Origin of the sequence: Paracoccus sp. J55 (assembly GCF_000513975.1) — a bacterium.
Classification (GTDB): Bacteria; Pseudomonadota; Alphaproteobacteria; order Rhodobacterales; family Rhodobacteraceae; genus Paracoccus.
The window spans coordinates 1-112724 of record NZ_AZVA01000006.1 but is presented as its reverse complement, the minus strand read 5'-3'; the positions used below and the strand labels follow the sequence as shown (position 1 = coordinate 112724).

Below are 112724 nucleotides of genomic sequence, written 5' to 3'. Positions count from 1 at the left end.
GGCGCGTCGTCCTGCTTCCCGGACCCGGCGGTGATGAACAGGATGAGCGCGATCACCGCCACGATCACCGCCACACCCATGCCGATGATCGGCACGAGATGACGGCGGGCGGCCCGTTCACGGTCGGGGTCAGGATCGTCGGGCATGGGCGCCTCCTCTTCGATCAACCCTGCCTCGACGGCCCGGTTCCCGTCAAGGTTGTGCGGCAGGACGCAGGATCCGTTCCCCCTGACGGGGCGGGCTCGACCGCCAGGGCCGCGGAGATCGCGGCGGGCGGCAGGTTGCGCCGGCATCACGCGAGTCGGTATCGAGGGACAGATAGCGAGAAAAAGGGCCCCGATCGAGACCAAGGAGGCCGGCCCCGCACCAGGGGAAACGGAGGTTCTGGCGGATTGGTTCGGGAATGCCGCCGCGGTCTTCGGCTGCCCCGGGGATCCCGGCAATTCCGACCTCGCAACAGCGCCGGACCGCCGCCGCCGGTTCCGTTAGCGCAATCGCGATTGCCCTCGGCGACGGGTCTGTTAATCAGCCCGCATTCAGACATGGAGTTCCCGATGCAGATGACCGATACCGTCCGCAAGATCCTCGCCAATTACGAGGGCGAAGCGCCGGGTGTGAAGGCACAGCTGGCCCGCATGCTGATGACCGGCAAGCTGGCCGGCACCGGCAAGATGATCATCCTGCCCGTGGACCAGGGGTTCGAGCACGGCCCGGCGCGCAGCTTTGCACCGAACCCGGCCGGCTACGACCCGCATTACCACTATCAGCTGGCCATCGACGCCGGGCTGAACGCCTATGCCGCGCCGCTGGGCATGATCGAGGCGGGCGCCGACACCTTCGCCGGCCAGATCCCGACCATTCTCAAGGTGAACTCGGCCAATTCGCTGATGTCGGACACGGCCGGCAAGAACCAGGCGATCACCGCCTCGGTGGACGACGCGCTGCGGCTGGGCTGCTCGGCCATCGGCTTCACCATCTATCCGGGCTCGGACATGGCGCTCGACATGATCGAGGAGATCGTCGAGATGCGCAAGGAAGCCGCAGCCAAGGGCGTGGCGACGGTGATCTGGTCCTATCCGCGCGGCGAGGCGATCAGCAAGGACGGCGAGACCGCCATCGACATCGCCGCCTATGCCGCGCAGATCGCGGCGCTGATCGGCGCGCATGTCATCAAGATCAAGCTCTCGACCGACCACCTGGAACTGGGCGAGGCGAAGAAGGTCTACGAGGCCAAGGGCATCGACATCTCGACCCAGGCCAAGCGCGTCGCGCATTGCATGCAGTCGGCCTTCAACGGCCGGCGCATCGTGGTGTTCTCGGGCGGCGCGGCCAAGGGCGCGGATGCGGTCTATGACGACGCCCGCGCCATCCGCGACGGCGGCGGCAACGGCTCGATCATCGGCCGCAACAGCTTTCAGCGCTCGCGCGAGGATGCGCTGGACATGCTGCAGAAGCTGGTCGACATCTATCTGGGCAAGGCCTGAGCGCCGTGGGGGCGCTGCCCCCACACCCCCGGGATATTTCGACAAGAAAGAAGGGCGCTTCGCAGGCGCCCTTTTCCTTTGGCCGCGGAACGCCTAGTCTCTTGCGCCACAGGCAGAAGGATGGGTGCATGGCGTTTTTCTCGAAACTGCGCGAGCGGCTGACGCGGTCCTCGTCGAAGATCGGCGCGGGGCTGGATGACATCGTGTCCGAAGGCGCCGAACCGGAAAGCGCCGCGCCGGTGCCGCCCGCGGCCCCGGCCCCGCAAGCCCCGATCTCCGACACGCCCGCCAAGCCCGGGCTTCTCGGCCGCATCTTCGGCCAGGCCGCCACGGCCGAGCCGCGCCGCGAGCTGGACGACGAGATGCTGGAGCAGCTCGAGGAGATGCTGATCCAGGCCGACATGGGTGTCGAAACGGCGCTGCGCGTCACCGCCAATATCGCCGAAGGCCGCATGGGCCGCCGCATTTCGGCCACCGAGCTGAAAGAGCTGCTGGCCGAGGAGATCGCCCGCATCATGACCCCGGTCGCCAAGCCCCTGCCCCTCTATCCCAAGCGGCCGCAGGTGGTTCTGGTGGTGGGGGTGAACGGCTCGGGCAAGACCACCACCATCGGCAAGCTCGCCAGCCAGTTCAAGGCGGCGGGCAAGAAGGTGGTGATCGCGGCCGGCGACACGTTCCGCGCCGCCGCCGTCGAGCAATTGCAGGTGTGGGGCCGGCGCGCCGGCGTGCCGGTGATGACCGCGCCCGAGGGCTCGGACCCCGCCAGCCTCGCCTTCGACGCCATGACCCGGGCCGAGGCCGAGGGCGCCGACCTGCTGATGATCGACACTGCCGGCCGCCTGCAGAATCGCCAGGACCTGATGGAGGAGCTGGCCAAGATCGTCCGCGTCATCCGCAAGAAGGACCCTTCGGCGCCGCACAACACCCTGCTGGTGCTGGACGCCACCACCGGCCAGAACGCGCTGAGCCAGGTCGAGACCTTCCAGAAGCTCGCCGATGTCTCGGGCCTGGTCATGACCAAGCTGGACGGCACCGCCCGCGGCGGCGTTCTTGTGGCCCTGGCCGACCGCTTCGGCCTGCCGATCCATGCCATCGGCGTGGGCGAGCAGATCGACGATCTCGACGCCTTCGACGCCCGAGACTTCGCGCGGGCCCTGGTCGGGCTCGACTGAAGCTTTCTCTGTTTTTCAAATACCCATGCGGCCGCGCGACAGGCGCGGGCGTCACGGCTTGACCAGATGCGCGTCCGTCCGGGTGTCCTCGACCGGCGCGACATTGCCCGCCGCATCGGCCTGCGGCTCGACCACTTCCTGCGGCGGCGTGAAGGGCGCGGTCAGCTCGGCGGTTCCGGCCTGCTTGTCATAGATGCAGACGTAACGATCCACCCCGCCATCGGCCAGCGTGGTGATCAGCAGCGCCGCGCCATAGCTTTCCGAACCGAAGGGGTTGACCTCGATGGCCGTCTCGCCCGCTTCGGGGGCCAGCGCGGTGCAGGCCGTCTCGACATCCTGGCGGAACTGCTCCCAGGCCTCCGCGGAGGCGGCGAGCGCGGGGCTTGCGGACAGGATCAGCATCAGGGCGGCCAAGCGCATCATCTTTCTCCGTGACAGGTGGCAAGGCACAACGCCCCTGCCCCGCCCGAGGTTTCTAGAGCCCGAGCCGTGCCGCGAAATCCCGCACCTCGGCCTCGTCCCCCGCCGCCAGCGAGCGCAAGAGCGTCGCCTGCGAGCGCAGGATCGGTTCTTCGCCGATGATCTTCAGGTGGTTGGCGCGCAGCGTCTCGCCCGAGGAGGTGATGTCGGCGATGGCCTCGGCGGTCAGGTTGGCCACCGTGCCCTCGGTCGCGCCCTGGCTGTCGACCAGCTGGTAATCCGCGACCTCCTGCGCCGAAAGCCAGGCGCGCACCAGCCGGTGATACTTGGTAGCGATGCGCAGGCGGAAGCCGTGCTCGGCGCGGAAATCGCGGGCGATGGTGGCGAAATCGTCCAGGGTCTCGCAATCCGACCAGCAGGCGGGCACGGCGAGGATCAGGTCGGCATGGCCGAAGCCCATCGGCGCCAGTTCCTCGACATGGCTGCGCCAGCCGGCCAGCTTCTCGCGGATCAGGTCGGTGCCGGTCACGCCCAGATGGATGCGGCCGGCCATGAGCTCGCGCGGGATCTCGCCCGCCGAAAGCAGCACCAGCGCCACGTCCCCGGCCCCGTCGACCCGGCCGGCATATTCGCGCTCGGACCCGGCGCGCGACAGGGTCACGCCGCGGGCGGCGAACCAGTCGAAGCACTGCTCCATCAGCCGTCCCTTGGACGGCACGCCCAGCCGGATCATGCTGCTTTCCCCAAGACCTGGCCCCCCAATTCGTAAACCAGACCCGGCCGGATGATGCCGCCCACCGCCGGGATCGAGCGGCCCTGCGCCTGGCCCAGAACCGCCGCCAGCGCGTCGTAGCGCCCGCCCGAGGCGACGGGCGGCCAGTCCTCGCGCCCCGCCGCCGCGAAGCTGAAGGTCATGCCGTCGTAATATTCCATCGTGTGCCGGCCATGGCTGGCGTCGAAATGCACCTGGGCCACGTCGATGCCGCGCGCGGACAGCGCCGCCAGGTTGCGTTCCAGCCGGTCCACCGCCTCGGCGATATCGGGGATCTCGGCCGCCAGCCCGCGCAGCTGCCGCAGCGCCTCGGGGGCCGGGGCCTGGATGGCGAACAGCCGCTCCAGCCGCTCGACCCATTGCGGCGGCAGCGGCGCCTCGGCGGCATCGCTGCGCAGCCGGTCGATGCGGGCCTGCATCTCGGCCGGCGAACGCAGCCCGGTCCAGGGCGCGGCGCTTTTCGGGAAGCTGCGGGCCTCGGCCGGCGCGGCGAAGCGCGCCAGCGCCTTGGCAAAGCGCCGCGGCCGCCAGATGTGGTGCAAAAGCGCGGCGCGGCGCGCGCCCGACAGCGGCAAGGCGCGCACCGCGTCCATCAGCAGGTCCATGTCGCCCATGCTGGCCTGCAGCTTCAGGGGCGCGAGGATGTCGTGAAACAGCGCGAAGACCTCGGCATCGGCGTCCGGGTCGCGGGCGAAAAGCTCGAAGCCCGCCTGCAGGTATTCGTTGTCGCGCGGATGCTCGGGGCGCGTCTCGCCATGGTCCTGCTTGCGGAACACCTCGCCCAGATAGCAATAGCGGGCGGGCTCGGCGCCGCTGGCCATGTGCATCTGCACCACCGGCACGGTGAAGTCGGGGCGCAGCATCATCTCGCCGCGGATCGGGTCCTGGGTCACATAGGCGCGGGCGCGGATGTCCTCGCCATAGAGGTCCAGCAAGGTCTCGGCCGGCAGCAGCAGGTCGGGCGCGACCTCCTCGGCCCCGGCGGCGCGGAAGGCGGCAAGGATCTGCTGGCCGATGGCCTGTTTCTCGCGCTTGCTCATCCCAGGATGCGCCGGACTTCGGCGACCAGATCGGCGCGGGCCACTTCGGTCTGGGCGGGCTGGGCCTTCCATTCCTCGTGGCTGGCCTGGGCCGCGATCTTCGCCCCCAGGATCAGGTCCTTGACCTGCACCACGCCGCGCGCCGCCTCGTCGCCGCCCTGGATGACGGCGACCGGGGCATTGCGCTTGTCGGCATATTTCAGCTGGTTGCCGAAGTTCTTGGGGTTGCCCAGATAGACCTCGGCGCGGATGCCGGCCGCGCGCAGTTCCGCCGCCATGGCCTGGTAATCGGCCATGCGCTCGCGGTCCATGACGGTGACGACGACCGGGCCCGGCTCGGCCCCGCCCATCAGCCCCTTGGCGCGCAGGGCGGCCAGCAGCCGGTCCACGCCGATGGAGACGCCGGTCGCGGGCACCTTCTGGCCGGTGAAGCGTTCCACCAGCCCGTCATAGCGCCCGCCGCCGGCGACCGAGCCGAACTGGCGCTTGCGGCCCTTGTCGTCGAGGATCTCGAAGGTCAGCTCGGCCTCGAAGACCGGGCCGGTGTAATAGCCCAGGCCGCGCACGATCGAGGGGTCGATGACGGCGCGATCCTCGCCCACGCCCATGGCGGTAAGCATCCCGGCGATCTGGGCCAGTTCGTCCACGCCCTCGGCGCCCACGGTCGAGGCGCCGACGGCGGCGCGCAGGTTTTGCAGCGTCGCGGCGTTGTCCGCGCCCTTCGAGGTCAGGAAGGCCAGCACCGGACCGGCCTGTTCCGGGCTCAGGCCCACGCCCTCGATGAAGGCGCCGGACTCGTCCTTGCGGCCGGTGGTGAGCAACTGGCGCACGCCTTCCTCGCCGACCTTGTCGAACTTGTCGATGGTGCGCAGCACGTCGTCGGCAGGCTTGCCCTCGGCCACACCCGTGGATTCCAGGATGCCGTTCAGCACCTTGCGGTTGTTGATGCGGATCAGGTAGTCGCCGCGGGCGATGCCGGCATGTTCCAAGGCCGCCGCCAGCATGGCGCAGATCTCGGCATCTGCGGCGACCGAGGCCGAGCCCACGGTATCGGCGTCGCATTGGTAGAACTGGCGGAAGCGGCCCGGCCCCGGCTTTTCATTGCGCCAGACCGGGCCCATGGCATAGCGGCGATAGGGGCTGGGCAGGTCGTTGCGGAACTGCGCGGCGACGCGGGCCAGCGGCGCGGTCAGGTCATAGCGCAGCGCCAGCCAGTCGCCGGCGCCGCCACCCGGAACCTCGGCCTCCTGCCAGGCAAAGACGCCGGCATTGGGGCGGTCCACATCGGGCAGGAACTTTCCCAGCGCCTCGACGGTTTCCACGGCACTGGTTTCGAGCGGCTCGAAGCCGTGGCGATGATAGATCTCGGCGATGCGGTCGAGCATCTGCTTGCGCTCGGTCACATCCGCGCCGAAATAGTCGCGGAACCCCTTGGGCGTCTCGGCCTTGGGACGGGGCTGTTTCTTCTGATCTTTCGCCATGGTTTGCCTCGGGCTTTTCCATGCGGCGGTCTAACGGATGGAGGATGAATGGACAAGCAGACGCAGGAACGCATCGAGCGGCTGGAGGAAGCCGTGGCCTATCTGGCGCGCACCGTCGAGGATCTGTCGGGCATCGTGGCCCGGCAGGAAAGCGAGATCGCCCGGCTGGCGCGCCATGTCGGCATGCTGATGGAGCGCGAGGCCGAACGCGAATCCGAGGCGGGCACCGTGCCGCTGGCGGACCAGCGGCCGCCGCATTGGTGAGGGCCCGAGGGGCGCTGCCCCTCGCCCCCGTGCCGGGGGCTCACCCCGGAGTATTTGGAAAACGGAGAAATCAGCGGCTGGCGGGGCCGAGGCGCGGGCCGGCCGGGGCCGGGGCTTGCGGCGCGGTCAGCGGCGGCTCGGCGGCGCGGGCACGGGTATGGTTGCCGGGGGCGGCCAGCGGCGCCGGCTTGGGGGTGGCGCGCATCGGCTGGCTGAAGGGGCCGCGCGCCGGCTGCTGGGCGGTGCCGGCCGGGGTTTCCTCGGCGGCGGGTTCCATGGCGGCAGGTTCGGCGGGCTGCGGCTCGGCCGTGGCGGCCGGCAGGGGGACCTGCTGCCGGCCGGGCGCGGCGAGGGCGCGGCGGAAGATCAGCAGGTTGTGATAGACCGTGGTTCGGCTGGTGAGGCCCGAGCGTTCCTCGGCCGGCAGTGTCTCGACCCGGACATAGTCCCAGCCGTCGCGGGCCATGTCGTTCAGCACATCGGTCAGCGTGGCGGCGAAACGCTCGATCCCGGATTTCGCGCCCCGGACCTTTTCGCCGCGGGCGGGTGCGGGGATGACGGTGTATTCGTAGCTGCTCATGCGGATGCCTTTCCTTTGGGCCGAAGGTTAGGCGAGATGGCCGGCCAAGGGAAGCGGGCTGCGCAATGCCGGCGCGCGTCGCCCGCTGCACATGTTCGGGAGCGGAAGGAGGGAAAGCCGGGCACGATGGGCCTGCCTAGAGCCGGACGGCGAGGGCCGGCGGGGACGCCGCCCGGCCCATGCGGATGGGCGGGGCGCACCGTCTCGGGACGCCCCTGACAAGTCAGCCGCCCAGCTTCTTCGCCACCAGCTCGTTCACCGCCGCCGGGTTGGCCTTGCCGCCGGTCGCCTTCAGCACCTGGCCGACGAACCAGCCGGCCAGCTTGGGGTTGGCCTTGGCCTTTTCCACCTGCGCCGGGTTCGCGGCGATGATCTCGTCCACCGCCGCCTCGATGGCGCCGAGGTCGGTGACCTGCTTCATGCCGCGCGATTCCACGATCTCGGCCGGGTCGCCGCCCTCGGTCCAGAGGATCTCGAACAGCTCCTTGGCGATCTTGCCCGAGATCGCGCCCGAGCCGATCAGGTCGATCACCCCGCCGAGCTGGGCGGCGGAGACCGGCGAGGTCTCGACGCTCAGCCCTTCCTTGTTCAGCCGGCCGAACAGCTCGTTGATGACCCAGTTCGCTGCCATCTTGCCGTCGCGGCCGGCGGCCACCTGCTCGAAGTAATCGGCGCTTTCGACCTCGGCGGTCAGCACGCCGGCGTCATATTCCGACAGGCCGAGCTCCTTGACGAAGCGCGCCTTCTTCTCGTCGGGCAGTTCCGGCATGGCGGCGGCGATGCCGTCCACCCAGTCCTGCTCGATCTCGAGCGGCAAGAGGTCGGGATCGGGGAAATAGCGATAGTCGTGGGCTTCCTCCTTCGAGCGCATCGAGCGGGTCTCGCCGCGGTCGGGATCGTAGAGCCGGGTTTCCTGCACAACCGTGCCGCCGTCCTCGATGATGGCGATCTGGCGGCGGGCCTCGTATTCGATGGCGGCCTGGATGAAGCGCAGCGAGTTCATGTTCTTGATCTCGCAGCGGGTGCCGAGATGGCTGAAATCGCTGGTTTCCTGATATCGCTCATAGGCGCCGGGGGCGCAGACCGAGACGTTCACGTCGGCGCGCAGGTTGCCGTTCTGCATGTTGCCGTCGCAGGTGCCGAGGTAGCGCATGATCTGGCGCAGCTTGGCGACATAGGCCGCCGCCTCCTCGGGGCCGCGGATGTCTGGGCGGCTGACGATCTCCATCAGCGCGACGCCGGTGCGGTTCAGGTCGACGAAGGACATGTTCGGGTCCATGTCGTGGATCGACTTGCCGGCATCCTGTTCCAGGTGGATGCGCTCGATCCTGACACGGCGGGCGATGCCGGGGGCCATGTCGACGATCACCTCGCCCTCGCCCACGATGGGGTGGTAGAGCTGGCTGATCTGGTAGCCCTGCGGCAGGTCCGGATAGAAATAGTTCTTGCGGTCGAAGGCCGAGACCAGGTTGATCCGCGCCTTGAGGCCGAGGCCGGTCTTGACCGCCTGCGCCACGCAGAATTCGTTGATCACCGGCAGCATGCCCGGCATGGCGGCATCGACGAAAGCGACATGGCTGTTCGGCTCGGCGCCGAAGCCGGTCGAGGCGCCGGAAAACAGCTTGGCGTTCGAGGCGACCTGGGCATGGACCTCCAGCCCGATAACCAGTTCCCAGTCCTGTTTCGCGCCCTGAATGATCTTCGGTTCCGGGGCGGTATAGGTCAGATGGTCGAGCATGGCATTTTCCCTGGCAAGGCTGCCCAGCCTTCTAGGCGCTTGGGGCGCGGCTCGCAAGAGCCGGGACCGGCGAGCCGGCGACGCGAACCGCACCGCGGCGCTGTGCGGGGCATGCCGTCGGCGAAGGCGGGGCGACAGCGGCAGGCAGATGGCCGTATCCGCAAGCAGCGGGACGGGACAGGTGCAGGCCCTCGCGCGGGCGGCAGGTGCCGGTCTGCGCTGCCTCGGCTCACAGCGGACGCGCGACCGGCGGGACGAAGGCCGGATCAGCGGCCGTCCAGCATCCGCAATTCATGGGTGCGGCCCGCCTTGACATAGGTCAGCCGTCCGTCGCCGATCGAGTTGATGGTGCCGCCGTCGATGCGGTCGCCGAGCCGCACGGTCACCACCTTGCCGTTGCGCAGCCGGATCAGCGCCCGGCTGGCCTTGCCGGCGCCGATGATGCCGATGACCGTGGTGCGGCCCAGGTCGAGGCCGCGCGCCTGGGTGGCCGCCTTGGCCACGGTGGCGGTGGTCGCGCCCTTGCCCACGGCGCCGGCCGCGATCTCGGGCTCGTTGTCGATCTCGGGCGGCTTGTAATCCTGGCGCCGGGCGCGGGCGGCGCGTTCCTCGGCCTCGGCCTGGGCGCGGGCCCGGGCCTCGGCCTGGGCGCGGGCCTCGGCCTCGGCCTTGGCGTCGGCGGCGGCACGGGCGCGGATGCGGGCCTCGGCCTGGGCCTGCAGCTGCTCGTCGAGGGCGCGGCGCGCGGCCAGTTCGGCCTCGCTGGGTCCGGGGGCGGCCGGCGGCGCGGCCTCGGGCGCTGCGGGCGGAACGGCAGCGGGGGCGGCCGCCGCCGCGGGGGCGGCATCGCCGCGCCGGGGCGGCAGCGGCGACGAGGCCAGGGCGGAAAGCTGCACCCCGCCCGGCGTGGCCGGCGAAGCCTCGACCGCGGCCGAGATCGCCGCCTCGACCGCCTGGCCCGAGACGGCCGCCGCACCGGGCCGGGCCCGCGGGCGCGCCGAGCCATGCAAAAGCCCGCCCGAATCCCGGGCGGGCGCGGCAGCGGGGGCGGCGGCGCGTTCGGGCTTGTCCGGTGGCGGCGTGGTCGCCGACCTCAGCGCGTCGTCGATGGCCGAAGGGCTGACGGCATCGCTGGCCGTGCCCGGCTTGCGCTGCGGCCGGACCTGGGCAAGACGCTCGCCCGGCGGCGGCGCGGCGCGCAGCGACACCAGACCCGAGCGCCCCAGATCGCGGATCAGCATCCGCAGATGCTGCCGTTCGTCCGGGGTCAGCCCGTCGGCCCCGCCGCTGCCGGAAGGGCCGGGCGAAAGCTCGGGGGCCGAGCCTTCGGGACGCGAGGGCGGCCGGGCCGAGCCGCGCAGCGCGGCGCTGCTGGTCGTGGCGACGGGCTGGGCACCGGCCGGGGCGGCCGCGACGGGGGCCGCCGGGGCCGCGGGCGCAGGCGCGGCGCGGCGGCTGCGCTCGGGCGGACGGGCGCTGGTGACGGGCCGGGCCTGCCGCTGGCTCGCCTCGAAGGGCAGCGGGTTCGCGGGCAGGTTGGGCGCGGTGTCGGCGCGCGGCACGCTGGCCTGCGGCGTGGTGCGCCGCGGCGCCAGTTGCGGCCGGGCCGAGCTGGTCAGCCGGGTGGCGGCCGGCCGGGTCTGCGCAGCGGCCGGCGCAGGGTTCCGCGATGCCGCCGGTGCCGCTGCGGGGCGGGCCGAGACGACGGTCCGGGCCGGAACGGTGGCGGAAATGCCGGCCTGAGACGGGGCCGGATCCGCCGGCACAGGGGCCGAGGCCGGCGCGGAGGAGGAGATCACCGCGGCGGCGACGGCGGTCCCGGCAACCAGAACGCGACGCTGCTCTTCCTCGGTCAGGGCCGAAACCGGCGCGGCATGCGTTGCGGCGGGCAGGACGGTGCCCGCCGGGGCGGTATCGGGCTGCGGCGCGGCGGACGGCAGCGGCGCGGCCGCCGGCTGCAAGGCAGCGGTCGGGACCGGGGCGGGGGCTGGGTCGGCAGCCGCAGCCGGGGCCGGCGCGGCGGCTGCGTCGGGGGCCGGGTCGGGCTCGGCCGGGGTCGGCGCGGACGGAACGGGCTGCGCCGGCGCGGCCTGCTCGGCGGGGGCGATGGCGGCAAGCTGACCGCCCTGCCTTTCCGGAACCAGGAAGGCCCAGATCAGGATCAGGCCCAGGACCAGCACGCCCAGCATGGCGACCAGTCCCAGAAGCCCGCCGCGCTCGCCCGGGCGGCGGGGCGGAACCGGGGCGGCGCCGACGGGCCGGGCCTGACGGGCGCCGGCGGCGCGGTCATGCATGGCACGCGCGCGCGCGTTCAGAGCCGCCGAGCCGGCAGGGCCGGCCGGCGGAACGGCGCGCGAGGCCGATGTCCCGGCCACAGCGGTTTCCGCGACCGGGGCGGCCTCGACCTGTGGCGCGGCCGGGGCGGAATCTTCCTTCGGCTCGCCGGGCTTGGGCGCAGGGCCGATTGCCGCAGTTGCAAGGGGTTCGGGCTGCTGCCGCGGCTCGGCAGGATCGGCATCCACCGCCTGGGTCGGGGGCGCAACCGGATCGGGGCCGGCGACCGGAGCCTCGGCGGCAGGGGCGGGTTCGGCGGCAGGGGCTTCGGCCTCTGGCGCCGCTTCGGCAGGGATGGGCCCGGCAGGGGATGGCGACGCGGCCGAAGCCGGGCCGTCAAGCGGCGCGGCCGGACCCGCAACAACCTCCGCGTCCGGGCTGGGCGCGGCCGCGTCCACCGGCGACGGCGCTGCGGCGGATTGCGCTTCCTCGTCCGACGGCTGCGCCGCGGTTTCTTGGGCTTGCCGGGCCGGCGCGGCCGAAGTCTCGCCATCTTCCGGCGGGGACAACGGCCCGTCCGAGGGCGGCCCGGGCGGGTCCCCGGCCGCGATTTCCTCGTCCGGGTCCTCGGCCTGATCGCCGCCGAGATCCAGCGCGTCCCCCGCCTCGGGCGGTTCCTCCTCGATCAGCAGCGCCGAAGCGGTCACCGCCGCCTGCGCCGGATCGACCTGCGGACGGGCACGTGCCGCAGGCTCCAGCACGAAGACCGGCTCGCCCGGATAGAGATCCGGGGCAGGAGTCGCGCAATAGCCCTGCCCCTCGAACCCGTATTGCATGGCGAAATCGTGGGCCTCGCGCAGGGTCTGCCGGGCCACGGCGGCGACGCGCACGCTGTCGCCGTCGCCCTCCCAGTCGAAGGCCAGGTCGTCGATGGCATAGGGGGTCAGCCCGTCCAGCGCCCGGCCCACGGCGCGCGCGCGGTCGGCGCCGGGCGCGACGGTCAGCGTGGTATAAAGGATCTGGTCGTCGGGAATGACCAGCGTGACCGGCAGCGCCGCCTCGACTCCGGCGCCGGTCGCCATGGCGCGCAGGCGGGTGAATTCCTCGCGGAAGCTGGCGGAAGCGAAATCGACCGAACCCAGATGCCGCCAGTTCGCGCCGCCCTGACCGCCGGTCCGGTCGCGCCGCTGCAGATGCACGGCATCCTCGCTGAAAGAGAGAGCGTATTCGGTAACGGAATCAAGCGACATCGACAGGCTTTGCTTTCGGTTCCGGGCGCCGGGGCGCATCTTGGTCATTGGTCCCTTCGGACTAACCCAGAACGCGATCCGTGAAAAGCAGAACACCGGATTGTGAGGCATCCGGAACGAAATTCCGGGGTTATACGGGCTCATGAGGACAATCGCGCGACCGCACCGCTCCGGCGCGCCAAGGAGAAACCACCCGATGCCCCAATTCCGACCCCTGATCGCCGCCGCGACGCTGATCGTTCTGGGCGCTGGCCCGCTGCTCGCGCAGCCTGCCCCGCCCGACGCCCCGCCGCTGCCCGCACCTATGGGACATCATGGCATGAAACATTCCCCCGTCGCCCGGCTGACCGTGACCGGCCAGGGCCAGGCCACGGCCCAGCCCGACCTGGCCACGATCACCCTGGGCGTCAGCACCCGCGCCGCCACCGCCGCCGAGGCCATGGCGCAGAACGCCGAACAGCAGGCCAAGGTCATCGAGGCGCTGAAGGCCGAGGGCATCGAGGCGCGCGACATCCAGACCTCGGGGCTGAACCTGTCGCCGGTGATCGACTATCAGGACGGCCAGCCGCCGAAGCTGACCGGCTACGGCGCGCAGAACAGCGTCACCGTGCGGGTGCGCGACATCGGCGGGCTGGGCGCGGTGCTGGACAAGCTGGTCGCCTCGGGCGCCAATGAGATCAGCGGCATCGGCTTCTCGCGCGAGGACATGGCCGAGGCCGAGGACCAGGCCCGCATCGAGGCGGTGGCGGATGCGCGCCGCCGCGCCGAGGTGATGGCCGAGGCGGCGGGGATGCGGCTCGGCCGGCTGATCTCGCTGTCGGATGTGCAGATGGGCGGCGGGCCGCGGCCTATGATGGCCATGCGCGCCGAGGCGGCCGGCGCCGCCGACACGCCGATCGAGGCGGGCGAGCTGGCCGTCAGCGCCAATGTCACCGCCGTCTTCGCCATGCAGCCGGCCGATGCGCCGGAAGGCGGCGAGCCGCCGGCGCCCGAGGGCGAAGGCGAGGCCGAGGAAGCCCCGGCGAACTGACCAAGGCGAGCGGCGAGGCGACTCGCCGCCCGTTCCGCCTCAGGCAGTGGCGGCGGCCAGCGCCTGATCCAGGTCGGCGATGATGTCCGCGGCGTCCTCGATGCCGATCGACAGCCGCACCACGTCCGGGCCGGCCCCGGCGGCAATCTTCTGCTCGTCCGTCAGCTGGCTGTGCGTGGTCGAGGCGGAATGGATCACCAGCGAGCGCGAGTCGCCCAGATTCGCCACGTGGCTGAACAGCTTGAGGTTGTCGACCAGCTTCACCGCCGCGTCATAGCCGCCCCTGATCGCAAAGGTGAACAGTGCCCCCGCCCCCTTGGGATAGACCCGCCGCGCCGTCGCGTTCCAGGGCGACGACGCCAGGCCCGCATAGGTGACCGAGGTGACGCGCGGATCCTTCTCCAGCCATTCCGCGACCTTCTGCGCATTCTCGACATGGCGCGCCATGCGCAGGCCCAGCGTCTCGATGCCCATCAGCGTGTAATGCGCGGCCTGCGGGTTCATGGTCATGCCCAGGTCGCGCAGCCCGATGGCGATGCCGTGGAAGGTATAGGCCAGCGCACCGAAGGTCTCGTGGAACCTCAGCCCGTGATAGGCGGGCTCGGGTTCCGACAGGCTGGGGAACTTGCCCGAGGCCGACCAGTCGAACTTGCCCGAATCCACGATCACGCCGCCCGTCACCGTGCCGTTGCCGGTCATGTATTTGGTCAGGCTGTGGACGACCAGCGTCGCGCCCATCTCGATGGGCTTGCACAGGAAGGGCGTGGCCAAGGTGTTGTCGACGATCAGCGGCAGGCCGGCCTCGTCCGCAACCTTCGCGACCGCCGGGATATCGGTGACATAGCCGCCGGGATTGCTGATCGATTCACAGAAGATGGCGCGGGTGTCGTCGTCGATGGCGGCGCGCAGCGCGTCGAGATCGTCCAGGTCGACGAATTTGCACGACCAGCCGAAGCGCCTGATGGTCTGGCTGAACTGGGTGATGGTGCCGCCGTAAAGCCGGGTCGAGGCGATGATGGTCCGCCCCGGTCCCATCAGCGGGAACAGCGCCATGATCTGCGCCGCATGGCCCGAGGAGCAGCAGACCGCGCCGGCCCCGCCCTCCAGCCCGGCCACGCGCGCCTGCAGCGCCGCGACGGTCGGGTTGGTCAGGCGGGAATAGATATAGCCGACCTCCTGCAGGCCGAAGAGCCGCGCGGCATGGGCGGCGTCCTTGAAGACAAAGGCGGTGGTCTGATAGATCGGTACCTGCCGCGCCCCGGTCGCCGGGTCGGGCGCGCTGCCTGCATGGATGGCGGTGGTGTCGAAACCCCAATTCTCGGACATGGAAACTCTCCCCTGGTTCGGGGCAGAGACTAGGCGCAAGCCATGGCGGAAATCCACGGAAATCGGCGCCAGGCCGCGCGGAAAGAAACACCATGATGTCGCAGGAAATCCCTGGAGAAAAACTGTTTTCCAGAATGCTTTCCCAAGGAAAGCCTTCCATCTCGCCAGCGTCTTTCCTGGCCCGGCATGCGCGGCTTCAGGACCTCCGGCACCGCTGCGGGGACCGTCTCCAGCCCTTCTTTCTTGCCCAAATATCCTGGGGGAGTCCCGCAGGGACGGGGGCAACGCCCCCTCTCGCCCGGCACGGACCGCCAGCGGATGCCATGCCCCTCAGGGCTGACGCCGCGACCATGCGCAACCGCTTGATATGCAAGGGAAATATGGTGCGGTCGAGAAGACTCGAACTTCCACTCCGGTTAAGGAACAGCGACCTCAACGCTGCGCGTCTACCAATTCCGCCACGACCGCACGTCCGTAGGCCCGCGTCTCATAGACGCTTGCGCGGCGGATGAAAAGGGCATTTTTTCGCCCGCCGCGGGTTTCTTTTCACTCGGCCGCGACCGCCGCCTGCGGGGTGTAGTTCAGGATCGGCGCCAGCCAGCGTTCCGCCTCGCGCACCGACATGCCCTTGCGCTCGGCATAGTCCAGCACCTGGTCGTGCTCGACCTTGGCGACGCCGAAATAATAGGCCTCGGGATGGCCGATATAGAGGCCCGAGACCGAGGCGCCGGGCCACATCGCCATCGACTCGGTCAACTCGACCCCGGTCGCCGCGGTGGCGTCGAGCAGCCGGAACAGCGTCACCTTCTCGGTATGGTCGGGCTGGGCCGGATAGCCGGGCGCCGGGCGGATGCCCTTGTAGGGCTCGGCGATCAGTTCCTCGGGGGTGAAGCTTTCCTCGGCATAGCCCCAGTATTGCCGCCGCACCCGTTCATGCATCATCTCGGCCAGCGCCTCGGCGAAGCGGTCGGCCAGCGCCTGCACCAGGATGGCCGAGAAATCGTCATGCGCGGCCTTGAACCGGTCGGCGATCTGCTGCTCCTCGCCGCCGGCCGTCACGACGAAACCGCCGACATAGTCGCGGATGCCCTCGGGGGCGACGAAATCGGCCAGCGCCACGTTCGGGCGGCCGTCGCGCTTGCTCACCTGCTGGCGCAGGGTGTGCAGGGTCGCCAGCGGGGCGGCGCGATCCTCGCCGGTGAACAGCCGGATGTCGTCGCCGACCCGGTTCGCCGGCCAGAAGCCGACGACTGCGCGCGGGCGGAACCATTGCTCGTCGATGATGCGCTGCAGCATGGCCTGCGCATCGGCAAAGAGCTGCCGCGCCACCGCGCCCTGCTTCTCGTCCTCAAGGATGCGTGGATAGACCCCCTTCAGCTCCCAGGTCTGGAAGAACGGCGTCCAGTCGATATAGCGGGCGATCTCGGCCAGGTCGAAATCCTCGATCACCCGCGGGCCCAGGAATTCCGGCGTCCTGGCCTCGAACCCCGACCAGTCGATCCGCAGCGCATTGCCGCGGGCGGCTGCCAGCGGCAGGCGCTTCTTGTCCGCCTCGGCCCGGGCGTGCTTGTTGGCCACGTCCATGTATTCGCTGCGGATCGTCTCGACATAGGCATTTTTCTGGCCGGACAGCAGGCTGCCCACCACCCCCACCGCGCGGCTGGCGTCGGTGACATAGACCGCCTGGCCCCTGGCATAGCGCGGATGGATCTTGACGGCGGTATGCACGCGCGACGTGGTGGCGCCGCCGATCAGCAGCGGGATGTCGAAGCCCTCGCGCTCCATTTCGCTCGCGACATGCACCATCTCGTCCAGCGAGGGGGTGATGAGGCCGGACAGGCCGATGATGTCCACCTTCTCGGCCTTGGCGGTTTCCAGGATCCTGGTCGCCGGCACCATCACGCCCAGGTCGATGATCTCGTAATTGTTGCAGGCCAGCACGACGCCGACGATGTTCTTGCCGATGTCGTGCACGTCGCCCTTGACCGTCGCCATCAGCACCTTGCCGGCGCTGGAGGAACCGCCCGCGCCGCCCGCCGCCGCCCTCTCGGCCTCCATATGGGGCAGCAGATGCGCCACGGCCTGCTTCATCACCCGGGCCGATTTCACCACCTGCGGCAGGAACATCTTGCCCGAGCCGAAAAGATCGCCCACGACGTTCATGCCCGCCATCAGCGGCCCCTCGATCACGTGCAGCGGGCGCTCGGCCTTCAGCCGCGCCTCCTCGGTATCCTCGTCGATATATTCGGTGATGCCGTTGACCAGGGCGTGTTCCAGCCGCTTCTCGACCGGCCAGCTGCGCCAGGTCAGGTCCTTTTCGCGCGCCTTGGCGCCGCCTTCGCCGCGGAAGCGCTCGGCGATCTCCAGCATGTTCTCGGTCGCGGTGCCGCCGGCCCTGGGCTTGCGGTTCAGCACCACGTCCTCGCAGGCCTCGCGCAGGCCCGGGTCGATCTGGTCATAGACCGCCAGCTGGCCGGCATTGACGATGCCCATGTCCATCCCCGCCTGGATGGCGTGATAGAGGAACACGGCATGCATCGCCTCGCGCACCGGCTCGTTGCCGCGGAAGCTGAAGCTGAGGTTCGAGACCCCGCCCGAGACATGCACATGCGGCAGGGACTGGGTGATGCGCCGGGTCGCGCCGATGAAATCGAGCCCGTAATTGTCATGCTCCTCGATGCCCGTCGCCACCGCGAAGATGTTCGGGTCGAAGATGATGTCCTCGGGCGGGAAACCGACCTCGTTCACCAGCAGGTCATAGGCGCGCGCGCAGATCTCGACCTTGCGGTTCTCGGTATCGGCCTGCCCGGTCTCGTCGAAGGCCATCACCACCACGGCGGCGCCGTAGCGCCGGCAAAGCCGGGCCTGGGCCAGGAAGCTCTCCTCGCCCTCCTTGAGGCTGATCGAGTTCACGATGGCCTTGCCCTGGACGCATTTCAGCCCGGCCTCGATCACCTCCCATTTCGAGCTGTCGACCATCACCGGCACGCGGGCGATGTCCGGCTCGGCCGCGATCAGGTTCAGGTAGTCGATCATCGCCTGCTTCGAATCGATCAGCCCCTCGTCCATGTTGACGTCGATGATCTGGGCGCCGTTCTCGACCTGGTCGCGGGCCACGTCCAGCGCCGCGGCATAGTCGCCGTTGGTGATCAGCTTGCGGAATTTCGCGGACCCCGTGACGTTCGTGCGCTCGCCCACGTTGACGAAGGGAATGTCGTCGGTCTTGACGAAGGGCTCCAGCCCCGACAGGCGCAGGCGCGGCTCGATCTCGGGGATCGCGCGCGGCGGCAGGTCGGCCACGGCGCGGGCGATGGCGGCGATATGCTCGGGGGTCGAGCCGCAGCAGCCGCCGACCACGTTCACCAGCCCCTCGCGGGCGAATTCGGCGACCTGCGCCGCCATCTCCTCGGGCGATTCGTCGTATTGGCCCATCTCGTTCGGCAGGCCGGCATTGGGATAGGCGCAGATCAGCGTGTCGGCGACGCCGGAAAGCTCGGCCAGATGCGGGCGCATGGCTGCGGCGCCGAGCGCGCAGTTCAGCCCGATGGTGACCGGTGCGGCATGGCGCATGGAATACCAGAAGGCGGTCGGGGTCTGACCCGACAGCGTGCGCCCCGACAGGTCGGTGATGGTGCCCGAGATCATCACCGGCAGGCGCTGGCCCTTCTCCTCGAACACCTCCTCGCAGGCAAAGATCGCGGCCTTGGCGTTCAGCGTGTCGAAGATGGTCTCGATCAGGATCAGGTCGGCGCCGCCGTCGACCAGCCCGCGCAGCTGCTCGGCATAGGCGATGCGCAGATCGTCGAAGGTGACGGCGCGATAGCCGGGATTGTTCACGTCCGGGCTGATGGAGGCGGTGCGGTTGGTCGGCCCCAGCGCGCCGGCAACCCAGCGCGGCCGGCCGTCCTCGGCCGTGGCGCGGTCCAGCGCCCGGCGGGCGATGCGGGCACCGTGGAGGTTCAGATCGTAAACCGCGGATTCCATGCCGTAATCGGCCTGCGCGATAGTCGTGGACGAGAAGGTGTTGGTCTCGACGATATCGGCGCCCGCCTTGGCATAGCGGTAATGGATCTCCTCGATCGCCTTGGGCTGGGTCAGGTTCAACAGGTCATTGTTGCCCTGCTGCGGATGCTCGCCCGGCGCGGGCGGATGGCAGCCGCAGGCGCAGCCGCCGCCATGGCCGCGGAAATCGTCTTCCTTCAGGCCAAGCTGCTGGATCTGCGTCCCCATCGCGCCGTCGAGGATCAGGATACGGTCACGCGCAGCCGCGCGCAGGGCGTCGAAGACGGGGGAAAGGGGCAAGGTCATGTGTCGGTCCGCGCGTTTCATTGAATGTGCTGTATAGCCACAGTTCTTCCGTTAGTGAAATTCAACATCTGCAGAATGATCATGCACGGGATTCATCATCGGATGCTCGTGCTTCTTTCTTGCGGAAATATCCTCGGGGGTGTGGGGGCAGACAGCCCCCACCGCGACGGCCCGGCCGGGACCGACCGCGCCCCCCTTGCGATGGCCCCTCGCCCGGACTATCTCGCCGCTCATGACCGAATGGATCACCGCCCCCGGCCTGACCGATTACCGCGAAGCCACAGCCTTCATGGAGGCGCGCGCTGCCGCCATCGCCGAGGGCCGGGCGGGCGAGCTGGTCTGGCTGGTCGAGCATCCGCCGCTCTACACCGCCGGCACCTCGGCTCGTGCCACCGACCTGCTGGAGGCGCGCTTCCCGGTGCACGAGACCGGGCGGGGCGGGCAATATACCTATCACGGGCCCGGCCAGCGCGTCGTCTATGTCATGCTGGACCTGAACCGCCGCGGCCGCGACGTGCGCGCCTTCGTCAAGGCGCTGGAGGCCTGGGTCATCGACGCGCTGGCCGAGTTCAACCTGAAGGGCGAGATCCGCGACGGCCGGGTCGGCGTCTGGATCGCCCGGCCCGACAAGGCGCCCCTGCCCGACGGCTCCATGCGCGAGGACAAGATCGCCGCCATCGGCGTCAAGCTGCGCAAATGGGTCAGCTTCCACGGCATCGCCATCAACGTGGAGCCGGAGCTGAGCCATTATGCCGGCATCGTGCCCTGCGGCATCCAGGGGCACGGCGTGACCAGCCTGGTCGACATGGGCCTGCCGGTCGGCATGGGCGATCTGGACGACGCCCTGCGCCGCACCTTCCCGCGGAACTTCCCGCCGCTCGCCGGCTGATTTTCGCCCTGCGACATATTCACCCTTGCCGGTTCTGCGACCTTTTTCCGGTATTCCGCCGGCTTGACGCATGATAGCCCTGTCTGGCGGGAAGCGGAGAGGTCCGACCCCGGAGGAGAACGATACCCAGAGGAAACGCGATGAAGATCAGCATCTACGCCACTCTCGCCGCAATCAGCCTCGCCCTGCCTGCCGCCGCCCAGGATGCGGGCGACCCGGCCAAGGGCGAGAACGAGTTCAAGAAATGCAAGGCCTGCCACATGGTCCAGGCCCCGGACGGCACCGACATCGTCAAGGGCGGCAAGACCGGGCCGAACCTCTACGGCGTGGTCGGGCGCCAGGCCGGCACCGAAGAAGGCTTCAAATATTCCGAGGCGCTGATCAAGCTGGGCGAGGCCGGCGAGGTCTGGACCACCGAGGACCTGGCCGGCTACATCACCGACCCGAACAAATATGTCGAGGAAAAGGTGGGCGACAAGTCGCTCAAGACCAAGATGACCTTCAAGCTCGCGAAGAACCAGGCCGATATCGTGGCCTTCCTCGCGCAGCATTCGCCCGATGCGGGGGGCGAGGCAGGCGCCGAGGCGGAACCGGCCGAAGCCGAAGCGAACTGACGCCTTCGCCGCCGCGAAGGCCCGGCAATCACGCCCCCGGCGCGCCGCAAAAGCGCACGGGGGCGTGTTTTTTACTGCTTTCCGCGCATTGCGAGGGGTAGGATTGTGGTCTAGAACCAACGTGAGTCCGCCGGCCCCCGCGCCGGCCAGCCGCATGTCTAGGGAGTCCACGCATGGCAGACGCAGCCGTTCACGGCCACGGTGACCATCATGACACCCGCGGGTTCTTCACCCGCTGGTTCATGTCAACAAACCACAAGGATATCGGTATCCTGTACCTGTTCACGGCCGGCGTCGTCGGCCTGATCTCGGTATGCTTCACCGTCTACATGCGGATGGAGCTGCAGCATCCCGGCGTGCAATACATGTGCCTCGAAGGCGCCCGCTTCATCGCCGACGCCTCGGCGGAATGCACCCCGAACGGCCATCTGTGGAACGTCATGATCACCTATCACGGCGTGCTCATGATGTTCTTCGTCGTCATCCCGGCCCTGTTCGGCGGTTTCGGCAACTATTTCATGCCGCTGCATATCGGCGCCCCGGACATGGCCTTCCCGCGGCTGAACAACCTCTCCTACTGGATGTATGTCTGCGGCGTCGCGCTGGGGATCGCCTCGCTTCTGGCGCCGGGCGGCTCGGACCAGCCGGGCTCGGGCGTGGGCTGGGTGCTCTACCCGCCGCTCTCGACCACCGAGTCGGGCTATTCCATGGACCTAGCGATCTTTGCCGTCCACGTCTCGGGCGCCAGCTCGATCCTGGGCGCGATCAACATCATCACCACCTTCCTGAACATGCGCGCCCCCGGCATGACGCTGTTCAAGGTGCCGCTGTTCGCCTGGTCGGTCTTCATCACTGCCTGGCTGATCCTGCTGTCGCTGCCGGTGCTGGCCGGCGCGATCACCATGCTGCTGATGGACCGCAACTTCGGCACGCATTTCTTTGACCCCGCGGGCGGCGGCGACCCGGTGCTCTATCAGCACATCCTGTGGTTCTTCGGCCATCCCGAGGTCTATATCATCATCCTGCCCGGCTTCGGCATCATCAGCCACGTGATCTCGACCTTCGCGCGCAAGCCGATCTTCGGCTACCTGCCGATGGTCCTGGCCATGGCCGCGATCGGTATCCTGGGCTTCGTGGTCTGGGCGCACCACATGTATACGGCCGGCATGTCGCTGACCCAGCAGGCCTATTTCATGCTGGCGACCATGACCATCGCCGTGCCGACCGGCATCAAGGTCTTTTCGTGGATCGCCACCATGTGGGGCGGCTCGATCGAGTTCAAGACGCCGATGCTCTGGGCCTTCGGCTTCCTGTTCCTGTTCACCGTCGGCGGCGTGACCGGCGTGGTGCTGAGCCAGGCGCCGCTGGACCGGGTCTATCACGACACCTATTACGTCGTGGCCCACTTCCACTATGTGATGTCGCTGGGCGCGGTCTTCGGCATCTTCGCCGGGGTCTATTACTGGATCGGCAAGATGTCGGGCCGGCAATATCCGGAATGGGCGGGCCAGCTGCATTTCTGGATGATGTTCATCGGCTCGAACCTGATCTTCTTCCCGCAGCACTTCCTGGGCCGCCAGGGCATGCCGCGGCGCTATATCGACTATCCGGTCGAGTTCGCCTACTGGAACAACATCTCGTCGATCGGCGCCTATATCTCCTTCGCCTCCTTCCTGTTCTTCATCGGCATCGTGTTCTACACGCTCTTCGCCGGCAAGCGCGTCAACGTGCCGAACTACTGGAACGAGCATGCCGACACGCTGGAATGGACCCTGCCCTCGCCGCCGCCCGAGCACACCTTCGAGCAGCTGCCGAAGCGCGAGGACTGGGATCGCGCGCACGCGCACTGATCCGATGCCCTATGCATGGCATGATACGGCCCCGGAGGATTCCGGGGCCGTTTCCTATCGGCTGGAAGTCTGGCCGCATCGCTCGTTGCCGCGGCGCGGCTTCGTCTGGGTGATCGGCCTGACCGCCGCCGGGCTGGCGCTGCCCCTGCTGGCGGTGGTCGGTACCACGGTGCTGTGGGGGCTGCTGCCCTTTGCCGCGCTGGCGGTCTGGGGGCTGTGGCACGCCATCCGGCGCAGCTATGGCACCGCGCATGAGGTGATGCTGCTCGACCGCGACCGGCTCATCCTGACCCGCAGCGATCCGGGACGCGAGGACCGGATCTGGCGGACCAACCCCTATTGGGTGCGCGCGAGCCTGCGGCCGGGCGGGCCGGTCGAGGATTACCTGGTGCTGACCGACGGCAAGCGCGAGGTCGAGCTGGGCGCCTTCCTCTCGCCCGAAGAACGGCTGGCCTTACGGGACGAACTGGAGCGGCGGCTGGCCGGGTTGCGGGGCTAGCATCGCGCTTGGGCCAAGGCGCTCGGGCGGATCGATGGCAGGACCATCCATATGCGCCAGCATATCGGCCGCCTGCGAATGACTCGTCTTTCGGCTATCGGCGGGCCATGCGGTGGCGCAACAAGTCCGGAATATATGCGCTTGGGCGCGCGCCCTGTCATTGACGCGCCTTGCAAATAGAAACCGCCCGGGGATCTTCCCGGGCGGACATCCGTTCAGGTGCAGATCGGATGCACCGGGCGGTCAGAACCGGAAACCTGCCAGGATCTGCGTGCTTTCGCCGGTCGCGCGCAGGCCGATGGTGAAGCTTTGCATGGACAGGGTCACGACCGCGCCGAAGTTGCCCTTGTAGTCGGTATCCGGTTCCGCATCTGCATAGCACTGATAGCCGAGATAGGAATCGGGACAATCCGCGAAGGATTCCCGCGCCCCAAGCAAAAGCGCCGCATCCGCGCGGAAACGCCCGTTATCCATCACATTGCCGCCGATCAGGAAGTTATACGATGTCGCCTGTTTCGGCCGGTCGTTCATTCCCCAGGTCGAATCGAGCATGGTTCCCTCGCGACCGATATCAAAGCCGAGAATCAGTTTGCTGTCGGCCCGCTGATGCATGAAGCCAATCGAAAACGGCGTGTCGTCGTTTTCCAGCGGAGCATCGCCGTCGGCGCGTCCCGCCCCGATATAGAAGGTGTTGCGCAGGGCCGATCCCCGCTGGCCGTAATCGTCTTGCGCATGGGCAAAACCCGCGGAAATGGCAAGCGGCAGGCAAAGGCACAGAATTCCAGAAATCTTCATATTGCTACTCATTGTCTTCACGAAGGCGGCTTTCCCCTAGCAGAGAAAATTCCACGGAAGAACCGGACATTTCGCGCAATTCTTCGCAATTTTTAACGGCATAGGACGGATTTCCCGCGCGGGGATGCAACCAGATGAAAAAAGGCCCGCGCGCGGCGGGCCTTTCTTCCTGGGGCGGCTGGGGAGGAGGTCAGCCGTCCACCCGGATCACCTTGTTTTCGGGGTCGTAGGGGCTGTCCTCGGTCACCACCGCGTCCCACAGCTGGCGCTGCATGCGCAGCTTGAGCCGGGTGCCCGGCTCGGCCAGATCGGGGCGGACATAGCCCATGCCGATGGACTTGCCGAAGGCCGCCGACCAGCCGCCCGAGGTCAGCCGCCCGATCTTCTCGGTCCCCTCCGGGGTGTAAAGCGCCTCGCGGCCCCAGGGGTCGGCATCGTCCGGCCCGTCGATCAGCAGCGTCACGCATTTCGAGCGGATGCCCTTCGCCAGCATCGCCTGCTTGCCGTTGAATTCCTTGTCCAGATCGACGAAGCGGTCCAGGCCCGCCTCGAGCGGCGTCGCGTCGCGGCCCAGTTCGGTGCCGAAGGCGCGATAGGATTTCTCCTGGCGCAGCCAGTTCTGGGCGCGGGCGCCGACCAGCTTCAGCCCGTGCTTCTCGCCCGCCGCGACCAGCTGGTCCCAGAGATAGCGGCCGAACTCGATCGGGTGATGCAACTCCCAGCCCAGCTCGCCGGTATAGGCGACGCGGATGGCGCGGACGGGGCACATGCCCAGCTCGATATTGCGCATCGACAGCCAGGGGAAACGCTTGTTGCCCAGCACCGTCGCGGGGTCGGCGTCGCGCACCAGCTCCTTGAGGATGGCGCGGCTGTTCGGCCCGGCGAGGGCGAAGACGCCCCATTGCGTGGTGACGTCCTGCACGATCACCTGGCCGAATTCGCCCTCCATCTCCTCGGCCATCTTGCGCAGGTGGTCGCCGTCGTAATCCGCCCAGGCACCGGCCGAAATCAGGTAGTAGTCGTCCTCGGCCAGCCGCACGATGGTGTATTCGGTCCGCGTCGTGCCGGCCTCGGTCAGCGCATAGGTCAGGTTGATGCGGCCGACCTTTGGCAGCTTGTTGGTGGTGAACCAGTCGAGGAAGGCCGTCGCACCCTTGCCATGGACGCGATGCTTGGCGAAGGCCGAGGCGTCGATCAGCCCGGCGGCACCCCGGATCGCCTCGGCCTCGGCCTTCGCATATTGCCACCAGCCGCCGCGGCGGAAGCTGCGGCTGGCATGGTCGTCGAAACCGGCGGGCGCGTAATAGTTCGGCCGCTCCCAGCCGTTCACCTGGCCGAATTGCGCGCCGGCTTCCTTCTGCCGGTCATAGGCGGGCGCGGTGCGCAGCGGGCGGCAGGCTTCGCGCTCCTCGTCGGGGTGGTGCAGGACGAAGACGTGCTCATAGGATTCCTCGTTCTTGCGCGCGGCGTATTCGGTGGTCATCCAGCCGCCGAAGCGACGGGGATCGAGGCTCGCCATGTCGATCTCGGCCTCGCCCGCGGTCATCATCTGCGCCAGGTAATGGCCGGTGCCGCCGGCGGCGGTGATGCCGAAGCTGAAGCCCTCGGCCAGCCACATGTTGCGCAGGCCGGGCGCCGGGCCGACCAGCGGGTTGCCGTCGGGCGTGTAGCAGATCGGACCGTTGAAATCGTCCTTGAGGCCCACGGTTTCCGAGGTGGGAAGCCGGTGGATCATCGACATGTATTCCTCTTCGATCCGCTCCAGATCCAGCGGGAACAGGTCGGCGCGGAAGCTTTCCGGCACGTCGTAGAGGAAGCGCGCCGGGGCATTGCGCTCATAGGGGCCCAGGATCCAGCCGCCGCGTTCCTCGCGGACATACCATTTGGCGTCCGCATCGCGCAGCACCGGGTGCTCGGGGTTGCCCTCGGCGCGCCATTTGACCAGCGCCGGGTCGGGCTCGGTCACGATATACTGGTGCTCGACCGGGATGGCGGGGATCTTGATGCCCAGCAGCCGCGCGGTGCGCTGCGCATGGTTGCCGGTCGCGGTCACGACATGTTCGGCGCGGATCTCGAACTGCTCGCCCGAGGGGACCAGGTTGCCGCCCTTCTCGACCATCTTCTCGCAGGTGACGATCCATTCCTCGCCGGTCCATCGGTAGCCGTTGACCTGGATCTTGCGCTCGATGCTGGCGCCCGCCATGCGCGCGGCTCGCGCCATGGCCTGGGTGACGTCGGCGGGGTTGATATAGCCGTCGGTCGGGTGGAACAGCGCGCCCTTCAGGTCCTCGGTGCGGACGAGCGGCCAGCGGTCCTTGATCTGCTGGGGGGTCAGGAATTCATGCTCGATGCCCACCGTCTCGGCGGTGGCGGAATAGAGCATGTATTCGTCCATCCGCGCATCGGTCTGCGCCATGCGCAGGTTGCCGCAGCGGGTAAAGCCGGCGTTCAGCCCGGTCTCGGCCTCGAGCCCGGCATAGAGCTTGACCGAATAGTCGTGAATATGGCTGGTCGCATAGCCCATGTTGAACAGCGGCAGCAGGCCCGCGGCATGCCAGGTCGAGCCCGCCGTCAGCTCGTCCCGCTCGACCAGCATCGTCTCCCAGCCCGCACGCGCCAGATGCAGCGCGATGCCGCAGCCGACGGCGCCGCCTCCGACCACAAGGGCCTTCACATGGGTTTTCATCGCAAGCGACTCCTTATTCCGCGCATGGGCTACCTGTGCCGATTAGAGCCCGAACCGCGCGCCGGGCCCGCATTCCCGGCGACATGTTCTTGGCAAAAAACGACATGGCGCATCCGGGCGGTCCGGGAAAGCAAACGCCCCGGAAAACCGGGGCGCATCGTCACAGCATCGAGGGCACCACCAAGTCCGGCGGCCGGTGGCCGTCGGCAAAGGTCTTGATGTTGATGATGACCTTCTCGCCCATCTCGATGCGGCCCTCGATGGTGGCCGAGCCCATATGCGGCAGCAGCACGACATTGGGCAGCTCGCGCAGCCGCGGGTTGATCTCGTGCCCATGCTCGAAAACGTCGAGGCCGGCGCCGGCGATCTCGCCCGTGCGCAGCATCCGGGTCAGGGCGTTCTCGTCGATCACCTCGCCGCGCGAGGTGTTGATGACCACGGCCGAGGGCTTGAGCAGCTTCAGCCGCCGCGCATTCAGCAGGTGGAAGGTCGAGGGCGTATGCGGCGCGTTCACCGAGATGATGTCCATGCGCGCCAGCATCTGGTCCAGGCTTTCCCAATAGGTGGCCTGCAGCTCGGCCTCGATCTCGGGGCGCAGGCGGCGGCGGTTGTGGTAATGCACCTGCATGCCGAAGACATTGGCGCGCCGCGCCACCGCCTGGCCGATACGTCCCATGCCGAGGATGCCCAGGCGCCGGCCGCCCAGCCGCCCGCCCAGATGCGCGGTCGGCGACCAGCCCTTCCAGCGGCCGGCCTGCATCTCGGCCATGCCCTCGGGCAGGCGGCGGGTCACGCCCAGGATCAGCGCCATGACCACATCCGCCGTGTCCTCGGTCACCACGCCGGGCGTGTTGGTGACCAGGATGCCGCGCTGGCGGGCGGAATGGACGTCGATATGGTCCACGCCGGCGCCGTAATTGGCGATCAGCTTCAGCTTCTCGCCCGCCTGGGCCAGCATGGCGGCGTCGATATGGTCCGTCACCGTCGGCACCAGCACGTCCGAGACGCGCATGGCGGCGACCAGCTCGTCGCGACTCATCTTGCGGTCGTCGGCGTTCAGCGACACGTCGAAAAGCTCGGACATCCGGGTCTCGACCGCCTCGGGCAGGCGGCGGGTCACGGTAACTTTAAGGCGCGAGCGGGTCGGATCGGTCGCTTGGACGGCTGGCATGGTCGCTCCTCTCTTCCAAAGCCGGGCGGCTTTTGGCAAAGTGCCCGCGATGCGGGGCAGGCACAAGACCCCGAACAAGCAGGACGGGCAGATGAAGCAAGGACAGGCCTGGCTCGGCGCCGCGATATTGGCGGCGGCGACGTGTCTCGGGGCGGCAACGCTGGCGCAAACCACCGATCCGGGCGAGAACCTGGACGCCAGGCAGGTGCCCGGGGTTTCCGCCGATGCGGCGATCAGTCGCCATCAGGACGGCAAGCGCGACCCCAACCGCGGGTCGGTGACCAACCTGCCGCTGCCGCGCTATGTCAGCCTGAAGGGCGGCGAGGGCAATGCCCGGCGCGGCCCCAGCCTGTCGCATCGCATCGACTGGGTGTTCCGCCATGCCGGCATGCCGCTGCGCGTGGTGGCCGAGTTCGGCCATTGGCGCCGGGTCGAGGATCAGGACGGCGCCGGCGGCTGGGTGCATTATTCGCTGCTGTCGGGCGTGCGCACCGCCATCGTGACCAAGGACATGCTGGATCTGCTGGCGCGGCCCGATCCGCGCGGCAACGTGGTGGCGCGGGCCGAGGCGGGGGCGATCGTGCGGCTGCATGAATGCACCGTCGACTGGTGCCGGGTCTCGGGCGGCGGCGAAAAGGGCTGGGTGCCCAAGACCGCGATCTGGGGCGTGGACGCGGACGAGATCCGCGACTGACCGGGCCGCGGACCGCCGCCGCTCAGCCGGCCTTGCGGATCACCACATGCCCCAGCGAGATGCGCATCCAGTCGAAACGCGAGGCGCGCGGCGTGCCGGTGCCGAAACTCGGATGGGTCATGTCCTCGGCCCCGCATTCGTCGACCAGTTCCTTGACGAAACCGACCATGCCGCGGTCGTGGCCGTGGAAGCGCCGCCGCACCAGATTCCAGCGCATCCAGCCGGTCGCCTTGCGCAGCGGATAGACCGCCTGCACCAGCCCCGATTTGTGCAGCCGGTCAAGCAGCCTTTCATGGGCGGAAAGCTCCGGCGGGTGGGGGCGATAATGCTTCCCGTCCGGATATTGCGGCCAATATCCGGTGCCCCAATCCTCGATGAAATAATATCCGCCCGGCTTGAGGTGGTTTTCAAAGAGATGCCAGAAACAGATGCGGGACAATTGCCCGACATGCGAGGCGTCGTCGATGATGATGTCGAAACCCTCGGGCGCACGCTCGGCCGCGATGCGGTCCAGCAGCGCCTTGTCCTGCTGCTCGCCGACATAGCAGCGCACCCGGCCGCTGTCGAAACGGGCGTCGCAGGGATTGATGTCCAACCCGGTGATTTCGGCATGGGGCAGCCAGGTTTCCCAGTATTTCAGCGAATCGCCGCGGGCAATGCCCAATTCCATGAATCTCAGCGGCTGATGCCTGAGAGGGCCGATATATCTTTCGTAATTCACGAAATAATGCTCGAGCCCCATCTTGTCGATCGGCACCTCGTCGACACTTTTCATCGAGACCACGTTGGAAACCGCCATGTCTTTCCCCTGTTGACCGATTGCCGGGAATTCTCCTCACGTCTGCTCGGGGAAAGGATAGGGTGCGCGCGGCCGGCCCAGCAAGGAATTCGCGTCCTCCTGCCGGAATATACGGGCCGACACCGCCTTATCCGCGTCGGGGGCCGTGGCGGCGCCCCTTGCGGTTGCAAGATCGGCGCAAGGAAGGCCGCCCCGCGGGGGGGGCGGCCGGTCGAGAGGCCGCGAACGACCTTACATCGTCTGGCCGACCAGCGAATCGCTGCTGGCGGTGGCCCGCATGCATTGGTGATAGGTCAGGGTGATCGAATCCTCGGTCAGCCGCAGCACGCCGGGCCGGAGCTGCAGGTCGACGACCCGGTTGCCGCCGCTCGGCGAGCCGTCGCAGGACAGCGTCACGCGGGTGCGGTTCACCTGCTGTTCGGAATTCGCCACGGTGCAGGTCGAACCCGGGAAGATGAACTTGTTGCCGTCGATCACCAGGCTCTTGTCGCTGGCGACGTCGCCGCAATTCGATTCCAGCAGGTTGTAGGTGCCGTTCAGCGCATTGCTCTGCGCGATTGGGCCTGGCGTGGGTTCGGGATTGGCGGGGGCGGTCTGGTCGCAGGCCGCGACGATGCCCAGCGTGGCCACCGCGGCCACGGCGAAAAGCGGTTTGCGGAAAATCATGGTGGTCTCCCTTGTTGTCAGCCGGTCTCGGCCAGAAGGCCGCGTCCTTTCAACAAAGCGTGAACCCCCGGTTTTCGTTCCCTGAATTTCAACCAAAGTTCGTCGGCCGGCAAAGAATCGCCTTTGGAAAGAATCCATTGCTCCAGCCGCCGCGCGGTTTCCGGGTCGAAGGCGTCGCCCTTTTCCAGGAAAGCCTCGAAAGCGTCCGCATCCATCACCTCGGACCACATGTAGCTGTAATAGCCGGCGCTGTAGCCGTCGCCGGAAAACACATGCGCGAAATGCGGCGTGGCGTGGCGCATCGGAACAGCCGCGGGCGCGCCCAGATCGGCCAGCACCTCGGCCTGCCGCGCCATGGGGTCGGCAGGCGGCGCGCCGCGATGGAAGGCCAGATCGACCAGCGCGCTTTCCAGATATTCGGTCGTGGCGAAACCCTGATCGGCATTGCGCGCCGCCAGGATGCGGTCGCGCAGATCGGCAGGCAGCGGCGCGCCGGTCTCGGCATGGCGGGCGTGGCGGTCCAGCACCTCGGGCTGTTCCAGCCAATGCTCGAACAGCTGGCTGGGCAATTCGACGAAATCCCGCGCGACCGAGGTGCCCGACATCGAGGGCCAGGTCACGTCCGACAGGATGTGATGCAGCGCGTGGCCGAATTCGTGGAACAGCGTATGCGCATCGTCCCAGGACAGATAGGCCGGCTGGCCATCCGCCTCGGGCGGGGTGAAGTTGCAGATATTGGTGACGATGGGGCGCTGCCCGCCGCCGATCTTGTGCTGCTGCTGCAGCGAGGAACACCAGGCGCCCGAACGCTTGCTGGGCCGGGCGAAGTAATCGCCGACGAAGACGGCGAGGCGCCGGCCGTCGCGCGTCACCTCCCAGGCCCGAGCCTCGGGCGACCAGAGCGGCGCCTCGAACTCGCGCATCTCGATGCCGAACAGCCGCTGGGCCGTGTCGAAGACCGCGCCGAGCATGGCCTCCAGCGTCAGGTAGGGCTTGACCTCGGCCTCGTCCAGATCGTGCTCGGCCTTGCGCCGCCGCTCGGCGTAGAAGCGCCAGTCCCAGGGCTCCAGCGCGCCGTTCACCCCGTCCTCGCGCAGCATCTCGGTCAGCCGGGCGGCATCGGCCTCGACCCGGGCCCTGGCGGCGGCCCAGACCTCGGTCAGCAGCGCCTCGACGTTTTCGGCCGTCTTCGCCATCTCGGGCTCCAGCTTGTAGCTGGCGAAATCCGCATAGCCCAGAAGCCGGGCGCGCTCGTGGCGCAATTGCAGGATCTCGGCGGCGATGGGGCGGTTGTCCGTCGCGGCCCCGCCCGCGCCCTGGCCGGAACCGCGCGCGGTCCAGGCCCGCCAGGCAGCCTCGCGCAGGGCGCGTTCCTCGGAATATTCCAGGAAGGGCACGATCAGCGAGCGGTTCAGCGTCACCACCTGCCCCGGCATCCCGCGTTCGCGCGCCGCCGCCCGCATGGCGCGGACCAGCCAGTCCGGCAGGCCGGCCAGCTGGTCGTCGGCCATGGCCATGACGAAGTCGCGCTCGTCCGTCAGCACGTTCTGGGCGAATTCGGTGGACAGCACCGCCAGCCGTTCGCGGATCGCCATCATGCGCTCGCGCGCCGCGCCGGTCAGGCCCGCGCCGGCCCGGCGCAGCCCGCGCAGGGTCAGCTCGGTCAGGCGGCGGTCCTCGGGCGACAGCTCGTCGGCATCCTGCATCACCGCCTCGACCCGGTCGAACAGCCGCGGGTCCATGCTGACCTTGCTGCCATGCGCGGCCAGACGCGGGGCGATCCGGCGCTGCAGATCCTCGCGCGCCGGGTTGGAATCGACCCCGGTCAGGGTGAAGAAGACGGCGCAAAGCCGGTTCAGCGGCTCCTCGGCGGTTTCAAGCGCGGCGACGGTATTGCCGAAGCTGGGCGGCTCGGGATTGGCGGCGATGGCCTCGACCGCCTGTTCGGCCAGTTTCAGGCAGGCATCGAAGGCCGGGTCGAAATCCTCGTCGCGGATCAGGTCGAAACGCGGCAGGCCCAGGGGGCCGGTCCAATGCGTCAGTTCGGGGTTCATGCGAGCCTCCTTTTCCGGTTGGCCGCGAGTGTTTCAGCCTGCGCGGAAATGTCCAGAGCCGCAGGTCGGGCAATCGGCGCGTCGCGCGATCTTCATCAGCCGATTCTCGCCATAGAGCCCGTCAAAGATCAGCATGCGGCCGCGCAGGGGCTCGCCGCTGCCTGCGATCAGCTTGATCGCCTCCAGCGCCATCAGGCTGCCGACGACGCCCGGCAGCGGCCCGACGACGCCCGCCTCGGCGCAAGCCGGCGCCAGGCCCGGCGCCGGCGCCTGGGGGAAGATGCAGGTCATGCAGGGGGCGCCGTTGCTGGGATCCCAGACCGTCACCTGCCCCTCCCATTGCGCGATGGCGCCGGCCACCAGCGGCACGCCCGCCGCGACGCAGGCCGCGTTCACCGCGACCCGCGAGGCGAATGTGTCGGTGCCGTCCAGCACCAAGTCGTGCTCGGCGACCAGTGCGGCATCCGCTTCGGTGATGCGGCGGTTCAGCGCCGCGACCGCGACATGCGGATTCAGCGCCAGCATCGCATCGCGCGCCGCCTCGGCCTTGGGACGGCCGTCGTCGGCGCTGCGGAAGATCACCTGCCGCTGTAGGTTCGACAGGCCGACGCGATCGTCGTCGGCGACGGTGATCCGCCCGACGCCGGCCGCCGCCAGATACAGGCAGACCGGCGCCCCCAGCCCACCCGCGCCGACGACCAGCACGCGGGCGCGCTTCAGCGCCGCCTGTCCCGGCCCGCCCAGCTCGCGCAGCACGATATGGCGGGCATAGCGGTCCAGTTCAGGATCGGACAGCGGGCCGGATTGCGGGGGCGGTTGCGGGGATTCGGGCAGGGGGACGGCGCGGCGATGCAGTTGCCGCAGCAGCAGGCGATAGCCCAGCACCAGCGCCACCACGCCGCCGCTCAGCGCCCAGAGACGGGCATCGCCGCCGACCAGGCGCGCGGCCGCGCTGCCGGGCGCCAGCACCAGGGCCGCGATGGCCGCCAGCCACAGCGCCGCCACGCCGGCCCAGCCGCGCCAGTCCGGCCAGCCGAGCAGGCGCGCCGCGACCAGCACGGCGAGCATGAGGGCAAGGATCAGCACAGGCTCAGGCCCGCCCGGTCGAGCCGAAGCCGCCTTCGCCGCGCGCGGTCTCCTCCAGCGCCTCGGCCGCGACCCAGGCGGCTCGGGTCACCGGGGCGACGACGGCCTGGGCGATGCGCTCGCCATGGTGGACGGTATAGGGCAGCGGGCCGAGGTTGATCATGATCACTCCCAGCGGCCCGCGATAGTCGCTGTCGATGGTGCCGGGGGTGTTGGGCAGGGTCACCCCGTGCTTCAGCGCCAGGCTGGAGCGCGGGCGGACCTGCATCTCGTAGCCTTCGGGGATCTGCACGCGCAGGCCGGTCGGCACCAGTCGGATCTGGCCGGGATCGAGCACCAGCTCGCCCCCGCCCAGATCGGCGCGCAGGTCGGCACCGGCCGCGCCCGGGGTCTGGTATTCGGGAAGGGGCAGCGCCGGGTCGGCGCCCGGTTCGCGCAGAACCAGAATCGTCACCTCGGCAGCCATCCCAGAGCCCCCTTATTTCGGCGAGATCATCATGATCATCTGGCGCCCTTCCAGCTTGGGCATCGATTCGACCTTGCCCGCCTCGCCGATATCGGCGGCGACGCGGTTCAGAAGCTCGAGCCCCAATTGCTGGTGCGCCATTTCGCGGCCCCGGAAGCGCAGGGTGATCTTGACCTTGTCGCCCTCGGCCAGGAACTTCATCACCGAGCGCATCTTGACGTCGTAATCATGGGTATCGGTCCCGGGACGGAACTTGATCTCCTTGATCTCGATGATCTTCTGCTTCTTGCGGGCCTCGGCCTCGCGCTTTTGCTGTTCATACTTGAACTTGCCCAGGTCCATGATCTTGCAGACCGGGGGCGTGGCATTCGGCGAGATCTCGACAAGATCCAGCCCGGCTTCCTGTGCAAGCTCCAGACCGCGGGCGGGTGTCACGACACCGATATTCTCGCCTTCGGGACCGATCAGGCGGATTTCGGCGACTCGGATGCGCTCGTTGACGCGGGGGCCGGTGTCACGGGGGGGCGGAGCGTTATGCGGTCTGCGGGCTATGGCTGTCTTCCTTGTATTGCCGGGGTTTCGCGCGGTTAAATAGTCCTGCGCAGGCGCATTTTCAACCGGATTCGATGGGGCGGAGCAAGGTTTGCCGACCCCCGCCCCAGTTTCGCGCGTCGGTTGACCCGCGCCCCCGCGTCCGGCCCGCGCCGGCGCCGCCGGGACGCTTTTCCCCCCTGCAACGGCATGGCATAGAGGGCGTGAGGCGCCGCAGCCCTGACGGAGAAACCGATGCAGAAAATCCTGGCCGTGATCGTGATTCTTGCCCTGGCGCTTGGCGGGCTTTGGCTCTGGAACGGCGGCCACCTGGCCCGGCTGACCGCAACCGCGCCCGAAGCGCCGCCGCCCGCGCCCGAGCAGAGCGCTGCGCAGGACAAGGCCAATGCCGCTGCCGATGCCGCTGCCGACGCGGCAGCCATCGCCACCGATGCGGCGGCCGAGGCCTCGGCTGCGGCCGAGCAGGCGGCAGTCGGCCCAGCCGGCTCTGCCGCCGAGCAGGCCGAGGCCGCAGCCGAAGCGGCCATCGCCGCCGCCGACCGCGCCGCGGATGCCGCGGCCACCGCCAGCGCCACGCCGGAACAGGCCGAGGCCGCAGCCATCGCCGCCGGGACCGCCGCCCGCGAGGCCGCCATGGCCACGCGCGAGGCTGGCAGCGCCGCCGGCGAGGCGGCCGGGATCGACGCCGCCCTGACCCCGCAGGGCTTCGACGCCGCCCGTGTGCGCGCCATCATCGACGCATCGGCGCTCTCGGACGAACGCAAGGCGGCGCTGGCCGCCCTGCTGGACCGCGCCGCCCAGGAGGACCCGGCGGCGCTGGCGCAGGCGCTTGAGCAGATCAGGGCCGCCCTGCCATGAGCTTTCCCGGCCTGGACGATTTCCTCAGAAGCGCGCGCGACAGGCTGGCCAAGGGGCCGATCGCGCTTTTGCTGGTCGAGGACGAGGCGGTCCTGCAGCAGACGCTGGCGCATCACCTCAAGGCCGGGTTCAAGCTGATCCTGGCGCTGTCGCCCGAACCGCTGCCCGCCCATGCCATCCCCGACGGCGGCGGCGAAAGGATCGTCAACCTGCGCCACGATTCCCGGCGCGGACGTGCCCATGTCGCGGCGGTCAATGCGCTGATCGAGGCGGCGCCGGCCGATACCTGGCTTTACTACGGCTATAACGCGGAATTCCTGTTCTATCCGTTTTCGGAAAGCCGCACCGTGGGCGAGATGCTGGCCTTTCACGCCGAAGAGCGCCGGCGGGCCATGCTGACCTATGTCGTCGACCTCTACGCCCCGGACCTGGAGCGTTTCCCCGACGCGGTCAGCCTGAACGAGGCGATGTTCGACCGCACCGGCTATTACGCGCTCGGCCGCACGGACCGCGAGGGCCGGCACAAGGAGCGGCAGCTGGACTTCCACGGCGGGCTGCGCTGGCGGTTCGAGGAGCACATGCCGCCCGACCGCCGCCGCATCGACCGGATCGCGCTGTTCCGCAGCCAGCCGGGGCTGCGGCTGCTGCCCGACCATCGCTTCAACATCGAGGAATACAACACCTATGCCTGCCCCTGGCACAACAACCTGACAGCGGCCATCGCGTCCTTCCGGGTGGCCAAGGCGCTGGCGAAGAACCCCGGCTCGCGCGGGCATATCCAGACCTTCCGCTGGCGGAACTCGCATCCCTTCCGCTGGAATTCGCAACAGCTGATGGACCTGGGCCTGATGGAGCCGGGCCAGTGGTTCTAGATCCCGTCTGGCTGGCCCGGCGCGAGCCGCGCCGCCGCCCCGCCGACGATTTCCGCGACGAGGGCGACGTGGATTATGCCCGCGTCATCCATTCCGCCGGGTTTCGCCGGCTGCAGGGCAAGACGCAGATCCTGAACCTGGGCGACAGCGATTTCTACCGCACCCGCCTGACCCATTCGCTGGAGGTGGCGCAGATCGCCGGCGGGCTGGTCCAGCAATTGCAGGGGACATTCCCCCACCATCCCGCCACGGCCGCCCTGCCCGGCCGCAGCATGATCCAGGCCATCGCCTGCGCGCATGACCTGGGCCATCCGCCCTTCGGCCATGGCGGCGAGGTGGCGCTGAACTGGTGCATGCGCGATGCCGGCGGTTTCGAGGGCAATGGCCAGACCCTGCGCCTGCTGGCGCAACCGGCCGATGCGGCGCCCGAGCCCGGCGTGAACCTGACGCGCCGCAGCCTGCTGGGGGTGCTGAAATATCCCGCAAGCTGGTCGCGGCTGCAGAACCCGGCGCTGCGCCCGCGCCTGCACGACACGCTCTCGGTGCTGCGCAGCATCGACGCGGCGGCCTCGACGCCGCCGAAATGCCATCTCGACGGCGAGACGGGCGTGGTGGACTGGATCCTTGCCCCGCTTGTCCCCGAGGACCGGCTGCGCTTTGTCGCGGTCCGGCCGCGGGCCGGCGGCCATGCCACGACGCTGCACAAGTCGCTGGATTGCAGCATCATGGATGTGGCCGACGACATCGCCTATGGCGTCCACGACCTCGAGGACGCCGTCGCGCTGGGGCTGGTCTCGGCCGAGGAATTCCGCGCCGCGGTGACGCCGGAACTCGCCGACGCCTTCGACCATGGCGGATTGATGGCGCAGCTGTTCGGCCCGCCTGCGGACCGCAAGAGCTGCATCGGCGCGCTGGAGCATCATTTCATCGGCGCCGTCCGCTTCCGCGAGGAGCCCGGCTTCCGCGAGCCGCTGCTGCGCCATCGCGTCGAGCTGGCCGAGACGCCGCGCCGCCTCCTGGGTGCGCTGAAGGGTTTCATCTTCGACCGGGTGATCCGCAGCGCCGGAGTGCAGCAGCTGGAATTCAAGGGCCAGGCGATGGTGGTCGAGGTCTTCGAGGCGCTGCGCTCGGACCCCGAACGGCTGCTGCCCGGCGAATGGCGCGCACGCTTCGCCGAGGCCGAGGGCGAAAGCGGCAACGGCCTGCGCATCATCTGCGATTGCGTCGCCGCCATGACCGACACCGCCTTGCTGCGGACCTATGAGCGGCTGTTCGCGCCGCGCATGGGTTCGGTCTTCGACCGGCTCTAGGCGGCGCTGACCCGCCAGATCACGTCGCCCACGTCATCGGCCATCAGAAGCGACCTGCCGTCCGGGCCGATGGCAACGCCGACCGGGCGGCCATAGGAATATTTCTCGTCCTCGGACAGGAAGCCCCAGAGGATGTCGCGCGGCGGCCCCGAGGGGCGGCCGTCCCGGAAGGGCACGAAGATCAGCTTGTAGCCTGACAGCGTCGAGCGGTTCCAGGACCCGTGCTGGCCGATCACCATGCCGTCCGGAAAACCCGGCAGCGTGCCCTCGGGCATCCAGCACAGGCCGAGCGAGGCGGTATGCCCGCCCAGGGCGTAATCGGGAGTGAGGGCCCGGGCGACCTCGGCCGGGTCCTGCGGCACGCGATCGTCCACGGTCCGGCCCCAATAGCAATAGGGCCAGCCGTAGAAACCGCCTTCCTGCACCGAGGTCAGGTAGTCGGGCGGCGTCTCGTCCCCCAGCCCGTCGCGCTCGTTCACCACGGTCCAGAGCGCGCCGGTCATGGGCTCCCAGGCCATGCCGACCGGGTTGCGCAGACCCGAGGCGAAGATGCGGGCCTTGCCGGTTTCCAGATCCAGCTCCCAGATCGCGGCGCGGCCTTCCTCGGCCTCCATGCCTTCGTCGGCGATATTGGTCAGCGAGCCGACGCCGCAATAAAGCCGCTTGCGGTCGGGCGAGACGATCAGGCTGCGCGTCCAGTGGCCGCCGGGCTTGAACTCGACCAGCCGCCGGCCCGGCCCGTCGAGGCGGGTCGCGCCCGGCTCGTAGGCGAAGGCCACGATGCCGTCGGTATTGCCGACGAAGAAGATGTCACCGACCAGGGCCATGCCGAAGGGCTGGCGCTGGCCCTCCAGGAAGACCTCGCGCGTTTCGGCCACGCCGTCGCCGTCGCCGTCGCGCCACAGCGTGATGCGGTTGGCGCTGGTTCCCAGCGCCCGGGCGCGGCGCATGGTGGCCTGCGCGGCGCGGTCGAGCAGCGATTTCGGCGGGCTCGCCTCTTGCAGCGCCTCGGCCACCAGCACATCGCCATTGGGCAGCACCTCGATCCAGCGCGGATGCTGCAGTTCGCGGGCGAAGGCGTTGACGCGCAGGCCGGGCGCGGCCTTGGGCAGCTGTCCCGGCGCCCAGCCCCGCGCGGTGGGCATCTTCAGGGTCATGATGCCCTGTTTCTTCGCCTCGGGGATCGCCGGGCTGCTGCCGAAGGCGGCCGTCCTGGGTGCGCCCATGCGTCGCACCAGCACCATCGCGCCGCCCACGAATGCCGTCGCCTTCGCCAGAAAATCCATGGGTTTCCTTCCTGTTTGCGCCAACAAGGCTAGCCGCGGGACGGCAAGGGTCAATCCCCGAATGCACGTCCCGGTGGTCCGGCCGGAAAAAACCGGCTATAGGCGCGAAAAACTGGTGCCGCCATGCCCGCTCCCTTCGACAGACCGGCCTCGGTCCCGGCCTTCGCGCTTTTCGCCCTGCTGCCCGGCCTGCTGCTGGCCGCGGCCTGTCTGTTCGGGGGGCCGTGGATCTGGGCGGCGCTGATCTGGATGGGCGGGGCCAGCCAGATCGTCGACACGGTGATCGCGCGCGGCTTCGCCGATCCCGGCCGCGACGAGGCACCGCCCGGGACCGACCTGCTGTCGGTGCTGCTGGCGCTGCTGCATTTCCTGCTGCTGGCGGGCGGGCTGGCCGCGCTGCTGCAGCCGGAGCTGGGCATGGCCTCGCGCATCGCCCTGTTCCTGGGGCTGGGGCTGTTCTTCGGCCAGGTCTCGAACTCGAACGCGCACGAGCTGATCCATCGCGGTTCGCGCGCGCTGTTCCGGCTGGGCGCGGCGGTCTATGTGACGCTGCTCTTCGGTCATCACAGCTCGGCGCATCGGCTGGTGCATCACCGCCATGTCGCGACGCCGCTGGACCCGAACACGGCCCGGCTGGGCGAGAGCTTCTGGCATTTCTTCCCGCGCGCCTGGGCCGGATCGTTCCGCGCCGGGCTGGCGGCCGAACGGGCGCTGTCGGCGGCCAGGCCCGGCCGGCCGAACCCCTATCTGGTCTGGATCGGCGGCGGGCTGGCCTGCTGTACGGTGGTGCTGCTGGTCTTGGGCCCTGCCGGGCTGGGCTGGTACCTGGGGCTTTGCCTTTATGCGCAGATGCAGATGATGCTGGCCGATTACGTCCAGCATTACGGGCTGGAGCGCGCCCGGCGCGCGGACGGGCGCTATGAGCCGGTCGGACCGCGCCACAGCTGGGACGCGCCGCATTTCCTGTCCTCGCTGATGATGGTGAATGCGCCGCGCCATTCCGACCACCACGCCCATCCCGGCCGCGCCTATCCGGCGCTGCGGCTGGAGCGGGCCGGGAAACCGCGGCCGATGCTGCCCTGGTCGCTGCCGGTGATGGCGGCCCTTGCCATGTGGCCGCGGATCTGGCGGCGGGTCATGGACCGGCGGGTCATGCGGATGCGGGGCTGAACGGGCAAGGGCGGCGCGGGTGGCGCCGCCCTTGGGTATTTGGAGAGCGAAGAAGTCTTAGCCCCGCGCCTCGCGGATCAGCGCCGCAAGATGCTCGGTCGAGGGGTCGTGGCCGGGGGCGGGCTGGCCGTCCAGCAGCGGCGCCACCTTCAGGGCCAGTTCCTTGCCGAGTTCGACCCCCCATTGGTCGAAGCTGTTGATGCCCAGGATGACGCCCTCGGCGAAGACCCGATGCTCGTAGAGCGCGACGATCTGGCCCAGCGTGTAGGGGTCGAGTTCCGGGATCAGCAAGGTGGTCGAGGGGCGGTTGCCGGGGAAGACGCGGTGGCGGGCCTGGCGTTCCAGCTCGGCGCCGGTCAGGCCCTTGGCCTGCATGAGCGCCCGGGCCTCGTCCAGCGAGCGGCCGCGCATCAGCGCCTCGGATTGCGCGAGGCAGTTGGCAATCAGCAGCAGGTGATGATGCGCAAGCTCGGGCTCGTGTCCGCGGGCGGCGACGATGAATTCGCAGGGCACGATGGCGGTGCCCTGGTGGATCAGCTGATAGAAGGCGTGCTGGCCATTGGTGCCCGGCTCGCCCCAGACCACCGGGCCCGAGGGGACGGTCAGGTCGCTGCCGTCCATGGCCACGCGCTTGCCGTTCGATTCCATTTCCAGCTGCTGCAGATAGGCCGGCAGGCGGCCGAGGCGGTTGTCATAGGGCAGCACGGCGCGGGTGCCGTAGCCGCAGATCTGGTGGTGCCAGATGCCGACCAGCGCCAGGATCACCGGCAGGTTTTCCGCCAGCGGGGCCTGGCGGAAATGCCGGTCCATGGCCGCGCCGCCGGCCAGGAAGCGGTCGAATTCGTCCGGGCCGATGGCGATCATCAGCGACAGGCCGATCGGCCCCCACATGGAATAGCGGCCGCCGACCCAATCCTCGAAGCCGAAGACGCGGGCCTCGTCGATGCCCCATTCGGCGGTCCGGGCGGTGGCCGAGGACAGCGCGGCGAATTGCGCCGCCGGCTGCGCCACGGTCTTCGCCATCCAGTCCAGCGCGGTTTTCGCGTTGGTCATGGTCTCGATGGTGGTGAAGGTCTTGGAGGCGACGATCACCAGCGTCGTCGCGGGGTCGAGCCGGGCAATGGTATCGGCGATGTCCGCCCCGTCCACGTTCGAGACGAAATGCACCCGCGGGCCGTCATGCCAGGGCGAAAGCGCCCGCGTCGCCATGGCCGGGCCGAGGTCCGAGCCGCCGATGCCGATATTGACCACATCGGTGATCTTGCCGCCCTGCCCCGCGAAGCTGCCGTCCCGGACGGCATCGGCAAAGGCGCGCATGCGGGCATGGGTGGCGCGCACCTCAGGCATCACGTCGCGGCCGTCCACCGTTACGCTGGCGTCGAGATTGCGCAGCGCGGTGTGCAGCACGGCGCGATCCTCGGTCTCGTTGATGCGCTGGCCGGTGAACATGGCCTCGCGGCGTTCCGGAACCGGCGCGGCGAGGTCCAGCAGCAGGTCGCGGGCGCGCGCGTCGATGGTGGTCTTGGACCAGTCCAGCACCAGCCCTTCGGCGCTGGTCGAAAAGGCGGCGGCGCGGGCCGGATCGGCGGCGAACAGCGCCTCGATCCGCAGCGCGCCCTGGGAGTTGCGGTATTCTGTCAGTCTGGTCCAGGTATCGGTCATCTCACTCTGCCCAATGCACGGTGATGTCGCCAAGAAAGGCGCGGATCGGCGCCTCGGTCGGGTCGAGGCCCTGCGCGCGCTCGAAAGCCTCGCGCTTGTCGGCGCCGGCGATCAGCAGATGGGTGTTGATCGCGCCCTTCAGCGCCGAGGCGGTCAGGGTGATCCGCGGCTCGTCCTTGATGCTGTTGACGGCCATCACCGGCGGCGCGTCGGAGGCCAGCGCCAGAACGGTCTCGGAAGCCGCGGGAAACAGGCTCGCCGTATGCATGTCGGTGCCCATGCCTAAAAGCAGCACGGTCAGCGGCAGATGCGGGGCGATGGCCTCGGACAGGGCCGGCACCGCATCCTCGGGGCGCTCGTCGCCGGTATAGAGGTCGAGGTAATTGGCCGCGGCGGCCTTGTCCTTCAGCAGGTGGCGGCGCAGCAGCCGGCCGTTCGAACGGACATGCTCGCCATCCACCCAGCGTTCGTCGTTGAGCAGCACGGTGACGCGCGGCCAGTCGATCTCGCTGCCCGAAAGATAGTCATAAAGCGGCGCCGGGGTGGTGCCGCCCGGCACGCAGAGGCTGGCGCCGTCGTTCACCCGCAGATGCTGCGACAGCTGGCCCGCCAGCCGGTCGGCCAGCGCCAGGAACAGCATCTCGCGGTCGGCATATTCGATGAACTCCATGGTCATGGCCTGATCTCCCTCCAGCGGCGGTTGTCGCGATGCAGCAGGCGCAGCGCCTCCTCGGGGCCGCTGGAACCGGGATCGTAGGGCTCGGGCCGTTTCGAGCCGGCCTCCCAGGCGGCGATGATCGGGTCGGTCCAGGCCCAGGCGGCCTCGACCTCGTCGCCGCGCATGAACAGGGTCTGGTTGCCGCGGATCACGTCCATGATCAGCCGCTCATAGGCGTCCGGCATGTCGGTGCCATCGGCCCCAAGCGCAACCGCGAAGCTCATGTCCAGCGGCACCTGCACCAGGCGCATGCCGCCCGGCCCCGGCTCCTTGATCATCACGGTCAGGTGCATGCCCTCGTTCGGCTGCAGCTTGATGACCAGCTGGTTGGCCTTGTGCGTGCCGCCATCGTCGAAGATCGAATGCGGCGGCTCTTTGAAGGTCACGACGATCTCGCTGGTGCGCGCGCGCAGCCGCTTGCCGGTGCGCAGGTAGAAAGGCGTGCCGGTCCAGCGCCAGTTGGCGATCCGCACCTTCAGCGCCACGAAGCTTTCGGTGCGCGAGGCCGGATTCTCGGCATCCTCCAGATAGCCCGGGCCCTCGGGGCCGGCCAGATACTGGCCGCGCACGATATCCTCGGGGGCAAGCGGTTCCAGGGCGCGGATCACCTTGAGCTTCTCGTCGCGCACCGCACCGGGATCGAAATGATAGGGCGGCTCCATGGCGGTCAGGCACAGCAGCTGCATCAGGTGGTTCTGCACCATGTCCCGCATGGCGCCGGAATGGTCGTAATATTCGCCGCGCCCGCCGACGCCCACCGTCTCGGCCACGGTGATCTGGACATGGTCCACATATTGCGCGTTCCACAGCGGCTCGAACAGGATGTTGGCGAAGCGCACCGCCATCAGGTTCTGGACGGTTTCCTTGCCCAGGTAATGGTCGATCCGGTAGATCTGGCTTTCGTCGAAATGCCGGGCCAGCGTCGCGTTCAGCGCGCGCGCGGTGGCGAGGTCCCGGCCGAAGGGCTTTTCGACCACGATGCGGCTCTCGGCATCGGCGATGCCGTTGCCGGCCAGGCGCTCGGCGATATCGCCGAACAGCGCCGGCGCCACCGAGAAGTAGAAGGCATGCACCACCCCCGGCCGCACCCGCGCCTTGAGCTCGGCCCAGCCGTCGGTGCCGCGCGCGTCGATGGCGACATAGCCCAGCATGTCCAGGAAGGCCGCAAGCTGCGCCTGATCCTGGCCTGGGCCGATAAACTCCTCGATCGCGGCACGCATCTCGGCGCGGAACGCTTCGTCGTCCTGGCGGGTGCGGGCCGCGCCAATGATGCGGGCGCTGGCCGGCACCTGCCCCGCCATGAACCGCCGATAGAGGCCGGGCACGATCTTGCGCCGGGCCAGGTCGCCGGTGGCGCCAAAGATCACCAGGTCGAAATCCTCAACCGGAATGATGCGTGAAACCATCGCTGCCTCCTCATCGCTGATCTGCCGATTAGCCGATGTTAGCGGTAACATCAAGTCCTGCAATCCGATCCTCATTTCAGTCCTGGCCCCGTCGGGGGAAGGTATCCGCCGAATGCGACGGAAATGTCGCGGTTTCCGGGCTTTCCAGCCGGGCGATGGCCTTGGCAAGGCGCGGCAGCCGGGCGCGCCGCATCAGTTCCTTGCGGCCGAGCTCGCCTCCGGCGGCGCGAGCCCGGGCCTCGGTGGCCTCGATGGCCGCCAGCACGGTGTCGGGCGCCCTCAGGTAAAGGTCGCGCAGGAATTCATCGGGATGAATCGCCCGCAATCCGACCGAGGCCAGCGCACGGGGTGGAAAGTCGCGCAGATTCGCGGTGATGACGCTGTCAGCCCCGGCCGCCAGCGCGCATTCGACCACATGCCGGTCGGCCGGATCGGGCAGGTCAAGGCCGCCTGCCGCCTGCCCCGGCTCGACCAGCGCCTGCGGAAAGCGCGATTCCAGCAGCGCGATCTCGACCCCGGCCTCGGCGCCCTGGCGGGTGGCGGCATGGCGCCACTCGTCCAGGATGCGGCACGACCAGACCGGCTGGAACAGCCCCGCCGCCGCCGTGTCGATCAGGATTTCCCGCAACACGGTCGGGAACAGCACGCAGGCGTCCAGAACCGCCCTCATCCGTCCAGCCGGAAGAACAGCGCCTTGAGATAGCCGGTCTCGGCCAGCTGGGGCAGCGTCGGATGGTCCGGCCCGGCCTGGCCGGTATGCAGCAGCTGCATCCGCCGCCCGCCGCGGCCGATGCCGCGGGCGCTGGCATTGCGAAAGGCGGCCAGGTCGGCGGCATGGCTGCAGGAACACAGGCCCAGATAGCCGCCCGGCGCCACCAGCGGCGCGGCCAGCTTCGCCACCCGCTCATAGGCGCGCAGGCCCGCCTCCAGCGCCGGTTTCGAGGGCGCGAAAGCCGGCGGATCGCAGATCACCAGGTCGAAACGTGCGCCCTCGGCGGCCAGCGCCTCCATCTGCTCGAAGGCGTCGCCCTGGCGGGTGGCCAGCCGCGCCTCGGCCCCCATGGCGCGCGCGCCGCCCCGCGCCAGGTCCAGCGCCGCGGCCGAGCCGTCGACGCAGGTGGCATGGGTCGCCCCCGCCGCCAGCGCCGCCAGGCCGAAGCCGCCGACATGCGAGAACACGTCCAGCACGCGCTGGCCGCGCGCCAGCCGCTGCGCAAAGGCATGGTTGGGGCGCTGGTCATAGAACAGCCCGGTCTTCTGCCCCTGCGTCAGGTCGGCGAGGTAGATCGCGCCGTTCATCGGCACCTCGACCGGGCCGGGAACCTCGCCCGACAGCAGCTCCATCCGCTCGGGCAGGCCCTCCAGCCCGCGCGCCCGGCCCTGCCCGTTCAGGACCACCGTCGAGACGCCCGCGACCTGGCGCAGCGCCGCGGCGATCTCCCCGACCATGCGTTCGGCCCAGGCGGCGTTGGGCTGGATCACTGCGGCATCGCCGAAACGGTCGATGATGGTGCCGGGCAGCCCGTCGGCCTCGGCATGGACCAGCCGGTAGAAGGGCGCGTCGAACAGCCGTTCACGCAGCGCCAGCGCCCGCTGCAACCGCGCGGCGATCCAGTCGCGGCCGATCCGCACCTGCGGGTCGGGGTCCATGACGCGGGCGATGATCTTCGATTCGGGGTTTACCGTCACCAGCCCCAGCGGCCGGCGCTCGGCATCCTCGAGCAGGGCGAAGCTGCCGGGCGGGATCGCCCGGGTGCGCCGGTCGGTCACCAGCTCGTCGGCAAAGACCCAGGGAAAGCCGTGGCGGATCGCCTGCGGCTTGGATTTCGGGCGCAATCGGATGATGGGCAGATCGGCGGTCATGGCGGCCTCGTGCAAAACGCGGCAGGATTGCCACGGCAAGCGTCCGCGGGCAAGAGCAGGCCGGTTGCAATGTTACCGCTAACAGGATACATTGGCGCCAAAGGAGAAGCGAGCCATGACCCTGCACGCCACCATCGACCGGGTGACCGACCGCATCCGCGAGCGTTCGATCCATAGCCGCAGCGCCTATCTGGCCAAGATCGCCCGCGCCGCCGAAGAAGGGCCGCGCCGCGCCCATCTGTCCTGCGGCAACCAGGCCCATGCCTATGCCGCCATGCCCGACAAGCAGGATCTTGCCACCACCCGCAAGCCCAACATCGGCATCGTCACCGCCTATAACGACATGCTCTCGGCCCACCAGCCCTATGAGCGTTACCCCGACCTGATCCGGCAGGCCGCCCATGTGGCGGGCGCCACGGCGCAGGTGGCGGGCGGGGTGCCGGCGATGTGCGACGGCGTGACCCAGGGCCGGCCGGGGATGGAGCTGTCGCTGTTTTCCCGCGACGTGATCGCGCTGGCCTCGGGTGTGGCGCTGACACATGACGTCTTCGACGCGGCGCTTTACCTGGGCGTCTGCGACAAGATCGTGCCGGGGCTGATCATCGCTGCCGGCACCTTCGGCCATATCCCGGCGGTCTTCGTGCCGGCCGGGCCGATGCCCTCGGGCCTGCCCAATGACGAGAAATCCAAGGTCCGCCAGCAATTCGCCACCGGCGAGGTCGGGCGCGAGGCGCTGATGGCAGCCGAGATGGCCAGCTATCACGCGCCGGGGACCTGCACCTTCTACGGCACGGCGAACACCAACCAGATGCTGATGGAGTTCATGGGCCTGCACCTGCCCGGTTCCAGCTTCGTCAATCCGAACACGCCCCTGCGCGAGGCGCTGACCAGCGCCGCCGTGCAGCGCGCCGCCGCGATCACCCGGCTGGGCAACGACTATCTGCCGGCGGGCGAGGTGCTGGACGAGCGCGCCTTCGTCAACGGCATCGTCGGGCTGATGGCGACCGGCGGCTCGACCAACCTGGTGCTGCACCTGCCGGCGATGGCACGGGCGGCGGGGGTGATCCTGGACCTCGAGGATTTCCACGACCTGTCCGAGACCGTGCCGCTGATGGCCCGGGTCTATCCCAACGGGCTGGCCGACGTGAACCATTTCCACGCCGCCGGCGGGCTCGGCTTCATGATCGGGCAGTTGCTCGAGGCCGGGCTGCTGCATCCCGACGTCAAGACCATCGCCGGCGGCGGGCTCGATCAATATGCCAGCGAGCCGAAGCTGAAGGACGGCCGGATCGAATGGGTCGAGGGCGCGCGCGAGACGCTGAACGACAAGATCCTGCGCCCGGCCGGCAATCCTTTCGCCGCCACCGGCGGGCTGAAGCAGCTGTCCGGCAATCTGGGCCGCGGCGTCATCAAGGTTTCGGCCGTGGCCCCCGAGCGCCATGTCATCGAGGCCCCGGCCCGCGTCTTCGCCGACCAGGAGGAGGTCAAGGCCGCCTTCAAGCGCGGCGAATTCACCGAGGACGTGATCGTCATCGTCCGCTTCCAGGGCCCGCGTGCCAACGGCATGCCCGAATTGCATTCGCTGACCCCGACGCTGGCGGTGCTGCAGGATCGCGGGCTGCGGGTGGCGCTGGTCACCGACGGCCGCATGTCCGGCGCCTCGGGAAAGGTTCCGGCGGCGATCCACATCTCGCCCGAGGCCGCCGATGGCGGGCCGCTGGCGCGGGTGCGGGACGGCGATCTTGTCCGGCTCGACGCGGCGCAGGGCACGCTGACCTGCCTGGCCGAGGGCTTCGAGGAGCGCGCGCCGGCGGAACACGACCCTTCGCGTTCGGCCGAAGGGCTGGGGCGGGAACTCTTCGCCGCCTTCCGCCGCCATGTCGGCCCGGCCACCGAGGGCGCGGCAGTGGTCGTCTGACCCGCCTGTGGACCGGTGCGGCGGATCAATGCTCGCCGCGCGTTGCGAGCAGCAGGCCAGCCTCGGTCTCGGCAGCTTCCGCCGGCCGCGGCCATGGACCGCCGGGCATGCGGCGCGGCAGGCGGATCACCTGTCCCATGCCGGCCGCCACCTCGGGCAGCACAAGGCGCAGCGGCCCGGCCTCCTCGGCCGCTTCGCGCAGGAACAGCACGTTCAGGCAGACCTGCCCCGCATCGTCGCGGATCGGGCAGATGCGGGCGTCCACCCGGAACCGCCGCCCCGACTTGGTCAATTGCGCCAGCCCATGAATGCGCGATTCGCGTCCCCCCGGCGCCTCCAGAACCTGCCGCAGCCGGTCCGGCGCCTTTTCCGAGGGGTCCAGAAGGATGACCACCGGCCGGCCGATCAGCTCTTCCCTGCGATAGCCGCACATGCCCAGACAGGTCTGGTTCACCGCCACGATATGCCCCCCAAGATCGAGGACGAGCACCGCGCGATGCGTGCCCATCGCGCGCATGGCCCATTCGAGGTCGTGGTCAAGCCGCTGGATGTCGGTCATCCGGAACTCCTGCAAAGGGTTTCCGGCAGCATCGCGCCAAGAGGCTAAGATTCCGTTAGCGCGCAGAGAATTTTTCTCAAGCTTCGGTCGGCGGACCGAAACGCTCGATCATCCGCTTGCGGATCTGGTCGCGCACGGTCCGGTATAGCGCCAGCTTGGCCTCGCGCCCCTCGGCCAGGCCGCTGGGATCCATGATCGGCCAATATTCCACGTCCAGATGAGAAACCCGCGTCAGCTCAAGGGCTTGCCTCTGGCTGGCCGGCGACAGCGCGATCACCAGGTCGAAGCTGCTCAGATCGTCGCCCCAGGCCTTCATCTCCTCGAAGGAGCGCGAGCGATGGGTGGAGAGCTCGACGCCGATCTCCTTGCAGACCGCGATGGCGAAGCCGTCGATCTCCATGTCGTTCCTGACCCCCGCCGACTGCACATAGGCGGCGCGGCCGTAGAACTTCTTCATCATTCCCTCGGCCATGGGCGAACGGATGGCGTTGTGATCGCAGCAGAACAGCACCGAATGGGGGATCTGTCCGGCCACGAATCACCCCGGGATGAGCGCGCAGATCAGCGTGAACAGGCGCCGCGCGGTGTCGATATCAACCTCGGCCTTGCCCTCCAGCCGCTCCTGCAGGGTGCGGGCGCCCTCGTTGTGGATGCCGCGCCGGGCCATGTCGATCGCCTCGATCTGCGCCGGCGGCAGGCGCTTCACAGCGTCGAAATAGCTGGTGCAGATCTGGAAGTAATCCTTGACCGTCTGCCGGAACGGACCCAGCGACAGATGGAACTCGGCCACCTTGCTGCCGGATTCGGTGGCGATGTCGAAGACCAGCCGCTTTTCGCGCACCGCCAGGGCCAGCGCATAGGGGCCGGCGGGAACCTCCTGCCCGTCGCGGCCGGGCAGGACGAAGCTGTTATCCTCGAGCAGGTCGAAGACCGCGACGCGGCGATCCTGCTCGATCTCGGGCGTGGCCGGGGGCAGCGCGCTGTCGTCGATGTCGATCCGGCATAGCCGGCCGGTGGTGGGCTGACTCATGACGTCCCCCCGTTCAGTGCCGCCAGCCGCGCCGAGACCGAGCGGCCATGCGCCGAAAGCCCCTCGGATTCGGCCAGCCGCACCGCGGACGGGCCGATCGCCCCCAGCGCCTCGGGCGACAGCCGGGCCATGGTGGTGCGCTTGAGGAAATCCATCACCGACAGGCCAGACGAGAACCGCGCCGACCGCGCCGTGGGCAGGACGTGATTCGGGCCGCTGACATAATCGCCCACCGCCTCGGGCGTCCAGCCGCCCAGGAAGATCGCCCCGGCATGGCGGGTCTTTTCCGCCAGCGCCTCGGGGTCGTCCACGCAAAGCTCCAGATGCTCGGGCGCCAGCCGGTCCGAGAGCGCCGCCGCCTCGTGGAGGTCGCGGGTCACGATCACCGTGCCATAGTCGCGCCAGCTCGCCCCCGCCACCGCGGCGCGCGGCAGGGTCGGCAGCAGCCGCTCCACCTCGGCCACCACGGCGCGGGCGAGCGCCTCGTCCGGGGTGATCAGGATCGACTGGGCATCGGCATCATGCTCGGCCTGCGCCAGCAGGTCCAAGGCCAGCCATTCCGGGTTCTGCGCGCCTTGGGCGATGATCAGCACCTCGGAGGGCCCCGCGATCATGTCGATGCCGACGCGGCCGAAGACCTGCCGCTTGGCCGCCGCGACATAGGCGTTGCCGGGGCCGGTGATCTTGTCCACCGGGCGAATGGTCTCGGTGCCATAGGCCAGGGCGGCGATCGCCTGCGCGCCGCCGATGCGATAGATCTCGTCCACCCCGGCCAGCTCGGCCGCCAGCAGCACCAGCGGGTTCACCACACCGTCGGGGGTCGGCACGCAGATCACCAGCCGCTCGACCCCCGCCACCCGCGCCGGGATGGCGTTCATCAGCACCGAGGAGGGATAGCTCGCCTGCCCGCCCGGCACATAGAGGCCGGCGGCCGCGACCGGCGTCCAGCGCCAGCCCAGAGTCGCGCCCTCGGGATCGGTCCAGCTGAGGTCGTCGGGCATCTGCCTTGCGTGATAGGCGCGGATGCGGTTCGCGGCCATGGCCAGCGCGGCGCGATCCTCGGCCGAGACCTTCCCGATCTCGGCGGCGATCTCCTCCTTCGAGAAAGCCAGTGTCTCCGCCGTCAGCGCCAGGCGGTCGAAACGCCCGGTCAGTTCGACCAGAGCGGCATCGCCCCGGCCGCGCACATCGGCGATGATCGCCGCCACGGCATCGTTCACGTCCGCCGCATCCTCGCGCTTCATGGACAGAAGCGCCGAGAAGCGTTCGGCAAAATCGGGTTGGGCGGTCGACAGATGGATGGGCATGGCTCGGGCCTTCAATGACCCGACCTTGTTAGCGGCTGCGGCCAAGGGGCTCAAGCCGCTATGGCTCGGCTGAACCTGTCCGTTCAGAGCCGGTTGTGCGGCCGGATTCGAGTATTTGTGAAACGGTGAAAGCCCTTCCCAGAAGAGCAAATTTGGCGTTTCACCGTTTTTCAAATACTCATGCAGCCGCGCAATCCTCGCGCCCTCCGGGAAGCAGGCGCCGCGGGATCAGCTGTCCGGATGCTGCGGCGCACGTCGCGAGGGGGCGATATAAGGTCGCGTCACGTCGCGCAGCTCGACATTCAGGCATTCCGCCTCGACGGCCAGCGTGCCGTCGCCGGCAAACTGCAGCAGCAGCAGGCCCGTGCCGTCCTCGCCCGCCTGCCATGTCACGGTCAGCAGCTCCAGGATCAGGTCCTTGTCCGTGCGGTCGATCCCGTCGCTCTGCACCCGCCGCACGTCCGAGACCAGCAGCACCGCGCGCACCCGCTCATAGGGGCGGCCGTCGCGGCGGGCGAGATCGGCATCCTCCCAGCGGAAACGGTTCAGGAGCAGGGCGAGCTGCCGGTGGCGGCCGTCATAGGCGATCTCGGTCACCGGCAGGATCGCGTCCTGCACCAGCGCCGAGATCACGGTCAGGTCGTCGGCATCGCTGGCCAGCAGCGCCAGCGGTGCGGGATCGGCATCGGTGAAACGGGCGTCAGCCATCGGCGGGAACCTCCTTGATGCGTTCGATATCGGCGCCGACACCGCGCAGCTTGCGCACGACCTTCTCGTAGCCGCGGTCGAGGTGATAGACGCGGCTGACGATGGTCTCGCCCTCGGCGGCGAGCCCGGCGAGGATCAGGCTGACCGAGGCGCGCAGGTCGGTCGCCATCACCGGAGCGCCGCGCAGCTTCTCGACGCCATGGACGGTGGCGTGGCCGCCATGGACCTCGATCCGGGCGCCCATGCGCGCCAGTTCCGGGGCATGCATGAAGCGGTTCTCGAAGATCTTCTCCTCCAGAACCGAGCTGCCCTCGGCGGTGCAAAGCAACGCCATCATCTGCGCCTGCAGGTCGGTCGGGAAGCCGGGAAAGGGTTCGGTCACCACGTCCACGGCGCGCACCCGGCCGTTCTTGCGCGAGACCTTGAGGCCGCGGGCGGTCTCGACCACCTCCACGCCGGCCGCGTCCAGCTTTTCGCAGAAGGCGGCGACCAGGTCGATGCGGCCGCCGAGGCATTCCACCTCTCCGCCGCAGATCGCCGGGGCGAGCATGTAGGTGCCCAGCTCGATCCGGTCCGTCACCACCGGATGCGTGGCGCCGCCAAGCGCCTGCACGCCCTCGACGGTGATGGTCGATGTCCCCTCGCCCTCGATCTGCGCGCCCATGCGGCGCAGGCATTCGGCCAGGTCGACGATCTCGGGCTCGCGTGCGGCATTGTTGATGACGGTGGTGCCGCGGGCCAGCGTCGCCGCCATCAGCGCGTTCTCGGTCGCGCCCACCGAGACCAGCGGAAAGTCGATCACCGCGCCCTTCAGCCCGCCCGAAGGCGCCTTGGCATGGACATAGCCCTCGCGCAGGTCGAGTTCCGCCCCCATCGCCTCCAGCGCGCGCAGGTGCAGGTCGACCGGGCGGGCGCCGATGGCGCAGCCGCCGGGCAGCGAGACCACGGCATGGCCGTCGCGCGCCAGCATCGGCCCCAGCACCAGGATCGAGGCACGCATCTTGCGCACGATGTCGTAATCGGCCCGATGGCTGGTCAGGTCGTGGCTCGACAGCGCCAGCACCTGCCCGTCCTGAAGACTCGCGACCTCGGCCCCCAGCGACTGCAGAAGCGCGGTCATGGTGCGGATGTCCGAGAGCCGGGGCGCATTGGTCAGCGTCAGCGGCTGATCGGTCAGCAGCGTCGCCGGCATCAGCGTCAGGCAGGCATTCTTGGCGCCGGCGATCGGGATCTCGCCCCTGAGCGGCCCGTTACCCCTTACAATGATCTGGTCCATCTAATCCTCGTTCCCGGGCGTCTGGCCGTTTGCCGGCATCTCTGGCCCGTGCTGCTCGTTCATCATGTCTTCTGCCGTCCCGGCCCGCGCGCGGCCCTGCGCCTTGCGCCGCGCGAGATTGGCCCGCAGCGCCGCCTTAAGCCGCGCTTCGCGTGTATCTCCCTTGGGATCGCGGGGTGTTTTCGTCATGCCTCCTGTTAGCGTCCTTGCCGGCTTGCGTCCAGCAGCGGCTGGGCCGGCCGGGCCGGATCGGCGACGATTGGCGAAATGCATTTTTCCGACACTTCCCCCTTGCGCGCCCGGCGCAGTCGGTCTAAAGCCCCGCCCACGATGCTGCGGTAGCTCAGTGGTAGAGCACTCCCTTGGTAAGGGAGAGGTCGAGAGTTCAATCCTCTCTCGCAGCACCATTTATCCACATATTACAAATAGATGGGCGCGGAACCACACGGATTCCAAAAGCTCACTGCGGAATTTGTGAGAGGACCCATCGTTCTCCTGTGCTATCCGCACATACGCGGATTCGCGACGTTCCTCGTAAATCAGCCGCCATGCATCGCCCTCATGGGTGCCGTGAGCCCGCGATCAGCTTTGCCATCGCGGCGGCCAAGGCGGCCTCCCGGCGCGCGCGCATCCGTCCTCTGCCCGCTTCGGTGCCTTCGCAGGTCTGCTTGCCGCTGTCGGAGGACGAGATCCCGTCTTTGACAGCCCGGATCACACAAGCCTCTTCCAAGCGTCGATGGCATAGGACCGCATGCCTCCCGCCTCTGCCGAACAACGACTGGTTTATCTGCTGGCTTTGACGCGCTCAGGCGCCGGCAAGAGGTTCTTCGGCGAACGCTAAAAGCACAAGAATTGATGAAAATTTAACGACTTTTCCACCGGAAATTATAATATATTATACGGAAAGGGCTTGATCGCAAACCGCAAGGCAACGCCCGCTCTTATAATCCTATCAAATTACTGAACCTGTCGATGGACGAGAAAGGCGCTCTGCAAGGAGCGCCTTATCGTTATTCCTTGCCGCACAGATCAACCGTTAAATTTCTCTTCAATTTATAAACTGTTAACGGATTGCCGTTAACACTCTGTTAACCCACGGCTGGCCATGGTGCACGGACAACATCCACCACCGAAAAAGGGCTTCCCATGACTGCGCAATTCCACGATGGCCATCACCCCGGTCATGGAGGGGGCGGCACAGCCGGCTCGGAATACACCATCGATTCACGCAACGGCGGCGCTAAGCACGGCCACGGAACCGACGGGGATGACACGTTTTTTGTCAGGACGGATGGCCAGACCAAAAATCAGATTCATATCCATGCGGAGGGCGGAAACGATACCTTCCGGCTCGATATGGGCGTGATCGGATCGCGCTTCATTCAGCACGGGCATCATATTTTCGCCGAAGCGGGGCGTGATCGGTTTTTCTTCGACAACCTTGCCAATATGAAGGGAACGGTGGTCGGCAGGCTGGACGATTTTGACGGGAGCTCGGATGAGATCTGGATCGCCAACCAGCGGCTCGATCTGCATAATCCTGGCGCCATTACCGGTTTCGACGTGTCCATTGTCAGCTATCTTGGACAACAATGGCTGCAAATTTTCAATCAGCAGGGCGGACGTGCCTTATACGCCCTCGAGGGCGCGCGGCAGGTCAAGAATGCCAACGGGATGTGGCAGGATGAGGAGCATTTCCTGACCTGGGACCATGTCCTTCCCGATGTGCTTCCGGTTGTTCGCTATGAGAACCCGGTGAACTTCCTTCCAACGCATATGACCTCGCAATTCAATCCGGCGCGCATCGTTTCCATATCTGCAAGCTTGTCCGAGAATTTGAATCTTCAGGGCGGAATTGCCAATGAACTGATCGTCGCTCAACGCGGGCACGACCTGATCAATGGCGGCGCCGGAAACGACTATATCCGGGCCCATATGGGCAACGACACCGTCTATGGCGGCGACGGCAACGACCTGATCGAGGGCGACAAGGGCTTTGACCTGATATTCGGCGGCCCTGGGCATGACACAATCTCGGGCGGGTCCGATGCGGATACCCTGCACGGAGGAGACGGGCACGATCTCATCTTCGGGGGATCCGAGAATGACATCATCTTCGGCGGCAATGGCAATGACCGGCTGCACGGCGGCCCTGGCGACGATACGGTCAGAGGCGAGGCGGGCAATGATCTGATCCATGGCAACAGCGGCAAGGACTTCCTTTCCGGAGGCGCCGGAGACGATACCATTTTTGCCGGCGCCGGAAATGATTACGTCGAAGGCGGCAACGGTCTGGACGAACTGCACGGCGGCGATGGCGCCGACACCATCTACGGCAATCTCGGCAACGATTCGATTTTTGGCGGCGCCGGCAACGACCTCATCCACGCGGGGGATGGCAACGACTTCGCCCGCGGCGGCATAGGGGACGACACGATCTACGGCGGCGCCGGCGCGGATCTTCTGCTCGGCCTGGAAGGCAATGATCTTCTCCAGGGCGGTCCTGGAAGGGATTCGCTGCATGGTGGCATGGGCAATGACGTGCTTTACGGCGGCGCCGACAGCGACATCCTGTTCGGCATCCAGGGGAACGACACGCTGCGCGGTGGCGACGGCGATGACAACCTGACCGGCGGCCTGGGAAAGGACTGGCTGTATGGCGGTGCCGGCGCGGACAGTTTCATCTTCAGGGATGTGCTCGACTCTGCAGCAGGCGCCGAGCGCGACCTGATCATGGATTTCAATCGCGCCGAGGGGGATGTGATCGACCTGCGGCTGATCGATGCAAACAGCGCCGCAGCCGGCGATCACGCCTTCACGTTCATCGGTGACCGGGGGTTCAGCAACACCGCCGGCCAACTCCGATATGAGGCGCAAGGGGCCAATCTCGTCATTTACGGCGATGTCAATGGCGACGGAAGGGCCGACTTCTCGGTGCAGGTCAACGGCCTGTCGTCGATATCCGCCGACGACTTCCTGCTGTGATGCCTGACCGCACCGGTGAACCGATTTCCGTTTTCGGTTTCCCTGGCCTGAGCGGATGCTAGTTCCGAACCACGGGTGGTGCGGGCCCCGACCATTGGCTCCGGTTCCGGCGGCTCTCGCAGCCGGGCAATCAGGCGGGCCGGTGGCGGCAGTGGCGCCGCCCAGCCAGCGAGCCTGCGGAAGATTTCGCCGTTGAGCTTCGTCGCTCTGCATCGAAGCTCCTCGGGTGCAGCCCGGTCCGCACGGGCAGCCCGGCCGGGGAACCATCGCCCCCACGCCGCGTTCCGCCTTCGACCAGAAAGGGAGAGAACAAAAATGAAGGGCATCATCGCCTGGCTTCTTGGCGTTCCGATCTTCGTGATCATCCTGCTGTACCTGACCGGCATCTTCTGACCGGGGCCAGGCTCGACTGTGCATGATGCGCCCGGAGCCTGTCTCCGGGCGTTTTCCTTGTCGGCGCCGCATGGCTGGACGCCCCGGAACCGCAAGGCTAAGCATGGGCGCCCGACACGATCTGGAGCCGCCCCGAATGACCGAGATTTTGCTGATGCTTGCCGCCGGCTTTCTGGGCGGAATGCTGAACGCCGTCGCCGGCGGCGGCACCTTCATCACCTTTCCTGCCCTGGTCGCCAGCGGCGTGCCGGTGGTCTCGGCCAATGCCACCAGCACGGTCGCGGCCCTGCCGGGCTACCTGTCCGCCGCCCTGGGTTTCCGCAACGAGATCGCGCAGATCGATCGCGCTCTGGTGCTGCGGCTGACCTTCTGGACGCTGGTCGGCGGCATCGTCGGCTCCTGCCTGCTGCTGGTCTCGTCGAACCAGGCCTTTGCGTTGCTGGTGCCCTTCCTGCTGCTGGCGGCGACCTCGGTCTTCATCTGGGGCGCGCAGGTGCGGGAATGGGCGGCGCAGCACCGCAACGCGGTCGCGCCCTTCGGCGCCGGGACCATGGTGCCGGTCGCGATCTACGGCGGCTATTTCAACGGCGGGCTAGGCATCGTCCTGCTGGCGCTCTTCGCGCTTTGGGGCATGACCCAGCTGAACCAGATGAACGGGCTGAAGAACTGGCTGTCCTTCGCGCTGTCGGTGATCTCCTTCGCGATCTTCGCCGCGGGCGGGCAGGTCGCCTGGTGGCCGGCGGCGGTGATGAGCCTCGGAACCATCCTCGGCGGCTATCTGGGCGCCCCGGTGGCGCGGCGCATCCCTGTCCACGCGTTGCGGGCATTGATCGCGGCCATCGGCTTTGGCATGACGGCGCTGTTCCTCTGGCGGCTCTTCTGACGCCAGCCCAACCCGAAAGGATTTTCCATGTCCGAAATCAAGCGCATCGAGACCGGCCCCCGCATGAGCCAGGCGGTCATCCATAACGGCACCGTCTACCTGGCGGGCCAGGTCGGCAAGCCCGGCGAATCGGTGACCGGGCAGACCCGCGCGGTTCTGGCCCAAGTCGACCGGCTGCTGGCGGAATGCGGCTCGGACAAGACCCGCATCCTCTCGGCCCAGATCTGGCTGGCCGACATGGCCGATTTCGCCGAGATGAACGCCGTCTGGGACGCCTGGGTCGCGCCCGGCCACGCCCCCGCCCGCGCCACCGGCGAATCGGCGCTGGCGACGCCCGACTACAAGGTCGAGATCATCGTGGTCGCGGCGCAGAACTGATCGCCGCCATGACCGAACGCGCGGCGCGCAGGCCGGGAGGCTCGCCGCCGCGCCCCAGCCGCTGCATGGTCAGCGCCATGGCGGCCAGTTGCACGGCCCGCTCCTCGGGATCCTCGACCAGCCGATAAAGCGCCTGCGACATCGGCCCCGGCTGGCAGTTGCGGCCAAGATATTCCGGCACCGCGCGGGTCTCGCTGACCAGGTTGACCAGCGTCACCGTGTCGGTCCTCAGTAACAGCCCGATGATCAGCCGGCTGAGCGGCGCCACGTCATAGCCGATCACCATGGGCACGTCGTTGGCGGCCAGATCCAGGCTGACCGTGCCCGATGCCGCCAGCGCCAGATCGGCCGCGGCAAAGGCCGCGCGCCTCTCCTCGGGCCGCTCGACCACCACCGGCGCGGTCGGCCAGCGCCGCGCCATCTCGCGCACCAGCACCGAGACGCCGCGCACGGTCGGGATCACCACGCGAATCTCGGGCACCCGGTCACGCAGCCGGATCAGCGCCTCGTCGAAGCGCGGGCCCAGCCGCCCCACTTCGGTCCGGCGCGAGCCCGGCAGGCACAAGACCAGCGGCGCATCCGGCGCGATGCCGTTCGCGGCACGAAACGCCGCCGCCTCGGCCTCGCCCGCCACCGGCTCGGCGACGATGGGATGGCCGACGAAATCGCAACTCATGCCGGCGGCCTGCATCAGCGGCGGCTCGAAGGGCAGGATCGCCAGCACATGGTCGATGACCTCGGCCATCTTCCCGGCCCGCCCCGGCCGCCAGGCCCAGACCGAGGGCGCGACGTAATGGATGGTGCGCAGATCCGGGGCCAGCGCCCGCGCCTGACGCGCCACGCGCAGGCAGAAATCCGGGCTGTCGATGGTGACCAGCGCGTCGGGCCGGGCCTCGGCGACGGCACGGGCGGTCTCGGCGATGCGGGCCTTCAGCGCGCGGTATTTCGGCAGCACCTCCCAGATGCCCATGAGGCTCAGCTCTTCCATCGGGAAACGGCTCTCGAGGCCCTGCGCCGCCATGGCGGGGCCGCCCACACCCAGGAACTCGGCCGCTGGATCGAGACTTTTCAGCCCCGCCATCAGGGCACCGCCCAGGTTGTCGCCCGAGGGCTCGCCGGCGATCAGGAAGAATTTCATCGCGCCGCTCCGCTTGCCATGCCCCGACATGGGTATTTGAAAAACAGAGAAGCGATCCGGACTTCTTCGTGCCCCACATACCCTCCTGCCGCTTTCGCGTCACTGTCACTTGAGTATTTGGAAACGGTGAAGCAAGCCACTTTCACCGTTTCCCAAATACTCATGTCACCCGCGCGCCCAGAGAAACAGCCCCGCGGCTTCGGCGCGACGCATTGCCTCGGCTCGTTCCAGCAGGATAACGCTGCCCGCCTCCCAGGCGATCCCGGCCAGCCCGGCCCCGGCGGCCTGGGTGACGGTATCGGGGCCGATGGTCGGCAGGTCGATGCGCCGGTCCTGGCCGGGCTTGGGCGCCTTGTAGAGCACGCCGCCCGGCCCTTTCGGGTCGGGTTTCAGCCCGGCATGCAGGCGGGCGAATTCCAGCATCGCCTGGGTGCCCGGCAGCGCCTCGACGGCAAGGCAGAGCCCCTGCGCCACCACGGCGCCCTGGCCGATGTCGAGCGCGCCGAGGCCGGCGACGATCTCGGCGGCGCGGGCGGCATCCTTCTGGTCGCGCGGGCTCGGCTCGCCCGCCAGAACACCTTCCCCCGGCACCAGATCGGGAAGGATCTGGTCTACAGAACAAATGGATATGCCGGCCTCCTCGAAGACGTCCAGGACCGCACGCAGCGCCGCGTCGTCGCCGGACTGCATCCCCATCAGGATGCGCGGCACGATGGTCAGGGTGCGGGGGTCGAAAAGCTCGGGCTCGATCTTCGGGCGGCGGATGGCGCCGGCGAAGACCGCCTGCGTCACGCCCTGGTCGGCCAGCTCGTCCAGGAAGGGCACCAGCCGTTCCAGGCGGAAGGGCTTCGCCTCGAGCTGCGGTTTCAGGTTGTCCAGCGCATAGACCAGCGGCTGGTCCAGCGCGGCAGCGATGGCGGGGGCAAGGCGGCCCTCGCCGGCGATCAGGGCGATGCGGCTCATGGATGGGGCGCCAGGAAGCTGCGGTCCGAGGGGCCGAGGATGAAGTCCAGCACCTCGCGCACCATCGGCCCGTTCTCGGCCTCGGCCAGATGCCGGGCGGTGTCGCGGAAACTGCCCCGGCCCAGCTGCGCCAGCATGTCGCGCAGTGCGTGGATCTCCTCGCGCGAGGCGCCGCGGCGCTTCAGTCCCACCAGGTTCAGCCCGTCCAGGTGGCCGCGCGGCCCCTGCACCAGGCCGAAGGGGATCACGTCGGCCGTCACCATGGTCACCGCGCCGATCATCGCGCCGCGGCCGATGCGCACCCATTGGTGCACGCCGGACAGGCCGCCGACGATCACGTCGTCCTCGAGCACGCAATGGCCGGCCACCGAGGCGTTGTTGACCAGGATCACCCGGTCGCCGATCCGGCAGTCATGCGCGACATGGCTGCCCGCCATGAAAAGGCCGTCGTCGCCGATGCGGGTGACGCTGCCGCCGCCCTCGGTGCCGGGGTTCATGGTGACATATTCGCGGATGCGGTTGCGGGCGCCGATCTCCAGCCGGGTGCGCTCGCCGCGGAACTTCAGGTCCTGCGGCACCTCGCCCAGCGAGGCGAAGGGGAAGACCACGGTTTCGTCGCCGATCGCGGTCTCGCCCGCCACCACGACATGGGATTTCAGCACCACGCCCCGGCCGAGGACGACCTCGGGGCCGAGGACGCAGAACGGGCCGATCTCGCATCCCTCGCCGATCTTCGCGGCGGGGTCCACGACGGCCGAGGGATGGACGCGGGTTTCAGCCATTGTCGCCACGGTTCAGCATGGCCATGACCTCGGCCTCGGCGGCGAGTTGGCCGTTGACCATGGCGCGGCCCTCGAATTTCCAGATCTTGCCGCCGCCGCGCAGGGTCTTCATGTGCAGTTCCAGCACGTCGCCCGGCACCACCTTCTGGCGGAAGCGGCATTTGTCGATGGACATGAAATAGGTGCCCATCCCCTTGCCGGCGAGGTCCAGCGTCACCCCCACCAGCACCGCCGCGGCCTGGGCCATGGCCTCGATGATCAGCACGCCGGGCATCACCGGCTCCTGCGGGAAATGCCCTTCGAAATGCGGCTCGTTCGAGGTCACGTTCTTGACCCCGACGCAGCTTTCGCCCGGCACGATGTCGCGGACCCGGTCCACCAGCAGGAAGGGATAGCGATGCGGCAGGATGCGCTTGATCATCGCCAGATCGACTTCGGTCGGCGGGATATAGGCGGTCTGGTCATCGTTCGGGGCGGCGGCCATGCGATCCTCTTGGAATGTTTTCATTTGCCTAGCAACGGCGCGCGATCTTGGCAAGTTTCGCGGCGTCAGCCCCCTGCGGCCGTCCGGCGCCCGCGGCCTTCCGACAGCCAGCCCGCCAGCGCCAGCCCGGCGATCAGCGCGAGCCAAGCCCAGCCGGGCAACAGTGGGCGATGCGTCATGCCGCTGACCGAGGCCGCCTCGCGCGGGGTGATGGCGATCCACGGACCGCCGACGCCCTGCCCATGCGCCGGCCGGCCCTCGCGCACCGTGCGCAGGCCGGGCATGCCGTCCGAAAGCCGCAGCACAGCCCCCTGCGTCGCCTCGGCCAGCGGTCCGAGAACCGCGCCCGAGGCCACGGTTTCCTCGAATTCGCGCGGCGCGGCGGGGCCAAGCGCCAGGACGCGGGTGATATCGCCATCCGCCAGCCGGTAAAGCCCCGGTCCCGGCGCCGTCCAGCGCGCGGTGAAGCGGCCCGGCCCGGCCTCGGCCAGCGCGACCTCCTCGGTCTCGCCGTCGGGGCGGGTGATGCGGACCGGGCCGGCGGTCACGTTCATGGTGCGGCGGGTGATGGTCACCGTCAGGTCGCCGCCGACATCGGCCAGCAAGGCCTCTTCCTCCAGCTCCGGCTCCTGCATCGACCAATGGGCGATGCGGCGCAGCAGCTCCAGCTGCGGCCCGCCGCCCTCGAAGCCGCGGCCCCAGAGCCAGACCTGATCCGAGGTCAGCATCGCCACCCGCCCCTCGCCCACGCGGCTAAGCAGCAGCAGCGGCTCGTCCCGCGCGCCGCTCAGCACCACCTGGGCGCGCGGATCAGGGATCACCTGCGACATGCGCAGCCAGCGGCCCCAATGGCTTTCCGAACCCTCGGCCGGGGCGCCGGGCAGGCCGGCCGTGACCGGGTGGCGCTGGCCCTCCTCGGTCAGGCGCGGCAGATAGGGCTCGTCATAGACCCGGCCGGTGGGGCGCGCGGGCAGGATCGCGCCCAGGGGCGACAGGTTCAGGCTCTCCACCGAGGACATCTCGGGGCCCGCCGAGACCAGGATGGCGCCGCCCTCTTCGACATAGCGGCGGATATTGTCGTAATATTGCGGCAGCAGGATGCCGCGCACCCGGTAGCGGTCGAAGATGATCAGGTCGAAATCCCGGATCCGCTCCATGAACAGCTCCTGGGTCGGAAAGGCGATCAGCGACATCTCGTCGACCGGGACCCCGTCCATCTTGTCCGGCGGCCGCAGGATGGTGAAATGGATCAGGTCCACATTCGCATCCGATTTCAACAGGTTGCGCCAGGTTCTTTCCCCTGCGTGCGGCGCGCCCGAGACCAGCAGCACCCGCAGCCGGTCGCGCACGCCCTGGATCTGCACGGCGGCCGAGTTGTTGCGGTCGGTCAGTTCCGGCACCTCGGACTCGGGCGCGTCGAATGCGATCGAGACCACGTTCTGCCCGGCATGCTTCGGCACCACCGGCAGGTCCAGCGCCACGCCGGGCGGCAGGTCGAGCGCGCGCATCTCCTCTCCGTCCAGCAGGATGCGAAGCCGGGCCGGGGTCTGCGCCACCTCGGGCGGAACCGCGCCCTGGTCCTCGACGCGCAGGCGGATGGTGACGGGCTTGCCGATCAGCCCGTAGGCCGGGGCCTCCTCGATCACCAGCCGGCGATCCCAGTCGCCCGCTTGCCCGGTCAGCAGCACATGCACCGGCGCCGGGGCCGAGGCCGGGACCATCGGCGCGTCATGGGCCAGCCCGTCGGTGACGGCGATCACGCCGGCGACTCGGGTCTGCGGCTCGGCGGCCAGAGCCCGGGTCAGCGCGGTGCCGATCTGGGTGCCGTCCGGGTCGTCGGCCACGGTCACGCGGCGGATCTCGGTATCGGGCAGCGCCGAAAGCTGGCGGGTCAGTTCCTCGACCGCCGCGTCAGTCTGTTCGCCGCGGCCCGGCAGCGCCTGGCTGGCGCTGCGGTCGTCCAGCAGGATGACGATGTCCGACAGCTTGCTGCGGATGCCCGATTCCAGCGCCGGCCCGGCCAGGGCGGCCGCGGCCGCCAGCCCGGCGATCCCGCGCCAGGCCCAGCCGCGCAAGCCCCGCCACAGCGACCACAAGGCCACCAGCAGCGCCAGCACGGCCAGCGCCGCGACCAAGGGCCAGGGCAGCAGCGGATCGAAGGTCAGGCCGCTCATTGCACGACCTCCTCCTGCCGCAGCCGCTCCAGCAGGGCGGGCACATGCACCTGGTCGGATTTGTAGTTCCCGGTCAGCACATACATGATCAGGTTGACGCCGAAGCGATAGGCCATCTCGCGCTGGCGTTCGCCCTCGAAGCCCGAGCCGATGCTGAACATGGGCAGGCCGTTCTCATTCACCGCCCAGGCCTCGGCCCAGGCATTGCCGCCGATGACGACCGGAGAGACGCCGTCGTTGAGGTTGCGGAAAGGCACGCCCTCGGCCGCCTCGGCACCGGCGGGGGGCGCTTCGGCCCAGACCTCGCGGCCCTGATAGCGGCCGGGAAAATCCCCGAGCAGGTAATAGCTGCGGGTCAGGACGTGATCGGAGGGGATGGGCGCCAGCGGCGGGATGTCCAGCGGCGCGGCCAGCGCCTGCAGCGCCGCGCCGCCATCCGGTCCGCCCAGCCCGGCAATATCGCCGTCCCGGGTGTCGAACAGGATCATCCCGCCCGAGCGCAGGAAATGGTTCAGCCGCACATAGGCCTGCGGCGAGGGCGGCGCCTGCGCCTCGGTCACCGGCCAATAGAGAAAGGTCAGCAGCGACAGATCGTCCTGCTCGGGGTCGATGCCGATGGGCTCGCCCGGCTCGACGGTGGTGCGGGCGGTCAGCACCTGCGACAGGCCGCGCAGGCCCGCCTCCGTGGCGGCATCGACCTCGGCATCGCCGGTGACGATATAGGCCAGCGCGACCTCGTCGGCGGCACGCACCAGCCGGGGATCGGGGTCGTCCTGCGCCCAGAGGGCGGTGGCCCAGAGCAGCGCGGCAAGGATTGCAGGCCATCTCATGCCAGCGCCCCCCGCCTGCCGCGCGCCAGCCAGGCGCTGCCCAGCGCGTCCAGCGCCAGAAGTGCTGCGGCCAGCGCGATCAGCCAGCCGCGCAGGTCCAGCCCCGGCGCCTGCGCCGCGCGCTCGATACGGGCGCCGGGCCAGTCGGCAGGCGCGATCGGCCCGCCGGCGTTCAGCGCCGCCATGCGCTCGCCGCCGCGGTAAAGCCCGGCGGGCGCGCCGGGCGCCGGGCCGCGCGCGAAATCGGCGGCAGCGACCGGCGCCGGATCCTGCGGCTCGGTCGGGTGGCCGAAGCCGTCCAGCACCAGTTCGGGCAGCCAGAAGGGCTGTTCGGCACGGTCGGCCCCGGGCGCGGCGGCGCTGGCCCGCGCGCTGCGCACCAGCCGGTCCAGCATCTCGACGAACAGGCCCGAAATCGCCAGGTTCGACCATTCCGCGTTCGCCGTGGTGTGAAACAGGACCAGCTGCCCCTGTCCCAGCGGCGCGCGGGTGACCAGCGGCGTGCCGTCCGAAAGCTGGGCGATGGTGCGGTCCGCAAGATCGGGCGAAGGCTCGGCCAGCAATTGGGCGCGCACCGTCGCGTCGCCCCGCACCGAAAGCCCGGCAAAGGGTCCGTCGGCGGCAAAGGGCGCGACGGTGCGCGGATCGCCCCAGCTCAGCGCGCCGCCGATATCGCGCCCGCCGGCGCGCAGGCGCACGGGCAAGAGCGGTTCCTCGCTCAGCCGCTCGGAAGCCGCCATGCGCGGGCCGGAAAAGCGGATCAGCAGCCCGCCCTGCTCGACCCAGTCGCGCAAGCCCTGGGTCTCGGCCAGCCCGAACTGGTCGGCCAGCACGATCACGTCGGGCGAGGCTTGCAATACGTCGCCCAGCCCGCCCTCGATCAGGTCGGTGGTCGGGCCCAGCGCCCGGCGCAGGTAATGCAGGGGCGAAAGCAGCCGCTGGCCTTCGCTGGCGCGGTCGTCGCCGACCAGCGCCACCTTGCGCCGGCGCAAGGAGTCATCGGCCAGCACCACCGCCCCGGCCGAGGCATTACCCTCGACCTCGAAGCGGGTGATGCGATTGCGCAGCTCCGAAGGCAGAGCGATGGGCACCAGCCGGCTGGTCACGCCCTGATCCTCCGCTTCCTCGCCGGGCTGCAGCCGCGCCAGCTCGCGCGGGGTGCCCTGCGGATCGAGGCCGATGGCCAGCACCTCGGACGTGGCGGCCCCGGTCGAACGCAGCCGCAGCGCCGGCTGGTCGCCCGGCACCAGCTCCAGCGACTGGCGGGGTCCCTGCGGCGGCACCACAGTGACGCTGCCGCGCCCGGACAGCGCCGACAGCCATTCCACCCGGCCGGGATGGTCCAGCCCGTCGCTGAGCCACAGCACCGACAGGGTGCCGGGCGCGCCGGCCAGCACCGCCTCGGGATCCGAGGGGTAGCGCGTCTCCCACGCCGCGGGGCGCAAGGCGCGCAGTTGCGCGGCAAGCTCGGTCGCGGGCAGGAAGGGCAGCGCGCCCTCGGCCCGGCCGTCGCCCACCAGCAGCGCCGCCGGCCGGCCCTCCGCCCCCGCCTGGTCCAGCGCGCGCAGGGCGCGGGCCTGGCGCTGCGGCCAATCGGGCGCGGCGGCCCAGCCGGCATCCATCACGATCAGCAGGGGGCCCTGCCCGCCCTGGTCCGGCGAGGGCTTCCACACCGGGCCGGCAAAGCCCAGGATCAGCGCCGCGATCGCCAGAACCCGCAGCAGAAGCAGCCACCAGGGCGTGTGCCGCGCCACCGGATGCGGATCCTTGAGCCCCAGAAGCAGCCGCGTGCCGGGAAACCGCACCAGCTTCGGCGAGGGCGGCATGGCGCGCAGGATCAGCCACAGCACCGGCAGCGCCGCCAGCGCCGCGAGAATCCAGGGCGTCAGGAAGCCGATGGGACCGATCAGCAGCATCAGCCCTCCAGCACCGACCAGAGCCAGAGCAGCGCCTGCGAGGGCGGTGCCCCGGTATCGTGCATGCCGAAATGCCAGCCCGCCGTGGCGGCGGCGCGCGACAGCACCTCGCGCCGCTCGGCCAGCCGCGCCAGATAGGCCGTGCGCAGCCCGCCCGCGTCGCGCGTGTCGTGGCGCAGCGCGCCCGAGGCCGAACGGAACAGCACCGCCCCCCGCCAGGGAAAGCCGTCCTCGTCGGGATCCAGCACCTGCATCAGCACACCCTGCACCCCCAGGCCGGCGGCGCGGGCAAGGTAGTCCAGAACCGGCTGCGGATCGCCCAGGAAATCGTCGAACAGAACGATCCGCTGGCCGGGACGCAGGGCCTCGGCCGGGGGGGCGTCCTCGTCGCGGTCCAGCGCCGGGCGGGCGACCAGCGCCTCGGCCAGGCGCTCGGCCTGCAGGCGGCCGGGGCGCGGCGGCTGGCCTGCCAGCGCCACGCGCTCGCCCCCGGCCAGCAGCGCCATGGCCAGCGCCAGCGCCAGCAGCTCGGCGCGGTCGCGCTTGGCTGGCCGGTCCGCGCCGCCGGCGTAATCCATGCCCGCCGCGGCCGAGACCCAGATCGCCGCCGATTGCGCCACCTGCGCCTCGCGGTCGCGGACGAATTGCGCATCCGACCGCGCCGAGCGGCGCCAGTCGATGCTGCGTGCCGTGTCGCCCGCCGTGGCGGGGCGGTATTGCCAGAAATCCTCGCCCATGCCGGCACGGCGCTGGCCATGCGCCCCCGGCACCAGCGCCGCCGCCAGCCGCTCGGCCGACAGCATCAGCGCCGGCAAGGCGGCCGAGGCAGCCTCGGCCCGGGCGCGAAGCTGATCGGCCGCGGGTCTCACGCCGCCGCCCGCATCCGGTCGTCGAGCAGGCGCGCGATAACCCCCTCGATGGTCTCGCCGCGGGCGCGGGCGGCGAAGCTCAGCGCCATGCGGTGACGCAGCACCGGGGCGGCCATGGCTTCGACGTCGTCCAGCGTCGGCGCAAAGCGGCCGTTCAGCGCGGCGCGGGCGCGCGTGACCAGGGTCAGCGCCTGCGCGGCGCGCGGCCCCGGCCCCCAGACCAGGGTGTCGGCCATCCAGCCCGGCGCCTCGGGCGCGCCGGGCCGTGCCGCCCGCACCAGGTCGAGGATCGCGTTCAGCACCGTCTCGCCCACCGGCATGCGCCGGATCAGCGCCTGCGCCGCGACCAGCCCCGCCGCGTCGAAAACGGCATGCGCCTGGCCCTGTTCGGTCCCGGTCGTCGCCAGCAGGATGGCGCGCTCGGTGTCGCGGTCGGGATAGTCCACGTCGATCTGCAGAAGGAAACGGTCCAGCTGCGCCTCGGGCAGCGGATAGGTGCCCTCCTGCTCGATCGGGTTCTGGGTGGCAAGGACGTGGAAGGGCCGGCCCAGCGGGCGATGCTCGCCGCCGATGGTGACCTCGCCCTCCTGCATGGCCTGCAGCAGCGCGGATTGCGTGCGCGGGCTGGCGCGGTTGATCTCGTCGGCCATCAGAAGCTGGGTAAAGACCGGCCCCTCGATGAAGCGAAAGGCGCGGGTGCCGTCGGGCCGGATGTCCAGCACCTCGGAGCCCAGGATGTCGGCCGGCATCAGGTCGGGGGTGAACTGGATGCGCGCGGTATCGAGGCCCAGCACGGTGGCCAGCGTATCGACCAGCATGGTCTTGCCCAGGCCCGGCTGGCCGACCAGCAGCGCATGCCCCCCCGACAGGATCGCGGCCAGAACCTGCTCGACCACGGCATGCTGGCCGACGAAGCGGTGCTCGACACTGGCGCGGGCCTGCGCCAGACGGTCGGTCAGCGTCAGGACTTCGGAAACCAGTTTCTCATTCTCGGCCATGACAACGCCCCGTTTCTGTTCTAGGACAACATAAAGGCAGGGGTGACGGGGTCCACAGGGAATGGAGGAAAAGACTGACAATGCCGTGAGCGATGCGGCCGGAATCGCCGCCGCGGCCAGCCGCGCCTCGAAAAAGGGGCCGCCGCCGGTGCATCTTTGGAATCCGCCCTTCTGCGGCGATCTGGACATGGAAATCCGCGCCGACGGCAGCTGGTTCTACAACGGCACCCCCATTGGCCGGCCGGAAATGGTGCGGCTCTTCGCCTCGATCCTGAAGCGCGAGGGTAACGATTACTTTCTGGTCACCCCGGTTGAAAAGGTCGGCATCCGCGTGGTCGATGCGCCCTTCATCGCCGTGGACGCCGAAATCGGCGAGACCATCGTCTTTACCACCAATGTGGGCGACCGGGTGACGGCCGGCCCCGGGCATGCGATCGAGCTGCGCGGGACGGCCGAGGAACCCCGTCCCTATGTCCATATCCGCCGCGGTCTTTGGGCGCTGATCGACCGCAAGACATTCTACCGACTGGCCGATGCGGCTATGCCCGGCGAAAACGGGCGTATGGAAGTGCGATCGGGAGGGACGGCCTTTCCTCTGGAGCCCTGATCATGGCGCGATTCGCCGCCAATCTGACCTATCTGTTCACCGAACTGCCCATGCTGCAACGCTTCGCCGCCGCAAGGCGGGCGGGCTTTCACGGGGTCGAGATCCTGTTTCCCTATGATCTCGCGGTCAAGGAGCTGGCCCAGGCCGCGCAGGTGGCGGGGGTGGAGTTCGTGCTGATGAACACGCCGCCGCCGAACTGGGCCGGCGGCCCGCGCGGCTTCGCCGCCGAGCCGGGCAACGAGACCCGGTTTCGCAGCGACTTCGACCGCGCCCTGCGCTTTGCCAAGGCGCTGGGGGTGCAGCACCTGCACGTGATGGCCGGCAAGGCCGAAGGGCCCGAGGCGCGGCGCAGCTTCGTCGAGAACCTGAAATGGGCCTGCCGCCGGGCGCCGCGCGCCAGCCTGACCATCGAGCCGATGAACCGCACTGACATGCCGGGCTATTACCTCGACAGTTTCGACCTCGCGGCCGAGATCATCGATGCCGTCGGCGGGGCCAATCTGGGGCTGCAATTCGACGCCTACCAGGCGCAGATGATCCATGGCGACGCGCTGGCGGTCTGGGAACGCCATGCCGCCCGCGTGCGGCATATCCAGATCGCCGGCTGTCCCGGACGGCACGAGCCGCGCCAGGGCGATATCGACTTCGCCGAATTGCTGCGCGCCGTCGACGGCGCGGGCTATCGGGGCTGGGTCGGGGCGGAATACACCCCCCGCACCTCGACCGAGGCCGGGTTGCGCTGGCTGCGCTCGGCTTAAGATCGGGGCGGGCGTATTCAGGCGCGATCCGCCCGGGGTGACGGGACGGGGGCGCTTGATCGCCGCCGCCGCCGCGGCGCCGAAGCCGGACAAGCGCCGCAGGACGTCTTGCCGGCCTTCGCGCCCGCCGCAAATCCGGCCTTTCCGGCAGGGTCGCCTGCGCGGGTCAATCCTTGCCTGGCAGGCGCCGGGCCATTCGTTCGGCCAAGGCCTCGTGCCCGCTGGCCTGCAGCCCGGCGATCGCGCCCAGATAGTCGCGCGCCTCGCGGTTCTGGCTGAGCTTCGATTTCGCCAGCGTCCTGCGCACCGCAATGCGGAAGGCGACGATACCGCCCAGCATCTGCTGCAGGTAATCGGCCGGCGCATCGGCCATGCGCCAAGCCTCGGGCCCGTTCAGGCGGCGCTCGTGGTTGCGGGTCAGCAGGCCGACCGCGGCGCGCTTGGCATGCTCGTCATGCTGGAAGGTGATGCCGCCATAGACATGCACCACCTGATAATTCCAGGTCGGGACGTGCCGGTGATGCTCGGGCTTGCTGGGATAGAAATTCGGCGAGACATAGGCATCCTCGCCGCGAAAGATCGCCAGCACCTCCTGCCGGTCGGGGATCAGCCGGTGCATGTCGTTGGCCAGGGCCACATGGCCGATCAGCGTGCCGTCCGGCGCGGCGAGCAGCGGGATATGGTTGGCGATCAGCCCCTCATCCGTCTGCGCCACGATACAGGCCAGAGGCGCAGCCTGGATGACCGCGGCGATCTCGTCGGGGCTGATCTCTTGGAAATGCGGGGGGACATACATGCGGCGATTCCGATGCTGAGGCGGTCCGATTGTGCCCCCCGGGCGCAGCGATGACAACGCCATGCGCCGCCCGCGACCGGGCCAGCGCCGCTAATAGGCCGCGCTGCCGGTGCCGGCGGGAAGCGCGCCATAGGGCAGCCAGATGGTCTTGCTGCGGCTGGCGGCACGCAGGAATTCCCGGCCCTGCGCCTGCGGGCCGTTCCAGTCGCGGGACGCTGGGGTCCAGACCGGGATCAGGGTCTCGGCCGCGGCGCGCTGCAGTTCGGCCAGCCCCTCGCCCTGCCCGGCGTGCCAGATCGCCGAAACGCCGTCATGCGCGGCCAGCGTCCCCGCCAGCGCATCGCGCGGGCCGCTGACGATATTGACCACGCCGCCCGGCATGTCCGAGCAGGCCAGGACCTGCGCCAATGTCAGCGCCGCCATCGGCCGATCCTGCGAGGGGATCGCCACCACGGCATTGCCCATGGCGATGGCCGGCAGCACCAGCGCCATGAAACCGGCGAGCGGCGCGGCCGTCGGCGCGACCAGCCCCATGACGCCATGCGGCTCGGGCTGGACATGGCACAGGTGGCCGGGCTTGGCCGAGACCGTGGCGCCGTCGTATTTGTCGGCAAAACCGGCATAGAAGAAGCAGCGGCGGATGGCGGCATCGACCTCGGCCGGGCTGGCGTAACCGGCGAATTCGGCACGGCGCTGCGCCAGGTTCTCGGCCAGGAAATACAGCACCTGCGCCCGGCCGTGACCGCCCAGGCCCTGCCATTTCGCCAACGCGGACCCCGCTGCCTCGACCGCGTTGCGGATGTCCTTGCGATTGCCCAGCGGCACCAGCTCGTCCTGTGCGAGGTAGCTCGCGCCGCCGTCCGGCCGCTTCTGCGCGCCGCCGATATAAAGCTTGACGGTGCGGTCGATCCCGGCGCTTTCCTCGGACGCCTCGGCCGGGGGGATGTCCGCCGGCACCGGGTCGCGCTGCGCGGCGACGGGGGCGGCCAGATAGTCAAGCATCCCCTCGCGCCCGCCCTCGCGGCCATAGCCCGAATCGCGCATGCCGCCAAAGGGCGCGGCCGCGTCGAAGAGGTTGGCGCAATTCACCCAGACCACGCCGGCCTTGATCCGGGCCGCCATGTCGGTCGCCACCGTGGCGCTTTCCGACCAGACCGAGGCCGCCAGCCCGTAGCGGGTGTTGTTGGCCAGGTCCGCCGCCTCGTCCGGGCTGCGGAAGGTCGAGAGCGTGGCGATGGGGCCGAAGATCTCCTCGACCATGCCGGGATTGGCGGGGGCGATGTTTCGCAGATAGCCCGGCGCGATGAAGCAGCCCGGCGCCGCCGCGCCGCCGACCAGTTCCGCCCCGGCGGCGGTCGCCCGGTCGAGGATGCGCAGGATGCGGTCCTTTTGCACCGGGTCGACGATGGCGCCGATATCTGTGGACTTGTCGAGCGGCGCGCCAAGCCGCAGCTTGCCCATCCGCGCCCGCAACAGCGCCTCGAACCGCGCGGCGACCGCTTCGGCGACCAGGATGCGCGAGCCGGCGCAGCAGACCTCGCCCTGGTTGAACCAGACCCCGTCGACCACGCCCTCGACGGCGGCGTCCAGGTCGGCATCCTCCATGACCACGAAGGGCGACTTGCCGCCCAGTTCCAGCGTCAGCCGCTTGCCCGAGCCGGCGACGGCGCGGGCAATACCGCGCCCGACCTCGGTCGAGCCGGTGAAGGCGATCTTGTCCACCGGGGCCGCGACCAGCGCCGCGCCGGTCTCGCCGTCGCCGGTGACGATGTTGACCACCCCGGCGGGCAGGCCGACATGGGCGCAGATCTCGGCAAAGGCCAGCGCGGTCAGCGGCGTCAATTCGGCGGGCTTCAGCACCACGGTATTGCCGGCGGCCAGCGCCGGCGCCACCTTCCAGGCCAGCATCAGCAGCGGGAAATTCCACGGGATGATCTGGCCGCAGACGCCCAAGGGGCCGTGGCCGGGAAACTCGGTCTCGGCCAGTTCGGCCCAGCCGGCATGGTGGTAGAAATGCCGCACCACCAGCGGCACGTCGATGTCGCGGCTTTCGCGGATCGGCTTGCCGTTGTCCAGCGTCTCCAGCACCGCCAGGAACCGCTCGCGCTTCTGGATCGTCCGGGCGATGGCATAGAGAAAGCGCGCCCGCACATGGCCGGGCATGGCGCCCCAGCCGCGCTGCGCCCGGCGGGCGGCACGCACCGCCTTCATCACGTCGCGGGCGGTGCCCTGCGTCACCTGCGCCAGCTCCTCGCCGGTCGAGGGATCGCGGCTGGCGAAGGTCTCGCCAGCCTTGGTAAAGCGCCCGGCGATGAAATGGCCGAAGCGGCCGCGTTCGCGCAGCCAGTCGCGGACGGCAGAGGCATCCTCGGGCGCGGGGCCGTATTCCATGCTTTCCATGATCTCGCTTACCTTCGGCATGTTCACCCCGCGGCCAGACGATGGGCGGCAGCGTAGCGCCCGGTGACGTGATGGGAAATCTGCCGCTCGATATCGGCCAGAAGCGAGCTGGCGCCGATGCGGAACAGATCCGCCCGCAGCCAGTCGCGGCCCAGTTCCTCGGCCATCAGCACCTGCCAGTTCAGCGCGTCCCTGGCGGTTTTCAACCCGCCGGCCGGCTTGAAGCCCACGGCAAAGCCGGTCCGGTCGCGATAGTCGCGGATCGCGCGCAGCATGACCAGCGACACCGGCAGCGTGGCATTCACCGGCTCCTTCCCGGTCGAGGTCTTGATGAAATCGGCGCCGGCCTGCATGGCGACATGGCTGGCCTTGGCGACATTGCCCAGGGTCTTGAGCTCGCCCGTCGCCAGGATCGCCTTCATCCGGGCATGGCCGCAAGCCTCGCGCATCTCGCAGATCTCGTCGTAAAGCGCCGCCCATTCCCCGCGCAGCACCAGCGCGCGGGAAATCACGATGTCGATCTCATCCGCGCCCTGATCCAATGCATAGCGGATCTCGGCCAGCCGCAGATCGAGCGGCATCAGCCCGGCGGGAAAGCCGGTCGCGACCGAGGCCACCGGGATCGCCGTGCCCTGCAAGGCGCGTTTCGCCACCGCCACCATGGTCGGATAGACGCAGACCGCGCCGGTGGTCAGATGCTCGACCCCCAGCGCCGCCAACTGGCCGGCATCGACCGGCTGGCGCGCCTTGGCGCACAGCCGCGCCACACGGTCGGGCGTGTCGTCGCCCGACAGCGTGGTCAGGTCGATGCAGCGCACCGCGTTCAGCAGCCAGGCCGCCTGCCATTCCTTCTTCAGGCTGCGGCGGGCGGTCAGGCTTGCGGCACGGCGCTCGGCCGCCGGGGTGTTGACCTGGATGGTCTCGAACCAGTCGAGGCTGAAATCGGTGCCGGGATTCTTGCGGTCCATGGCTCAGCGCCCCCGCAGCCCGTCCCACCAGCGCCGCATGCGCCCGCGCGCCCGGTCGCGGGCCGCGTCCGCCCGGGCGTCGAGCCGGTCCCAGGCCGCATCGGCGGAGCGCACGGCTGGGTCGATGGTCCGCTCGCGGAACTGGTTCCACATGCGCCAGAGCAGGAACAAGAGCGCCCCCAGGATCAGCAGGATGATCTGCGCCGCCCAGTTGAAGGGCTTCACCTCGGGCCCAGCCACCGGCTTGATCGAGATGGCGTTCGGATAGACCGAAAGCCAGGCGATGCGCCAGCCGTAAGAGGTCACGCTGACCCATTCGGGATTGGCCGCGGTCGAGCGCAGGTCCGTCGCCTGCGCATGCAGGTTCGAGCTGTCGTATTTGAAATAGGGCGGCCAGATCCAGCCGGTATCCTCGTTGCGATAGACATAGGGCTTGCCGTTCGGCCGCACCGTGTCGATGAAGCGCACGTCGCGCTGGCCCTGGGCGTTCTGCACCGTGCCGGTATCGGGCGAGGCATAGAAAAAGGCATTCGCGCCGATATCCGTCAGCCGGTTGTAGGTGTTGGTGATGCGGACCGTCTGCTTCGAGGGCAGCGTGTAATCCAGGAACAGAAAGACCGCGATCCCGAAGATCACCCCAAGGACGGTCAGGAACCAGCGCATCGGCGCCCCCTCAATTGTAGTTCACGATCACGATGATCACGACGATCGCGACCACCGGCAGGACCAGCACCAGCCCGACGAGCCGCGCCCGCAGGGTCTTGCTGAAGCCCACCATCGAACGCCGCACGAACTCGGCGCGTTCCGGGGACGGGCCCGCGCGCTCGGGATGGCGGCGATCCCATTCCTTTTCAAGCTCTTCCCGGCGCAGGCTGCGGATATAGATCCAGATCAGCGCATAGAAGATCAGCTCGACGATCAGGACCATGCCGATCAGGCGAAGAAAGGCGATCATCGGGCCGACCCTGGTTGCGAAAAGCCTGCCCCATGGAAGGCCCCCGCGCCGCGACTGTCAATGACCCCATTGCGGCGCCGCCGCGCCCGGCCTAGCCTTGCGCCATGGACGCGCTTGCCCGTGAGATCGAGAACCGCCGCGACGACCTGGTCCGCCTGACCCGGGATCTGATCCGCATCCCGACGTTGAACCCGCCGGGCCGCAACTATCGCGAGATCTGCGAATACCTGCAGGCCCGGCTGGCGCCGCAGGGCTGGGCCTGCGAACTGATCCGCGCCCATGGCGCGCCCGGCGACAGCGAGGCCTTTCCGCGCTGGAACCTGGTCGCCCGCCATCGGGGCGGCCCGCCCGGCGAATGCGTGCATTTCAACAGCCATCACGACGTGGTCGAGGTCGGCCATGGCTGGAGCCGCGATCCCTTCGCCGCGGAACTGGAGGGCGGCCGCATCTATGGCCGCGGCGCCTGCGACATGAAGGGCGGGCTGGCCGCCAGCATCATCGCAGCCGAGGCCTTCATCGCGCTTTACCCCGACCACCCCGGCCAGATCGAGATCAGCGCCACCGCGGACGAGGAATCGGGCGGTTTCGGCGGCGTGGCCTATCTTGCCGAACAGGGCGCCTTCGCCCATGTCGGCCATGTCATCATCCCCGAGCCGCTGCACAAGGACCGCATCTGCCTGGGCCATCGCGGCGTCTGGTGGGCCGAGATCGAGACGCATGGCCGCATCGCCCACGGCTCGATGCCCTTCCTGGGCGACAGCGCCATCCGCCACATGGGCGCGGTGCTGGAAGAAATGGAGCGCACGCTGTTCCCGCTGCTGATGACCAAGCGGACCCAGATGCCGGTGATCCCCGAGGGCGCGCGCAACTCGACGCTGAACATCAACTCGATCCATGGCGGCGAACCGGATCACGGCCCGGACTTCACCGGCCTGCCGGCGCCCTGCGTCGCCGACCGCTGCCGCATCGTGATCGACCGCCGCTTCCTGATCGAGGAGGAGCTCTCGGAAGTAAAGCGCGAGGTCACCGCGCTGCTCGAACAGGTCAGGGCGCAACGCCCCGGATTCTCCTATGAAATCCGCGACCTGTTCGAGGTGATCCCCAGCATGACCGACCGCGAGGCGCCGGTGGTGCGCTCGACCGCCGCCGCCATCGAACGGGTGCTGGGCCGCGAGGCCGGCTATGTGGTCAGCCCCGGCACCTACGACCAGAAACATATCGACCGCATCGGCAAGCTGAAAAACTGCATTGCCTACGGCCCCGGCGTGCTGGACCTGGCGCACCAGCCCGACGAATGGGTGGGGGTGGACGATATGCGGGATTCCGCCCGGGTCATGGCCCTGGTGCTCGACGACATCCTGCGCGGCCCCGCGGGGGATTCCCCCCGCCCCGCGCCTGTGGCATGATCGCCCGAAACCAGCGAGCAGCCGCCGAGCAGCCTATGACCCAACGCCTGTCGATCAGCGCCATCATCTTCTTCGTCGTGATGATCCTTCTGGGCGTCTATTTCGCCTACGCGGCGGTGCAGGGCCCCTCGGGCATCCTGCGGCGGGTGCAGCTGCAGGCCGAAACGCAGGAACTGGTCCAGCAGCGCGACAAGCTGCAGGCCGAAGTGGACCGGATGCGCAACCTGACCCGGCGCCTGTCGGACGACTATCTCGACCTCGACCTGCTGGACGAACGCGCCCGCGACGTGCTGGGCCTGGTGCGCGCCGACGAGATCATCATCCGCTGAGCCTCCCGCAAACATCGGCCGCGCCTTCTCTGTTGCCCAAATACCCCCGCACCCGCGCCCCAGGACGCGGCGATGCCCCCTGCGCGGCTCGACTATTTCCCCGGCGCAAGCGGCTTTCCGCATCTGCCCTCTGGACGGATGCACGAGTCCGGTTTACTTCCCCCGAAAGCTTCGCCTAGAATTAGTTTAACGCTGAACTATCCCCGCCCCGAGGAGGAGGCCCATGGTCAGAAAGCCCGCAGCCAGGCAGAACACGTCCAACGTGTCCAAGGACGAACTGCTCAAATACTACCGCGACATGCTGTTGATCCGGCGATTCGAGGAAAAGGCCGGCCAGCTTTACGGCATGGGCCTGATCGGTGGCTTCTGCCATCTCTATATCGGGCAGGAGGCCGTCGTCGTCGGCCTCGAGGCCGCCGCCAAGGAAGGCGACAAGCGCATCACCTCCTATCGCGACCACGGCCACATGCTGGCCTGCGGCATGGAAGCCCGCGGCGTGATGGCCGAGCTGACCGGCCGCATCGGCGGCTATTCCAAGGGCAAGGGCGGCTCGATGCACATGTTCAGCCGCGAGAAGCATTTCTACGGCGGCCACGGCATCGTCGCGGCGCAGGTGCCTCTGGGTGCCGGCCTGGCCTTCGCCGACAAGTATCTCGGCAACGACAATGTCACCTTCGTCTATTTCGGCGACGGCGCCTCGAACCAGGGCCAGGTCTACGAGACCTACAACATGGCCGAGCTCTGGGAACTGCCGGTGGTCTTCGTCATCGAGAACAACCAGTATGCCATGGGCACCTCGATGAAGCGTTCGACCAAGTCGACCACGCTCTTCGGCCGCGGCGAATCCTTCGGCATCAAGGGCGAACAGGTGGACGGCATGGACGTGCTGGCGGTCAAGGCCGCGGGCGAGAAGGCCGTGGCGCATTGCCGCGCCGGCAAGGGGCCCTACATCCTCGAAGTCATGACCTATCGCTATCGCGGCCATTCCATGTCCGACCCGGCGAAATACCGCACCCGCGAGGAAGTGCAGAAGATGCGCGACGAGCGCGACGCCATCGAGCATGTGCGCGAGTTGCTGCTGACTGGCAAGCACGCCTCCGAAGAGGACCTCAAGGCCATCGACAAGGAAATCAAGGATATCGTGAACGATTCCGCCGAATTCGCCAAGGAAAGCCCCGAGCCGCCGCTGGAAGAGCTCTGGACCGATATCTACGCCAAGGAAGTGCCGCAGGGCGGCGCGGAACAGAACGCCTGAGGGGAGGGAACCATGGCAACCGAAATCCTGATGCCCGCCCTGTCGCCGACCATGGAAGAAGGCACGCTGGCCAAATGGCTGGTCAAGGAAGGCGATAGCGTGAAATCCGGCGACATCCTCGCCGAGATCGAGACCGACAAGGCCACGATGGAGTTCGAGGCCGTCGAGGAGGGCATCCTCGGCAAGCTGCTGATCGCCGAGGGCACCCAGGGGGTCAAGGTCAACACCCCCATCGCCGTGCTGGTCGAGGAAGGCGAATCCGCCGATGCCGTCCCGGCGCCGAAGGCCGAGGCGCCCGCCGAGGCCGCACCCGCCGAGGCCAGGGCCGAGGCTCCGTCCGCCCCGGCCGAGGCGGCCGCCCCTGCCCCGGCTCCGGTCGCGGACCAGTCACCCGACTGGCCGGAAGGCACGCCGATGAAGACCATGACCGTGCGCGAGGCCCTGCGCGAGGCCATGGAAGAGGAAATGAACCGCGACGAGACCGTCTTCCTGATGGGCGAGGAAGTCGGCGAATACCAGGGCGCCTACAAGATCAGCCAGGGCCTTCTGGACAAGTTCGGTCCGCGCCGCGTGGTGGACACGCCGATCTCGGAAATCGGCTTTGCCGGCATCGGCACCGGCGCCGCCATGGCCGGGCTGCGCCCGATCGTCGAGTTCATGACCTTCAACTTCGCCATGCAGGCCATCGACCATATCATCAACTCGGCCGCCAAGACGCTTTACATGTCCGGCGGCCAGATGGGCTGCCCCATCGTCTTCCGCGGCCCGAACGGCGCCGCCGCGCGCGTGGCGGCCCAGCACAGCCAGGATTACGCGGCCTGGTATGCGCAGATCCCCGGCCTCAAGGTGGTGATGCCCTATTCGGCGGCCGATGCGAAGGGCCTGCTGAAGCAGGCGATCCGCGACCCGAACCCGGTGATCTTCCTGGAAAACGAGATCCTCTACGGCCGCAGCTTCGAGGTGCCGGATCTTGACGATTTCACCATCCCCTTCGGCAAGGCCAAGATCGTGCGCCCCGGCAAGGACGTGACCCTGGTCAGCTTCGGCATCGGCATGGTCCATGCGCTCGAAGCCGCCGAGAAACTGGCCGCCGAGGGCATTGAGGCCGAGGTGATCGACCTGCGCACCCTGCGCCCCATCGATTACGCCACGCTGATCGAATCGGTAAAGCGCACCAACCGCTGCGTGACGGTGGAGGAAGGCTTCCCGGTCGCCTCGATCGGCAACCACCTCTCGGCCCATATCATGGAGAACGCCTTCGACTATCTCGACGCGCCGGTGATCAACTGCACCGGCAAGGACGTGCCCATGCCCTATGCCGCGAACCTTGAAAAGCACGCGCTGATCACCTCGGACGAGGTCGTGGCCGCGGTCAAGAAAGTCACCTACCGTTAAGGAGCGAGCGAGATGCCGACAGAAATCCTGATGCCCGCGCTTTCTCCGACCATGGAAGAGGGCACGCTGGCCAAATGGCTGGTCAAAGAGGGCGACGAGGTCAAATCCGGCGACATCCTGGCCGAGATCGAGACCGACAAGGCCACGATGGAATTCGAGGCCGTCGACGAAGGCAAGCTGGGCAAGATCCTGATCGCCGAGGGCACGGCAGGGGTCAAGGTCAACACCCCCATCGCGGTGCTGCTGGAGGAGGGCGAATCCGCCGACGACCTCGGCGCGGCGCCGGCGCCCAAGGCGGAAGCCAGGCCCGAGGCGACGAAAGCCGAAGCCGCCCCGGCACCGGCGGCAGCCGCAGCCCCAGCCCCGGCCGCGCCGAAATCGGCCGAGGGCGGGCGCATCTTCGCCTCGCCCCTGGCGCGGCGCATTGCGGCAGAAAAGGGCATCGACCTCGCCTCGGTCCAGGGCTCCGGCCCGCATGGCCGCATCGTCAAGGCGGATGTCGAGGGCGCCAAGCCCGGCGCGGCCAAGCCTGCCGCCACCGATGCCCCGAAAGCCGCCGCTCCCGCCCCGGCGACCGCAGCCCCCGCCGGCCCCTCCGCGGAAACCATCCTCAAGATCTATGCCGACCGCGAGACCGAGGAGGTGGCGCTGGACGGCATGCGCCGCACCATCGCCGCGCGCCTGTCGGAAGCCAAGCAGACCATCCCGCATTTCTACCTGCGCCGGTCCGCGAAGCTCGACGAACTGATGAAGTTCCGCGCCATGCTGAACAAGCAGCTGGAATCGCGGGGCGTGAAGCTGTCGGTGAACGACTTCATCATCAAGGCCTGCGCGCTGGCCCTGCAAGAGGTGCCGGATGCGAACGCGGTCTGGGCCGGCGACCGGATCCTGAAGCTGAAGCATTCGGACGTGGCTGTCGCGGTGGCGATCGAAGGCGGGCTCTTCACCCCGGTGCTGAAGGACGCGCAGCAAAAGACGCTGTCCGCCCTCTCGGCCGAGATGAAGGACCTGGCCACCCGCGCCAAGACCAAGAAGCTCGCGCCCCACGAATACCAGGGCGGCAGCTTCGCCATCTCCAACCTCGGCATGTTCGGGATCGAGAATTTCGACGCGGTGATCAACCCGCCGCATGGCGCGATCCTCGCCGTCGGTGCCGGCATCCAGACCCCGGTGGTCGAGAATGGCGAGGTGGTGGTCCGCAACGTCATGTCGATGACCCTCTCGGTCGACCACCGGGTGATCGACGGCGCCCTCGGCGCCCAGCTGCTGGAAGCCATCGTCAAGCACCTGGAAAACCCGATGGGCATGCTGGCCTGATCCGGGCAGCATGAACCGCAAAGGGGGCCGGCGGCCCCCTTTCTTCTTTCTTGTCCAAATATCCCGCGGGGGTCCGGGGGCGCGAAGCCCCCGGCAGCGGCCTCACTCGCCCGCCGCCTCCGCCGCCGCGTTCAGCCCGATCCGCCGCCGCAGCCAGCGCGCCACCCGCACCTGCCCGCCATGAATGACCGAGAACAGCGACGGCACGAACAGCAGCGACAGCAGCGTGGAAAGCAGCAGCCCCCCGATCACCGCGATGGCCATGGGCGAGCTGAACTCGGCCCCTTCGCCGGTGCCGAGGGCCGAGGGCACCATGCCCGCCGTCATGGCGATGGTGGTCATGACGATGGGCCGGGCCCGCTTGTGCACCGCATCCAGGATCGCCGCGCGCTTCTCCGTGCCCTGGTCCATGGAGCTGACGGCGAATTCCACCAGCATGATGGCGTTCTTGGTCACGATCCCCATCAGCATCAGGAAGCCGATCACCACCGCCATGCTGATGGAATTGCCGGTCAGGAACAGCGCCAGGATCGCGCCGCCGATGGCCAGCGGCAGCGACATCAGGATCGAGACCGGGGTGACGAAATTGTGGAACAAGAGCACCAGCACCACATAGGTCAGCAGCACGCCCGAGATCATCGCCACGGTGAAGGCCTGGAACACCTCGGCCATGATCTCGGCATCGCCCGAGGGCTGGATCTGGGTTCCCGCCGGCAGCTCCACCTGGCTCTGCAAGGCCGTGACCTGCGCGTTCACCGGCCCCAGCAGCGCCCCGCCCGCCAGGTTCGCCGACACCGTGGTGCGATAGCGCCGGTCGTAGCGCCCGATCTCGGTCGCCCCGGCCGAGATCGACACATCCGCCACCACCTCCAGCGGCACCTGCCCGGCCGAGCTTGGCACCCGCAGGTTGCGCACCGTCATCAGGTCGCGCCGGGCCGATTCGTCCAGCCGCACCATGATCGGGATCTGCTTGTCGCCGGTGTTGAACTTGGCAAGGTTCGATTCCGTGTCGCCCAGCGTCGCCACCCGCAGCGTCGTCGCCAGCGCGCTGGCGGTGACGCCCAGCTGCGCCGCGACCTCGGGGCGCGGATGGATCTGGATCTCGGGCCGCTGCAGGCTGGCCGAGGATGTGACCCCCTCCAGCGTGGACAGGGTCTTCATCGCCGCCATCAGCCGCTCGGCCGCCTCGGCCGCGCCCTCCTCGCTGTCCCCAAGGACCGAGACCTGCAGGTCGGCATTGCCCTCTTCGTTCTGGAAGTTGATCCGCAGGTCCGGAACCTGCGACAGGTCGCGCTTCAACTCGTCCTCGATGACGAAGCTCGACCGCTCGCGCTCTTCCTTGGGGCCGTAATTGACCATCAGCTTGGCCTTGGCCACGTCGTCCTCTCCGCCATTGACGAAGACCGAGCGCACCTCGGGCACCGCGCCGATGCGCTGCGAGATCATCCGCGCCGCCGCCTCGGTTTCCGACACCGTGGCGCCGGGCGGCAATTCGATGGTGATCTGGCTGCGGCCGACATCCGAGGCCGGGATGAATTCGGTCGGCAGCAGCGTGGCGGAAAAGATCGAGCCGGCAAAGACCCCCAGCCCCATCAGCAGCGTCAGGCCGCGATGGCGCAGCGTCCAGGCCAGCACCGCCATCAGCGTCCGCAGCACCGGCCCGTCGCGCTCCTCGGCCAGGCGGGTGTTGTCGCGCAGGAAATAGGCGGCCAGCATCGGCGTGATCAGCCGCGCCACCAGAAGCGAGAACAGCACCGAAACCGCGACGGTCAAGCCGAATTGCTTGAAATACTGGCCCGGAATCCCGCCCATGAAGCTGACCGGGGCAAAGACCGCGACGATCGAGAAGCTGATGGCGATGACGGTCAGGCCGATCTCGTTCGCGGCCTCCATGCTGGCCTCATAGGCGGGAACGCCCATGTTGATGTGCCGCACGATATTTTCGATCTCGACGATGGCGTCGTCGACCAGGATGCCGGTGACAAGGGTGATCGCCAGCAGGCTGATGCCGTTCAGCGTGAAGCCCAGCCAATGCATGACGAAGAAGGTCGGGATGATCGACAGGGGCAGCGCCACGGCGGCGATCAGCGTCGCGCGCCAGTTCCTCAGGAACAGGAACACCACCACCACCGCCAGCGCCGCGCCCTCGTAGAGCGTCTCCATCGTGGAATGGTAGCTGCCCGAGGTATAGGTCGTGGCATCGTCGATCAGGGTGATGCGGGTGCCGGGATTGCGCGCCTCGATCTCGGCGATGCGGGCCTTGGTGCCGTCGCCGGCCTCCAGATCGGATTCGCCGCTGGCGCGGAAGACGCCGAAGGCGACCACGGGCTGGCCGTCGAGCAGCGCGAACTTGCGTTCCTCGCTGGCGCCGTCGGTGACGCTGCCCAGCTGGTCCAGCCGCACCGTCCGCCCGCCCCCGATCAGGATCGGCGTCGCGGCCAGCCGGGCCACGTCGCCCGCCGATCCCAGCGCGCGGATGGAATATTCCGTGCCGGCCAGATCGCCCCGGCCGCCGCCCATGTCGATGTTCTTGGCCCGCAGCTGATCCGAGATCTCGGCAGCCGTCAGCCCGAAGGCCATGATGCGGTCGGGGTCCAGCTCGACATTGATCTGGCGGTCGGCGCCGCCGATGCGGGTGATGCTGGCGACGCCCGGCACGGTGGACAGGTCCCGCGACACCACGTCGTCGACGAAATCCGACAGCTGCTCGATGCTCATGCCGGGATTGCTGACGGCATAGGTCAGGATCGCCATGCCGCTGACGTCGATGCGGTGGATCAGCGGCTCGACGATGGATTCCGGCAGGTCGGCGCGGACATTGGCCACCGCGTCCTTGACGTCGTTGACGGCGCGGTCGGTATCGGTTTCCAGCTCGAATTCGACATAGATGCGGGCCGAACTGTCGGTCGCGGACGAGGTGATGTGCCGCACGCCGGTGATCGAGGCGATGGAATCCTCGATGGGCTGGATCACCTGCCGCGTCAGCTCGCTGGGGGCGGCGCCGGGCTGGCTGACCACGACGCTGACCAGCGGCAGGTCGATATTCGGCATGGCCGTGACCGCCAGCCGGCTGAAGCTGTAGAACCCCATCAGCATCAGCACGAGGAAGATCGCGATGGGCGGCACCGGATGGCGTATGGACCAGGCCGAGAAGTTCATGGCGCCGCCCGCACCTGGTCGCCGCTGCGGAAGAAGGCGCCGGCCCGGGCCACCACCGTCTCGCCGGCCGCGATGCCCTCGACGATCTCGCGCCGGCCTTGCCAGAGCAGGCCGGTGCGGACCTCGCGCGCCTCGATCCGGCCGTCCTTGACCACCTGCACCCGCTCGCCCGAGGCATCCGCCAGGATGGCCGAGCTGGGCACGGTCACCGCCTCGCGCCTGTCTGTGATGATCCAGCCGCTGGCGAAAAGTCCCGGACGTAGGCGCGGGTCGGGTTCCAGTGCGATCCGCGCCAGGCCAAGCCGCGTCACCGGATCGACGGCGGCCGGCACCAGCCGCAGCTTGCCCTCGACGCGGCCAAGACCCGCGACCGCGATCTCGGCCGTATCGCCCGGCTTCAGCTGGCTCAGCGCGGTCTCGATCACGTCGGCCTCAAGCTCGACCTCGCCGCCGGCGATCAGGGTGAACAGCGGCTCGCCGCCGCCGCCGGGAATGGCCCCCCGCCGGGCGGTCCGCGCCACCACCACGCCATCGACCGGCGCGACGATGCGGGCATGGTCCAGGTTCAGCCGCGCGATGCGCTGCGCCGCCGCGGCCTGGGCCTGCGCCGCCCGCGCCACGCCCAGCCCGTCCGAGGCCGAGGCAGAGGCCGCCCGCGCCGAAGCCTCGGTGGCGATGGCCTGATCCAGCACCGCCTGGCTGGCATTGCCGCTTTGCCGCAGGCTGCGGGTGCGCTCCAGCGCCGCGACGGCCTGGGTCAGGCTGGCCTCGGCGCTGGCGATCTGGCTTTCGGCCTGCCGCACCCCGGCCTCGGCGCGCTGATATTCGGCCTCGGCCTGGGCCAGCTGCGCCGACAGCACGTCCTCGGACAGCCGCGCCAGCACCTGCCCGGCCTTGACCCGGTCGCCGACCTCCGCCTCGATGCCGGTGATCTCGTGCCCCGAGACGAGGGCATGGACCTGCACCTCCTGCCGCGCCACCAGCGAGCCCGAGACCGGCACCCGCGCCTCGATCCAGCTGCGCTCGGCGGTGGCCAGCGTCACCACGGGCAGTTCGGTCTGCTCGACCGCGCCCGCGGTCTCGGCCATGACCATGCCGGCCGGTCCCAGGGACAGGGCAAGCGCCAGCATCGCGATCCGGGTGATCCGGCAGGTTGCCGTCATCGTCCCCTCCAAACCAATCTGCGGCGCAACATAGTCGCGCCTGCCCCCGGCAACAATGCCAGCCGGGTTTCAGAAGGAAACGCTGACGCCGGGTAGGTTCAACTCGCCGATCAGGTCGCGCAGTTCCTGCCGCGCGGCAATGTTGGACATGCTGAGCTGTTCCGTGCCGATATCCTTGAGGTCGAGAAGCGTCAATCCGCGCGGAAACAGCTCGCGGAAGATCACCCGCTCGGAAAAACCGGGCGCCACGCGGAAGCCGATGCGCCTGGACAGGTTCGCCAGCGCGCCGCCGACCTTGCGCTTGTTGTGCATCGCCTGCGTACCCAGCCGGTTGCGCAGCACCAGCCAGTCGATCGGCCCCGCCCCCGCCTCGCCGCGCAGTTGGCGGGCGGACCAGACCATCTCGGCATAGATCGAAGGCCCGAGGATCTTGCCCTCGGGCGACAGCCGCGCCAGCAGGTCGAAATCGACGAAACTGTCGTTCATCGGCGTGATCAGCGTATCGGCCAGCGTATGCGCCATCTGGCTGAGCTTCGTATGCGACCCTGGACAGTCCAGCAGGATGAAGTCGCATTCGGCATCCAGCGCCGCGACCGCCTGCGACAGCGGGTCCGGGCCGCCGGGGATCTCGGGCTGGAGATGGCCCAGCAGCGGCATCGGCAGATCTAGCCCCTCGCGTTGCGCGAAGGCGGCGCGGTTCTCGAGATAGCGGCCGAAGCTGCGCTGGCGCACGTCCAGATCGAGCGCACCGACCCGGTGGCCCATGCGCGCCAGCGCGGTCGCCACATGCATCGAGGTCGTGGACTTGCCCGAACCGCCCTTTTCGTTGCCGACGACGATGATATGCGCCACGAATCCCCCTGCGATGCCCGCCGCTTACGGGCCGGACCATAGGCCGCGACAGCCGCGATGAAAAGCGCCCAGGCCGGCGAATCGCCGGGGCCGCATCCTTTTCGCGCCGGGCCGGACCAGGGCCACGCACCCCGCAAACACCTGTTCCGGCGCCATTCTTTCATCACGACTTGGTTGGTCGATATTTATCTTGAAAAATACGATCAGATATGTCGTTATATAGCCATGCCGGAGTCATCCGGCGGGGTCAGCCAGGGAGGGAGCCAGAGATGACCGTGCTGAACCATCTGTCGGCCTTTGCCGAACATGCGCTGCGGGTCGCCATGCCCGCCGCCCCACGCTATGCGGTCAGCCTGATCGACCGCCGCACGGGCAGGCCGCATCGCATCTCGGACATACCGCTGCGCCTGATCACCGGCGTGCCTTTCGAGACCGCGTGCGAGCTGATGCGCCACCGCGACCCGTCGCGCTGGGACACCGCCATCCATCGCCTCGACCGGAAAGGAGCGATCCGATGATCCACGCCATTTTCCCCAAGCCGAACCGCGGCTTTGCCACCATCGCCCTGTCGGCGCATCAAAGCGCGCAGGGTCCGGTGCTGCGCGAATATCGCGACGGCCGCGTGGTGATCGACACCGGCCGCGGCCAGCTGACCGGCCTGCCGCTGAACCGGGCCCCGCGTGCGCCGGTCTGGATGCCGATCTTCGGCCTGGCCTATTGAATCGCCGATCCGGCGCGCATCCGGCCCTTCGCACCGCGCCGGCAGCGGGCCGCCCACCGCCCGCCCAACGAAAAACGCCGCCCCTTGGGGCGGCGTTTGCATTGCGGTCCGGGTCCGGGATCAGAAGCCCAGGCCGGCGTATTTGTTCTTGAACTTCGACACGCGGCCGCCGGTGTCCATCAGCTTGGCCGAGCCGCCGGTCCAGGCGGGGTGCGAGGTCGGGTCGATGTCCAGCGACATGGTGTCGCCTTCCTTGCCCCAGGTCGAACGCACCTGATAGGTGGTGCCGTCGGTCATCTTGACCTCGATCAGGTGATAGTCGGGATGGATGTCTGCTTTCATGGCGCGTCTCCTCAGGCCTGAGCGTCGGCTTTGGGCTTGTAGTTGCTGACCTCGGCGATACGGGCCGATTTGCCGCGGCGATCGCGCAGGTAATACAGCTTGGCGCGGCGGACCCGGCCGCGGCGCACCACGGTGATCGAGTCGATATTGGTCGAGTAGAGCGGGAAGACACGCTCGACGCCCTCGCCGAACGAGATCTTGCGCACGGTGAACGAGGCGCCGATGCCGCCGCCCTTACGCGAGATGACCACGCCTTCGTAGTTCTGCACGCGGGTGCGGGTGCCTTCGGTCACCTTGTAGCCGACGCGGACGGTGTCGCCGGCCTTGAAATCGGGGATGTCCTTGCCGAGCGCGGCGATCTGCTCGGCTTCCAACTGGGCGATCAGGTTCATCGCTATGGTTCCTCTTGATGCTCGCGGTAGCCCCGCGATTGGTCTGATGCGCCCGAGAGCTGTCGGTCCTTTGCCGGGTCCATACGAGTTTCCTCATATGCCCGCCACAGGTCGGGGCGGCGTTCCTTGGTAAGCCTTTCGGCCATGTCGCGCCGCCAACTGGCAATAGCCGCGTGATTGCCGGACAAAAGCACTTCCGGGATCGCGCGGCCTTCCCAAAGGGCGGGCTTCGTGTACTGCGGATGTTCAAGCAGGCCGCCATGGTCCGGGGAAAAGGATTCCTCGGCCAGAGACTCCTGATTCCCCAGCACGCGCGGTATAAGGCGAACCGTCGCGTCGATCAAGACCTGAGCCGCCAGTTCCCCGCCGGTCAGGACATAGTCGCCGATGCTGATCTCTTCGATGCCATGGGCGTCCAGCACCCGCTGGTCCACGCCCTCGAACCGGCCGCAGATCAGGGTCATGCCCGGGCCCTTGGCCAGTTGCCGCGCCCGCGCCTGGGTGAAGGGCCTGCCGCGCGGCGAAAGATAGATCACCGGCAGGTCCCCGCCCGCCTCGCGCAATGCCGCATCCATCACGTCGGGGCGGATCACCATGCCGGCGCCGCCGCCGGCGGGCGTGTCGTCCACGTTGCGGTGGCGGCCGATGCCGAAGGGGCGCAGGTCGATGCTGCGCAGGTTCCACAGCCCCTCCGACAGCGCCCTTCCGGTCAGGGAAAGCCCCAGAACGCCGGGAAAAGCCTCGGGGAAAAGCGTGATGACCTGTGCGGTCCATGCGCCCCTGACCTGCGGCTCGGCCATCAGATCGCGCGGCTGCGTGCTGGCCCGGATCGACAGCCGGCCGTGGGATTTCATCGCCCCGCCGGTCATTCCTGGTCTTCCGGCGGGTCGGCGACGATGCGCCCGGCGGCGATGTCCACCGTCGGCACGAAGGCACGGGTAAAGGGCAAAAGCAGCGCCTGCCCGCGGCCGGCGCCGTGGATTTCCAGGATATCGCCCGCGCCGTGATCGTAGATCGCCCGGACCTTGCCCAGCAGCGCGCCGCCGGTGTCATAGACCGACAGGCCGATCAGGTCGGCATGGTAGAATTCGTCGTCCGGCAGCGCCGGAAGCCTGTCGCGGTCGGCCCAGAGGGTGACGCCCTTCAGCGCCTCGGCCTGTTCCCGCGTCTCGATGCCCGACAGCCGGGCGCCAAGCCCGCCCGTCACCGGCCGCGTCAGGCGGACGGTGAACGAGCGGCTGCCGTCTTCGGTGTAAAGCGGGGCATAGGCGGCAATATCGTTGGGCTGCGAGGTGAAGCTCTTCAGCCTCACCTCGCCCCGGACGCCGAAGGCACCCGCGATCGCGCCGACGCAGACCCGCTCGGCCATTATTCCGAAGCGGCTTCTTCGGCCGGGGCGTTGGCCGCGGCTTCACGGGCGGCGCGCTTCTCGGCGCGTTCCTTGGCGGCCTTGCCGGGCTCGCCCTTCTTCAGGTTCTTGCGCTCGGATTTCTCTTTCACGCCGGCGGCTTCCAGGAAGCGGGCGACGCGGTCGGTCGGCTGCGCGCCCTGGGCCAGCCAGTATTGCACCCGCTCGAGGTTCATCTTGATGCGCTCTTCCGAATCCTTGGGCAGGAGCGGGTTGTAGGTGCCCAGCTTCTCGATGAAGCGGCCGTCGCGCGGCATGCGCGAGTCCGAGGCGACGATGGCGTAATGGGGGCGTTTCTTCGAGCCACCACGGGCCAGGCGGATTTTCATTGCCATTGCGTTTCTCCTTTGGAATGGCGGGGTTGCAGGATGCGCCGGAGCGCAGCCTACGGGTCGGGTTGCGGTTGGCAGGCTGCGTCTTGACGCATCCTAGGCGTGGTATCGTTCATGATGCCGGATCACTTCGGCGATCACGAAGTTCAGGAATTTGCGCGCGAATTCCGGGTCGAGATCGGCCTCGCGCGCGAGGCGTTCCAGCCGCTCGATCTGCTGCGCCTCGCGGGCGGGATCGGACGGCGGAAGGTCGTGTTCGGCCTTGAGGCGGCCGACGGACTGGGTGTGCTTGAACCGCTCGGCAAGCGTATAGACCAGGATCGCGTCCAGCCGGTCGATGCTGGCGCGATGCTCCTTGAGCAGCGTCGCGGCGCGGGCGGTCGGGTCACTCATTCGGGTCTCCGCTGGCTGAAATCTGGCTGCAGGGGGCATGGGCGCCGCCGAAGGACTTGCTCATGCCGCGCCCCTCATCGGATGGCGATAGACGAGGCAGGGTTCCTTGCCGGGATGCGCCGCATCCGGGTCGCGCACCGCGCCCAGCCTCTCGGCCAGGGCGGCCGAGCGGGCATTGGCGGGCAGGATATAGCTGACGGCGGTGGTCCAGCCGAGCTGCCGGGCGGCGAAGTCGCGGGCGGCCAGCGCCGCCTCATGCGCGATGCCCCTGCCCTCGACCGCGACGTCCCAGAGCGTCCAGCCCAGCTCGTGCTCGGGCCAACCATCCGGGAACCAGGGCCCGACCAAGCCGAGCGGCGCGCCGCCGTCGCGATCCGTCACCACGAAGGAGCCGAAGCCGCGCAGCACCCAATGGCCGACGATATGGCCGAAGGCCCGCCATGCCTGTCCCGGCTCGACCATCGGGCCGCCGATCCAGCGCGCCCGCTCGCCGATGGCGAAATCGCGCCATGCCGGCCAGTCGCCGGCCTGCGGGGCACGCAGGACCAGTCGCTCGGTCGTCAGCACGGGCGTGTCGGAGAGCGTGACCACTTATTTCTTCCCGAACAGTCCCGAGAGTCCGCCGGGCAGGTTCAGCTTGCCCAGATCGCCGCCCAGCCCCTTGGGGTCCTGCAACATCTTCGTCGCCTCGGCCATCTTGGCCGGATCGACATTGGCCATGTCGGGCAGCCCGCCGCCCTTGCCGGTCATGGCGCGCATGGCCTGTTTCAGCATGCCGCCCTTGCCCATCTTGCCGAGCTTCTTCATCGTGTCGGCCATCTGCTTCTGCATCTTCAGCAGCTTGTTCAGTTCCGACACTTCCATGCCGGCGCCGGCGGCGATGCGCTTCTTGCGGCTGGCCTGCAGGATGTCCGGATTGGCGCGTTCCTTCTTGGTCATCGAATTGATCAGCGCGATCTGGCGCTTGATCGCCTTGTCGTCGAAGCCGGCGGCCTCGGCCTGCTTGGCCATCTTGCCCATGCCCGGCATCATGCCCATGATCGACTGCATGCCGCCCATCTTGAGCATCTGCTCAAGCTGGCCCCGCAGATCGTTCATGTTGAACATGCCCTTCTGGAAGCGCCGCATCATGCGCTCGGCCTGCTCGACCTCCAGCACTTCCTGCGCCTTCTCGACCAGGGCGACGATATCGCCCATGCCGAGGATGCGGCCGGCAATGCGCTGCGCGTCGAAGGCTTCCAGCGCGTCCATCTTTTCGCCAAGGCCGACGAAGCGGATCGGCTTGCCGGTCACGGCACGCATCGACAGCGCCGCGCCGCCGCGGCCGTCGCCGTCCATCCGGGTCAGCACCACGCCCGAGATGCCGACCTTGCCGTCGAATTCGCCGGCGACGTTCACCGCGTCCTGGCCGGTCAGACCGTCGACGACCAGCAGCGTCTCGCGCGGGTTCGCCACGTCGCGGACCGCCTGCACCTCGTCCATCAGCACTTCGTCGATATGCAGCCGGCCGGCGGTGTCGAGCATATAGACGTCATAGCCGCCCAGCGTCGCCTGCTGCTTGGCGCGTCTGGCGATCTGCACGGCATTCTCGCCCGGCAAGATGGGCAGGGTATCGACGCCGATCTGCTGGCCCAGGATCGCCAGCTGCTCCATGGCGGCGGGACGGTTGGTGTCCAGCGAGGCCATCAGCACGCGCTTCTTCTCGCGGTCCTTCAGGCGCTTCGCCAGCTTCGCGGTGGTGGTGGTCTTGCCCGAGCCCTGAAGCCCGACCATCAGGATCGGCGCCGGCGGGTTGTCGATGCGCAGCGCGTCGGGCTCGTCCTCGCCCTGCAGGACCTTGATCAGCTCGTCATGGACGATCTTCACGACCTGCTGGCCGGGAGTGATCGACTTGGTGACCGCGGCGCCGGTAGCCTTCTGCGTCACCGATTTCACGAAGCTGCGCGCCACCGGCAGCGAGACGTCGGCCTCCAGCAGCGCGACGCGCACCTCGCGCATGGCGGCGGCGACGTCCTCCTCGGACAGCGCACCCTGCCTGGTCAGCCGGTCGAAGACGCCGCCAAGGCGGTCGGACAGGTTTTCAAACATCGGCGGCCCTCCTGATGGTTGCCGTTGCCCCGGGTATGGGGCGCGAATAAACAGTGACGCCCCCGTGGGCGCAACGCGCTGACGGGGGGCGATCCCCGGCGGGCGGGGACCGGAAGGGCGGACCTTCCGGGAATCCCGGTGTGGATAGGCCGAAATCGAGGCCAAGTCAACCGGAGGTCAACTTCTTGTTGACTGCAACTCGACTGTAATGGTGCCAATTCAACTTAGAACTGATCTCAGTTTGACTTGTTAACTTAAAGGTTAGCCATGCGTTGACTTGAGATTAGTGTCGACCAATCGCTCTCGCCCACGGATTGACCCTGCCTCGGCTTTGGTGAAAACCTCGGCCCCCGGAGGACCGAGCCATGACCCATTCCATCAGCCGCTTTCCCGTGCCCTCGCTTGACGAGATGGCCGAGGACATCGCCACGCGCATCCGCAAGGTGGCCGAGAAATCCGGCTTCGTGCCGAACGTCTTCCTGGCGCTGGCGCATCGCCCGGACGAGTTCCGCGCCTTCTTCGCCTATCACGACGCGCTGATGGAGCGCGAGTCGGGCCTGACCAAGGCCGAGCGCGAGCTGATCGTGGTCGCCACCTCGGGGCTGAACCAGTGCCAGTATTGCGTGGTGGCGCATGGCGCGATCCTGCGCATCCGCGCGAAGAATGCCTTCATCGCCGACCAGATGGCGGTGAACTGGCGCAAGGCCGACCTGTCGGCCCGCGAACGCGCCATGCTGACCTATGCCGAGAAGGTGGCACTGAACGCCCAGCAGATCGGCGAGGCGGATCACCAGGCGCTGCGCGAGGCCGGGTTCGACCAGGACGAGATCTGGGACATCGGCGCCATCGCCGCCTTCTTCGGCATGTCGAACCGGCTGGTGAATGCCGGCGACATCCGGCCGAACGACGAATTCTACATGCTGGGCCGCGGCTGATGGCCGAACTGTCCGCGGTGCCGCAGATGCAGCGCGAGGCGCTGCAGGGCCATGCGGCGATGCTGCTGTTCTCGGCCGCGATCGCCGGCTCCTTCTCGCTCGGCGCGCGGGCGGCGAACCTGATCGACCCGGCGGCGATCTCGGCGGCGCGCTTCGCCATCGCGGCGGGCGTGGTCGGCGGCGTGGCCCTTGCCGGCCCCGGCATCCCGCGCGCAAGCTTTCGGGCACCCTGGCGCTACCTTCTGCTGGGCGGGCTTTTCGCCGCCTATTTCGTGCTGATGTTCGAGGGGCTCAAGACCGCTCTGCCGGTCTCGGCGGCGGCGGTGTTCACGTTGACGCCGCTGATGTCGGCGGGCTTCGGCTGGCTTCTGATGCGGCAGCGCATGACTGGGCGCATCGCCGTGGCGCTGGCGCTGGGGGCGGCGGGCTCGCTCTGGGTGATCTTCGGCGGCGACGCGGCGGCGCTGATGCGGCTGGAATTCGGCCGCGGCGAGGCGATCTACCTGGTCGGCTGCGCGGCGCATGCGCTCTATACGCCGATGGTGCGGCGGCTGAACCGCGGCGAGGCGCCGATCGTGTCGACCTTCGCCACGCTCTGCGCAGGCGGGCTGATCCTGCTGGTCTGGGGCGGAGAGGCGATCCTGCGCACCGATTGGGCGCATCTGCCGGCCATCGTCTGGGTGACGCTGCTCTATGTGGCGATCTTCGCCAGCGCGCTGACCACGGCATTGGTGCAATTCGCCACCATGCGCCTGCCCTCCTCCAAGGTGATGGCCTATACCTATCTGACCCCGGCCTGGGTGATCGGGCTCGAGGCCGCATTGACCCGCGGCCTGCCGCCGCTCGCCGTGCTGCCCGGGGTGCTGGCGACCGTCGCCGCGCTGCTTCTGCTGCTGAAGGACTGACGGCGCGGCCGCGATTTGGGTATTTGCACAACAGAGAAGCCGAAGGCACGGCTCCCGGACTTCTTCGTTCCTCAAATACCCATGCGGCCGTGCCACCGGATCAGGCGACCGCCTCCTCGGGCTCGACCAGGGCCACGATATCCATCATGATCCGGTTGAGCTCGAAATCCTTGGGCGTATAGACCCGCGCCACGCCCATCTTCAGCAGCCGGGCCGCGTCCTCGTCGGGGATGATGCCGCCGACCACCACCGGGACATGCGAAAGACCGGCGGCTCGCATGCGCTCCATCAACTCCTCGATCAGCGGCAGGTGGCTGCCCGACAGGATCGACAGGCCGACGACATGGGCATTGTCCTCGGCGGCGCGCGTCACGATCTGCTCGGGCGTCAGGCGGATGCCTTCATAGGTGATGTCCATGCCGCAATCGCGGGCGCGGAAGGCGATCTGCTCGGCGCCGTTGGAATGGCCGTCGAGCCCGGGCTTGCCGACCAGGAATTTCAGCCGCCGGCCCAGGCGGCGGCTGACGGCGTCCACCGCCTCGCGGATCGGCTCCAGCCCCTCGGTGCGGTTGGACGGGCTGGCCGAGACGCCGGTCGGGCCGCGATATTCGCCGTGCACCTGGCGCATCACCGCCGCCCATTCGCCGGTCGTCGCACCCGCCTTGGCCGCGGCGATGGAAAACGGCATGACGTTCTGGCCCCTCTGCGCGGCATCGCGCAGCGCGGCGAGGGCGGTCTCGACGGCCGCCTCGTCGCGCGCCTGCCGCCAGGCGTTCAGCCGGGCGATCTGGTCCTGCTCGACCGCCGGATCGACGACCATGATGCCGCCGTCGCCCGCGGTCAGCGGCGAGGGCTCGCCCTGCTGCCAGCGATTGACGCCCACGACCACCGTTTCGTTCGCCTCGATGCGGTTCAGCCGCTCGGCGTTGGATTCGACCAGCCGCGACTTCATGTATTCGATGGCGGCAATGGCGCCGCCCATCTCGTCCAGCGTCGCCAGCTCCGCGCGGGCGCCGGAATTCAGCTCCTCGACCTTGGCGGCGATGGCCGGGTTGCCGTCGAAGAGGTCGCCATATTCCAGCAGGTCGGTTTCATAGGCGACGATCTGCTGCATACGCAGCGACCATTGCTGGTCCCAGGGGCGCGGCAGGCCCAGCGCCTCGTTCCAGGCCGGCAGCTGCACCGCGCGGGCGCGGGCATTCTTCGACAGCACCACCGCCAGCATCTCCAGCAGGATGCGATAGACGTTGTTTTCCGGCTGCTGCTCGGTCAGGCCCAGCGAGTTCACCTGCACGCCATAGCGGAAGCGGCGGTATTTCTCCTCCTCGATGCCGTAGCGGGTGCGGCAGATCTCGTCCCAGAGCTCGGTGAAGGCGCGCATCTTGCACATCTCGGTCACGAAGCGGATGCCGGCGTTCACGAAGAAGCTGATGCGCCCGACCATGGCCGGGAAATCCTGCGGCTCGACCTTGGTTTTCAGATCGTCGAGCACCGCGATGCCCGTGGCCAGCGCATAGGCCAGCTCCTGCTCGGGCGTCGCCCCCGCCTCTTGCAGGTGGTAGGAGCAGACGTTCATCGGGTTCCATTTCGGCAGGTGCTTCGCCGTATAGGCCGCGACGTCGGTGATCATCCGCAGCGAGGGTTTCGGCGGGCAGATATAGGTGCCGCGCGACAGGTATTCCTTGATGATGTCGTTCTGCACCGTGCCTTGCAGCTTGGTGACATCCGCGCCCTGCTCCTCGGCCACGGCGATATAGAGCGACAACAGCCAGGGCGCGGTGGCGTTGATGGTCATCGAGGTGTTCATCTGTTCCAGCGGGATCTGGTCGAACAGCGCCCGCATGTCGCCCAGATGGCAGATCGGCACGCCGACCTTGCCGACCTCTCCCCGCGCCAGGACATGGTCGCTGTCATAGCCCGTCTGCGTCGGCAGGTCGAAGGCCACCGACAGGCCGGTCTGCCCCTTGGCAAGGTTGCCCCGATAGAGTGCGTTGGATTTCTCGGCGGTCGAATGGCCCGCATAGGTGCGGAAGAGCCAGGGTTTGTCTTTCTCGGCCACGGGATTTCCCTCGCAACATTATTACGACAGGCATAGCGATAGCGTAATAATCCTGCCCGGTCAATTCGCCGCATCGCAGAGAGAACCTGACGCTGCGGTCGGTGCGATGTTCTCGGTCGATGCCGTGGAAAACGGCAGAAAACCGGGAAAACCTGCGGCCGCGGCAAATAATGCAGTTGCAGCGTTGGCGGCGGGAGGGGCGGATGCTAGCCTTGGCCCCGACGGACGAGGCCCACGGACGAGGCCCATCGACAGGAACGGAGCGCCCCATGGTGCTGACCCGCCGCTCGACCCTTGGGATCCTGGCCGCTCTGGCGGCCCGGCCGGCCGGGGCGCGGCCCGGATTGCACGACCTGGCCTATTCCGATGCCTCGCCCCGCAACCGGCTGGACATCCATCTGCCGCAGGGCGGCGGACCTTTCCCCTGGCTGCTCGACCTGCATGGCGGCGGCTTCCGCGCCGGCGACAAGCGGCTCTTGCCGGTGCCGCCCGAGCTGCTGCGGGCAGGAATCGCCGTGATACGAATGAATTACCGGCTGTCGAATGAGGCGCTCTGGCCGGCGCAGGAACAGGATGTGCTGGCCGCTCTGGACTTCCTGCGCCGTGACGGGCCCGATCTGGGCCTGAAGCCGGGGCGCGGCGCCTTGGGCGGGCGTTCGGCCGGGGCGTTCCTGGCGGTCTCGGCGGCGCTGACGCTGGCGATGCAGGGCCGGCCGCCGCGCGCGGTGGTCGATTTCTACGGGCCGATGGACTTCGGCAGCATGGATGCCGACATGGCGCGGCTGGGCGGCGCGCCCAGACGCCTGCCCGCCGATTCGCCGCAAAGCGCCGAATCGCTGCTGGTCGGCTATGCCGTGGGCCAGCGCCGAGACGAGGCGACGGCGCTGTCGCCGGTCGGCCGGCTGGGCGCCATGCGTCCCGGCACGCCGCTGCCGCCGCTGATGATCCGCCACGGGGCAGAAGACCGCATCGTTCCGCCGGGCCAGGCGCGGCGCCTGCGCGAGGCCTGGCTGGCGATCGATCCCGGTGCGGCCGTGGATTTCGCCATTCTGCCCGATGAGCGCCATGGCAGCGCCGGTTTCACGGCTACCCGCACGCAAGAGGCGCTGGCCGGTTTCCTGCTGCGGCATCTGGCGGGGTAAAGACGCCCGATCTGCGCTGCATTGCGGCGCCTCGCAAATCCGTTACGACAGATTATTATAATTTCTGCATCTGGAATGTTGCATTGTTGCGCGGACGATCTTACAACCTGCCCTGTAACCCGCGCTGATTCTGCGCCGCGGCGGAACCCCCGGCGCAAGGAGGCGGCAAGAGAGGACTCTGAGATGGCCCTGGACCAACCGACCCCGATCGCGCCCTATGACGCACCGGAAAAGGACCTTTACGAGATCGGCGAGATGCCGCCTCTGGGCTATGTGCCCAAGCAGATGTACGCTTGGGCGATCCGGCGCGAACGCCATGGCGAGCCCGACAAGGCCATGCAGGTCGAGGTGGTCGAGACGCCGCCGATCGACAGCAACGAGGTGCTGGTCCTGGTGATGGCGGCGGGCGTCAATTACAATGGCATCTGGGCTGGCCTGGGCGTTCCGATCAGCCCCTTCGACGGCCATGGCGCGCCCTATCACATCGCCGGTTCCGACGCCTCGGGCATCGTCTGGGCGGTGGGCGACAAGGTCAAGAACTGGAAGGTCGGCGACGAGGTCGTCATCCACTGCAACCAGGACGACGGCAACGACGAGGAATGCAACGGCGGCGACCCGATGTATTCGCCCAGCCAGCGCATCTGGGGCTATGAGACGCCGGACGGCAGCTTCGCGCAATTCACCCGCGTCCAGGCCCAGCAGCTGATGAAGCGGCCCCGCCACCTGACCTGGGAGGAATCGGCCTGCTACACGCTGACGCTGGCCACCGCCTACCGGATGCTGTTCGGGCACGAGCCGCATGAGCTGAAGCCGGGCATGAACGTGCTGGTCTGGGGCGCCTCGGGCGGGCTTGGCAGCTTCGCCATCCAGCTCATCAACGCGGCGGGGGCGAACGCCATCGGCGTCATCAGCGACGAGGACAAGCGCGAATTCGTCATGTCGCTGGGCGCCAAGGGCGTCATCAACCGCAAGGACTTCAAGTGCTGGGGCCAGCTGCCCACGGTGAACACCCCCGAATACAAGGAGTGGTTCGCCGAGGCGCGCAAGTTCGGCAAGGCGATCTGGGACATCACCGGCAAGGGCGTGAATGTCGACATCGTCTTCGAGCACCCGGGCGAGGCGACCTTCCCCGTCTCGACCCTGGTCTGCAAGAAGGGCGGCATGGTGGTGATCTGCGCCGGCACCTCGGGCTTCAACTGCACCTTCGACGTGCGCTACATGTGGATGCACCAGAAGCGCCTGCAGGGCAGCCATTTCGCGCATCTGAAACAGGCCAGCGCCGCCAACAAGCTGATGCTGGAACGCCGCATCGATCCCTGCATGTCCGAGGTCTTCCCCTGGGCGGAAATCCCGCAGGCGCATCTGAAGATGCTGCGCAACCAGCACAAGCCCGGCAACATGGCGGTGCTGGTGCAGTCGCCGGTCACCGGCCTGCGCACCTTCGAGGACGCGCTGGAGGCGGGGCGGCGCTGACCCGGCCCCGGCGCATGCCGACCGCCCGGCGCGGGGAGGCGCCGGGCGGTCTTTTCGTCTGCGGAAAGGCGCGGAAAAGCCTGCTGCTCTGTCAACAGGCAGAATAAAATCGCGTTACTCTTTGATATTCACCGATTTATTATCGGGTCGGCACAGCATTCCGCCGAAAACTTCGGCATTTTGCCCAAATATTGCGCCTACCCCATTCAAACTGCCTGAACCTTGGGCTAAGGAGCCTTCCGACCCCAAGGGAAGGATTCCGCGACATGCCGCAGATCGATGACAAGCTTGCCCCCATCTACGAGGAGGTGGTCCGCCGCAACGCCGGCGAGCCCGAGTTCCATCAGGCCGTGCGCGAGGTGCTGGAAAGCCTGGGCCGGGTGGTCGCCAAGCGCCCGGACTACCTCGAAGACGCGCTGATCGAACGCATCTGCGAGCCCGAGCGCCAGATCATCTTCCGCGTGCCGTGGACCGACGACAAGGGCCGCGTGCAGATCAATCGCGGCTTCCGGGTGCAGTTCTCCTCGGCCATGGGCCCCTACAAGGGCGGCCTGCGCTTCCACCCCTCGGTGAACGTGGGCATCATCAAGTTCCTCGGCTTCGAACAGATCTTCAAGAACGCGCTGACCGGCCTGCCCATCGGCGGCGGCAAGGGCGGCTCGGACTTCGATCCCAAGGGCCGCTCGGACGGCGAGATCATGCGCTTCTGCCAAAGCTTCATGACCGAGCTTTACCGCCACCTGGGCGAATATACCGACGTGCCGGCCGGCGATATCGGCGTCGGCGCGCGCGAGATCGGCTATATGTTCGGCCAGTACAAGCGCCTGACCAACCGCTACGAGGCCGGCGTGCTGACCGGCAAGGGGCTGTTCTACGGCGGCTCGCTGGCCCGCAAGGAAGCAACCGGCTACGGCAACACCTATTTCACCCAGGCCATGCTGAAGACCGGCGGCACCGATTTCGACGGCAAGACGGTCGTGGTCTCGGGCTCGGGCAATGTCGCGATCTACACCATCGAGAAGGTGCAGGAATTCGGCGGCAAGGTCATCGCCTGCTCGGACAGCTCGGGCTATATCGTGGACGAGTCCGGCATCGACCTGGCGCTGGTCAAGGAAATCAAGGAGGTGCGCCGCGGCCGCATTTCGCAATACGTCCGGATGAAAGGCGAAGGCAACGGCGCCTATTTCGTGAAATCCGGCGAGGGCTCGATCTGGGACGTGGCCTGCGAAGTCGCCATGCCCTCGGCCACGCAGAACGAGCTGACCGGCAAGGACGCGGCCAAGCTGGTCAAGAACGGCGTCACGGCGGTCGGCGAGGGCGCGAACATGCCCTGCACCCCCGAGGCGATCCGGGCCTTCCAGCAGGCCGGCGTCAAGTTCGGCCCCGGCAAGGCGGCGAATGCCGGCGGCGTCGCCACCTCGGCGCTGGAGATGCAGCAGAACGCCTCGCGCGACCGCTGGTCCTTCGAGAAGACCGAGGCGAAGCTGGCCGAGATCATGCGCGACATCCATGACAGCTGCTACAGCACGGCCGAGGAATTCGGCGCCCCGGGCGATTACGTGATCGGCGCCAACATCGCCGGCTTCATCCGCGTGGCCGAGCCGATGCGCGCCTTCGGCGTGATCTGATCCCCTGCGCGGGCCGGCACCCCCGGCCCGCCTTGCCAGCCCGGGACAGGCCCGCTAATGCGCATGGGTGTTTTCGTCCATGGGTTGTCCTGTTCATGCTGATCTTTCTCAAGCCCCGCCTCGTGCTGCTTTCGGTTCCCAAGACCGGCACCACCGCGCTGGAAGAGGCGCTTTCGCCGCAGGCCGAGATCGCCTTCCGCTCGCGCCCGGAAATCAAGCACCTGAACCTGCGGCAATATCTCAACCGCATCCGGCCGCTGCTGAACCCGCTGGGCGGGCCGGAATTCGAGACGGTGGCGGTGGTGCGCGAGCCGCTGGACTGGCTGCGCAGCTGGTATCGCTTCCGCGCCCGCGACGGGCTGATCGGCCATGCGAACAGCACCGCCCATGTCAGCTTCGAGGCGTTCGCCGCCGATTACCTGCGGCCGGGGAACCGGCCCGAATACGCCCGGCTGGGCCGGCAGTCGGAATTCCTGATCGACCATGACGGCGCCATCGCGGTCGATCACGTCTTCCGCTACGAGGCGATGCCGGCGCTGGTCGAATTCCTGTCGCAGCGCCTCGGCACCCGGATCGCGCTGCGGCGCAGGAACATCTCGCCCCAGGCCACGACGGACCTGCCGCCGGCGGCCGAGGCGCGGCTGCGCGAGGCGCTGGCGCCGGAATACGCGATCTGGCAGGCCGCCCGTCAGGTCCCGTAAAGCGCCTTGGCCCGGTCCTCGAAGGCCCGGACGATGCGCGACATCGCCTCGCCGAAGACCACGCCGATCACCTTGCCGAGAATGGCGTTGCGGAATTCGAAATCGACGAAGAACTCCACCCTGCAGCCGCCTTCCGGCAGGTCCGCGAAGCTCCAGCCGCTGCGCAGGTACTTGAACGGCCCGTCCAGATATTCGGTGTCGATGCGCCTGGTCTCGGGCCACAAGGTCACGCGAGAGCCGAATCGTTCGCGGAACACCTTGAAGCTGATGACCAGGTCAGCCTCGACCACTTCACTGCCCGAAGCGCCAGGCCGGCGCGCGCGGATGCGGGCGGCGGTGTTCCAGGGCAGGAACTCGGGATATCTTTCGATATCGGCCACCAGCGCATACATCTGGTCGGCGGTATAGGGCAGGATGCGGCTGTCGCTGTGCTGGGGCAAGGAAATCGTCCGGGGCCGTATTCGTTTCGGGCAGCACTAGCAAAGGAAAGGGGCGATGAACAACCTCATCTGGCTGATCCGGGCTTCACGCTGGGCAAGACACCCGCCGAAGCCGCGCACCGTGATGCTGGTGCTCGCCATCATCGCGGCGGGCCTGCTGCTGGCGGGGCTGGAACATTTCGGGCTCTGGCCGGACTGGGCGACCATGGACCGGCCGCGCGGCCTGCACCTGCAGCGCCCGTAAGGCCGCTCCGGCCCCCTTTCCCCATACCCCCGCAACGGCGTCCTCAGGCCCAGCGCCCGGCTTCTTCGTTCGGCAAATACCCAAGCGGCCGCCTACATCCCGGCCGCCTTGAACGTGTCGCATTGCGCCATCTGCCCCGAGGCGAAGCCGCGCTTGAACCAAGTCTGGCGCTCGGCGGCCGAGCCATGGGTGAAGGCGTCGGGCACCACCGCGCGGCCGGCGCTTTCCATCAGCGTATCGTCGCCCACGGCGGCAGCGGCGTTGATCGCCTCGTCGATGTCGCCCTCCTCGATGCTGCCGAACTGCTCGCTGGCCTGCCTTGCCCAGATCCCGGCATAGCAATCCGCCTGCAGCTCGGTCAGCACCGAGAGCCGGTTCGAATCGCGCTGGCCGACGCGGGCGCGCAGCCCGTTCACCTCGCCCAGCGTTCCGGTCAGGTTCTGCACGTGATGGCCGATCTCATGCGCGATGACATAGGCATAGGCGAAATCGCCTCCCGCCCCCATCTTGCCGGCCATCACCCGGAAGAAATCCGTGTCCAGATAGACCTTGCGGTCCCCCGGGCAGTAGAATGGCCCCATCGCCGCCGAGGCGCCGCCGCAGGCCGACTGCACCGCGCCCGAGAACAGCACAAGGCCCGGCTCCTGATAGCGCATCCCCGCCTGGTCGGGCAGCACGCCGGCCCAGACCTCCTCGGTATCGGCCAGCACCACCGAGACGAACTGGCCGATCTCGCGCTCTTCCTGGGTCAGCTCGCGCGGCTCGCCCTGCCGGCCGCCATCATCGATGGCGCCGACGATGGGCGAGATGTCGATACCGAAGAAATAGCCCACCGCCAGCACCACCAGAACGCCGACGACGCCCATGCCGCCCGCGCCCGCCGCCCGGCCCATGCCGCGCCGGTCCTCGACATTCCGGCTGCCGCGTCTGCCCCGCCATTCCATCCGCCACCCTCCCCGCCGCGATCCGGCCCTTCACGCCAAGGTTACCGCAACCTCGTCCCGGCGCAACACCCGCGCAGGGTTGACAGTTCCGGCCCCAGCCCGCAGCAGGGTCCGAAACGAAAGGGGCAGGCATGTTCGACTGGGTGGTTTCGACGATCGAGAGCTGGGGCTATCTCGGCGTGCTGATGCTGATGGTGGCCGAGAACGTCTTTCCGCCCATCCCCTCCGAGGTGATCATGCCGCTGGCCGGCTTCCTGGCCGGCAGCGGCCGCATGTCGCTGACCCTGACCATCCTGGTCGGCACCATCGGCTCGGTCCTGGGCACGCTGATGTGGTATTACATCGGCCTCTGGTTCGGCGAGGAGCGGCTGAAGCGCTTCGCCGCCCGCCATGGCCGTCTGCTGACGCTCTCGCCCTCGGATATCGACGCGGCGCATGACTGGTTCCAGCGCCACGGCGCCATGGCGGTGTTCTTCGGCCGCATGATCCCGGCCATTCGGACGCTGATCTCGGTTCCCGCCGGGCTGGCGCGCATGCCGATGTGGAAATTCCTGCTCTATACCGTGATCGGCAGCGCGCTCTGGACCGGGGTGCTGACATTCGCCGGGCTGATGCTGCACGAAAACTATGCGCTGGTCGCGGATTGGGTCGATCCGCTGTCCAAGCTGGTGGTGGTGGCAGTGGTGGCGATCTATCTTTACCGCGTCGTCACCTGGAAGCCGCATTGAGTTCACGCGATTGGCACTTGCCGGCCGCCGCGCGCGGTCCTAACCGAAAGCCCATGAACGGATTTTCGAGCAAGCATATCGCCGTGACCGCCGGCGCGGGTTCCGCCGCCCTGCTGGCCGCCGCGCTGACCTTCCAGAGCCTGGGCTATGCGCCCTGCGAGCTCTGCATCCTGCAACGCTGGCCGCATCTGGCCGCCGCGATCATCGGCGGGCTGATCTGGTTCTTCGGCTGGAAACGCTGGCTGGCGGCGCTGGGGCTGATCGCCGCGCTTTGCGCCACCGGCCTCGCCATCTACCACGCCGGGGTCGAGTTGCAGATCTGGCAGGGACCGCAGCATTGCTCGGGCGGCGTGTCGGGGCTGGCCACCATGTCCACGCAGGACCTGATGGCGGCGCTGCAGCAGGCGCCGGTGGTGCGCTGCGACGAGGTGGCCTGGAGCCTGTTCGGCATCTCGATGGCGGGCTGGAACGCCATTCTCTCGGCCGGGCTTGCGGCGCTGTGGCTGGCCTCGGTCCGCGGCCGCCGGCGCGAGGCCGGGCTGGCCTGAGGCGGGATTTCCCGCCCGGCCGCGCCCCGTCAAGATTGCACCCAAGGCGGGTATGGGATAGACCCATGCCCAACAAGATCTTGAGGTTTCCCCCGTGGCTGACATCCCTGAAAACGATGACGATACCCCCGAGAACGGCGGATCGGAGCGCGCCGTGATGCATCACGACGGCCCGGTGATCGACATCTCGCACGAGATGCGCTCCTCCTATCTCGACTATGCCATGTCGGTGATCGTCAGCCGGGCGATTCCCGACCTGCGCGACGGACTGAAGCCGGTGCATCGTCGGGTGCTCTTCGCCATGCACGAGACCGGCAACACCCATGACAAGCCCTATCGCAAGTCGGCCCGCCCGGTCGGCGACACCATGGGTAAGTATCACCCGCATGGTGACGCCTCGATCTATGACGCGCTGGTGCGGATGGCGCAGGACTTTTCCATGTCTCTGCCGCTTCTGGACGGCCAGGGCAATTTCGGCAGCATGGACGGCGACAGCCCGGCAGCCATGCGCTATACCGAGGTGCGGATGGACAAGCCCTCGGCCTATCTGCTGATGGACATCGACAAGGACACCGTCGATTTCCAGGACAATTACGACGGCAAGGACCGCGAGCCGACCGTGCTGCCGGCGCGCTTCCCGAACATGCTGGTCAACGGCGCCGGCGGCATCGCCGTCGGCATGGCCACGAACATCCCGCCGCACAACCTGGGCGAGGTCGTGGACGCCACGCTGGCGCTGATCGAGAATCCTGACCTGCCGACCGAGCGGTTGCTGGAGATCGTGCCCGGCCCGGACTTCCCGACCGGCGGCATCATCCTGGGCCGCTCGGGCGTGCGCAAGGCCTATCTGGAAGGGCGCGGCAGCATCGTCGTGCGGGCCAAGACCCGGATCGAGGAGACCCGCGCCGGCCGTCAGGCGATCATCCTCGACGAGATCCCCTTCCAGGTGAACAAGGCGACGCTGATCGAGAAGATCGCCGAGCTTGCCAAGGAAAAGCGCATCGAGGGCATCGCCCATGTGCAGGACGAATCCGACCGCGTCGGCGTGCGGGTGGTGATCGAGCTGAAGCGCGACGCCACCGCCGAGGTGGTGCTGAACCAGCTGTTCCGCTTTACCCCCATGCAGACCAGCTTCGGCGCCAACATGCTGGCGCTGAACGGCGGCCGGCCCGAGCAGCTGACGCTGCGCGACTTCCTGACGCATTTCATCACCTTCCGCGAGGAGGTGGTCGCCCGCCGCACCGCCTATGAGCTGAAGAAGGCGCGTGAGCGCGCGCATGTGCTCTGCGGCCTTGCCGTCGCGGTCTCGAACGTGGACGAGGTGGTGGCGACGATCCGCAGCTCGGCCGACGCCGCCGAGGCGCGGGCGCGGCTGATGGAGCGGCGCTGGCCGGCGCATGAGATCGTGGAATACCTGCGGCTGATCGACGACCCGCTGCATCCGGTGAACGAGGACGGCACCTACAACCTGTCCGAGACCCAGGCCCGCGCCATCCTGGAACTTCGCCTGCAGCGCCTGACCCAGCTGGGCGTGCAGGAGGTCACCGACGAGCTGAAGACGCTGGCCGATTCCATCCGGGAATTCCTGGCCATCCTCGCCTCGCGCGAGCGGATCATGGGCATCATCTCGAACGAGCTGACCGAGGTGAAGACCCTCTTCGCCGTGCCGCGCCGGACCGAGATCACCGACTGGGCCGGCGATCTGGACGACGAGGACCTGATCGAGCGCGAGGACATGGTCGTCACCATCACCTCGGGCGGCTATATCAAGCGCACGGCCCTGGCCGAGTTCCGCAGCCAGCGCCGCGGCGGCAAGGGCCTGTCCAGCATGGCGACGAAAGAGGACGACGTGGTGACGACCCTGTTCGTCGCCAATACCCATACGGAGCTGCTGTTCTTCACCACCGACGGCATGGTCTATCGGATGAAGACCTGGCGGCTGCCCTTGGGCGGGCGCACCGCCAAGGGCAAGGCCATCGTCAATATCCTGCCGATCCAGCCCGGGGTTTCCATCGCCGCGCTGATGCCGGTCGATGCGCCGCAAAGCGAATGGGACGGCTACCAGGTGATCTTCGCCACCTCGGAAGGCGACGTGCGCCGCAACGCGCTGTCGGATTTCGCCAATGTCATGCGCAACGGCAAGATCGCCATGAAGCTGCCCGAAGGGGTCGAGCTGATCGGCGCCCGCATGGCGACCGAGAATGACGACGTGATGCTGGTCACCGCCGCCGGCCGGGCGATCCGCTTCCCGACCACCGACGTGCGGGTGTTCAAGGGCCGCGATTCCACCGGGGTGCGCGGCATCCGGCTGGTGAACGACGGCGACAAGGTGGTCAGCATGTCGGTGATCCGGCATTTCGAGGCCGGGTCCGAGGAACGCGCCGCCTATCTGAAGATGCGCCGTGCCGTGGCCGGCGCGCTGGACGACGGCGCCGAGGAGGACGAGGACGAGGATGCCGTCGCCGAGACCGCGATCTCGCAGGAACGCTATGCCGAGATGTCGGCCGCCGAGGAGCTGATCCTGACCATCACCGCCAAGGGCGCCGGCAAGATCAGTTCGTCGCACGACTATCCGCTGCGCGGCCGCGGCGGCCAGGGCGTCATGGCGATGGACAAGGCCATGCGCGGCGGGCCGCTGGTCGCCAGCTTCCCGGTCGAGGGCGATGACCAGATCATGCTGGCGACCTCGACCGGCCAATCGATCCGGGTGCCGGTCGAGGGCATCAGCTTCCGCTCGCGCTCTGCCGGCGGCGTGCGCGTCTTCAGCACCGCACCCGGCGAGGAGGTGGTTTCTGTTGCCCGCATCGCCGAGAATGGCGAGGATGAGGCCGAAGCCTGAGACGGGGCCGGGGCGCGCGCATCGCGCCCTGCCGCCGACAGCATGAGGGGATGGGATTGAACGGGCGGGACTCGCATCTGGGCGAGCGGTTGCAGACCGGCTTTCTGGGCGTGATCGCCTTTGGCCTGATCCTGTTCCTGCTGGTGCAGGCGCGCTTCATCCTCATCTGCCTGGTGTTGGCCATCATCATCTTCTCGCTGACCAGCGACGCGATTTCCGCCTTTGCAAGGCTGAAGGTGCCGAACTGGCTGGCGACGACGCTGGCGCTGATCGCCATCGCCATCGGCCTGCTCTGGGCGGCGACGGCGGTGGTGGCGCAGGTGAACGAGGTGGTCTCGACCTCGATTGCCTATGCCGACCGGGCGCAGGCGGCGCTGGCGCGGCTCAGCCAGCGCTGGGGGCCGAACGTGCAGGAGGCGATCAGCACCTTCATGGGCAATATCGACGTCGCCGGCTGGATCCGCTCGGCGGCGGCGCAGGCGTCGAACCTGATCTCGGGCTCGGTGCTGATCCTGACCTTCGTCGGCTTCATGTTCAGCGAAAGGATCTGGTTCCCGATCAAGATCGAGCGCCTGACCGGCGACCCGGACCAGGCCCGGCAGGTGCTGGAGACGGTCCACAAGATCATGCGGCGGGTGAACCGCTATCTGGTGGTCAAGGCGGCGATCAGCGCCGTCACGGCGGCGCTGATCTGGACGATCTTCCGGGTGCAGGGGCTGGAACTGGCCGGGGCGGTGGCCATGCTGACCTTCATCCTGAACTTCATCCCGACGCTGGGCTCGATCGCGGCCACGGTCATCACCATCGCCATGGTGCTGGCGCAGACCGGCGACCCGGCAACGACGCTGACCGTGGGCGGGCTGACCGTGGCGGTGCAATTCATCATCGGCAATGTCTTCGATCCGATGCTGCTGGGCCAGACGCTGCGGCTGTCCTCCTTTGGCATCGTGCTGTCGCTGGCGTTCTGGGGCGTGGTCTGGGGCATCGCCGGCACCTTCCTGGCCGTGCCGATCATGGTGGCGATCATGATCGTCTGCGCCCAGATCCCCTGGCTGCGCCCGGTGGCGATCATGCTTTCGCAAGAGGGCCTGCCCGAACAGGAGCCGCCCAGCGGCCTGCGCCGCTAGGCGCAAGAGGCGGGCGCGGCGCCGGCTTGGACCGGACGGGGCCTAGGGCGCGGCCGGCGGACCATGCGCAAGGCGCGGCGCCTTCTCAGCTGCTGCGGCCGGTCGGGTCTTTTTCGTCCTGCGGGCCGACGGAGGAGAGGGCGGCAGGCGCCTCGCCCTCGGCCTGGTGCAGGTAGATATCCTGCGCGCCGCGCGCGCTGCCGGGCAGCGCGATCCCCGCCGCGGCAAAGCGTTCCAGGATCTGATGATTGATCTCGGAGACGATCGAGGTGCCGCCGTTGATGTCTGAAAGCACGGCGCGCAGTTCATAATTCTGTCCCGTGGGCGTGATGCTGCGCAACAGCACCGCCGGGGGCGGGTTCACCAGCACCGTCGGCTGGTCCTCGGCGATCTCGCGCAAAAGCGCGGCCACCTGCCGGCTGTCGGCCGTCACCCCCACCGTGATCGGCACGATGATCCGCCCGGCCAGGCTGCCGCGCGTCCAGTTGGTGACCGGCTGGGTGATCAGGTTCGAATTCGGCACGATCACCTGGGTGCGGTCGAAGGTCTGGATCTGGGTGGCCCGCACCGCCATCTTCTTGACGATGCCCTGCTGGCCGCCGACCTCGATCCAGTCGCCGACCGCGATCGGCCGCTCGACCAGCAGGATGATGCCCGACACGAAGTTCGACACCACCTGCTGCATGCCGAAACCGATGCCAACCGACAGCGCACCGGCGACGAAGGCCAGCGAGGTCAGGTCGATCCCGGCCGAGGTGACGGCAAAGACCGCCGCCAGCGCCACGCCGACATAGCCGATCATCGAGGAGACCGCGTTCTGCCCGCCCGCATCCAGCCGGGTCTTGGGCAGGATCGAGCTGCGGAAGGCGCCCTGCACGAAATTGGTCAGGAAATAGCCGATGGCAAAGACGATCAGGAAGGTCAGGATCGCCATCGGCGACAGCCGCACGCCGCCGAAGGCGAAGCCCTGCTGCGCCTTGCTCCAGGCCTCGGCCAGGTCGCTGGCGCGGGCCCCCCAGATCAGCGCGAAAAGCGGCAGCGACAGCAGGATCAGCGCAAAGCCGACCAGCACCGGCATCAGCGCGTCGCGCGCCGACTGGTCGCCGCCCTTGGCCATGGCGTAGAAGTCGGCGGTGAAGTCCTGCAGGATGATCAGCAGCCCGACCAGCGCCAGGGTCAGCACCAGCGCCCAGAGCAGCGCGTTGCCCGCCGTGACATAGCCCGCCGCCACCAGAACCGGCGCGACCAGCGCCGCCAGCCGCCCCACCATGGCAAGGAAGCTGACCACGCGGATGCGGTAATCCGGCGTGTCCGAGCCCTCGGCCGCCCGCAGCCCGCGCAGCATGTTGCAAAGCTGGAACAGGCAGAAGGCGCCGAACAGCACCAGCAGGAAGTGCCAGACCCCGGCCGAAGCCTCGCCAAGGCGCTGGGGCACGGTATCGGTGTCGTTCTGGCTGTTGAAGCCGGAAAGCGGCAGGATGGAGCGGGCGAAAAGCTGGTGCAGCGCCAGGGCCGAGGCCAGCAGCGTGGCCCGCAGTCGCGCCTTGGCGCGGTGCTCCTCGCTCATCGGCAGCGGCGGCTGCACGGCGGTGTCGGGCGCGGGGAACAGCCGACGCGCCAGCCAGATGCCGCCGAAGAAGGACAGCCCCGCCGCCGGCACCGACCGCAAGAGCGGCATGCCCCACTCTTCCAGCAGATCGGTCGAGGCCAGCGCCGCCGCGAACAGGATCACCCCGATCAGCGGGATGGCGATCTGACCCAGAGAGACGCCGAAGATCAGCGCCGCCCGCGACCGCTCGCTGGCGCGCGCCGACAGCCGGGACGGCAGGGAATCGACCCAGTGCCGGCCGCGCGACAGCAGCAGCAGGGCCACCAGCAGGAAGCCGCCGATCAGCGGCAGGCGCGCGGTAAAGCCGCTCATGCCGCCGGTGCTGTCCCAGCGGTTGCGCGCCTCGGCATAGATCTGGCCGGCGACATGGCCCGCCTCGGCCATGGCCGGCCCCCAGTTGGCCGGGTTCAGCGGCGAGGGCGTCTTGCGGATCAGCGCGAAGGTCTGGCGGGCGCGCAGGGTCTGGTCGATCTGGGTGACGATGCCGTCGGCCCGACCGTAGGATTCCACCGCCTGCAACCCCGGTGCCTGCAGGGTCGAGAGCTGCTCGTTCAGCTCCTTCCGGCGGGCGGCGATGTCCTCGGATTCCGTCTGGCCCTCGGCCGGGGGCGGGCCGAGCGCGGCGATCTGTTCCTTCAGCGTGGCGATCCGCGTGGCGTTGATGCCCTGCGCCGCCTTAAGCCGCTCGCGCCATTTCACCACCTCGTCGCGGATGGTCTGCAGCCGGACGTCATTGGCCGAGCCGGATTCCAGGATCTGCTCGGCCTGCTCGGCCAGCTTGTTCCAGGCGGCGAAATCCGGGGCCTCGGCCTCTTGCTGCGCCAGCACCGGCAGGCTGAAGGCCAGCAGGAACACGGCCAGCAGCGTCGCAAGGCGGGGCAGCGCGGCAAGGCGGGACGAAAGGCGGGGCATGGGGCGGGTCAGTCCTGATACACCTCGGGCAGGTCCGCCGGCTGGCGCGTCATCCATTCCGGCACCGGCAGGCCCTTGGCCCGCAGGAAGTCGGGGTTGAAGAGCTTGGTCTGGTAACGCGTGCCATAGTCGCAAAGCACCGTCACGATGGTGTGACCGGGACCCATGTCCTTCGCCATGCGGATCGCGCCGGCGACATTTATCCCCGACGAGCCGCCCAGGCAGAGCCCCTCGTATTCCAGCAGGTCGAAGATCACCGGCAGCGCCTCGGCATCCGGGATGCGATAGGCGAAATCCGGGGTGAAGCCTTCGAGATTCGCGGTGATGCGGCCCTGGCCGATGCCCTCGGTGATCGAGGAACCGGGCGATTCGAACTTGCCCTCGGTATAGAAGCTGTAAAGCGCCGCGCCCTCGGGATCGGCCAGGCCCATCTTGACGCCCTTGGGCTGCAAGGCCATGGCGACGCCCGCCAGCGTCCCGCCCGAGCCGACCGCGCAGATGAAGCCGTCCACGCGGCCGCCCGTCTGTTCCCAGATCTCGGGGCCGGTGGTTTCCAGATGCGCCTGACGGTTGGCGACATTGTCGAACTGGTTGGCCCAGATGGCGCCGTTCGGCTCGGACCTGGCCAGCTCCTCGGCCAGGCGACCGGAATAGCGCACGTAGTTGTTGGGGTTCTTGTAGGGCTGCGCGGGCACCTCGACCAGCTCGGCCCCGGCCAGCCGCAGCATGTCCTTTTTCTCCTGGCTCTGCGTCTCGGGGATCACGATGACCGAGCGGAAGCCCATCGAGGCGCCGACCAGCGCCAGGCCGATGCCGGTATTGCCCGCCGTGCCCTCGACGATGGTGCCGCCCGGCTTCAGTTCGCCCCGCTCCAGCGCGTCCTTGATGATATAGAGCGCGGCGCGATCCTTGACCGACTGGCCCGGGTTCATGAACTCGGCCTTGCCCAGGATCTCGCAGCCGGTCTCTTCCGAGGCGCGACGCAGCCGGATCAGGGGAGTGTTGCCGATGGCAGAGGCGAGGTCGGGGCAGATGCGCATGGGCTTGGCCTTTCGCAGGATGTTCCCGCCCGGTTTACACGCCGCCCTATGACGGCGGCAACCCCGCCGGGGCGGTCTCTGCCTCCAGCCCCAGTTCACGGCGGATTTCGTGGCGGCGCAGTTCCAGCCACAGCGCCAGGTTCAGAAGCGGTCCGTTGCGGATCTCGCCCGCCAGCGCCATGCGGGTCAGCTCGGCCCGCGGGATCAGATGCGAGCGGATATCCTCGTCCTCGGTCGCAAGCCCGCCCAGTCCGGCGCTGTCATCCGGCAGGTCGGCGATGCCGACATAGAGATAGAGGTATTCCGCCACCGCCCCGGGGCTGGGATAGTTGTGCGGCGCCGGGAACAGGCGCGTCACGGCGATGCCGGTTTCCTCGACCGCCTCGCGCCGGGCGGCCTGTTCCGGGGTCTCGCCGGCATCGACGCGGCCGGCCACGGTCTCGTAAAGCCACGGCTGCGCATCGCCGCGCGCCAAGGGTCCGGCGCGCAGCTGGTCGATCAGCATGACCCGGTCGCGCAGCGGGTCCCAGGGCAGGACGACGGTCGCATCGCCCGAGACGAAGACCGCGCGCAGCAACGGCGGCGTCCGGCCGCCATCGTTGCGGTGCTGGCTGAGCCGGATCGCCTCGACCGAGAAATAGTCGGCATAGGGCTCCTCGACCGAATCGATGCGGGTCCGGTCGATGGCGGCAGGCCCCACATGCGGCAGGCCCGCGGTCTCGGCCAGGGCGCGCTGGCGCGAGGCGACCCAGCTGGCGATCATCGGCAGGCGCCTGCGGATCGCCTCGGCCGGCTGGTCCCAGGGCAGGGCCAGCACCCTGTCTGCCATCGCGGCCGCCAGTTCGGGCTGCCATTCGGATGCGGCCTCGGCCGGCTCGCCCAGGCCCAGCACCTCCCGGCCCTCATGCCGCTGCGGCGCCAGGCCGAAGATCGCGGCATAGCGGCGCAGGGCCGGCGTCCAGTCGGCCTGCCAGAGCGGCAGGCTGTCGCTGCCCACGGCCAGGCGGGGCCAGCCGTCCGCCGCGATCCCGGCCATGCGGCCGCCGATCAGCCTGCCCTGCAACGGTTCGGCCTCGATGGCTTGGGGGGCCAGGCGGGCCCGCAGGAGCGGATGCGCCAGCGGCCCGATCAGCAGCGGCATAGCCGCGGTCCCCGGATGCTTTCGGCCTGCCCGGCCATGCCTGTTTCTGCCATGATCCCTCCAGGGACAAAATTTTCGCGGTTTTCGCGCGAAGCCCCTTGCGCTTCAACCCCCGCCCGTCTAAATCGCCGCCACCACCCGAAAGCGCGGAGAGGTGCCGGAGTGGTCGAACGGGGCGGTCTCGAAAACCGTTGAGCCTTCACGGGTTCCGTGGGTTCGAATCCCACCCTCTCCGCCACTTTCCCCAGCAGCATCAGCAAAAACAGCCACTTAGGGAAAGACAGTGGCCCGTTTTGTGTCCCAAACGTGACCCAATCCAACCGCTTTCGGAACGCCCGAACCGCCGCGCGGAATTGCCCGTCGCTTTGGTGATCTGCGACCGCACCGGCCGGGGCCGCGCGGTCTACCCCGGTCAGTCGGCGGTGGCCGTCGCGACGCGCCTTGGGGCGGTGGACTGGACCAGCGAGCCCGCCGGGGTCGCCTCGCGGACATTGATCGAGATGCGCACGGGTAGCTGCTTTGCCGTCTTTGAGCGGCCTTCCCTTGCCGGCCGGGGCGCGCAGACCGCTCCATGGAGCTTTTGCAAAGGCCACAAAAACGCCCAGTCAGCAAGCCCGGGATTGCCTGCTTTTGGCAGCAATCATCCTGCGATTCCGCGAATCTCGGCCGTCGGATCGACAGAAGGGCAGCCCGGCTTCTTGCGGCAGCGGTGCATCGCAACCCGCTGCGATTTCGTCGCGAGAGGCGAGCCGAAGCCTTGTGTCCCGGCCGGGTATGTGGATCAGTCGAAGCATGACGGACGCACAGGCTCCTCAGACGGCGATCCCATCGCATGCGGCGAGGCTATGGCTGGCCCTGCTGCTGGTTCTGCTGGTCGTCATGTTGCCCGGACCACAAGTCACCGCGGCGGCCAGCCAGTCCCAGCAACTGAGCAAGCCGACCTTGGCCCTGACGGCGATTCATGGGCGCGACCTGATCGCCCGCAAGGATGCGGTGCAGATCCGCCCGCTGGCCGCAACTGCGCTGCCGCCGTCGGAGCCCCCACCGCCACTGCCGCGCATAGCGGCGGCGCTCGCCTTCGCCGATCACCCGCAAATCGGTCTGTGCGCCGGCGCGCTGGTTCCCTGGGCCCGCGCGCCGCCGTCCCTTCGCATGACCGCCTGACATCGCTCTGCCACCGATTCCGGGCTGGCAGATCATGACCCTTGCGTTCACGAGGACGACAGATGAATTCCCATGAAGACGAACCGGCGGCACGCCGGACGCCGTTTGCCGAAAATCCAAAGACCGGCGTTGCACCGCCTGAGCCCGCAGAGCCGCCCGCAACCGGACAGGCCCAGTCCGGCAAGGCTGTGCTGCTGAACTGGTGCATCATGCTCGCCGGCTTTGGCGCCATTGCCGCTGCCGCCTATTGGCTGCTCGGGTGAGGCGACGCCCCTGCGGAGATCGGTCCGCGGGGGCGGTCCCGGGCCAGCGCAGGGTCAAGCGCCTCTGTCCTGCTCATGCTTGGCCCACAAATAGCCGACGAACGCCCCCTTCACGAGGCGCAGAATGATCAAGGTCAGCAGGGTCATCGCCACCCCCACCACGATCAGCAGCGTCACCGGGTCTGGCCGATAGATCGCCCAGGTGAAGCCGATCATCGGGATCAGCAGCAGGAGCATGATGGTCATGGTGAAGAAAGCCGGACCATCTGCGGCCCGATAGAGCCCCAACGGTTCGCCGCATAAGTCGCACTCTTGCACGATGGTCAGATATCCCTTGAACAGCCGGCCCTTGCCGCAATGCGGGCACCTGCCCATCAGCCCTCTTGCCGCCGCGGCCCGCTCGTCCCGTTCCTCTGTCATGGTTGTTCGCTCCGATTGCTCCTGCCAGAGAGGAACGTCATGGAACGAGGTTTGGATGCCGGGACACCCGCGGCAAAGAGGATGTTTGTCGCGCGCATTGCACATGCCGCAACCCTCGATACGCTTCGAAGCCAAGTCCATGCCCGCCGAGGTCGGGAACTGCCACGCCGCGAAACCTTGTATGTCTGCAATTTCGCACCCACGCTGGGAGAATAGCAGCATAGGGCTTCGCGCGTCACCTGCTCACGCACAGGTCCACGCCGCTCCAGCATGTCATGCACCTGGCTCCTGCCGCTGGTCCGTTTCGCCAGCGATCTGCCTGGCGTTTCTGCCGCCGTGAAGCTTGCAGCGCCGCTTGCCCGGCTCGGACTTGCAGCGGCAGGGCACTCCCTTCCGCGGACCACAGGCGACAGGGCGGGTTGCCTCGGGCTGGGATTTTTGGGGCCAACATGGCGGCTGAGAACGGCGGTGAGAAATTCGTCCACGGTAGCGGTGGCTTGGTGCTGCTGCGGGCGGCGTAAAAGTCGTCCACCTATTCCCTTTCTGCGGCGGCAGGGAGGGCGTGAGGATTTACAGCGTGGACCTATATCTGAGAGTTCGCCAGGCTTGCGCGGAAGGCATGAGCCAGCGGGAAGCGGCGCGGGTGTTCAACATCTCGCGTGACACGGTTGCGAAGATGATGACCTTCTCGGTGCCACCGGGCTACCGACGGACGGCCGAGGTCAGGCGG

Annotated in this window: 103 protein-coding genes, 3 tRNA genes and 1 pseudogene (1 of these 107 running past the window's edge); 43 read left to right on the top strand and 64 right to left on the bottom strand. The window is 68.5% G+C overall.

Translation table 11 applies throughout. From position 1 onward, the window contains the following. Nucleotides 1–146 carry the 5' portion of a hypothetical protein gene (locus tag PARJ55_RS0107995; RefSeq protein ID WP_156929451.1) on the bottom strand. 40 nt of this gene lie to the left of the window's left edge, so 146 of the gene's 186 nt are visible here — the first part of the coding sequence; its start codon is at nt 144–146; its stop codon lies off the left edge, out of view. 408 nt (nt 147–554) lie between these two features. On the opposite strand from PARJ55_RS0107995, the gene PARJ55_RS0107990 reads away from it, so the two are divergent. Together PARJ55_RS0107990 and ftsY are read left to right on the top strand one after the other, a co-directional pair. Continuing rightward, the gene (locus PARJ55_RS0107990; protein ID WP_028712557.1) at nt 555–1484 is read left to right on the top strand and encodes a class I fructose-bisphosphate aldolase; all 930 of its coding nucleotides are present in this window, start codon (nt 555–557) and stop codon (nt 1482–1484) included. A 128-nt stretch (nt 1485–1612) separates the two neighbouring features. Beyond that, the gene (gene ftsY / locus PARJ55_RS0107985) at nt 1613–2656 is read left to right on the top strand and encodes a signal recognition particle-docking protein FtsY (protein ID WP_028712556.1); all 1044 of its coding nucleotides are present in this window, start codon (nt 1613–1615) and stop codon (nt 2654–2656) included. Nucleotides 2657–2707: 51 nt separating this feature from the next. On the opposite strand, the gene PARJ55_RS21635 is transcribed toward ftsY, so the two are convergent. Genes PARJ55_RS21635 through hisS form a run of 4 tightly spaced genes read right to left on the bottom strand, consistent with a single transcriptional unit; the run spans nt 2708 to nt 6369 of the window. Further along, on the bottom strand, nt 2708–3079 hold the full coding sequence (locus tag PARJ55_RS21635; RefSeq protein WP_232215679.1) for a hypothetical protein: 372 nt from the start codon (nt 3077–3079) through the stop codon (nt 2708–2710). 52 nt (nt 3080–3131) lie between these two features. After that, nucleotides 3132–3809, bottom strand: a complete 678-nt coding sequence (hisG, locus tag PARJ55_RS0107975) for an ATP phosphoribosyltransferase (protein WP_028712554.1) — start codon at nt 3807–3809, stop codon at nt 3132–3134. Then, nucleotides 3806–4888, bottom strand: a complete 1083-nt coding sequence (locus PARJ55_RS0107970) for an ATP phosphoribosyltransferase regulatory subunit (protein WP_028712553.1) — start codon at nt 4886–4888, stop codon at nt 3806–3808. Before PARJ55_RS0107970 ends, hisG begins: the two co-directional genes overlap by 4 nt. Further along, nucleotides 4885–6369, bottom strand: coding sequence for a histidine--tRNA ligase (gene hisS, locus PARJ55_RS0107965; RefSeq protein WP_028712552.1), 1485 nt, complete (start codon nt 6367–6369; stop codon nt 4885–4887). Before hisS ends, PARJ55_RS0107970 begins: the two co-directional genes overlap by 4 nt. A gap of 48 nt (nt 6370–6417) precedes the next feature. Between hisS and PARJ55_RS0107960 the strand changes: the two genes are divergently transcribed. Beyond that, complete coding sequence (locus tag PARJ55_RS0107960; protein WP_028712551.1) at nt 6418–6633, top strand: SlyX family protein; 216 nt, start codon at nt 6418–6420, stop codon at nt 6631–6633. A gap of 70 nt (nt 6634–6703) precedes the next feature. Here the strand turns inward: PARJ55_RS0107960 and PARJ55_RS0107955 are convergent, their stop codons facing one another. The 3 genes from PARJ55_RS0107955 to PARJ55_RS0107945 all read right to left on the bottom strand — a co-directional run bounded on the left by PARJ55_RS0107955 (nt 6704) and on the right by PARJ55_RS0107945 (nt 12475). Beyond that, nucleotides 6704–7213 (bottom strand): DUF4177 domain-containing protein, encoded by a 510-nt coding sequence (locus tag PARJ55_RS0107955; protein WP_028712550.1) that lies wholly within the window; start codon nt 7211–7213, stop codon nt 6704–6706. A 223-nt stretch (nt 7214–7436) separates the two neighbouring features. Next, nucleotides 7437–8951: an Asp-tRNA(Asn)/Glu-tRNA(Gln) amidotransferase subunit GatB gene (gene gatB, locus PARJ55_RS0107950; RefSeq protein ID WP_028712549.1), complete on the bottom strand. Its 1515-nt coding sequence runs from the start codon at nt 8949–8951 to the stop codon at nt 7437–7439. 266 nt (nt 8952–9217) lie between these two features. Beyond that, a complete protein-coding gene (locus PARJ55_RS0107945; protein WP_028712548.1) occupies nt 9218–12475 on the bottom strand; it encodes a hypothetical protein in 3258 nt (1085 codons plus the stop codon). A gap of 196 nt (nt 12476–12671) precedes the next feature. Between PARJ55_RS0107945 and PARJ55_RS0107940 the strand changes: the two genes are divergently transcribed. Then, on the top strand, nt 12672–13505 hold the full coding sequence (locus tag PARJ55_RS0107940) for an SIMPL domain-containing protein (protein ID WP_028712547.1): 834 nt from the start codon (nt 12672–12674) through the stop codon (nt 13503–13505). Between the two features lie 39 nt (nt 13506–13544). Here the strand turns inward: PARJ55_RS0107940 and PARJ55_RS0107935 are convergent, their stop codons facing one another. The 3 genes from PARJ55_RS0107935 to metH form a co-directional block, all read right to left on the bottom strand. Further along, nucleotides 13545–14831, bottom strand: coding sequence for an O-acetylhomoserine aminocarboxypropyltransferase/cysteine synthase family protein (locus PARJ55_RS0107935; protein ID WP_028712546.1), 1287 nt, complete (start codon nt 14829–14831; stop codon nt 13545–13547). A gap of 381 nt (nt 14832–15212) precedes the next feature. Next, nucleotides 15213–15299, bottom strand: a tRNA-Leu gene (locus PARJ55_RS0107930). Between the two features lie 78 nt (nt 15300–15377). Next, nucleotides 15378–19139 (bottom strand): methionine synthase, encoded by a 3762-nt coding sequence (metH, locus tag PARJ55_RS0107925; protein ID WP_028712545.1) that lies wholly within the window; start codon nt 19137–19139, stop codon nt 15378–15380. A 232-nt stretch (nt 19140–19371) separates the two neighbouring features. On the opposite strand from metH, the gene lipB reads away from it, so the two are divergent. The 4 genes from lipB (at nt 19372) to PARJ55_RS0107905 (ending at nt 22991) form a co-directional block, all read left to right on the top strand. Continuing rightward, nucleotides 19372–20028: a lipoyl(octanoyl) transferase LipB gene (lipB, locus tag PARJ55_RS0107920; RefSeq protein ID WP_028712544.1), complete on the top strand. Its 657-nt coding sequence runs from the start codon at nt 19372–19374 to the stop codon at nt 20026–20028. A gap of 140 nt (nt 20029–20168) precedes the next feature. Continuing rightward, on the top strand, nt 20169–20642 hold the full coding sequence (locus PARJ55_RS0107915; protein ID WP_028712543.1) for a cytochrome c family protein: 474 nt from the start codon (nt 20169–20171) through the stop codon (nt 20640–20642). Between the two features lie 173 nt (nt 20643–20815). Further along, on the top strand, nt 20816–22492 hold the full coding sequence (ctaD, locus tag PARJ55_RS0107910) for a cytochrome c oxidase subunit I (protein ID WP_028712542.1): 1677 nt from the start codon (nt 20816–20818) through the stop codon (nt 22490–22492). A 4-nt stretch (nt 22493–22496) separates the two neighbouring features. Beyond that, nucleotides 22497–22991, top strand: a complete 495-nt coding sequence (locus PARJ55_RS0107905) for a DUF2244 domain-containing protein (RefSeq protein ID WP_028712541.1) — start codon at nt 22497–22499, stop codon at nt 22989–22991. Between the two features lie 243 nt (nt 22992–23234). Here PARJ55_RS0107905 and PARJ55_RS21630 read toward each other — a convergent pair whose 3' ends face one another. The 3 genes from PARJ55_RS21630 to PARJ55_RS0107890 form a co-directional block, all read right to left on the bottom strand. Then, a complete protein-coding gene (locus PARJ55_RS21630) occupies nt 23235–23798 on the bottom strand; it encodes a hypothetical protein (protein ID WP_156929450.1) in 564 nt (187 codons plus the stop codon). Between the two features lie 178 nt (nt 23799–23976). After that, on the bottom strand, nt 23977–26472 hold the full coding sequence (locus PARJ55_RS0107895) for an FAD-dependent oxidoreductase (RefSeq protein WP_028712540.1): 2496 nt from the start codon (nt 26470–26472) through the stop codon (nt 23977–23979). Nucleotides 26473–26632: 160 nt separating this feature from the next. Then, on the bottom strand, nt 26633–27643 hold the full coding sequence (locus PARJ55_RS0107890; protein WP_036697122.1) for a D-glycerate dehydrogenase: 1011 nt from the start codon (nt 27641–27643) through the stop codon (nt 26633–26635). Nucleotides 27644–27734: 91 nt separating this feature from the next. On the opposite strand from PARJ55_RS0107890, the gene PARJ55_RS0107885 reads away from it, so the two are divergent. After that, a complete protein-coding gene (locus tag PARJ55_RS0107885) occupies nt 27735–28337 on the top strand; it encodes an SH3 domain-containing protein (RefSeq protein WP_028712538.1) in 603 nt (200 codons plus the stop codon). A gap of 22 nt (nt 28338–28359) precedes the next feature. Here PARJ55_RS0107885 and PARJ55_RS21625 read toward each other — a convergent pair whose 3' ends face one another. The 6 genes from PARJ55_RS21625 to infC form a co-directional block, all read right to left on the bottom strand. Next, nucleotides 28360–29136 carry a hypothetical protein gene (locus tag PARJ55_RS21625; protein WP_036697119.1) on the bottom strand — a complete coding sequence of 259 codons (777 nt, stop codon included), beginning with the start codon at nt 29134–29136 and terminating at the stop codon, nt 28360–28362. A 231-nt stretch (nt 29137–29367) separates the two neighbouring features. Further along, nucleotides 29368–29802, bottom strand: coding sequence for a hypothetical protein (locus PARJ55_RS0107875; protein ID WP_028712537.1), 435 nt, complete (start codon nt 29800–29802; stop codon nt 29368–29370). A gap of 17 nt (nt 29803–29819) precedes the next feature. After that, a complete protein-coding gene (locus tag PARJ55_RS0107870; RefSeq protein WP_028712536.1) occupies nt 29820–31856 on the bottom strand; it encodes a M3 family metallopeptidase in 2037 nt (678 codons plus the stop codon). A 33-nt stretch (nt 31857–31889) separates the two neighbouring features. Further along, entirely contained in the window at nt 31890–32924 is a 1035-nt protein-coding gene (locus PARJ55_RS0107865; protein WP_156929454.1) for a molybdopterin-synthase adenylyltransferase MoeB, read from the bottom strand. 22 nt (nt 32925–32946) lie between these two features. Beyond that, entirely contained in the window at nt 32947–33408 is a 462-nt protein-coding gene (dut, locus tag PARJ55_RS0107860) for a dUTP diphosphatase (RefSeq protein ID WP_028712534.1), read from the bottom strand. A 12-nt stretch (nt 33409–33420) separates the two neighbouring features. Beyond that, nucleotides 33421–33960 carry a translation initiation factor IF-3 gene (infC, locus tag PARJ55_RS0107855; RefSeq protein ID WP_028712654.1) on the bottom strand — a complete coding sequence of 180 codons (540 nt, stop codon included), beginning with the start codon at nt 33958–33960 and terminating at the stop codon, nt 33421–33423. A 234-nt stretch (nt 33961–34194) separates the two neighbouring features. On the opposite strand from infC, the gene PARJ55_RS0107850 reads away from it, so the two are divergent. From PARJ55_RS0107850 to PARJ55_RS0107840, 3 genes are read left to right on the top strand one after another with little or no spacing between them, the layout of a single operon-like run. Beyond that, nucleotides 34195–34818 carry a hypothetical protein gene (locus PARJ55_RS0107850; RefSeq protein ID WP_028712533.1) on the top strand — a complete coding sequence of 208 codons (624 nt, stop codon included), beginning with the start codon at nt 34195–34197 and terminating at the stop codon, nt 34816–34818. Further along, entirely contained in the window at nt 34815–35690 is an 876-nt protein-coding gene (locus tag PARJ55_RS0107845) for a glycosyltransferase family 2 protein (RefSeq protein ID WP_028712532.1), read from the top strand. Before PARJ55_RS0107850 ends, PARJ55_RS0107845 begins: the two co-directional genes overlap by 4 nt. After that, entirely contained in the window at nt 35681–37000 is a 1320-nt protein-coding gene (locus PARJ55_RS0107840) for an anti-phage deoxyguanosine triphosphatase (RefSeq protein WP_028712531.1), read from the top strand. The genes PARJ55_RS0107845 and PARJ55_RS0107840 overlap by 10 nt, the downstream gene beginning before the upstream one ends. On the opposite strand, the gene PARJ55_RS0107835 is transcribed toward PARJ55_RS0107840, so the two are convergent. Beyond that, entirely contained in the window at nt 36997–38286 is a 1290-nt protein-coding gene (locus PARJ55_RS0107835; protein ID WP_028712530.1) for a sorbosone dehydrogenase family protein, read from the bottom strand. The genes PARJ55_RS0107840 and PARJ55_RS0107835 overlap by 4 nt on opposite strands. A 123-nt stretch (nt 38287–38409) precedes the next feature. On the opposite strand from PARJ55_RS0107835, the gene PARJ55_RS0107830 reads away from it, so the two are divergent. Continuing rightward, nucleotides 38410–39456, top strand: a complete 1047-nt coding sequence (locus PARJ55_RS0107830; protein WP_028712529.1) for an alkane 1-monooxygenase — start codon at nt 38410–38412, stop codon at nt 39454–39456. A 57-nt stretch (nt 39457–39513) separates the two neighbouring features. Here the strand turns inward: PARJ55_RS0107830 and pgi are convergent, their stop codons facing one another. From pgi to PARJ55_RS0107805, 5 genes are all read right to left on the bottom strand, one after another. Then, entirely contained in the window at nt 39514–41118 is a 1605-nt protein-coding gene (pgi, locus tag PARJ55_RS0107825; RefSeq protein ID WP_028712528.1) for a glucose-6-phosphate isomerase, read from the bottom strand. A gap of 1 nt (nt 41119) precedes the next feature. Continuing rightward, nucleotides 41120–41794, bottom strand: a complete 675-nt coding sequence (pgl, locus tag PARJ55_RS0107820) for a 6-phosphogluconolactonase (RefSeq protein WP_036697114.1) — start codon at nt 41792–41794, stop codon at nt 41120–41122. Beyond that, nucleotides 41791–43242: a glucose-6-phosphate dehydrogenase gene (gene zwf / locus PARJ55_RS0107815; RefSeq protein WP_028712526.1), complete on the bottom strand. Its 1452-nt coding sequence runs from the start codon at nt 43240–43242 to the stop codon at nt 41791–41793. The genes pgl and zwf overlap by 4 nt, the downstream gene beginning before the upstream one ends. Before the next feature lie 76 nt (nt 43243–43318). After that, nucleotides 43319–43912 carry an RSP_2648 family PIN domain-containing protein gene (locus PARJ55_RS21620; RefSeq protein ID WP_051416187.1) on the bottom strand — a complete coding sequence of 198 codons (594 nt, stop codon included), beginning with the start codon at nt 43910–43912 and terminating at the stop codon, nt 43319–43321. Continuing rightward, nucleotides 43909–45105, bottom strand: coding sequence for an RSP_2647 family RNA methyltransferase (locus PARJ55_RS0107805; protein WP_028712525.1), 1197 nt, complete (start codon nt 45103–45105; stop codon nt 43909–43911). Before PARJ55_RS0107805 ends, PARJ55_RS21620 begins: the two co-directional genes overlap by 4 nt. Nucleotides 45106–45220: 115 nt before the next feature. On the opposite strand from PARJ55_RS0107805, the gene edd reads away from it, so the two are divergent. After that, nucleotides 45221–47023 (top strand): phosphogluconate dehydratase, encoded by a 1803-nt coding sequence (edd, locus tag PARJ55_RS0107800; RefSeq protein WP_028712524.1) that lies wholly within the window; start codon nt 45221–45223, stop codon nt 47021–47023. 25 nt (nt 47024–47048) lie between these two features. Here the strand turns inward: edd and PARJ55_RS21615 are convergent, their stop codons facing one another. The 7 genes from PARJ55_RS21615 to PARJ55_RS24510 form a co-directional block, all read right to left on the bottom strand. Continuing rightward, nucleotides 47049–47582 (bottom strand): PAS domain S-box protein, encoded by a 534-nt coding sequence (locus tag PARJ55_RS21615; RefSeq protein WP_051416186.1) that lies wholly within the window; start codon nt 47580–47582, stop codon nt 47049–47051. A gap of 76 nt (nt 47583–47658) precedes the next feature. Continuing rightward, nucleotides 47659–48117 carry a low molecular weight phosphatase family protein gene (locus PARJ55_RS0107790; RefSeq protein ID WP_028712523.1) on the bottom strand — a complete coding sequence of 153 codons (459 nt, stop codon included), beginning with the start codon at nt 48115–48117 and terminating at the stop codon, nt 47659–47661. Nucleotides 48118–48120: 3 nt separating this feature from the next. Further along, nucleotides 48121–48612 carry a UPF0262 family protein gene (locus PARJ55_RS0107785; protein ID WP_028712522.1) on the bottom strand — a complete coding sequence of 164 codons (492 nt, stop codon included), beginning with the start codon at nt 48610–48612 and terminating at the stop codon, nt 48121–48123. After that, nucleotides 48609–49919, bottom strand: a complete 1311-nt coding sequence (hisD, locus tag PARJ55_RS0107780) for a histidinol dehydrogenase (protein WP_028712521.1) — start codon at nt 49917–49919, stop codon at nt 48609–48611. The genes PARJ55_RS0107785 and hisD overlap by 4 nt, the downstream gene beginning before the upstream one ends. Before the next feature lie 228 nt (nt 49920–50147). Further along, nucleotides 50148–50627 carry a DUF2948 family protein gene (locus PARJ55_RS0107775; RefSeq protein ID WP_028712520.1) on the bottom strand — a complete coding sequence of 160 codons (480 nt, stop codon included), beginning with the start codon at nt 50625–50627 and terminating at the stop codon, nt 50148–50150. After that, nucleotides 50620–51903, bottom strand: coding sequence for a UDP-N-acetylglucosamine 1-carboxyvinyltransferase (gene murA / locus PARJ55_RS0107770; protein WP_028712519.1), 1284 nt, complete (start codon nt 51901–51903; stop codon nt 50620–50622). Before murA ends, PARJ55_RS0107775 begins: the two co-directional genes overlap by 8 nt. Next, the gene (locus PARJ55_RS24510) at nt 51904–52092 is read right to left on the bottom strand and encodes a hypothetical protein (protein ID WP_036713900.1); all 189 of its coding nucleotides are present in this window, start codon (nt 52090–52092) and stop codon (nt 51904–51906) included. Nucleotides 52093–52235: 143 nt separating this feature from the next. Here PARJ55_RS24510 and PARJ55_RS0107760 point away from each other — a divergent pair. From PARJ55_RS0107760 to PARJ55_RS0107745, 5 genes are all read left to right on the top strand, one after another. Further along, nucleotides 52236–52310: transfer RNA gene (locus tag PARJ55_RS0107760), tRNA-Thr, on the top strand. A gap of 739 nt (nt 52311–53049) precedes the next feature. Continuing rightward, on the top strand, nt 53050–54888 hold the full coding sequence (locus PARJ55_RS22955; protein ID WP_051416185.1) for a calcium-binding protein: 1839 nt from the start codon (nt 53050–53052) through the stop codon (nt 54886–54888). A 192-nt stretch (nt 54889–55080) separates the two neighbouring features. Then, nucleotides 55081–55281, top strand: a complete 201-nt coding sequence (locus tag PARJ55_RS23905) for a hypothetical protein (protein ID WP_156929448.1) — start codon at nt 55081–55083, stop codon at nt 55279–55281. A 136-nt stretch (nt 55282–55417) separates the two neighbouring features. Then, nucleotides 55418–56164, top strand: coding sequence for a sulfite exporter TauE/SafE family protein (locus tag PARJ55_RS0107750; RefSeq protein ID WP_028712518.1), 747 nt, complete (start codon nt 55418–55420; stop codon nt 56162–56164). A gap of 27 nt (nt 56165–56191) precedes the next feature. Beyond that, the gene (locus PARJ55_RS0107745) at nt 56192–56542 is read left to right on the top strand and encodes a RidA family protein (RefSeq protein ID WP_028712517.1); all 351 of its coding nucleotides are present in this window, start codon (nt 56192–56194) and stop codon (nt 56540–56542) included. Here PARJ55_RS0107745 and lpxB read toward each other — a convergent pair. From lpxB to PARJ55_RS0107705, 8 genes and pseudogenes are all read right to left on the bottom strand, one after another. Next, a complete protein-coding gene (lpxB, locus tag PARJ55_RS0107740; protein ID WP_028712516.1) occupies nt 56517–57680 on the bottom strand; it encodes a lipid-A-disaccharide synthase in 1164 nt (387 codons plus the stop codon). The genes PARJ55_RS0107745 and lpxB overlap by 26 nt on opposite strands. Before the next feature lie 165 nt (nt 57681–57845). Then, entirely contained in the window at nt 57846–58643 is a 798-nt protein-coding gene (locus PARJ55_RS0107735; RefSeq protein WP_028712515.1) for an LpxI family protein, read from the bottom strand. After that, nucleotides 58640–59425 (bottom strand): acyl-ACP--UDP-N-acetylglucosamine O-acyltransferase, encoded by a 786-nt coding sequence (gene lpxA / locus PARJ55_RS0107730; protein ID WP_028712514.1) that lies wholly within the window; start codon nt 59423–59425, stop codon nt 58640–58642. Before lpxA ends, PARJ55_RS0107735 begins: the two co-directional genes overlap by 4 nt. Then, nucleotides 59418–59909, bottom strand: a complete 492-nt coding sequence (gene fabZ, locus PARJ55_RS0107725) for a 3-hydroxyacyl-ACP dehydratase FabZ (RefSeq protein ID WP_051416184.1) — start codon at nt 59907–59909, stop codon at nt 59418–59420. Before fabZ ends, lpxA begins: the two co-directional genes overlap by 8 nt. Nucleotides 59910–59974: 65 nt before the next feature. Further along, entirely contained in the window at nt 59975–62083 is a 2109-nt protein-coding gene (locus PARJ55_RS0107720; RefSeq protein ID WP_028712512.1) for a membrane protein, read from the bottom strand. Continuing rightward, nucleotides 62080–64829: pseudogene (locus tag PARJ55_RS21600) on the bottom strand (DUF4159 domain-containing protein). The gene PARJ55_RS0107720 and the pseudogene PARJ55_RS21600 overlap by 4 nt, the downstream one beginning before the upstream one ends. Then, nucleotides 64829–65698, bottom strand: coding sequence for a DUF58 domain-containing protein (locus PARJ55_RS0107710; RefSeq protein ID WP_028712511.1), 870 nt, complete (start codon nt 65696–65698; stop codon nt 64829–64831). Before PARJ55_RS0107710 ends, PARJ55_RS21600 begins: the two are co-directional and overlap by 1 nt. Next, the gene (locus PARJ55_RS0107705) at nt 65695–66696 is read right to left on the bottom strand and encodes a MoxR family ATPase (RefSeq protein WP_028712510.1); all 1002 of its coding nucleotides are present in this window, start codon (nt 66694–66696) and stop codon (nt 65695–65697) included. The genes PARJ55_RS0107710 and PARJ55_RS0107705 overlap by 4 nt, the downstream gene beginning before the upstream one ends. A 61-nt stretch (nt 66697–66757) precedes the next feature. On the opposite strand from PARJ55_RS0107705, the gene PARJ55_RS0107700 reads away from it, so the two are divergent. Further along, nucleotides 66758–67303 (top strand): DUF1285 domain-containing protein, encoded by a 546-nt coding sequence (locus PARJ55_RS0107700; RefSeq protein WP_028712509.1) that lies wholly within the window; start codon nt 66758–66760, stop codon nt 67301–67303. 2 nt (nt 67304–67305) lie between these two features. Next, nucleotides 67306–68061, top strand: coding sequence for a hydroxypyruvate isomerase family protein (locus PARJ55_RS0107695; RefSeq protein ID WP_028712508.1), 756 nt, complete (start codon nt 67306–67308; stop codon nt 68059–68061). 166 nt (nt 68062–68227) lie between these two features. On the opposite strand, the gene PARJ55_RS0107690 is transcribed toward PARJ55_RS0107695, so the two are convergent. The 5 genes from PARJ55_RS0107690 to PARJ55_RS0107670 all read right to left on the bottom strand — a co-directional run bounded on the left by PARJ55_RS0107690 (nt 68228) and on the right by PARJ55_RS0107670 (nt 73180). Further along, nucleotides 68228–68857 carry an FMN-binding negative transcriptional regulator gene (locus PARJ55_RS0107690; RefSeq protein WP_028712507.1) on the bottom strand — a complete coding sequence of 210 codons (630 nt, stop codon included), beginning with the start codon at nt 68855–68857 and terminating at the stop codon, nt 68228–68230. A 90-nt stretch (nt 68858–68947) separates the two neighbouring features. Continuing rightward, nucleotides 68948–71278 carry an aldehyde dehydrogenase family protein gene (locus PARJ55_RS0107685; protein ID WP_028712506.1) on the bottom strand — a complete coding sequence of 777 codons (2331 nt, stop codon included), beginning with the start codon at nt 71276–71278 and terminating at the stop codon, nt 68948–68950. Between the two features lie 2 nt (nt 71279–71280). Then, on the bottom strand, nt 71281–72225 hold the full coding sequence (gene deoC, locus PARJ55_RS0107680) for a deoxyribose-phosphate aldolase (RefSeq protein ID WP_028712505.1): 945 nt from the start codon (nt 72223–72225) through the stop codon (nt 71281–71283). Between the two features lie 3 nt (nt 72226–72228). Beyond that, nucleotides 72229–72888: a DUF1523 family protein gene (locus PARJ55_RS0107675; RefSeq protein WP_028712504.1), complete on the bottom strand. Its 660-nt coding sequence runs from the start codon at nt 72886–72888 to the stop codon at nt 72229–72231. Nucleotides 72889–72898: 10 nt separating this feature from the next. Further along, the gene (locus PARJ55_RS0107670; protein WP_028712503.1) at nt 72899–73180 is read right to left on the bottom strand and encodes a hypothetical protein; all 282 of its coding nucleotides are present in this window, start codon (nt 73178–73180) and stop codon (nt 72899–72901) included. 104 nt (nt 73181–73284) lie between these two features. Between PARJ55_RS0107670 and PARJ55_RS0107665 the strand changes: the two genes are divergently transcribed. The 5 genes from PARJ55_RS0107665 to PARJ55_RS0107645 all read left to right on the top strand — a co-directional run bounded on the left by PARJ55_RS0107665 (nt 73285) and on the right by PARJ55_RS0107645 (nt 78882). Then, nucleotides 73285–74586, top strand: coding sequence for an acetylornithine deacetylase/succinyl-diaminopimelate desuccinylase family protein (locus tag PARJ55_RS0107665; RefSeq protein ID WP_028712502.1), 1302 nt, complete (start codon nt 73285–73287; stop codon nt 74584–74586). A gap of 35 nt (nt 74587–74621) precedes the next feature. Beyond that, nucleotides 74622–74915, top strand: coding sequence for a septum formation initiator family protein (locus tag PARJ55_RS0107660; RefSeq protein ID WP_028712501.1), 294 nt, complete (start codon nt 74622–74624; stop codon nt 74913–74915). A 223-nt stretch (nt 74916–75138) separates the two neighbouring features. Beyond that, a complete protein-coding gene (gene pdhA / locus PARJ55_RS0107655; RefSeq protein ID WP_028712500.1) occupies nt 75139–76170 on the top strand; it encodes a pyruvate dehydrogenase (acetyl-transferring) E1 component subunit alpha in 1032 nt (343 codons plus the stop codon). Nucleotides 76171–76182: 12 nt separating this feature from the next. Next, nucleotides 76183–77565: a pyruvate dehydrogenase complex E1 component subunit beta gene (locus PARJ55_RS0107650; protein ID WP_028712499.1), complete on the top strand. Its 1383-nt coding sequence runs from the start codon at nt 76183–76185 to the stop codon at nt 77563–77565. Between the two features lie 12 nt (nt 77566–77577). Continuing rightward, nucleotides 77578–78882 (top strand): pyruvate dehydrogenase complex dihydrolipoamide acetyltransferase, encoded by a 1305-nt coding sequence (locus PARJ55_RS0107645; RefSeq protein ID WP_028712498.1) that lies wholly within the window; start codon nt 77578–77580, stop codon nt 78880–78882. Nucleotides 78883–78984: 102 nt separating this feature from the next. On the opposite strand, the gene PARJ55_RS0107640 is transcribed toward PARJ55_RS0107645, so the two are convergent. From PARJ55_RS0107640 to PARJ55_RS0107630, 3 genes are all read right to left on the bottom strand, one after another. Continuing rightward, entirely contained in the window at nt 78985–82041 is a 3057-nt protein-coding gene (locus PARJ55_RS0107640) for an efflux RND transporter permease subunit (protein WP_028712497.1), read from the bottom strand. Continuing rightward, nucleotides 82038–83204: an efflux RND transporter periplasmic adaptor subunit gene (locus PARJ55_RS0107635; RefSeq protein WP_028712496.1), complete on the bottom strand. Its 1167-nt coding sequence runs from the start codon at nt 83202–83204 to the stop codon at nt 82038–82040. Before PARJ55_RS0107635 ends, PARJ55_RS0107640 begins: the two co-directional genes overlap by 4 nt. 69 nt (nt 83205–83273) lie before the next feature. Further along, nucleotides 83274–84056, bottom strand: coding sequence for a division plane positioning ATPase MipZ (locus PARJ55_RS0107630; protein WP_028712495.1), 783 nt, complete (start codon nt 84054–84056; stop codon nt 83274–83276). A 269-nt stretch (nt 84057–84325) separates the two neighbouring features. On the opposite strand from PARJ55_RS0107630, the gene PARJ55_RS0107625 reads away from it, so the two are divergent. Continuing rightward, complete coding sequence (locus tag PARJ55_RS0107625; protein WP_028712494.1) at nt 84326–84574, top strand: hypothetical protein; 249 nt, start codon at nt 84326–84328, stop codon at nt 84572–84574. Beyond that, nucleotides 84571–84777, top strand: coding sequence for a hypothetical protein (locus PARJ55_RS0107620; protein ID WP_028712493.1), 207 nt, complete (start codon nt 84571–84573; stop codon nt 84775–84777). The genes PARJ55_RS0107625 and PARJ55_RS0107620 overlap by 4 nt, the downstream gene beginning before the upstream one ends. Nucleotides 84778–84897: 120 nt before the next feature. Here the strand turns inward: PARJ55_RS0107620 and rpmE are convergent, their stop codons facing one another. The 8 genes from rpmE to ffh all read right to left on the bottom strand — a co-directional run bounded on the left by rpmE (nt 84898) and on the right by ffh (nt 89732). Further along, the gene (rpmE, locus tag PARJ55_RS0107615) at nt 84898–85119 is read right to left on the bottom strand and encodes a 50S ribosomal protein L31 (protein ID WP_010395846.1); all 222 of its coding nucleotides are present in this window, start codon (nt 85117–85119) and stop codon (nt 84898–84900) included. 11 nt (nt 85120–85130) lie between these two features. Continuing rightward, the gene (rplS, locus tag PARJ55_RS0107610) at nt 85131–85511 is read right to left on the bottom strand and encodes a 50S ribosomal protein L19 (protein WP_028712492.1); all 381 of its coding nucleotides are present in this window, start codon (nt 85509–85511) and stop codon (nt 85131–85133) included. A 2-nt stretch (nt 85512–85513) separates the two neighbouring features. After that, entirely contained in the window at nt 85514–86380 is an 867-nt protein-coding gene (trmD, locus tag PARJ55_RS0107605) for a tRNA (guanosine(37)-N1)-methyltransferase TrmD (RefSeq protein WP_028712491.1), read from the bottom strand. After that, nucleotides 86377–86880: a ribosome maturation factor RimM gene (gene rimM / locus PARJ55_RS0107600; protein ID WP_028712490.1), complete on the bottom strand. Its 504-nt coding sequence runs from the start codon at nt 86878–86880 to the stop codon at nt 86377–86379. Before rimM ends, trmD begins: the two co-directional genes overlap by 4 nt. After that, nucleotides 86880–87254, bottom strand: a complete 375-nt coding sequence (gene rpsP / locus PARJ55_RS0107595; protein WP_028712489.1) for a 30S ribosomal protein S16 — start codon at nt 87252–87254, stop codon at nt 86880–86882. Before rpsP ends, rimM begins: the two co-directional genes overlap by 1 nt. 93 nt (nt 87255–87347) lie before the next feature. After that, nucleotides 87348–87644 carry a chorismate mutase gene (locus tag PARJ55_RS0107590; RefSeq protein ID WP_028712488.1) on the bottom strand — a complete coding sequence of 99 codons (297 nt, stop codon included), beginning with the start codon at nt 87642–87644 and terminating at the stop codon, nt 87348–87350. Between the two features lie 60 nt (nt 87645–87704). Further along, the gene (locus PARJ55_RS0107585; protein WP_028712487.1) at nt 87705–88235 is read right to left on the bottom strand and encodes a GNAT family N-acetyltransferase; all 531 of its coding nucleotides are present in this window, start codon (nt 88233–88235) and stop codon (nt 87705–87707) included. After that, nucleotides 88236–89732: a signal recognition particle protein gene (gene ffh, locus PARJ55_RS0107580; protein ID WP_028712486.1), complete on the bottom strand. Its 1497-nt coding sequence runs from the start codon at nt 89730–89732 to the stop codon at nt 88236–88238. It lies immediately after the preceding gene. 365 nt (nt 89733–90097) lie between these two features. On the opposite strand from ffh, the gene PARJ55_RS0107575 reads away from it, so the two are divergent. Then, on the top strand, nt 90098–90667 hold the full coding sequence (locus PARJ55_RS0107575; RefSeq protein WP_028712485.1) for a peroxidase-related enzyme: 570 nt from the start codon (nt 90098–90100) through the stop codon (nt 90665–90667). After that, entirely contained in the window at nt 90667–91572 is a 906-nt protein-coding gene (locus PARJ55_RS0107570; RefSeq protein WP_036713897.1) for a DMT family transporter, read from the top strand. The genes PARJ55_RS0107575 and PARJ55_RS0107570 overlap by 1 nt, the downstream gene beginning before the upstream one ends. A 100-nt stretch (nt 91573–91672) precedes the next feature. On the opposite strand, the gene PARJ55_RS0107565 is transcribed toward PARJ55_RS0107570, so the two are convergent. Continuing rightward, nucleotides 91673–93631, bottom strand: coding sequence for a protein meaA (locus PARJ55_RS0107565; RefSeq protein WP_028712483.1), 1959 nt, complete (start codon nt 93629–93631; stop codon nt 91673–91675). 269 nt (nt 93632–93900) lie between these two features. On the opposite strand from PARJ55_RS0107565, the gene PARJ55_RS22950 reads away from it, so the two are divergent. The 4 genes from PARJ55_RS22950 (at nt 93901) to PARJ55_RS0107545 (ending at nt 98575) form a co-directional block, all read left to right on the top strand. Next, a complete protein-coding gene (locus PARJ55_RS22950; RefSeq protein ID WP_051416183.1) occupies nt 93901–94773 on the top strand; it encodes an alpha/beta hydrolase in 873 nt (290 codons plus the stop codon). A 183-nt stretch (nt 94774–94956) separates the two neighbouring features. After that, a complete protein-coding gene (ccrA, locus tag PARJ55_RS0107555; RefSeq protein ID WP_028712482.1) occupies nt 94957–96246 on the top strand; it encodes a crotonyl-CoA carboxylase/reductase in 1290 nt (429 codons plus the stop codon). Between the two features lie 266 nt (nt 96247–96512). Then, the gene (gene gdhA / locus PARJ55_RS0107550; RefSeq protein ID WP_028712481.1) at nt 96513–97874 is read left to right on the top strand and encodes an NADP-specific glutamate dehydrogenase; all 1362 of its coding nucleotides are present in this window, start codon (nt 96513–96515) and stop codon (nt 97872–97874) included. Between the two features lie 95 nt (nt 97875–97969). Then, complete coding sequence (locus PARJ55_RS0107545; RefSeq protein ID WP_028712480.1) at nt 97970–98575, top strand: hypothetical protein; 606 nt, start codon at nt 97970–97972, stop codon at nt 98573–98575. Here the strand turns inward: PARJ55_RS0107545 and PARJ55_RS0107540 are convergent. Next, nucleotides 98563–99015: a type II toxin-antitoxin system RatA family toxin gene (locus tag PARJ55_RS0107540; protein WP_028712479.1), complete on the bottom strand. Its 453-nt coding sequence runs from the start codon at nt 99013–99015 to the stop codon at nt 98563–98565. The two genes, PARJ55_RS0107545 and PARJ55_RS0107540, sit on opposite strands and share 13 nt — an antisense overlap. 55 nt (nt 99016–99070) lie before the next feature. On the opposite strand from PARJ55_RS0107540, the gene PARJ55_RS0107535 reads away from it, so the two are divergent. After that, on the top strand, nt 99071–99259 hold the full coding sequence (locus PARJ55_RS0107535; RefSeq protein ID WP_028712478.1) for a hypothetical protein: 189 nt from the start codon (nt 99071–99073) through the stop codon (nt 99257–99259). 92 nt (nt 99260–99351) lie between these two features. Here the strand turns inward: PARJ55_RS0107535 and PARJ55_RS0107530 are convergent, their stop codons facing one another. Further along, complete coding sequence (locus PARJ55_RS0107530; protein ID WP_028712477.1) at nt 99352–100203, bottom strand: neutral zinc metallopeptidase; 852 nt, start codon at nt 100201–100203, stop codon at nt 99352–99354. A 131-nt stretch (nt 100204–100334) separates the two neighbouring features. Here PARJ55_RS0107530 and PARJ55_RS0107525 point away from each other — a divergent pair, with 131 nt between their 5' ends. From PARJ55_RS0107525 to PARJ55_RS0107510, 4 genes are all read left to right on the top strand, one after another. After that, nucleotides 100335–100931, top strand: a complete 597-nt coding sequence (locus PARJ55_RS0107525) for a DedA family protein (RefSeq protein ID WP_028712476.1) — start codon at nt 100335–100337, stop codon at nt 100929–100931. Between the two features lie 53 nt (nt 100932–100984). Further along, nucleotides 100985–101479 carry a disulfide bond formation protein B gene (locus tag PARJ55_RS0107520; protein ID WP_028712475.1) on the top strand — a complete coding sequence of 165 codons (495 nt, stop codon included), beginning with the start codon at nt 100985–100987 and terminating at the stop codon, nt 101477–101479. A gap of 94 nt (nt 101480–101573) precedes the next feature. Beyond that, nucleotides 101574–104318 carry a DNA gyrase subunit A gene (gyrA, locus tag PARJ55_RS0107515; protein WP_028712474.1) on the top strand — a complete coding sequence of 915 codons (2745 nt, stop codon included), beginning with the start codon at nt 101574–101576 and terminating at the stop codon, nt 104316–104318. Between the two features lie 56 nt (nt 104319–104374). Then, nucleotides 104375–105445, top strand: coding sequence for an AI-2E family transporter (locus PARJ55_RS0107510; protein ID WP_028712473.1), 1071 nt, complete (start codon nt 104375–104377; stop codon nt 105443–105445). Between the two features lie 85 nt (nt 105446–105530). Here PARJ55_RS0107510 and PARJ55_RS21590 read toward each other — a convergent pair whose 3' ends face one another. Genes PARJ55_RS21590 through PARJ55_RS0107495 form a run of 3 tightly spaced genes read right to left on the bottom strand, consistent with a single transcriptional unit; the run spans nt 105531 to nt 110147 of the window. Further along, nucleotides 105531–107966 carry a DUF3772 domain-containing protein gene (locus PARJ55_RS21590; protein ID WP_084637798.1) on the bottom strand — a complete coding sequence of 812 codons (2436 nt, stop codon included), beginning with the start codon at nt 107964–107966 and terminating at the stop codon, nt 105531–105533. 8 nt (nt 107967–107974) lie between these two features. After that, nucleotides 107975–109006 carry a cysteine synthase A gene (locus PARJ55_RS0107500; protein WP_028712472.1) on the bottom strand — a complete coding sequence of 344 codons (1032 nt, stop codon included), beginning with the start codon at nt 109004–109006 and terminating at the stop codon, nt 107975–107977. 46 nt (nt 109007–109052) lie between these two features. After that, a complete protein-coding gene (locus tag PARJ55_RS0107495) occupies nt 109053–110147 on the bottom strand; it encodes an NUDIX domain-containing protein (RefSeq protein WP_028712471.1) in 1095 nt (364 codons plus the stop codon). A gap of 148 nt (nt 110148–110295) precedes the next feature. Between PARJ55_RS0107495 and PARJ55_RS0107490 the strand changes: the two genes are divergently transcribed. The 3 genes from PARJ55_RS0107490 to PARJ55_RS23900 all read left to right on the top strand — a co-directional run bounded on the left by PARJ55_RS0107490 (nt 110296) and on the right by PARJ55_RS23900 (nt 111574). Beyond that, nucleotides 110296–110385 (top strand) — tRNA-Ser (locus tag PARJ55_RS0107490). Between the two features lie 554 nt (nt 110386–110939). Next, nucleotides 110940–111311: a hypothetical protein gene (locus PARJ55_RS0107480; RefSeq protein WP_028712470.1), complete on the top strand. Its 372-nt coding sequence runs from the start codon at nt 110940–110942 to the stop codon at nt 111309–111311. Nucleotides 111312–111373: 62 nt separating this feature from the next. Next, complete coding sequence (locus tag PARJ55_RS23900; RefSeq protein ID WP_156929447.1) at nt 111374–111574, top strand: hypothetical protein; 201 nt, start codon at nt 111374–111376, stop codon at nt 111572–111574. Nucleotides 111575–111628: 54 nt separating this feature from the next. Here PARJ55_RS23900 and PARJ55_RS24505 read toward each other — a convergent pair whose 3' ends face one another. After that, nucleotides 111629–112216 (bottom strand): DUF983 domain-containing protein, encoded by a 588-nt coding sequence (locus PARJ55_RS24505; protein WP_232215678.1) that lies wholly within the window; start codon nt 112214–112216, stop codon nt 111629–111631. 355 nt (nt 112217–112571) lie between these two features. On the opposite strand from PARJ55_RS24505, the gene PARJ55_RS23895 reads away from it, so the two are divergent. Further along, a partial coding sequence (locus PARJ55_RS23895; protein WP_156929446.1) for a helix-turn-helix domain-containing protein occupies nt 112572–112724 on the top strand: 153 nt, incomplete at its 3' end.

Bases quoted from the DNA above. Each gene is read 5' to 3' on its own strand.
- zwf (WP_028712526.1), bottom strand. From the start codon at position 43,242: ATGGTTTCACGCATCATTCCGGTTGAGGATTTCGACCTGGTGATCTTT.
- PARJ55_RS0107590 (WP_028712488.1), bottom strand. From the start codon at position 87,644: ATGAGTGACCCGACCGCCCGCGCCGCGACGCTGCTCAAGGAGCATCGC.
- PARJ55_RS0107495 (WP_028712471.1), bottom strand. From the start codon at position 110,147: ATGCCGCTGCTGATCGGGCCGCTGGCGCATCCGCTCCTGCGGGCCCGC.
- PARJ55_RS23900 (WP_156929447.1), top strand. From the start codon at position 111,374: ATGAATTCCCATGAAGACGAACCGGCGGCACGCCGGACGCCGTTTGCC.
- deoC (WP_028712505.1), bottom strand. From the start codon at position 72,225: ATGGACCGCAAGAATCCCGGCACCGATTTCAGCCTCGACTGGTTCGAG.
- pdhA (WP_028712500.1), top strand. From the start codon at position 75,139: ATGGTCAGAAAGCCCGCAGCCAGGCAGAACACGTCCAACGTGTCCAAG.
- PARJ55_RS0107775 (WP_028712520.1), bottom strand. From the start codon at position 50,627: ATGGCTGACGCCCGTTTCACCGATGCCGATCCCGCACCGCTGGCGCTG.
- trmD (WP_028712491.1), bottom strand. From the start codon at position 86,380: ATGACCGGCGGGGCGATGAAATCCCACGGCCGGCTGTCGATCCGGGCC.
- edd (WP_028712524.1), top strand. From the start codon at position 45,221: ATGACCCTGCACGCCACCATCGACCGGGTGACCGACCGCATCCGCGAG.
- PARJ55_RS0107885 (WP_028712538.1), top strand. From the start codon at position 27,735: ATGAAGCAAGGACAGGCCTGGCTCGGCGCCGCGATATTGGCGGCGGCG.
- PARJ55_RS0107705 (WP_028712510.1), bottom strand. From the start codon at position 66,696: ATGGCCGAGAATGAGAAACTGGTTTCCGAAGTCCTGACGCTGACCGAC.
- PARJ55_RS0107650 (WP_028712499.1), top strand. From the start codon at position 76,183: ATGGCAACCGAAATCCTGATGCCCGCCCTGTCGCCGACCATGGAAGAA.
- PARJ55_RS0107750 (WP_028712518.1), top strand. From the start codon at position 55,418: ATGACCGAGATTTTGCTGATGCTTGCCGCCGGCTTTCTGGGCGGAATG.
- PARJ55_RS0107935 (WP_028712546.1), bottom strand. From the start codon at position 14,831: ATGTCCGAGAATTGGGGTTTCGACACCACCGCCATCCATGCAGGCAGC.
- PARJ55_RS0107835 (WP_028712530.1), bottom strand. From the start codon at position 38,286: ATGGATTTTCTGGCGAAGGCGACGGCATTCGTGGGCGGCGCGATGGTG.
- PARJ55_RS0107500 (WP_028712472.1), bottom strand. From the start codon at position 109,006: ATGCGCATCTGCCCCGACCTCGCCTCTGCCATCGGCAACACTCCCCTG.
- PARJ55_RS0107695 (WP_028712508.1), top strand. From the start codon at position 67,306: ATGGCGCGATTCGCCGCCAATCTGACCTATCTGTTCACCGAACTGCCC.
- PARJ55_RS0107940 (WP_028712547.1), top strand. From the start codon at position 12,672: ATGCCCCAATTCCGACCCCTGATCGCCGCCGCGACGCTGATCGTTCTG.
- PARJ55_RS0107685 (WP_028712506.1), bottom strand. From the start codon at position 71,278: ATGCCGAAGGTAAGCGAGATCATGGAAAGCATGGAATACGGCCCCGCG.
- PARJ55_RS21620 (WP_051416187.1), bottom strand. From the start codon at position 43,912: ATGAGGGCGGTTCTGGACGCCTGCGTGCTGTTCCCGACCGTGTTGCGG.
- gdhA (WP_028712481.1), top strand. From the start codon at position 96,513: ATGCCGCAGATCGATGACAAGCTTGCCCCCATCTACGAGGAGGTGGTC.
- pgi (WP_028712528.1), bottom strand. From the start codon at position 41,118: ATGACCGATACCTGGACCAGACTGACAGAATACCGCAACTCCCAGGGC.
- PARJ55_RS0107870 (WP_028712536.1), bottom strand. From the start codon at position 31,856: ATGAACCCCGAACTGACGCATTGGACCGGCCCCCTGGGCCTGCCGCGT.
- hisD (WP_028712521.1), bottom strand. From the start codon at position 49,919: ATGCCCATCCATCTGTCGACCGCCCAACCCGATTTTGCCGAACGCTTC.
- PARJ55_RS0107640 (WP_028712497.1), bottom strand. From the start codon at position 82,041: ATGAACTTCTCGGCCTGGTCCATACGCCATCCGGTGCCGCCCATCGCG.
- PARJ55_RS0107735 (WP_028712515.1), bottom strand. From the start codon at position 58,643: ATGAGCCGCATCGCCCTGATCGCCGGCGAGGGCCGCCTTGCCCCCGCC.
- PARJ55_RS0107575 (WP_028712485.1), top strand. From the start codon at position 90,098: ATGACCCATTCCATCAGCCGCTTTCCCGTGCCCTCGCTTGACGAGATG.
- rpmE (WP_010395846.1), bottom strand. From the start codon at position 85,119: ATGAAAGCAGACATCCATCCCGACTATCACCTGATCGAGGTCAAGATG.
- PARJ55_RS21625 (WP_036697119.1), bottom strand. From the start codon at position 29,136: ATGGCGGTTTCCAACGTGGTCTCGATGAAAAGTGTCGACGAGGTGCCG.
- ffh (WP_028712486.1), bottom strand. From the start codon at position 89,732: ATGTTTGAAAACCTGTCCGACCGCCTTGGCGGCGTCTTCGACCGGCTG.
- hisS (WP_028712552.1), bottom strand. From the start codon at position 6,369: ATGGCGAAAGATCAGAAGAAACAGCCCCGTCCCAAGGCCGAGACGCCC.
- PARJ55_RS0107545 (WP_028712480.1), top strand. From the start codon at position 97,970: ATGCTGATCTTTCTCAAGCCCCGCCTCGTGCTGCTTTCGGTTCCCAAG.
- ctaD (WP_028712542.1), top strand. From the start codon at position 20,816: ATGGCAGACGCAGCCGTTCACGGCCACGGTGACCATCATGACACCCGC.
- PARJ55_RS0107850 (WP_028712533.1), top strand. From the start codon at position 34,195: ATGCAGAAAATCCTGGCCGTGATCGTGATTCTTGCCCTGGCGCTTGGC.
- PARJ55_RS24510 (WP_036713900.1), bottom strand. From the start codon at position 52,092: ATGACGAAAACACCCCGCGATCCCAAGGGAGATACACGCGAAGCGCGG.
- PARJ55_RS0107955 (WP_028712550.1), bottom strand. From the start codon at position 7,213: ATGAGCAGCTACGAATACACCGTCATCCCCGCACCCGCCCGCGGCGAA.
- PARJ55_RS0107865 (WP_156929454.1), bottom strand. From the start codon at position 32,924: ATGCTCGCCGTGCTGGTCGCGGCGCGCCTGCTCGGCTGGCCGGACTGG.
- PARJ55_RS0107845 (WP_028712532.1), top strand. From the start codon at position 34,815: ATGAGCTTTCCCGGCCTGGACGATTTCCTCAGAAGCGCGCGCGACAGG.
- PARJ55_RS0107535 (WP_028712478.1), top strand. From the start codon at position 99,071: ATGAACAACCTCATCTGGCTGATCCGGGCTTCACGCTGGGCAAGACAC.
- PARJ55_RS22955 (WP_051416185.1), top strand. From the start codon at position 53,050: ATGACTGCGCAATTCCACGATGGCCATCACCCCGGTCATGGAGGGGGC.
- gatB (WP_028712549.1), bottom strand. From the start codon at position 8,951: ATGCTCGACCATCTGACCTATACCGCCCCGGAACCGAAGATCATTCAG.
- PARJ55_RS0107700 (WP_028712509.1), top strand. From the start codon at position 66,758: ATGGAGGAAAAGACTGACAATGCCGTGAGCGATGCGGCCGGAATCGCC.
- PARJ55_RS0107660 (WP_028712501.1), top strand. From the start codon at position 74,622: ATGACCCAACGCCTGTCGATCAGCGCCATCATCTTCTTCGTCGTGATG.
- ccrA (WP_028712482.1), top strand. From the start codon at position 94,957: ATGGCCCTGGACCAACCGACCCCGATCGCGCCCTATGACGCACCGGAA.
- PARJ55_RS0107620 (WP_028712493.1), top strand. From the start codon at position 84,571: ATGATCCACGCCATTTTCCCCAAGCCGAACCGCGGCTTTGCCACCATC.
- PARJ55_RS0107745 (WP_028712517.1), top strand. From the start codon at position 56,192: ATGTCCGAAATCAAGCGCATCGAGACCGGCCCCCGCATGAGCCAGGCG.
- PARJ55_RS0107720 (WP_028712512.1), bottom strand. From the start codon at position 62,083: ATGAGCGGCCTGACCTTCGATCCGCTGCTGCCCTGGCCCTTGGTCGCG.
- PARJ55_RS21635 (WP_232215679.1), bottom strand. From the start codon at position 3,079: ATGATGCGCTTGGCCGCCCTGATGCTGATCCTGTCCGCAAGCCCCGCG.
- ftsY (WP_028712556.1), top strand. From the start codon at position 1,613: ATGGCGTTTTTCTCGAAACTGCGCGAGCGGCTGACGCGGTCCTCGTCG.
- murA (WP_028712519.1), bottom strand. From the start codon at position 51,903: ATGGACCAGATCATTGTAAGGGGTAACGGGCCGCTCAGGGGCGAGATC.
- rimM (WP_028712490.1), bottom strand. From the start codon at position 86,880: ATGGCCGAGCGGGTCTGCGTCGGCGCGATCGCGGGTGCCTTCGGCGTC.
- lipB (WP_028712544.1), top strand. From the start codon at position 19,372: ATGACCGAATGGATCACCGCCCCCGGCCTGACCGATTACCGCGAAGCC.
- lpxA (WP_028712514.1), bottom strand. From the start codon at position 59,425: ATGGCTGAAACCCGCGTCCATCCCTCGGCCGTCGTGGACCCCGCCGCG.
- dut (WP_028712534.1), bottom strand. From the start codon at position 33,408: ATGGCTGCCGAGGTGACGATTCTGGTTCTGCGCGAACCGGGCGCCGAC.
- rpsP (WP_028712489.1), bottom strand. From the start codon at position 87,254: ATGGCAATGAAAATCCGCCTGGCCCGTGGTGGCTCGAAGAAACGCCCC.
- pgl (WP_036697114.1), bottom strand. From the start codon at position 41,794: ATGACCATGGAGTTCATCGAATATGCCGACCGCGAGATGCTGTTCCTG.
- lpxB (WP_028712516.1), bottom strand. From the start codon at position 57,680: ATGAAATTCTTCCTGATCGCCGGCGAGCCCTCGGGCGACAACCTGGGC.
- PARJ55_RS0107805 (WP_028712525.1), bottom strand. From the start codon at position 45,105: ATGACCGCCGATCTGCCCATCATCCGATTGCGCCCGAAATCCAAGCCG.
- PARJ55_RS0107525 (WP_028712476.1), top strand. From the start codon at position 100,335: ATGTTCGACTGGGTGGTTTCGACGATCGAGAGCTGGGGCTATCTCGGC.
- PARJ55_RS0107960 (WP_028712551.1), top strand. From the start codon at position 6,418: ATGGACAAGCAGACGCAGGAACGCATCGAGCGGCTGGAGGAAGCCGTG.
- PARJ55_RS0107785 (WP_028712522.1), bottom strand. From the start codon at position 48,612: ATGAGTCAGCCCACCACCGGCCGGCTATGCCGGATCGACATCGACGAC.
- PARJ55_RS0107520 (WP_028712475.1), top strand. From the start codon at position 100,985: ATGAACGGATTTTCGAGCAAGCATATCGCCGTGACCGCCGGCGCGGGT.
- PARJ55_RS0107635 (WP_028712496.1), bottom strand. From the start codon at position 83,204: ATGACGGCAACCTGCCGGATCACCCGGATCGCGATGCTGGCGCTTGCC.
- PARJ55_RS0107970 (WP_028712553.1), bottom strand. From the start codon at position 4,888: ATGAGCAAGCGCGAGAAACAGGCCATCGGCCAGCAGATCCTTGCCGCC.
- PARJ55_RS0107990 (WP_028712557.1), top strand. From the start codon at position 555: ATGCAGATGACCGATACCGTCCGCAAGATCCTCGCCAATTACGAGGGC.
- PARJ55_RS0107645 (WP_028712498.1), top strand. From the start codon at position 77,578: ATGCCGACAGAAATCCTGATGCCCGCGCTTTCTCCGACCATGGAAGAG.
- PARJ55_RS0107670 (WP_028712503.1), bottom strand. From the start codon at position 73,180: ATGATCGCCTTTCTTCGCCTGATCGGCATGGTCCTGATCGTCGAGCTG.
- PARJ55_RS21615 (WP_051416186.1), bottom strand. From the start codon at position 47,582: ATGACCGACATCCAGCGGCTTGACCACGACCTCGAATGGGCCATGCGC.
- PARJ55_RS22950 (WP_051416183.1), top strand. From the start codon at position 93,901: ATGGTGCTGACCCGCCGCTCGACCCTTGGGATCCTGGCCGCTCTGGCG.
- PARJ55_RS0107895 (WP_028712540.1), bottom strand. From the start codon at position 26,472: ATGAAAACCCATGTGAAGGCCCTTGTGGTCGGAGGCGGCGCCGTCGGC.
- metH (WP_028712545.1), bottom strand. From the start codon at position 19,139: ATGACCTTGCCCCTTTCCCCCGTCTTCGACGCCCTGCGCGCGGCTGCG.
- PARJ55_RS0107945 (WP_028712548.1), bottom strand. From the start codon at position 12,475: ATGTCGCTTGATTCCGTTACCGAATACGCTCTCTCTTTCAGCGAGGAT.
- PARJ55_RS0107890 (WP_036697122.1), bottom strand. From the start codon at position 27,643: ATGCCAGCCGTCCAAGCGACCGATCCGACCCGCTCGCGCCTTAAAGTT.
- rplS (WP_028712492.1), bottom strand. From the start codon at position 85,511: ATGAACCTGATCGCCCAGTTGGAAGCCGAGCAGATCGCCGCGCTCGGC.
- PARJ55_RS0107905 (WP_028712541.1), top strand. From the start codon at position 22,497: ATGCCCTATGCATGGCATGATACGGCCCCGGAGGATTCCGGGGCCGTT.
- PARJ55_RS0107915 (WP_028712543.1), top strand. From the start codon at position 20,169: ATGAAGATCAGCATCTACGCCACTCTCGCCGCAATCAGCCTCGCCCTG.
- PARJ55_RS0107480 (WP_028712470.1), top strand. From the start codon at position 110,940: ATGACGGACGCACAGGCTCCTCAGACGGCGATCCCATCGCATGCGGCG.
- PARJ55_RS0107625 (WP_028712494.1), top strand. From the start codon at position 84,326: ATGACCGTGCTGAACCATCTGTCGGCCTTTGCCGAACATGCGCTGCGG.
- PARJ55_RS0107570 (WP_036713897.1), top strand. From the start codon at position 90,667: ATGGCCGAACTGTCCGCGGTGCCGCAGATGCAGCGCGAGGCGCTGCAG.
- PARJ55_RS24505 (WP_232215678.1), bottom strand. From the start codon at position 112,216: ATGCTGCTATTCTCCCAGCGTGGGTGCGAAATTGCAGACATACAAGGT.
- PARJ55_RS21590 (WP_084637798.1), bottom strand. From the start codon at position 107,966: ATGCCCCGCCTTTCGTCCCGCCTTGCCGCGCTGCCCCGCCTTGCGACG.
- hisG (WP_028712554.1), bottom strand. From the start codon at position 3,809: ATGATCCGGCTGGGCGTGCCGTCCAAGGGACGGCTGATGGAGCAGTGC.
- PARJ55_RS0107675 (WP_028712504.1), bottom strand. From the start codon at position 72,888: ATGCGCTGGTTCCTGACCGTCCTTGGGGTGATCTTCGGGATCGCGGTC.
- PARJ55_RS0107830 (WP_028712529.1), top strand. From the start codon at position 38,410: ATGCCCGCTCCCTTCGACAGACCGGCCTCGGTCCCGGCCTTCGCGCTT.
- fabZ (WP_051416184.1), bottom strand. From the start codon at position 59,909: ATGGCCGCCGCCCCGAACGATGACCAGACCGCCTATATCCCGCCGACC.
- PARJ55_RS0107665 (WP_028712502.1), top strand. From the start codon at position 73,285: ATGGACGCGCTTGCCCGTGAGATCGAGAACCGCCGCGACGACCTGGTC.
- PARJ55_RS21630 (WP_156929450.1), bottom strand. From the start codon at position 23,798: ATGAGTAGCAATATGAAGATTTCTGGAATTCTGTGCCTTTGCCTGCCG.
- PARJ55_RS0107690 (WP_028712507.1), bottom strand. From the start codon at position 68,857: ATGTATGTCCCCCCGCATTTCCAAGAGATCAGCCCCGACGAGATCGCC.
- PARJ55_RS0107530 (WP_028712477.1), bottom strand. From the start codon at position 100,203: ATGGAATGGCGGGGCAGACGCGGCAGCCGGAATGTCGAGGACCGGCGC.
- PARJ55_RS0107875 (WP_028712537.1), bottom strand. From the start codon at position 29,802: ATGATTTTCCGCAAACCGCTTTTCGCCGTGGCCGCGGTGGCCACGCTG.